Origin of the sequence: Corynebacterium lubricantis DSM 45231 (assembly GCF_000379425.1) — a bacterium.
GTDB classification, from domain to species: domain Bacteria; phylum Actinomycetota; class Actinomycetes; order Mycobacteriales; family Mycobacteriaceae; genus Corynebacterium; species Corynebacterium lubricantis.
On the sequence record NZ_KB902204.1, the window covers coordinates 1 to 115,343 of the forward strand.

A 115,343-nucleotide genomic window follows, 5' to 3' on the forward strand; every position below is an offset into this window, starting at 1 on the left:
CGGCGTCGTTGTCGGTGACGGTCAGGAGGCTCTGGTGGCGTAAGGAATCCTGTTCCGTCAGCGGTCAGTTCATCGCTGAGTCAACCGCTGGCGGATACACCACTCAAAAGGACTTGACCGTAGAAACCAAGGCAGACGAGCCATTGCTGATGTACTTCACTTCGGGAACCACCTCGCGGGCAAAGCTCGTGGTCCACACTCATACCTCTTACCCAGTCGGTCACCTCACCACGCTTTACTGGATCGGTCTCAACAGCGATGACGTGCACCTCAATGTGGCGGCTCCCGGCTGGGCGAAACACGCGTGGTCGAATTTCTTCGCCCCATGGATCGCCGGTGCAACAATCTTCGTTTACAACTACTCGCGTTTCGTCGCCTCGGATCTCATGGATGCCATGGACCGCGAAGGCGTGACCAGCTTCTGCGCTCCCCCTACGGTCTGGCGGATGCTTGTCCGCGCCGACTTAGACCATTTAAAAACCCCACCAACGAAGATCTTGTCGGCCGGAGAACCACTCAACCCCGAGATGATCTCGCTCGTCGAGAAGCACTGGCATACGACGGTGCGCGACGGTTACGGACAGACTGAGCTCACCCTAGCGATTGCCAACACGCCGGGACAAAAGGTGAAACCCGGCGCTGTGGGCCGATCCCTGCCTGGACAAAACATCGTGCTGCTCGACCCCATCACCGAGCTGCCCGCCAATGAAGGAGAAATCTGCCTCAAGCTGGACAATGACCCCGTCGGCCTGACACCCGGGTACTACAACGAACCGGAGAAGAACGCAGAGACCTTCCGCGAGGGCTACTACCACACCGGCGATATCGCCTCCGTCGACGAAGACGGATACTACACCTACATCGGGCGTAACGACGATGTGTTCAAGGCCTCTGACTACCGTCTCTCTCCTTTCGAGTTGGAGTCCGCTGTGATTGAGCACCCACAAGTTGCCGAAGTTGCGGTAGTCCCATCGCCTGACCCAGTTCGCCTCGCTGTTCCGAAGGCCTATGTCGCACTCGTTGCAGGTACCGAACCTTCCGCTGAGGTGGCTGAGTCCATCCTGCGCCACTGCCGTAATGCGCTGGCGCCGTACAAGCGCATTCGTCGCTTAGAGTTCTTCGAACTACCCAAGACGATCTCCGGAAAGATCCGCCGGGTGGATCTGCGTAAGCGCGAACAGGAAATCCACGCCGCCGACGAGGGCGCAACCAAGGTCGGCGCGGAGTACGCCGACTCCGATTTCCCAGCGCTCAAAGACTAGACCGCAAAGGAGAATGAGCCAGTGAGCGAAGCATCAGAACACTCACCACAGTATGCAACCATGCTTCAGGGCCGAACGGTTGTCACCATCGCGCCGAACCTGCCAGGTCCTGCTGCTGCCCGCAACCTCTTGCGCATGGGAGCACAGGTGATCAAGGTAGAATCGCCTGCCGGTGATCCAATGGAGCTCTACAACAAGGAGTACTACGACTGGCTCAATGCAGGCCAGAGCATCATCACTCTTGACCTGCGTGCCGACCTCAGCACTCTGCATGCACTATTAGAGCGCGCAGATCTATTGATCACCTCTTCGCGGTTGGATTCGCTCGAGCGACTGGGTTTAAGCTTCGAAGAAATCCACGCGAGGTACCCGAAATTAGGCTATATCGCCGTCGTTGGCCACATTGGTGATCAGGCCAGTACTCCCGGCCACGACCTCACCTACCAAGCCGAGGCTGGTGCGCTGCACCCTCCCCACTATCCAAAGCAAGCGGTGGCTGACCTCGCCGGTTCAGAGCGTGCCACCACCTCCGCTCTGGCAGCCTTGATGATCGCCGATGCCACTGGCGAAGGCACCTTCCACGAAGTCTCGCTCGCCGGAATGGCCGCGTACTTCTCCTCCCCAAGTGATTTTGGGCTCTCTAGCCCAGGTTCTCTCTTATCCGGCGGACTGGCTGGCTATGGGTTCTACAAGTCGTCGGATGATCAGTGGCTGGCACTCGGGGCGCTGGAGCCGAAGTTCCTGACAGTAGTGTGCGAGGAGGCAGGCATCGATCCCTCCGCCTCGCAGGACGATCAACGCACTGCTTTCACCACGTTGTTTGCCCAGCGCACCGCCTCCGAGTGGGAAAGCTGGGCCACCCAGCAGTCAATTCCTCTGGTGGCGGTCAAGGACTAAACTGTCCCCATGCCCAACGACCGCTTCCTCAGCCGCGAATCTCTGAGCGCGGTTGTCGCGTTGCTGCGCGTAGCGTCCCAGCTCCGCAATGGCCTTGACGGCGCGCTCGCGCCGCTCGGCATTACTTTTGCCCGCTACGAGGTACTCGCCCTGTTGATGTTTTCGCGCTCCGGCGAATTGCCAATGCATAAGATCAGCGAACAGTTGGATGTGCATCCGACTAGCGTGACTTCTACCGTTTCCAGGCTCGCAGCCGATGGACTGGTGCAGCGCAACTCCGATCCCAGCGACGGTCGCGGCAGCCTGATTTCCTTGACTGACGGCGGGATGATCCTCGTATCTTCAGCCTCCGAAGCGCTCGAGTCATACCTTTCCACCATCGGGCTCACCGATGCCGAACGCCGGCAGATCATCTCGATCTACCGGCGTGTGAGTTAGTGCGGCGTTAGCGCCCGGTGAAGTTCGCGTCGCGCTTCTCGACGAAGGCCGCCATCCCTTCAGTCTGATCCTCAGAAGCGAAAGCGGTGTAGAACACCCGCTTTTCAAACTTGAGCCCCTGATCCAAGGTGGTTTCGAATGCGGCGTTGACAGTTTCCTTGACCATTGCAGAGGCTACGCGCGACTTAGTCGCAATAGCCTCAGATACCTTTTCCGTTTCGTTCAGGAGGTCGGCTGCGGGTACGACGCGAGCAACAAGACCTGCTTGTTCAGCTTCCTCCGCCCCCATGTTTCGCCCGGTCAAACACATTTCCATCGCCTTGGCCTTGCCAATGGCACGGGTCAGTCGCTGGGAACCTCCCATGCCTGGAAGCACTCCCAGGTTGATCTCCGGTTGGCCGAACTTGGCATTGTCTCCAGCGATAATGAAATCGCACATCATGGCCAACTCGCAGCCACCGCCGAGGGCATAGCCGGAGACCGCCGCGATCACTGGGATCCGGATGTCTTTGAGCTTGTCCCACTCGCCGAACCAATCGGCGTTGTACATTTCGATCGCGGACTTCTCCGACATTTCCTTAATATCGGCTCCGGCCGCAAACGCCTTCTCAGATCCGGTGATGACGATGCACCCGATGTCTGTGTCTGCGTCAAAGCTCTGTGCTGCTGCGACCACTTCGTGCATTGTCTCTGCGTTGAGCGCGTTAAGTGCCTTCGGGCGGTTTAACGTAATCCAGCCGACGCGGCCTTTGATGTCGGTCACAATGTTGTTTGCCATGAGTTCTCCTTGAGTGCGATAAAGATGAGTTATTTTGGGTTATGCCTCGAGCAGGAGTGCTTCGCCCTGCCCGCCTCCACCGCAGAGGCTGACGACTGCCTTGCCCCCGCCACGGCGGTTCAGAAGGTGAGCGGCGTGGACGACAAGTCGCGCCCCCGATGCGCCGATCGGGTGTCCAAGGGAACACGCCCCTCCCGCGTCGTTGATCTTCTCAACGTCAATGCCCAGCTCACGCGCGGAAAATACTGACACGTTGGCGAAGGCTTCGTTGATCTCAACCACATCGAGGTCATCCGCAGTCCAACCTTGGCGCTGCAATGCTTGGTCGATCGCGTGCGCTGGCTGGGATTGGAGTGATGCATCTGGTCCTGCTACCTGACCCACGGCACGCAGCGAAGCCAAGATCTCCAGGTTGTTTGCCGCGGCAAAGCCGCGAGTTGTCAACACTGTCGCGGCGGCGCCGTCGGAAATTTGGGCTGAGTTACCTGCGCTGATGGTTCCGTCCGGAGTGAATGCGGGCCTTAATCCGGCCAACGTCTCCGTGGTTGTCTCGGGGCGCACGCCTTCGTCGCGATCCACGACTATCTGCTTCCCTTTGCGCCCAGTGACCGTCACTGGAGCGAGCTCGGCGGAAAACTCCCCTGCTTCGTGGGCTCGCGTGGCTCGTTGATGTGATGTGGCGGCGAAAGCGTCTTGGTCCTCTCGCGAGACCGGGTAAATCTCGCGGTATTTCTCCGACAAAGCGCCCATCGAAATTGCGGCGTCGGCGTCTCGCAGGCCGTCGAAATCCATGTGATCCTGTATCGCCTCGGGCCCGTAACGGAATCCTGAGCGCGCACCGGGGAGCAGGTGCGGTGCCAGCGACATATTTTCCATTCCCCCGGCGACAACAACGGTCGCTTCACCTGAGCGAATCAACCGCGCTGCGTCGATGATGGCAGTCAATCCCGACAGGCAGACCTTATTCACGGTGGTCGTATGGGCATTGCGGGAAATTCCTGCCGTTAATGCGGCTTGCTTCGCTGGGTTTTGCCCTACCCCGGCTTGCAGGACTTGGCCCAAGATCACAGCGTCGACGTCGTCCCCGCTAATTGAGCCCAGCGCCTGCCGGATGGCTACGGCCGCCAACTCGGTCGCGGGCGTGGTGGAAAGTGCGCCGAGCATCTTCCCAAAGGGGGTGCGTGCGGCACCAACGATGACAATGTCTTCGGGTGCAGCAGTGCTATCAATGCTGGAATTGGAGCGAGGGGAACTCATTGGGACCTCTGGTTTCATTTGTGTACGTTTGTTTCCACAATCGTACCCATATGGCCTGCGTCACTTCAGGTAGTGAATGCTGTTCACCCCTAGGCAACTACTCCTCAAACAGCCCCTCAGGCGGTGTGACCGTGAGCTCCCCCGCCTCAAGGTCGACCTCGGGAACGATGTCGTAGACAAACGGGACCAAGACTTCTCGGCCACCGAAATCCACTTCGAGGATTTGTCGACCAGGCGTATGCATCACGCCGGTCACCTCACCAATATCCGCGCCATCACGAATCACGCGCAAACCAATCAGTTCGTGATCGTAAAACGCATCCTCATCGTCCGCAGACTTCAATGGATCCGCGAAGAAGATCGTGCCGCGCAGCGTCTCTGAGACATTCCTATCCGGAACCTCCCGAAACTTAATCAACAAGCGACCCTTGTGCGGCCTGACCGTTTCAACAGTGAGCGTGCGCTCCTTGCCTGCCTGCTTCCCCTTCAACACTTCATCCACCGCGAAGCGAATCTCGGGTTCATCAGTGGTCGCATCCACAACGACCTCACCGCGAATACCGTGGGACTTAATCACGCGTCCGATCTGCAATTCCATGCGGATTACACTACCGCAGGGCGAAAATGCACCCTTTAATAAAGTCACCTTCGCGTAATGTTTCCTTGTATGGATAACCTGCCCGTGAACACTCCGGAATCGTTCGGCGATGCCGCCTCAGGAGACTCCGCCACCGACATGACGGTGTTTTCGCTTCTCGACGACGCGCCAGCCCTCAACCCCGCCCGGCCACGACCAGCGGTACAACGTCTCCTACAGGGCGACGGCGCCAACCTCATCGTGTTTCACTTCGCACCGGGCCAGGACCTTCCGGACCATAAAGCAGCCCACCCGATCACCGTGCAGTGTGTCTCGGGCTCTCTCGAGTTCGAGTGCGGTGGCACGCGGAAGGTGATGCAACCGGGTCAGGTCTTCCATCTGCGCGCCTACGTTCCTCACGCCGTCTATTGTCCTGCCGACGCACCAGCAGAAGGCAGCATCCTGCTTCTGACAATGTTGACGGGCGAGCGACACCAATAGGAACAAAAGAAAACGCCCGTACATTGGACATGATCCAATGTACGGGCGTTAAAGTACGCAGTAATTACTCTGCGGACTCCTCCTCTGCAGGAGCCTCTTCTTCGGAAGCCTCTGCAGCAGCAGCCTCGGCTTCAGCCTTTGCAGCAGCTTCTGCCTCAGCAGCAGCCTTTGCTTCAGCCTCTTCCTTAGCCTTCTTGCGCTTTTCGGTGATTGCCTCAGCGGATGGGCCGTTGTTAGCCTCTTCGAGAGCCTGGTTGAACAGGTCCAGCTTGGATGGCTTCTCTTCGCGGGTCTTCAGGGTGCCTTCTGCACCGTCGAGGCCCTTGTGCTTCTGCCAGTCACCGGTGACCTTCAGCAGAGCTGCAACAGGCTCGGTTGGCTGTGCGCCAACGCCCAGCCAGTACTGTGCGCGCTCGGAATCGATCTGGATGAGCGATGGCTCTTCCTTTGGGTGGTAAATGCCGATGTTCTCGATGACGCGTCCATCGCGGCGGGTGCGTGCGTCAGCGACGACAACGCGGTACTGTGCGTTACGGATCTTGCCCAAACGCTGCAGCTTAATCTTTACAGCCATAGTTGTTTCCTTTTCGGTCACTGGGCAGTTCAGTCACTCGTCGCTTTTCGACGAGCCGGTTCAGCCCTTGGATTAGTCTGCGTGTGACACGACCGGCCGAGCGTACTCGGGCACGGCGCTGACGCAGCTATGAACTTTGGGTCCTGCACCTGCCTGAGCACAAGGCTTGGCTGATACACAACTTGAATAACCTTACCGGCTCGCCCCTTAAGAAACCAAACCATGAATGATTTCGTATTAAGGGCTAAAGTCTACGTGTCAACCACTTTGTCGCGATTGTGAGTAGTGCACGTGTCTTCAATTTCGGCGGACAGTCAGCGCTCGTCCACCTACCGCTTTGACCTCGATGGATTGCGTGGTTATGCCATTGCCCTCGTGGTCATTTTCCATGTTTTCGTCGGACGAGTCTCCGGCGGCGTTGATGTCTTCTTATTGCTGTCCGGTTTCTTCTTTCTAGGCTCGCAACTGCGCTACGCCACTCGTCGCGACGCGATCTTGAACCCGTGGTGGCCGATCTGGCGTACCGCCAGGCGCCTCCTCCCGGCACTGAGCGTGGTCCTACTTGCCACGTTGATCGCGGTGCTCACCCTCGCGCCGGAGTTATTCACCCCGGAACTCGCCTCCCAATTCACGGCCTCGGTGCTGTACTTCCTCAACTGGGAGCTCATCTCGCAGGACGCCGCCTACGCCGCGGCAAGTGTGGATACGTCTCCACTGCAGCACCTCTGGTCGATGAGCGTGCAGGGACAGTTCTACCTGGCAGCGATTGTCTTCGCCATCGTTGTGGGGTTGATCGCCAATCGTCGACACGTGCCACAAGAGGTCACGCGCCGCAACGTCACCATCATTTTGGTCATTGTCACCATTGCTTCCTTCCTCTGGGCATCGCGCTTCGGATGGACGGGCACGCCAGCGAATTACTACTCCACGTTCTCGCGCATGTGGGAGCTCACCCTGGGCGCGGTGTTAGCCATCGTGGCGCACAGAATTACGGTGTCGCCACGCATTGCGCCATTCACTGCAGGCCTCGGTGTCGTACTGATTACGATCACCGGTTTTGTCATCCCAACGTCATTGGCCTACCCCGGTCCGTTGGCGCTGTTGCCCATCTCCGGGGCCGTGCTGGTCATTATCAGCGCAGGCGACCACAAGGTCTCGCACATACTGTCCTCTCGCCCTGCGCGCTGGCTTGGCGACATCGCCTATTCCCTGTACTTGTGGCACTGGCCGCTGCTGATCATCACCACCGTCGTGGCCGGCTACGACACGCCTCCATGGTGGTTGGGAATTTTGGTCATTGTGGCTTCCTTGTTGCTTGCGCATCTCACGCACAAATGGATCGAAACTCCTCTGCGCCAACACGCGAAACGCCCGACGCAACGCGATACCCCGCTCGCTAGTGCCCGTGACTCACTCAAGACGGTCGCCGGGAAGTCCCGTGCCTTCGGCGGAGTCCTGGTTACCGCGGTGCTGATTTTCCTCGGCTCGATACAACCGATCTGGAATAGTGCGACGCAGTATGCATCTGTGGACTTGAACGCCGGCCCCTACCCGGGTGTCCTCGCCCAGTACGGTGCGGAAGTGCCTGAGGCCGAGGCCCGCCCCGACCCCACGTTGATCTCCGGCATCTATCCTCCCACCGGTTTGGAAGGGTGCATGATCGGCTACCAAGACCCCGTCGACGAGTTTGTCGACGACGACTGTGTCTACGGCGATAAATCTGCCTCCACCACCGTGGTCATGGTCGGCGGATCACACACCGAACCCTATGTCCTTCCGCTCGATGAGCTCGGAAAAGAACAGGGTTTCAAGGTCATTCCACTGATGCGTCAAATCTGCCCGATGGTGCTTCACGACGACACCGACGAGTTCGACCCGGAATGCCGTGAGTGGAGCGAAAACGCGTTTGAGCGCCTCGTGGAGATGGACCCCGATCTCGTTTTCTCCACCACGACCCGTCCCGATGATTCTCGTCCCTATGCGCAAGACGGCGTCCCAGTTGGCTACGCCGGTTTCTGGCGCGAGCTTGATGCACACGGCATTCCTTTCATGGGTCTGCGCGATAACCCCTGGGCGCTCAACGCTGAAGCAGCACCCTATAACCCGTCGAAGTGCATGGTAGAGACGAACGGTGATTTCGAGGCGTGCTCGTCGGCACGCGAAATGGTCTATGCCCCTGAAGACCCTGCCGCTGAATTCCTGGATCCACTGCCGCTTTCGTGGAGCGTCGACACGGCTGACTGGTTCTGCAATGAAGAATCGTGTCCGCCGGTCATCGGCAACATCTACGTCTACAGAGACCAAAACCACATCTCAAACGCTTTCGCGGAATCAGCGAAGCCGCTGTTGTGGGATACTATGCAAACTATCTTTGACCGCACCTCCATCAGTGAAAGTTAAATGTAGAATCCGTGCCCACTGTAAAAACCGCTAGCACTGCCCCGACCAAGGGCCCGGCTAAAACGACCCACCGTACCGACCTTGACGGTTTGCGTGGCATTGCTATCGCATTGGTTGTTGTCTTCCACATTTTCGTGGGTCGCGTTTCCGGTGGCGTGGATGTTTTCTTGATGCTCTCAGGCTATTTCTTCTTGGGATCTCAGCTGCGTTATGGTTTGCGCCCCAATCCAAGCCTGAACCCGTGGTGGCCGATTTGGCGCACGATTCGTCGATTAGTTCCCGCTCTTGCCGTCACTTTGGGCACAACGTGGCTGCTCATGGGCATCTTTACCCCCCAGTTGATCGGGCAGGAAACGATCAGGCAGCTCACCGCGGCGCTGACGTACACCATTAATATCGAGCTGCCGAAGCAGAGCGCTGATTATGCAGCCGCAAGCCCGGATACTTCCCCACTGCAGCACTTGTGGTCCATGAGTGTCCAGGGCCAGTTTTACCTCGTTGCAATTGCGCTTGGTTTGTTGGTGGCGTGGTTGGTGCGCAGTGGCCGCGCGGACACGCGGGTCCTGGAACGCACCATCGGTCCGATGGTGATCGTGGCAACGATTGCGTCTTTCGCGTGGGCAAGTCGTTTCGGGTTTATCGGTACGCCGGAGAACTACTACTCGTTCTTCTCTCGCGTATGGGAGCTGGGTCTTGGCGGAATTCTGGCCATCTATGGTCACCGCATCCGCATCCCTGAGCGGTTGCGCAGCGCGGCCACCTGGCTTGGCTTGCTCATGGTGTTCAGCACGGGTTTTGTTATCCCTAACTCGCTGATGTTCCCTGGACCCGCATCCTTGCTGCCAATCGGTGGCGCAGCGCTGGTGATTCTTGCCGGTGGTGGCGGGGCTTCGAAGTTGCTGTCGTCGGCACCTGCTCAATGGCTAGGTAAGACTGCATATTCCTTGTACCTCTGGCATTGGCCACTGCTCATCATCGCCACCGCGGCTTTGGAGCAGCCGAGCCCCGCCTGGTGGCTGGGCATCATTATCGTGGTTGTCTCTTTGGCTTTGGCCCAATTGACCTACGTTTATGTCGAAGAGCCGCTGCAGCAACATGCGAAGCGCCCCACGCGCGACGTCAATGCTGTGGCACGTGGACGGGAATCTCTGCAAACCATGGTCGGTCGTGCCCGCGCGGTGGGCGGACTGGTTATTGCGGCGATCATGATCGCTCTCATCACGGTGCAACCACGGTGGGAATCCCAAACCATGGAAATGGGCATGGAGTTCCTCGATCCGGCGCTGTATCCGGGATCGTCGGCACTGACCGGAGCCAACGTTCCGCCTAATATTGAAGCCGTCCCGACGCAGCAAATTGCGAGTGGCGATTACGCATGGCCCATTGGTGACCACTGCTTCTATCCCGAAGATTTGCCACTTGATGTTCTTATGAACGTGAAGAAGGACGGGGAAACCCCGTGTATCTACGGCGATGTCAACGCGGATAAGACTGTGTATATGGTCGGTGGCTCCCACGTCGAACAGTGGGTCTCGGCATTCGATCTGTTGGGCAAAGAGATGGGATTTAGGATCCTCGTGGATCTTCGTGCCTCCTGCCCGATCGTGCTCAATGACAATAGCGAGGTCAACGAGATCTGCGCCGAGTACAGCGAGATTGTCGTCGATCGCATTATCGACGAGGACCCAGAACTTGTCGTCTCTACGACCACGCGCCCGGAGCCTCGTAACTATGGTCGCGGACCGGACTCCGTTCCGCAGGGCTACATCAACTTCTGGACCGAGCTCGCCGAGCACGATATCCCATTCCTCGGGCTACGAGACAACCCTTGGGGTGTTGACCGCGAAGGCCAGCCACGAGACATGTCGGAGTGCTGGGTTCAATATGAGGACGCGATTGAATGTGGCACGTTGCGCCACGAGACCTACGCACCGGTCGATCCTTCTGCCGAGATTTTGGCAAGCCTGCCAAACATGACGGCCGTGGACACCGCGAATTTCTTCTGCGATGACACGTACTGCCCGGCGGTGATCGGAAATGTTGTGGTCTACCGCGACATCCACCACATCACCAATGCCTACGCGGTCTCTACCCTGCCGATGCTGCGCCCATACGTGGAACATTATTTCCCCACCCAGGAGGCGCCAGCACCTGGCCCAGAGCCAGCACCTGCACCCGTGCACGGCGAACCAGCCCCTGAGCCAGCCCCTGCACCAGAAGAAGTGCCTGCTGAGCCAGTTCCTGCCGAACCTGCACCACTGCCCCAGCAATAACGCGTTTTAGGCAGCAAAAGAGCCTGGTGCTTAAGCCTCCGAATTGTTCGGATTCTCAAGCACCAGGCTTTTTGATTACTGCGCTGAGCTTATTTGTTCTTGCCCATGCGCTTCATTGCTTCGTTGAAGTCGAGGTTATCTAGGTCGATTCCCTCCATGCCCTTCGGCACCTGGCCACCGCTTGGAAGGCCTGCCTGGCCACCCATTTGGTCCTGCATCTTCTGCATTTCGGCCATATTCGGCATGCCAGGCATTCCCTGCATGCCAGCGCCCGGACGTTTGTTCTTTACCGGTTTACGCTTACCGTTCTTGCCCTTGCGGCCCTTCGGCTTCTTCTTGGTAGCACTGCGCCCACCCATACCAGGCATGCCACCCATACCGAACTGGCCGGCCATCTTGCCCATCATCTTCTTCGCCTCGAAGAAGCGCTCGACAAGTTGGTTCACCTCGGAAACAGTGACACCGGAACCTGCGGCGATACGCTTTCGTCGTGAAGCGTTCAAAATCTTTGGATCCTGGCGCTCACCTGGAGTCATACCGCGAATGATGGCCTGGATACGGTCGATCGATTTCTCGTCGACCATGTCGGCCATCTCGTTCATTTCCTTGCCGCCCGGCATCATCTTGAGCAGATTGCCGATCGGACCCATGCGGCGGACCATGAGCAGCTGATCGAGGAAGTCCTCGAGGGTGAGTTCGCCGGAGCCAATCTTCTTGGCGGCGTCCTCAGCCTTTTGCTGGTCCATGACGGACTCAGCTTTTTCAATCATGGAGAGCACATCGCCCATGCCGAGGATGCGGCTGGCCATGCGGTCAGGGTGGAAAACGTCGAAGTCTTCGAGCTTCTCGCCGTTGGAGGCGAACATGATTGGCTTGCCGGTGACCTCACGAATGGACAGCGCCGCACCACCGCGGGCGTCGCCGTCGAGCTTGGTCAAAACGACGCCGGTGAAGTCGACGCCCTCGGCGAAGGCCTGCGCGGTGTTGACCGCATCCTGGCCAATCATCGCATCGATGACGAAGAGGACTTCATCTGGGTTGACGGCGTCACGGATGTTACGCGCCTGCGTCATCAGGGTCTCGTCGATGCCCAAGCGGCCCGCGGTATCGATGATGACCACGTCGTGCTGGGTGCGTTTGGCTTCCTCGATACCGGCCTTTGCTACCTCGACGGGGTCGCCGTGGGAGGTGCCCATCTCGTGGTCGTGAGAATCCACGGACGTGCCCGGGTCCGGCGCGAAAGTTTTCACACCTGCGCGCTCGCCGACGATCTGGAGCTGCTGAACCGCACCTGGGCGCTGGAGGTCACAGGCCACCAGCATCGGGGTGTGGCCTTCCTTGGACAGGTGCTTAGCAAGCTTGCCGGCGAGTGTGGTCTTACCAGCACCCTGCAGACCAGCCAGCATGATCACCGTCGGCGGGTTCTTGGCATAGTTCAACCGGCGGGTCTCGCCACCGAGGATATTTGTCAGTTCCTCGTTGACGATCTTGATGACCTGCTGTGCAGGGTTTAATGCCTCGGAGACGTCTGCGCCGTTGGCGCGTTCTTTCACGCGCTTGATGAATGCACGGACGACGGGTAGGGAAACGTCAGCCTCGAGCAATGCGAGTCGGATTTCCCGGGCGGTGGCATCAATGTCTGCCTCGGTGAGCTTGCCCTTGCCGCGCAGCCCGCTGAGGGTTGATTGTAGGCGGTCGGACAGTGACTCGAACACGTTTCCACACTCCCTTTTTTGCTAGTAATGAATGCTCCTAGCCTAGCGCGTGACCTATCCGCAGGTCACATTCTGCTCTGCTTAACGACGAAAACCTCTCCCCATCCCGCGTACTGCGGAAAAGGGAGAGGCTATCGGGCTTATTTGTGCGGGAGCTTCCTATAGGGCTTCGTTGTCTTGCTCGCCAGTGCGGACGCGAATGACGTGTTCGACATTTGTGACCCAGATCTTGCCATCACCGGTTTTTCCTGTGTGCGCTGCGGAAGTAATGGCGTTGACCGCTGCTTGAAGTTTGTCGTCCGAGATGACCACCTCGATTTTCACCTTGGGGACGAATTCTGTGGTGAATTCTGCCCCGCGGTAGACCTCTGTATGGCCTTGCTGCTGACCGAAACCTTGTACTTCGGTGACAGTCATTCCTTTGATGTCAGCTGCAGCGAGAGCATCGCGGACATCAGACAAGGTGAAGGGTTTAACCACTGCCGTAATCAATTTCATCTTCATCTACTCCTTGCTTGCATTAAACGGGACGGGAATTTCATTGCCCAGGCTGGTATGCGCTTGGGTCTGGGCTGTTAGCCCCGTAGGTCGCAGCTCGGTGCCGGAGATGTCATAGGCTGTCTCGCGGTGTTCCGCAAAGTCAATTCCATTGTATTCCGCTTCTTTGTCGATGCGCCAGCCGATTGTCGCCTTGATCGCCAGAGCAATGATCAGGGTAATTACCGCGGTAAAGGCCATGGCTACTACCGCGATGACAATCTGCACGATCAGTAGCATCCAGCCTTCGGTGCCACCTCCGGTAAAGATGCCACGGTCGGTTGCGACGAAGGCAACGCCGATCGTGCCCCACAGACCAGCTACCAGGTGAATACCGACAACGTCGAGGGAGTCGTCGTAACCAAAGCGGAACTTCAGGCCCACGCCGAGGCATGCGAGTACACCGCCGATGGCGCCAAGAATCAACGAGGTTACTGGGGTGAGGTCTCCGGCCGCGGGGGTGATGGTGACCAGACCGGCGACGATACCCGAGGCCGCGCCCAGGGTTGTTGCATGTCCGTCGCGGATCTTTTCCACGAGGAACCAGCCGAGCATCGCCGCGGCTGTAGCTGCGGTGGTATTCACCCACGCCAGGCCGGCGAGTCCGTCTGCTGCGAATGCAGAACCGCCGTTGAAGCCAAACCATCCGAACCATAGGAGTGCCGCGCCCAGCATGACTAATGGAAGGTTGTGTGGTTTGCCAATGTTTTGCGGGAAGCCCATCCGCTTGCCGACGACGAGCGCGAGGACCAGGGCTGCGGTACCGGCCGAGATGTGCACGACCGTGCCACCAGCAAAATCGATCGGCGCGATAAGTGCTTCACCGTTTTCGGTGCCAAACATCCAGGCGGAGAATCCATTTTCGGAGTGCGACAGCAGTCCCCCGCCCCACACCATGTGTGCCAGTGGGAAGTACGCAAAGGTGGCCCAGGCTCCGGCGAAGAGCATCCAGGCCGAGAACTTCACGCGGCCAGCGAGTGCACCGGAGATGATGGCCGTGGAAATGCAGGCGAAAGTGAGCTGGAAGCCAACATCGATGATGTTCGGGTAGCCGGCCGCGCCCTCAATGTAGTTGCCGTTGGCATCCACGATGGAGTCTTTGAGTCCAAAAAATTCGAAGGGATTCGCGAAAATGCCCCAGATTGATTGCGTGCCATAGGACATTGACCAGCCCCACAGCACGTAGATGACGGACACGATTCCCAAGACGCCGAAAGACATCATCATCATATTGAGAACGTTGCGGCGGGAGGACATTCCGCCGTAGAACAGGGCGAGGCCCGGTGTCATCAGCAAGACCAGTGATGCCGAGATCAGCATCCAGGCCGAGTTTCCTGATGCGGCCACGATTGCGTCGGTGGTCATGACGCTTCTCCTTGCGTAGTCGTAGGTACTGCATCGAAAGCATTTCTAACTGTCGGTCGATTGAATCTCGACTGCGCTTAACTATAGGGCGATAGATAGATAACTGAGTAGTCTTCAAAGGAAACTGTGAAAAATCGCACAATAGACTGCATCGCCCCAGCGGCTAGCTCGCAATTACGGAATAGAGAAAGAGGGTGCCCCAGCCATGTGGCTGGGACACCCTCGTACCCGACAACGTTGCTTTAACCAAGCAATGCGTCTACAAATCCTTCAACCTCGAAAGGCGCCAGATCGTCGGCACCCTCGCCGAGGCCGACAAGCTTGACCGGCACACCGAGTTCCTCTTGGACCTGGAACACGATGCCACCCTTCGCAGTGCCATCCAGCTTGGTCAGCACGACGCCGGTGATATTGACGACGTCGCGGAAGACTCGCGCCTGGGTCAGGCCATTTTGCCCGACCGTCGCGTCAAGAACGAGGAGCACCTCGTCAACGTGGGACTTCTTTTCCACGACGCGCTTCACCTTGCCCAACTGATCCATCAGACCCGTCGCGGTATGCAGGCGGCCTGCGGTATCAATCAGCACGACATCTGCCTGCTCCTCGACACCCTTTGCTACTGCGTCATAGGCCACGGAGGCCGGATCCGCGCCTTCGGCTCCGCGGACCGTCGTAGCGCCAACACGCTTGCCCCAGGTTTCCAGCTGATCAGCAGCAGCTGCACGGAACGTATCTGCCGCGCCGAACAACACCTTATGGCCCATGGAAACAAGCACGCGACCAAGCTTGCCGGTCGTGGTTGTTTTGCCCGTACCGTTAACGCCAACAATCAAAATGACGGCTGGCTTACCATCAACCGGCATTGCCTTGATGGAGCGATCCAAATCCGGTTGACCCGCCTCAATCAAGGTCTCACGCAACATTGCACGAGCCTCGTCCTCCGAGGACACACCACGCTCAGCGATCTTGGCGCGCAGGGAGTCGGTGACCTTCATGGTGAGGTCGGCGCCCAGATCGGCCATGATCAGGGTGTCTTCGATTTCCTCCCAGGCGTCCTCATCCAGATCACCTGCGGTGAGAATGCCGAGCAGTCCTTGGCCAATCGCATTCTGAGAGCGCGACAGGCGACCGCGCAAACGACCGATGCGCCCGGAGGCTGGCTCAATTTCGTCGAGTGGCTCGGATGCAGGTGCTGGCTCCCCCTCAGGAACTGGGGTCTCTTCGAGTGCCTGGTCCGCACCGGCTGCCGTAACCTGTGCAACGTCTGCCGCCTCGCGGGCTTCTTCCTCTGTAGAAAGAGTCTCCTGCTCGATCTCAGGGATGCGATCAATTGATTCGTCTAGCTGGGAATCGGTACCGGATTCAGCGCCAGCTTCGGATTCTGCAGTTTGCTGCTCTGCTACTTCTTCGAAAACAGGTGCTTCTTCGTCTTGCGTGACAGGCTCGGCTGGTTCAACAGGCTGCGCGCTTTCTTCGCTCACCTTCTCTTGCTGATCTTCCTGATCTTCCTGGGATTCAGGCTCAGCGACAGGCTCGGCAACTGCCTCTACCTCGGGCTCGACCTGCTCAGCTTCTTGGTCCTTGTCACGTTCATCAGACTGAGCAGCCGACGCTGCCCCAGCAATCACAGCACCGGAGGCACCAGCCGCAACAGCCTGGGATGCACCAGAGATTCGCTGAGATTCCTCGTTAGCCTGTGGCTTCTTTACCTCGCCGCTGAGATCATCACTGAGTTCTTCCGCGGGTTCGGTTGGTGCCTCTTCAGGCTCCGATTTAGGCTCTACCGCAGCTGCCTTTTCCGCGGCCGCCGGGCGAGGCTGATCAGCCAGTGGAGCCACCTTCGGCTCCTTATCCAACGGCTTGACCTCCTGCGGAGACTGCGGAGACTGCGGAGCCTTCGGTTCCACAGGTTTCACAGGCTCGACAGTGGCCTCACGCTGCTGTGGCTCTACAGCGGGTTCGCGCAGTACGGGCTCTTTTTCAGGGGCCGTCGCTGGAGCAAAGTTGAAACCACCCTTGGCCTGGTAATTTCCCGACTTCTCCTGCTGCGTCAGCTCCTTTGGCTGATCTTCTTCCTTCTTCTCAAAAGAAACGGTCTTGGACTTCTTCCGGTTATTGCCCACGATGATGATGCCCACGATGATGAGCAAGATAACGACAATGGCAATAATGATCCAAAGCATGAGTGCATCCATGGAATCCATAGTGTCAGGAAACTCACCACTTATCACCCTGAACGTGGCAATTTCACCCGGTTAATTGTCTAGATTATCTCCAGATTCGCTCGAAGACTCAGTCTCCGACGCCGGCGCGCTTCCCGCAGGACTCATGCGTTGCGAAATAACTCGGGTCACACCGTCGCCGCGCATCGTGACACCGTAGAGCACGTTCGCCACATCCATCGTTGGCTTCTGGTGCGTGATCACAATCAGCTGCGAGTCCTTGCGCAATTCCTCGAACAGGGCGATCAAACGGCGCAGGTTCACATCGTCAAGAGCCGCCTCAACCTCGTCCATGACATAGAACGGCGAGGGGCGCGCACGGAAGATGGCCACCAGCAAGGCCAGGGCCGTCAGCGACTTCTCTCCGCCTGAGAGCAAGGACAAGCGCTTGACCTTCTTGCCCGGTGGTCGCGCCTCAATCTCGATACCGGTGGTTAACATGTCGTCGGGATCCGTCAGCAGCAAGCGCGCCTCGCCGCCGGGAAAGAGCGTATTGAAGACCTTCGGGAACTCCGCCTCCACATCCTGCCAAGCGTCGGTAAATAGTTGGAGGATCTGCGCGTCGACCTCGGTAATCACCCCGGTCAAGTCCTTGCGCGCCTGCACCACGTCGTCGAGCTGCGTCGATAGGAAGCTATAGCGCTCCTCCAGCGCCTTGAATTCTTCCAGCGCCAAGGGGTTGACCTTGCCCAGCGAGGCCAGATCCTTCTCGGCCTGCTTCAGTCGTTTCGACTCCGCATCCTGGTCGAAATCCTCTCCCGGCGTGTAGTCCTCCAGAAGGTCGCTGATCGCGATGCCGAGTTGTTCCGAAATCTTCGCCTCGGCCTCGTCGATACGCACCTGTGCCTGCGAGCGCGCGATATCGGAGGCATGCGCGTTATCGGTCAGGCGATTCAATTGCTGTCGCGCAGCGCTGACGCGATCCTTCGCCTGTGAGGCCTTGACCTGCAAAGACTTCGCTTTCCCGGCCAACTCGTCGCGCGATGCGGTGGCGCGGGCCAGGGCGTCGTCGATACGCGCGACAAGGTCTCGTGCGTGCTTGGCCACGGTGTGTGTGAGCTCGATTTTCGCTTTACGACGAGCCACTGCCGCCTCATGGCGGGCCTTAGCGTGGCGCTCATTCTCGGCCTGGCGACGCAGCGCATCGCCCTTGCCGGCGACCTGCTCCGCGTTGTGGGTCGCAGTGCGCGACTGCAGCGTCGCCTCCATTTCCATGGACTTGACCTGCGCCAAAGCAGCCGATGCCTCGTCGCGCTCTGCGGTAGACGGGTCGGTGTGGTCCTCGGTGTCGTCGATACGCGAGAGACGATCGCGGGTTTCTGCGAGCTCGTCGCGACGCCGATTCAACCTCGCCTCGGCATCCGTGGCGCGTTCCGCGGCGCGCTCATGTTCGGTCTTGTTGGCCTCGTATTGTTTGCGCAGGCGCTGGTAGTCGCGCGCCCACGCCTCGGCATTGGTGTCGTGCTCGTTGAGCGCTGCCTTCGCTGCTGCCGCGGACACGCGAGCGTCCTCGGCGGCGAGCTTTGCGCCCTCAAGCGTGCCGGAAAGCTCCTCGAGCTGCTGGCTCGCCTGGGCAAGCTCAATGCGAGCCGCATCAATCTGGGCGGTGACCTCGACGGTCGTGGTCTGCCCGCGCCCGACCGAGACCCAGCCCTCGCCGACGATGATTCCCTCACGTGTCACAGCACGCAGCCGCGGATCCTCGGTGACCGCGGCGCGGGCAGCGGCGAGATCGTCGGCGAGAACGACGTCGACAAGCAGGCGCGCCACCGGTCCAGCGATGGCAGGATCGAGGTGTACGTGATCGAGCAACCAGGACGTGCCTGCGGGGATGGTGCCTTCCAAGCGCCAATCGCGTCCCTGGCCTGCGGCTTCGACGACCACGGTGCGCGAGGCATCAGCCAGGCGCTCTACCAATTCCGATGTCAGCTCGCCGGTCAGCGCTTCAGCGTGCTCGCCCAGCGCCGCGGCGAGAGCCTGCTCCATGCCTTGATCAGCGCGGATCAACCGGCCCATCGGAGAAAACTGATCACCCAAAATCTCGGCCGCGGGAACCGTCGGAGCGGACTCCTCCAGCGTGGAGATCCGCGATTCCAGCGAATACACGGCCCGTTCGCGCTCACGCTGGGCATCACGGAGCTGATCGAGGCGCTTCTCGGCAGCCGAGGACTCTGCGGCCGCACGCACGTAGGCCTCATCCAGCGGATCGCGCACCGAATAGAGCTCCTCTAGGCGCTGCGATACCTCTTGTGCTTCTTTATCGGCACTGTTGGTGCGCGCGCGAGTTTCCTCCAACGTTTCGCTCAGCCGCGCGATCTCGTCTTCCGCCGCCTGGACCGCCTTGGCTTGGGAATCCTCCTGCGCCAGCAGTCGGACAACGCCTTCACGCCGATCGGCAATCGCACGGACCTGCGCCAAGTGCTCCGCATCCGCGGCATCGGCGGCCACCTGGCGCTGAGAGACTTCCTCGCGAATCGACTCCAGCCGTTCCGCCGCTTCTTCCGCCACCATCAACGCCTCGGCGTATTGCTCGTCGGCAATCTCGGCGCGCGCAAGTAACTCGTCCGGATCCTGGCCCGCATAGGCGATCTCCGAGCCACCGTGCGAGGCGCGTTCCTGCGCAATACGCACCGTCGCGTTAGTGCGCTCCGCCAAGGTCGACAGCGTGAACCACTGCTGCTGGGCCTGCTCCGCCTGCGGGGTAACAATGGCCTGGGCAGACTCGATTTCCATCTGCTCGGCCGTGGCTTCCTCGAGCGTCTCGGTGACGGCCTCTACTTGTTCGGCGAGCAGCTCGGCGTTACGGGTGGCGTCGTTAAGCTTCTCTCTCAGGGTGACCACCTGGTTGCCGGCGAGTTTCAGCCGGGCGTCGCGCAGCGTGGACTGCACCGTCGCGGCGCGCTTTGCCGCCTCCGCCTGACGCGCCAACGGCTTGAGCTGCTTGCCCAGCTCCTCCGTGAGGTCCTCGAGGCGATTGAGATTCGCCTGCATCCCGGTGAGCTTGCGCTGCGCCTTCTCCTTGCGCCTGCGATGCTTGAGCACACCCGCGGCTTCCTCAATATAGGCGCGGCGTTCCTCGGGGCGCGAATCCAGAATCTCGGAGAGTTTGCCCTGCCCGACAATGACGTGCATTTCGCGGCCAATACCGGAATCGGAGAGCAGCTCCTGAATATCCATCAGGCGGGCCTTCGACCCGTTGATTTCGTACTCGCTGGCTCCGTCGCGGAACATGCGACGCGTAATGGCCACTTCCGTAAAGTCGATCGGCAGGTGACCGTCGGAATTATCGAAGGTCAGCGTCACTTCCGCGCGACCGAGCGGCTTCTTATCCCCTGCGCCGGCGAAGATAACATCCTGCATCTTGCCGCCGCGCAGGGCCTTGGCGCCTTGCTCGCCCATCACCCAGGCAAGCGCATCCACCACGTTTGATTTTCCCGAACCATTCGGGCCGACCACGGCACAAATGCCGGGCTCAAATTTCATCGTCGTCGCGGACGCGAAGGACTTAAAGCCTTTGAGCGTCAACGATTTCAGGTGCACCGCTGCATCCTAACATCTAGCGAGTTTCAAACCCGGCTTCTCCACGCGGGTCCGAGTACAGCGTGACAACGGTATCCACGCGTCCGGGTCGGCCGGATGTTGACGGTTGTTCTTCCAAAAGCTCAAGAAGCTTTGCGACGAGCCCCTCGTCCCCCTCAGCAACCACTTCCACGCGGCCATCGCTCAAGTTGGACGCGTGTCCGCTCAAGCCCAGAGCGAGGGCCTGCGAGCGGGTCCACCAGCGAAAGCCCACGCCTTGGACGCGACCGTGGACAAAAGCAGTCAACCGGGTACTTGTCATAGGACCTTATTTTAGTAGTAACTAAACGGGTTTGGCTGCTGTGTATACGAAGGGGTTTTGTACGGCGCCATGTCCTCGCGGGCGGGTACGAAAATGCGGACAACTTTTTCGATACCCACGTCGAGGACGTAGAGAACCGCAATGACCCCGGCAATGCCGAGTGCGAGAAGAATGATGGTTGTGAGAGTGCCCATGGCTCGCATACTAACCCTAGGGGGTATGGTGCACAATCCCCTGCACGCTGCTGGTTATAACAAGCACTACACTTGGCAGGTCGGACAGAAATAACTCGAGCGCCCGTTGACCTTGGTGCGCGCAATCAGGCTTCCGCACCTAGCGCACGGTTTGTCCTCGCGGCCATAGGCATTGAGCGACCGCGCGAAATAACCGCTAGCACCGTTGACATTCACGTATAGCGAGTCGAAGCTGGTGCCGCCTTGTTCTAAGGCGCGCGCCATGACATCGCGGGATTCTTCGAGCAACTTCACGCCGTCTTTTTGGCGCAGTGTTTTGGCCTTCCTGGTGGGCTTGATTTCCGCTGCCCACATCGCTTCATCGGCGTAGATTGATCCGATGCCGGAGACTAGGCCCTGATCCAGCAGAACGGTCTTCACCGCAGAGTTCTTCTTCCTCATCGCGCGCGAGACGTCAACGGGGGCAAACACATCTTCAAAAGGATCCGGTGCAATATGAGCCATCGTGGCAGGAATGCCCGCCTCATCAAGCGCGGTGTAATGCCAGTACCCAAAGGTGCGCTGGTCCACGAAGGCCAGCTCCACATCGCCCATATCGGCGCGTATCCGCAGGTGCGAGCTGGTGACTTCACCGTGCGGTCCGACTAGCATTTGGCCACTCATGCGCAGGTGAATCACCAGTGCATAGCCGTCCGAGAGTTCAAACCAGAGGTACTTCCCGCGACGTCGCACTGCCTCGATGGTCAAACCGGGCAGGATGGACTCAAGGTCAACATCGTTGCCGCGCGCGGCCCGCGGGTGCAGCACCTCCACGGAGCGAAACGTTGCACCGCAGACGTGTTCGTCGAGCCCGCGACGAACAACCTCAACCTCTGGAAGCTCCGGCACCTAGGCCGTCCCCGCCACGGACTCGGGGTGATCGTGCAACATCTTCACGGCCTCCCGGGCAGCTTCCTGCTCTGCGACCTTCTTGTTCGGGCCGGTCCCCGTGCCGCGCGAAACTCCGCCGACCAGCACGTTAGCGGTATACAGCAGCGAGTGTTCGGGGCCTTCCGAGGTCGCCTCATACACCGCGGTCGGTGCCTTCAACTCGGCGAGGCGCTCCTGCAATACAGTCTTCCAGTCCTGGTGGCGGCCGGTGGCCGTGGCGGTGCGCAGCTTCTCGTCGAAAAGCCTCAAGATGACATCGCGCGCGGGCTCGAAGCCATGCTGGCGATACAGAGCGCCGAAGATGGCCTCGGTGGTATCGGCCAGGATGGAATCCTTATTCCGCCCTTCGGTGACCAGCTCACCGCGGCCGAGCAGGATGTGATCGCCGAGGTTGATCTCTCGGGCGATATCGGAGAGGCCATAACGCGACACGATGGAGGCGCGCATCTTCGAAATATCGGATTCCGGCCGCGACGGGTAGAGCTCGTAGAGCTTGTTCGCCACGGTAAGGCCGAGAACCGCATCGCCGAGGAACTCCAGGCGTTCGTTATTCGGCAGGTGACCGTGCTCGTTGGCGAAACTGCGGTGCGTCAACGCGAGGCGCAGGTAGTCGTCGTCAAGCGTGATGCCCAAGGACTCCAACAGCGGGGTGTGGTCGACTGCGGAAAAGGCCTGTTCCCAGGCCGCCTCGCCGGTGATCTTGATCTTCTTGGATCGACTCACAGGAATTTCTCCAGGCCGGACCAACGCGGATCGGTGCGCTCTTCCTCACCCGAGACGCCATCGGGTTCAGGCACATCCGTCTCGTCGTTCTTGCACGCAGGAAGGCAGGTGGGGTTGAACGGCAGGCTGAGGCCTGCTTCGTCGGTAAACGACTGCTCGAGGTCCACCTTGTCATCGCGACTGACATGCAGAATCTCGTCACCGGAGCCCTTATCTTCGTCGTCTTCCGGGTCACCGGTGATGAAGTCATCATCGGAGGAAAAGACCTGGCTGATGGTGATCGACTCCGTCGGGTGCAGCGGAGCCAAACACCGCACGCACTCGCCGTCTAACACGGCGGTCGCGGTGGCATCGACGAGCACACCCGAGCCCAGTGGAGTGATGGTCGCCTCGACGGTGACCTCCCCGCCTTCGGGGATAGCAATCATTTCGGGCCCGATCCGAGACGGGGAAGGTCCGGTCTGAGAGCGGACTTGCGGCATTCCATCGCCGCGCATTACGTCGCCGACGTAGAAAACAAAAGGATTAGTAGCCATAACAAGTCGCTATTCTACCCGGTAGTGCAACTTAGGAGTAGTCGCCGGTTTGGTCCGTCCGTGGGCGACGCGTGCGCTCACTGCGATTCGGACGCTCATAGCGGCCCGCAGTGGGTTCCGACTGCTCACGTTGCGTGCCGGACACGCCGGCCCCTCGTCGTAAAGCACCGCGATCGCGGGTCACCGTGCGCAAAATGCCGGACAGGGATTCCTCGAAGCCACCCAGCTTGGAATCGACGAATTCATCCGCCTCGGTGCGCAGGCGATTCGACTCGGTGTGCGCGCTCTCGACCAGACGATGCGCCTCCTCGTCCGCACGGCGGACAACCTCAGACTCGCTGACCAGGCGTTCCTGCTCGGCGAGGCCCTCGGCCACCGCACGCTCGTAGGAGTCGTTGGCGTCCTGCGTCAGGCGGTCGGCCTCGTCTTGAGCGCGACGAATCGTGGTATCGGACTCCTCGCGAGCACGATCAACCATGATATTCGCCTCGTCCTCAGCGTTGGCCACCGTGGTGGTCGCGCGCTGCTGAGCCTCGTGGAGAATGTCATCCGCCTCGGCCTGCGCGGAGGCAACAATATCGTTCGCTTCCCTCTCCGCCTCAGCGATCAGCGCATCCGCGCGGTCCTGCGCGCCCTGCAGAATCTCGTCTTGTTTGTCCAACACGTCTTGCGCGTGATCGACTTCGACGGGAAGCGCGTTTCGCACATCGTCGAGAAGCGCGAGCACGTCATGGCGCGGGACCATACAGTTCGAGGTCATCGGCACGCCATATGCCTGTTCAACGGTTTGGTTCAATTCATCAAGTGCTTCGAAGACACGGTACATGTTTCACAGGGTACTTGTCCGCGCGATTCAAGGGGAAAAAGGTGGGGGTGTGTCTTTGTGCATTGCTTAACGACGAATCCCCGGTGTCCATCCTTGATCGGATGGGCACCGGGGAGATGCTGTGCTTTATTTCGGGTGCTTAGCCCGGGTGCTTAGATGACGCCCTGTGCGAGCATTGCGTCTGCAACCTTCTTGAAGCCTGCAATGTTTGCGCCGATGACGTAATCACCTTCGCGGTCGTACTCCTTCGCGGTGCTGTCGCAGCGCTGGAAGATGTTCGACATGATCTTGTGCAGGCGCTGGTCGGTGTACTCGAAGGACCAGGAGTCACGCGAAGCGTTCTGCTGCATTTCCAGCGCGGAGGTGGCAACGCCACCCGCATTCGCTGCCTTGCCCGGCGCGAAGTTGAACTTGTTCTTGCGGAACACCTCGACGGCTTCTGGTGTCGAAGGCATGTTCGCGCCCTCAGCGACGTACTTCACGCCGTTGTCCACGAGCATTTGTGCCTGCTCGCCATTGAGCTCGTTCTGGGTTGCACAAGGAAGGGCAACGTCAGCCTTGAGCGACCAGATGGAGCCATCGGCGTGGAAGGTCGCACCGGTGGTTTCGTTGACATAAGCGGTGACGCGCTCACGACGGTTTTCCTTGACGTCCTTGAGCAGCTCGATATCCACACCGTTCGGGGTTTCTACCCAACCGGAAGAATCGGAGAAGCCCACCACGGTAGCGCCCATTTCCTGTGCCTTCTCGATGGCATACATGGCCACGTTGCCGGAACCAGAGACGATGACCTTTGCTCCATCCAGCGAGTCGCTGTGCGCGCGCATCATCTCGTCGGTGAAGTACACAGTGCCGTAGCCGGTAGCCTCGGTGCGCACCAAGGAGCCGCCCCAGGTCAGGCCCTTGCCGGTGAGGACACCAGACTCGTGGCGGTTGGTCAGGCGGCGGTACTGGCCGAAGAGGTAGCCGATCTCGCGACCGCCCACGCCGATGTCACCAGCAGGTACGTCGACGTACTGGCCGATGTGGCGGTACAGCTCAGTCATAAACGACTGGCAGAAGCGCATGATCTCAGCATCGGAGCGCCCCTTTGGGTCAAAGTCCGAGCCGCCCTTGCCGCCGCCGATTGGCAGGCCGGTCAAGGAGTTCTTGAAGATCTGCTCGAAACCGAGGAACTTGATGATGCCCAGGTTGACCGATGGGTGGAAACGCAGGCCACCCTTGTATGGGCCGAGTGCAGAGTTGAACTGGACGCGGAAGCCACGGTTGACATGGACATTGCCATTGTCAGAAACCCAAGGGACGCGGAAGATAACCTGACGCTCTGGCTCGCAAAGACGCTGGATCAGACCGTAGTCGGCGTAGTGTGGGTCCTTTTCCAGGACGATCTTTAGGGAATCAAGCACCTCGGCAACTGCCTGGTGGAACTCTGGTTCCCCGGCGTTGCGCTTAAGCAGTTTGCTGTAATAGCCAGAAACCAGTTCTTCTGTCGACGACGTCATAGGGTTCCAATCTTTAATCAACGTGTGTTGGGGCCATTGGTGCCGGCATGTTTGCTCGGCATACCTAACCCACAATAGTTTTCCCTCACTCGGGAGAGAAATCAAGCGATTCGTTGGGAATTTGCTCACATCTGGTGGCTGAGACCTCTTGTTACCTCTATTTGCCGTGCGACCTTAGAATTAATCGCATGACAAGCTCTCAGAATTTTCCTGACACCGATGATGTAACCGTGGTCATCGCCCCTGACTCATTTAAGGGCACCGCCACCGCCGAGCAAGCCGCGAGGTGGCTCGGCGAAGGGGTGCGCAGCATCATCGCGAATGCAAACATCCTCATCGCCCCGATGGCTGACGGCGGGGAGGGCACCAGTGAAATTTTCGAGGGCGAGCGCATCACCCTGCCCACCACCGACGCGGCAGGGCGGTTGACGGAAGCTACTTATACTTTCAACCGAGCCTCGGCGACTGCATATATCGACGTCGCCGCAGCTTCTGGGCTTCCGGCGGTCGCCGATTCCCCGTGCGCCGCCACCGGCGATACCTACGGCACCGGCGTTCTCATTGCCGATGCTGAAACGCGCGGCGCGAAGCGCATCGTGTTGGGCTTGGGCGGTTCCGCAACCGTCGATGGTGGCACCGGCATCCTTGCAGCACTCGGAGTGACGGGCCTGAATAAGGAGGGCTACACCCTGCGCCACGGCGGCGCCGCACTTGTCGATTTGCACGATTTCGATACCGCCAAGGTCAACATTCCAGCAGGAGCCGTGGAATGGTTCCTGCTTACCGATGTCAACGCACCTGCGACAGGGCCAACTGGTGCAGCACGCGTTTTTGGCCCGCAAAAAGGGGCCATCCCGGAAGAGGTAGAGGTTTTAGACGCGGCGATCGCCCGGCTCTGCGAAGTCACCGGTGTCGATCCCACCACGCCTGGTTACGGTGCTGCAGGAGCGATCCCCGTGGGGATAACCTGGTTGTCCACGCTGCTGCACGGCACGTCTGACAACGTCCACGTTGTCAGCGGCGCGCGCGTCGTTGCAGATTCGCTCGGGTTGCCGGAACAAATTGCTAGCGCATCGCTGGTCATCACTGGAGAAGGTAAGTACGACAGTCAGACCGCAGCCGGAAAGGTGGTCTCCGTCGTACAAGAATTGGCAGAAACGTCTGATGCTGTGGTGGCCGTGGCCGCAGGCGTGCTTGACACGGAGGTTCCTGAAGGCGTGATCGGTGTGGAGCTTGCCCCTGTCTCCGAGGTCGGCAGCGTTGAGGAACAGCTGCGCCGTGCAGGGGCAGAGATCGCGGTGAACTACCTCAATATCTCCACTGTCCAAGGGTAAATCGACGGCTCCTCGAAGTCTGTCTCACGCTCGAGTGCGACTGGGTCTTGGGGCAGGTCCGCCTTCGGGGTCAAGATCCGTGACAACCCCATGGCCAACTGGTTGTAGGAACGCACATCGTCGGCAGTGACAATGATGCGGTGCATGCTGGCCTCGTCCGGGTCCTCTCCCCGATCCTTTTCATACACTTCACGCAGTTGGTCAACGGTAAACGAGTCGTACTCTTGCCCTGGCGTGTGGTCTACCTGCGGGTTCGACAGCATGCCGCGCTTTTCTAAGATTTCCATCGCGCGCGAAAACGCGGCGACAAGATCAGTGGCGGCAGAGGCTGGAGAATTCGGAATTAAGACATCGAATTGAATGGACGGCATGAAACAAGACTAGCCAATAATGTAGGGAACATGACTTTCCCAGTTCACTCGTACCGCGATGCAATTTCGACGATGGCTGACGGCACAATCAAGCAGATCAATCCATTTTCTGGGACAGAAGTGTGGACCGTCCCTGGGCGTGGTAACCGACCGCTGACCACCACCAAGAAGGATCCACAACCGCTGGAGCCGGACGACTTCACGCACTCCTGCAATTTTTGTGAGGCGACCCCACTGAAAACACCGCCTGAGAAGTCACGCATGATCAAGGGTCGCGACGGCGAGTGGCATATCCTCTACGGTCTCCTGCCCAATGAAATGGAGCAGACCCCTGCGGAGTTTCGCCGGGTTCCGAACCTGTTCGAGATCGTCAGTTATGACTACTGGGTGAAAAACTATGGCTACATCATGCCCTCGGATTCCGAGTTCCAGATGAGCCGCTACCTCGGCGATGCCATTGGCCGCGAGCACGTAGCCAATATCGTGCGCACTCGGCTCTCTGCGTCAGGTCAAGATGCCTCCACGAAGTCCGAGGATGAGTTGTTCGAATTGGCGAAGGGCTACTTCGCTGGTGGGCACGACGTGATCATTTCGCGTCGCCACTATATTGATGGTGCGACTGACAGTTCCCAGCTCGCGTCGTCGGGCACGCTCACCCCCGATGAGCACTACGGATTCATCAGCTTCACCGTCGACGCATTGCGAGACCTCTACGCGCATCAGCCCTATGCTCCCTACGTAGCCGTTTTCCAGAACTGGTTGGCTCCTGCGGGTGCATCCTTCGACCATCTGCACAAACAGCTCGTCGCTATCGACGAACGCGGCGTGCAGATGAATATGGAGATCGCTCGGCTGCGCACCAACCCGAATATGTACAACGAGTGGGCTGTTAACTACGGCATTTATCGGAACTTGGTCATCGCAGAAAATGATCACGCCATCTTGATCGCGGGTATCGGGCACCGCTATCCCACCATGAGTCTGTACTCTAAGTCGCCAACCCCAGAGCCGTGGCTGCAAACTCCCGAGGAAATCCGTTCGATGTCCGACCTCCTGCATGCCTGCCACGCCGCGACCGGACCCGATGTCGCCTGCAACGAGGAATGGCACCACAAACCCGCCGATTTGGATGTCCCCATGCCGTGGCGAATCAACGTGAAATGGCGCGTCTCCACACTCGCTGGGTTCGAGGGAGGCACCAAGGTCTACGTCAACACCTTGTCTCCGTACAACATCCGCGACCGCGTGGTCAACGCAATGTACAAGCTTCGCGACGAAGGAAAGATCGAAAAGACGATCCGCATCGCGATGGAGTGCTCGACTAGCACAAATTCGCTGAAATATAACCCAGCCCTGCAATAATTATGCCCCAGTGTAGGGGCATACATTAGGAGGTTCTCAGCCTCGATGCTTTAAAGATGCTCCAGCCTGCAATATGTTGAGACTACTGCACCTGTCGGTGCATTTTTCTTCGATTTTGTACTGGAGTTGTTAACTCACATGGTAGGCATTGCCCGCTTATTGCATACCGATACTACTGATTTGTCTTGGCAGCGAAGCCTCTACGAATGGTTCCATGAGCACCCAGAATTGTCAGGCCATGAGCATGAAACACACCGGCGTATCCTTGCCGAATTAGAGCGCTTCGATTGCGAAGTAATCGCACCGATCGGCGGGTACGGCATTGTGGCCGTCTTCCGCAACGGTGAGGGCCCGACGGCGCTATTTCGCGCCGATTTTGACGGTCTCCCCATCAAGGAAGAAACGGGCGTCCCCTTTGCCTCCACCCGCATGCGGCCAGGCCCCGACGGTGCCCAGGTCGGTGTGATGCACGCCTGCGGTCACGACATCCACACCACCGCGCTATTGGGTGCCTGCCAGCTTCTCGACGACAACCGCGATTCCTGGGCTGGCACCTTCGTCGCCCTGTTCCAGCCCGCGGAGGAAAACGCCGTGGGTGCCGCAGCGATGGTGCACGACGGGCTGCTCACCCGCATCCCGAAGCCGGATGTGTGCTTGGCGCAGCACGTTATGCCTGGGCGCGCGGGTGAAGTGCAAACGAAATCGGGCCCCCAGTTCGCTGCCTGCGATTCGATTCGGATTCATATTCCCGGCCGTTCGGCGCACGGGTCGATGCCGCATCGTTCGATCGACCCGACCTATATTGCGGCGATGATTGTGGTGCGGCTGCAGGGCATCGTCGGGCGCGAGGTCAGCCCGAGCGATTTCGCTGTTGTCTCGGTGGGCACTCTGCGCTCCGGTGCGACGAATAACATCATCCCCGATCACGCCGAGCTGGTGTTGAATTGTCGCTTTTACGACGACGACGTGAAACGTCGCGTGTACGCAGCTATTCGACGAGTCGTGGAAGCCGAGTGTCAGGCCTCCGGTGTCGAGGAAACTCCCCGTTTGGAGTTCTTCGCGCACGGAGAGTTACTCAACAATAGCCCCGAGGTATTTTCCCGCGTCCGCTCCACTTTTGATGCTGTGTTTGGCTCCCGGTCCGTGGACGCTCAGCCGCGCCAGGTGTCTGAGGACTTTGCCAACATCCCACTCGCCTTCGGTTCCCCGTACCTGTATTGGGTCATCGGTTGTACTCCTCAGGAGGTGTGGGACAAGGCCGTGGCCAACAACCGCGTCGACGACGATGTCCCTGTTAACCACATGAATACTTTCCTCCCCGACTACGGGCCAACAATGGAATCGGCCACTAAAGCGGCGGCCGCTGCGGTCCTGACCTATCTCGCTCAAGAAAACCGGGAACCCCTCATTAACCCGGTAGTTTCTTCCATTTCGACTGATTAAGCGATCCCCCATTTCATAGCCGAACAGATCCTGTGAATGGTTGGTAGAATCCCATGCGTACGGTTTTAGTCCTGATAGCAAAACTCTGACGTGAGGGAATTCAATGAACCAACCAGCTACCCCGCCGCCTTTTGACACGACCGTTGGCGGTCATGTCCGCGCGTATGCGGGTCTAACGCCAGAATCTGCCACCAACAAAAAGTTCTGGTACGGCGTATCCGCAGCAGTCATGGAGCAGATTGCAGACAAGTGGGAAGCTACCAAGGAGGCGTACGCTGGCACCCGTCAGCAGTCCTACTTCTCCGCTGAGTTCCTCATGGGCCGTGCCCTGCTCAACAACCTGACCAACCTCAACCTGGTCGAGGATGCAGAGAAGGCTACCGCAGCCAATGGCCACAACCTGACTGATGTGCTTGAGTCCGAGCATGACGCAGCCTTGGGCAACGGTGGCCTCGGCCGTCTGGCCGCGTGCTTCCTGGATTCCTCCGTGACTCAGGACTACCCAGTCACCGGCTACGGCCTGCTGTATCGCTATGGTCTCTTCCGCCAAGAATTCGTGGACGGTTTCCAGAAGGAACACCCGGATGCATGGAAGGAAGGCGTCTACCCATTCCTCGTGCGTCACCAGTCGCAGCAGCGCATCGTGCGTTTCGACGATATGCATATCCGCGCCGTCCCTCACGATATGCCGATCACCGGCTACGGCACCGACAATGTTGGCACCCTGCGCCTGTGGAACTCCGAACCAATGCGCGAATTCGACTACGACGCGTTCAACTCTCAGCGCTTCTCTGACGCCATCATCGAGCGCGAGGCCGTCCACGATCTCTGTCGCGTGCTGTACCCGAACGACACCACCTACCAGGGCAAGTTGCTGCGTGTGCGCCAGCAGTACTTCTTTGTCTCCGCATCCTTGCAGGAACTGATTGATAACTACATCGAGCAGCACGGCTCCGATCTTTCCCGGTTCCACGAGTTCAACTCGATCCAGCTCAATGACACGCACCCAGTTCTGGCCATCCCAGAGTTGATGCGTCTGCTCATGGACGAGCACGAACTGGGTTGGGAGGAAGCCTGGGAGATCACCACTCAGACCTTCGCCTACACAAACCACACCGTCCTCACCGAGGCACTGGAGACTTGGGACGAGTCCATTTTCAAGCAGCTGTTCTGGCGCATTTGGGAAATCTCCCTCGAGATTGATCGCCGTTTCCGCATCGACATGAACGATCGTGGCATTTCCCCTGAGCAGGCACATCGCATGAGCCCTGTGCATGACGGAAAGGTCCACATGGCCTGGATCGCCTGCTACGCAGCATATTCCGTCAATGGTGTGGCGGCGCTGCACACGGAGATCCTCAAGCGCGATACCCTCTCGGACTGGTACGGCATCTGGCCTGAGCGCTTCAACAACAAGACCAACGGCGTGACCCCTCGTCGTTGGCTGCGCATGTGCAACCCTGGCCTGTCTGGTCTGCTTGATCGCCTCTCCGGTTCGGATGAGTGGGTCACCAACATGGACAAGCTCAAGGAGCTGCGCCACTACGCCGACGATCCAGTTGTGATGACCGAGCTCAACGAGATCAAGACGCAGAACAAGCGAGAGTTTGCTGAGTGGATCTTGGAGCGTCAGGGCATCGAGGTCGATCCTGACTCGATCTTCGATACCCAGATCAAGCGCCTCCACGAGTACAAGCGCCAGCTGCTCAACGCCCTCTACATTCTGGATCTGTACTTCCGCATCAAGGTCGATGGTGAGCAGGATGTTCCGAAGCGCACCTTCATTTTCGGCGCGAAGGCTGCTCCTGGCTACACGCGCGCGAAGGGCATCATCAAGCTGATCAACGAGATCGGCGAGCTGGTCAACAATGACCCAGAGGTCTCCAAGGTCATCAAGGTTGTCTTCGTCGAGAACTACAACGTCTCCCCTGCTGAGCACATCATTCCTGCAACCGATATCTCCGAGCAGATCTCTACCGCGGGTAAGGAAGCATCGGGCACCGGCAACATGAAGTTCATGATGAACGGCGCACTGACCCTGGGCACCCTCGACGGTGCCAATGTGGAAATCGCCGAGGCAGTAGGCAACGAGAACGCCTACATCTTTGGTGCCACCGAAGACCAGCTGCCAGAGCTGCGTGCTAACTACAACACGCAGCAGGTCATCAGCAGCGTTCCTGGCCTGGCTCGCGTCCTCGATTCACTCACCGATGGAACTCTCGACGATTCCCACTCGGGCGCGTTCCACGATATCCGCGCCTCCCTCATCGACGGTGGCGGCTACGAGACTCCCGACAAGTGGTACGTCCTGGGTGATTTCGCGGACTACCGCGAGACCCGCGATCGCATGGCCAACGAGTACTACGCAGATCCACAGCACTGGGCACGGATGTGCTGGGTGAATATCTGCGAATCGGGTCGTTTCTCCTCCGACCGCACCATCCGCGATTACGCAAACGAAGTCTGGAAGATCGAGCCAACTCCAATCTCCAAGTAATTGCTCAACCAACAGCCGGTCTCGTTGCATGGCAGCGAGACCGGCTTTTGCGTCGTTGAAGCGAGCTAGGCTACGCCCCACCCCAGCAAATTTTCCTTGGTTGTGCCCCACGAGGTGCACTTTGCACGACTTTGTTCACCGCGACCTGGGGTTTTATATTTCGCCGTGCGTTAGGTCCGCGCCACCCGGACCTAACGTCGGACGAAATCCAAAACCCCAGGTCAGATAAAGGTGATATCTGGCAAAGTGCACCTCATTGAAGGTTAAAATAAAAAATCTCGCGACACCGCCGGAGACCGGAACGATGTCGCGAGACTTCACTGCGAGGTGAAAGCGAACCTACTTAGGTTGACGCGTGTCTTCGCCCAACTGGTGAACGTGAATCATGTTCGTGTTTCCGGAGACTCCAGGAGGGGTACCGGCAACAACCACCATGGTGTCGCCCTCGTGGTAATCGTCGATGTTGATCAAGGACTCGTCGACCACGTTGATCATGTCGTCGGTGTCGGTCACCTCACGGCACAGGAAGGTCTCTGCACCCCAGGTCAGGGCGAGCTGGGAGCGCACCTCTTGGCGTGGAGTAAAGACCAGCAGCGGCAAGCCAGAGTGCAGGCGAGCGATACGACGAGCGGTATCACCGGAGCTCGTGAACGCGACGATAGCCTTCGCGTTCAAGCGCTCTGCAATGTCACGAGCGGAGTAGGAAATCACGCCACGCTTGGTGCGTGGAATGTGGTTCAGCGGAGGAACGTTGCCGGTGTTTTCTGCCACGCGGACAATACGTGCCATGGTGCGTACAACGTTGTGTGGATCCTTGCCCACAGAGGTCTCGCCGGAGAGCATGACGGCATCCGCGCCGTCGAGCACAGCGTTAGCCACGTCGGATGCTTCCGCACGGGTTGGGCGGGAGTTCTCGATCATGGAATCAAGCATCTGGGTAGCCACGATGACAGGCTTCGCGTTCTCGCGTGCGATCTGCACCGCGCGCTTTTGTACCAATGGCACCTGCTCGAGCGCGATCTCAACACCAAGGTCGCCACGGGCAACCATGATGGCGTCGAAGGCCAAGATGATGGACTCGAGAGAATCCACAGCCTCTGGCTTTTCCAGCTTGGCAATGACGGGGACGAAGCGACCCATCTCTTCCATGACCTCGTGGACCAGATCCACATCGGAAGGAGAGCGAACGAAGGACAGTGCGATGAAGTCAACGCCCAGCTTCAGGGCAAACTTCAGGTCCGCGATGTCCTTTTCCGACAGTGCTGGAACGGAGATGTCCATGCCTGGCAGGGAAACACCCTTGTTGTTGGAGACTGGGCCACCTTCGGTGACGCGGCAGATCACATCGTTGCCCTCGACATCGATGCAGATGAGGCCGACCTTGCCATCGTCGACAAGCAAACGATCGCCTGGCTTCGCGTCATTGGCGAGGTTCTTGTAGGTGGTGGACACGCGGTCGTGGGTGCCTTCGATGTCGTCGATGGTGATGCGAACGATCTCGTCGTTCTCCCAGACGGTTGCGCCTTCCTTGAAACGCCCCAGGCGAATCTTTGGTCCCTGCAGGTCGGCGAGGATGCCTACGGCATGTCCGGTCTCGTCGGTGGCCTGGCGGACCCAGTTGTAGTTCTGCTCATGATCGGCGTGATCGCCGTGGGAGAAGTTCAAACGAGCGACATTCATGCCGTCGTTGACGAGCCCCAGGATTGCCTCTTTGCTTGCCACTGCTGGGCCAAGCGTACATACGATTTTTGTTCTTCTATCCACAGTTACCAACCTAGTCGAATTTGATATGACCTACAGGCTAAGCAGGGTATAAAAGCGCTCATTGAGATCGCTCAGCCAACTTCAGGACCAAAACTACAGGACGCAGTCTACGCTACCCTTTCGAGCGTTTACGCGTGTTATTGCTTGACGACGAAGGCGTCTTCTTTTGGCCTTCTGCGTTCTTTGTGCTGGTGGCGGAAGCCTTCACTTCGCCCTCTGGCGGGTTGCCATCTCCATCACTGTGAGCATTTCTCGGATCGACTTCCTGCGGGGTTTCTTGGCCCTTGGGAAGCATGAAGAAAATCACAATCGCTGCGATGAAGACGATCGCCGAGACCCAGGTGTTGACGCGCAAGCCCAAGATCAGCGTGGCATCGTCGGAACGCATCAATTCGATCCAGAAGCGACCCAGCGTGTAGCCCGCGACATACAGCGCGAAGACGCGACCGTGGCCGAGGCGGAAACGGCGCTCTGCCCAGAGTAGGAAGAAGAATACGGCAACGTTCCAGAGCAGTTCGTACAGGAATGTGGGGTGCACGGAGGTGATGATTTCGCCGGTGGAACGGCCGGTGAGCGGTGCGAAGTCGCCGTTGGCATCGACGCGGTAGTAGATGTCGAGTGCCCACGGCAGATCGGTTGGGCGGCCGTAGATTTCCTGGTTGAACCAGTTGCCGAGGCGCCCGATACCCTGTGCCAGGATAATTCCGGGCGCGACTGCGTCGGCGAAGGGGCCAAGTGGGAGCTTCTTAAAGCGGAACAGAATCCAAACAGCTACGCCGCCGAGTGCGACAGCACCCCAGATTCCTAGGCCACCTGCGGTGATGTTGAAGGCATCCCACGGGTTTTTGCCGGGCCCAAAATACTTATCGTAATCGGTAATGACGTGATAGAGACGACCACCGATAATGCCGGCCGGGATCGCCACGATGGCTGCGTCCCACACCACATCCGCGTCGCCGCCCTTCGCCCGGTAGCGACGAACAGTGAGCCACAAAGCCACCAACATGCCGATTATGATGCACAGGGCGTAGGCGCGAATTGGGATGGGACCCAGCTGCCAGACGCCTTGGGGCGGTGAAGGAATGTTGGCCAGAATCATATTTTGCACGTCTCTCAGTGTGCCTTAATGACTGGCAATTTGCGAGATAACCCGGTGCTACCGGCGAGATGGACAAGCCGGGTGCTGGCCGGCGGCGGCTAAGCGCATCGTCGCAACGCGGATGTCTTCATCGCTCATGACGGATTCAGCTGCGAGGACGACATCGGCCCCTTGCGACGCCGCGGCAAGGACGTCTTTGCCATTGCGCACGCCACCAAGGCTGACGCGCAAAACCTCCGAGGGCAGGCCCGGCTCAATTTGAGAGAAAGCATCGCGGTCGAGATCGTTGGTATCAAAGGACCAGGAGTTCACGGCGATGATGCTTGCACCTGCGGACAGGGCTCGGTCGGCTTCCTCGATTGTGCGGACCTCGGCCATGCACTCCATGCCCAACGATTCGATCCGGTCGAGCAGGCTTTCCAGACGATGCTGATCCATCAGACCTACCTGGAGTGGGATCATGTCTGCCCCATAGCAGCGCGCCTCGTGGATCTGGTAGGGATCCAGGATGATGTCGCGACAGACCATGGGCAAATCGACGGCCTCGCGTGCGGTGGCCATGTCGATGAGCGAACCGCCAAATCGGAGTCGCTCGGTTTGGCACGCAATCAAATGAGCCCCACCAGCCTCAATATCTCGCGCTACAGATGCGATCGATGAGGAAATACCGGTGGGGCCAAATACTGGAGAGGTGCGTTTAATCTCGACGATGACGCCACACCCTTGACGCAATATCGCGGCTCGTACATCGCGGGTTGGGGCCATATCCCGTGATTGTGCCTTGATCTCTTGGAATGGCACTTCGGCCTCGCGCTTCGCTACATCGGCTAGCACGCCTGAAACGATGTCGCTGACATTGGATAATGCCGTCATGACCCACCTCCTGCCAGTCCAAAAACAGGGTCTTCGCTTAAGACATAAGGCTAGCGGGTGACTGGTATAGACAGAAAATCGCGTTGCCTGCTGTTTACTTTGCGGGGGTGGCACAGAGGGTGAAGTGCACCACGTTTCAGCGTGCACTCTTGCGCTTTGGACTGCGAGTTCTATGGCTTTTTGGGTTCGCGGTCCGTGGGGTCGATATCAGCATCGAGGGCATCCCACATGACTCGTCCTGAATCAGGGGTGGACTCCAAATCGTCGTGAAGCTTCTCACGGCGCATGGCAGCCGTCTCGTATTTATTGAGCTTCGGGGAATCCCCGCCGGGACGTGCCGCCATGGCGAGGCCACCTGCAACGGCGATGAGCGCACCCACAACAATCAAAACTGGGCCGATGAAACTGACCGAAATGTCGGTGATACTGGCCCATTCGGCGATGGACACAGGGTTGGAGGCCCGTTGGCTTGCGGCACCAGAGGTGAGCAGGCTGTGTGCACGCTCCGTGTCCGGAGTGCCGAAGAACAGGCTTAGCGGAGACACCATCGCGCCGATTGCTGCCAGAGCACTGATCGCACCGATGATGCGGCGCCCCCACTTACGGACAACAAAGCCGGCGATCATTCCTGCTAGGAGCAGGAGGATGACTGCGGTGACCTCCGTGGACCAGACAGCACCGGTGAGATCGATCGTGCCCGAGCCCGAACGGTCGTCGAAGTAACTCACTGACAGCCACGTCATGCGCGAACCTGCCCACATGATCAGGGCACCAATTCCGAGAGCTAGTGCGCCCTGGCGGGACAGCCCCTTGTCTACCTTTTGTTCGCTCACGGAGCCTTCCTTTCCTGCGCCTTCAACTCGCCTACAACAACTGATCTGCGTCGAAGCAGGTCCGATTGCCAGTATGGCACGCGCCGCCGACCTGATTCACAGTGACAAGGATGGTATCCCTGTCGCAGTCCAAGCGCACACCCGTGACTTCCTGGGTGTGCCCGCTGGTCAAACCCTTAATCCAATACTCCTGACGCGAACGCGAGTAGTAGGTGCCCTGTTTCCGAGCCAAGGTGTAGGCAAGAGCATGCTCATCCATCCAAGCCATCATGAGCACCTCTCCGGTGCCGTTGGCCTGCACAATCGCAGGAACTAAGCCCTGTTCGTTCGGCTTCAACCGCGCTGCGATTGCCGGGTCAAGTTCATAATCTGCGGGGTTATCGCTCATAGTTATTTACGTACCTCATATCCTGCGTTATCTAGGGCCTCTTTGACCTCAGAGATGGACACTTCGCCGAAGTGGAAAATCGACGCGGCCAGTACCGCATTGGCCCCTGCCGCAACTGCGGGCGGGAAGTGCTCAGGCTTGCCGGCACCACCGGAAGCGATCACGGGAATGTTCACGGCGGCGCGGACCCGCTCAATCAGCTCAATGTCGAAGCCTTCCTTTGTGCCGTCCCCATCCATGGAGTTGAGCAGGATTTCTCCCACGCCGAGTTCTTCGCCCTTCTTGGCCCACTCGATCGCGTCAATGCCCGCGGATTTCGACCCGCCGTGTGTGGTGACCTCGAAACCTGAGGGCTGCGGCTGGCCCCCTTCTGGGACACGACGTGCGTCCACGGATAAGACGATGCACTGGGAACCGAAGCGCTGCGCCATCTCCCGCAGGATTTCCGGCTTCGCAATGGCGGCGGTGTTCACGCTCACCTTGTCGGCGCCGGCGCGCAGCAGTTCATTGACATCGTCGACGGTACGCACGCCGCCTCCGACCGTCAGTGGGATGAATACTTCGTTCGCGGTACGACGAACCACGTCGAGCATGGTTCCGCGTCCTGCTTTGGATGCAGTGACATCGAGGAAGGTGAGCTCGTCGGCGCCTTCCTGGCCGTACCTTTGGGCAAGTTCGACCGGGTCTCCGGCATCACGGAGGTTTTCAAAGTTGACGCCTTTAACAACGCGCCCGTTGTCGACATCGAGGCAAGGAATGACACGAATTGCAACAGCCATGGGATAATCAAAACTTTCTTTTGGTTGATTGAGATTTATTGAGCTCAGATATTGACGATGGTGTGGATGGTATCCATGATGAGACGATGCGCTCGAGGAGTACCAGCAATGACGCCCATGGACTGCGGATGCCATTCTTCTCCGAGCCCGTCGGTGACCACGGCACCGGCGTTGCGTGCCAGGAGCACCCCCGCGGCATTGTCCCAAACGTGTGGAGAAAAACTCACCGCGGCCTGGTAAATCCCTTGTGACAGAAACGCCAAGTCAACCCCAACTGAGCCGGTGATGCGAGGGCGCAGCTGCGTATCCGACAACCAGCCCGCGAGGCGTAGGCGGTAGGAGGCCGGGAAACGTTGCGAGTCTGGAGAGCCGATAGTTCCCATCCCCACATGTGAGGCGACGGGGACTTCATTTGCCAGCGGCGGTAATTCCTTCCCGTTGAGCGAGACCGGCTGGCCCGCCCGCGTGGACAGGTGCATGTTCAACAGCGGCATCGCGGTAACAGCGACAACAGGCTGGTTATCGACGATGAGCGACAATAGAATCGCGCAGTTGGGATTGCCGGAGGCAAAATTCGAGGTTCCATCGACAGGATCGATGACCCAGCAGCCCTCAGGGGTGAAGTCTCCCCCTTTTTCTTCGCCGAAAACGGGATAGTCCGTGGCGGTACTCAGGCGCTCCCGGATGTACTTTTCAATGGATAGGTCGATCTCGGTGGCGAAATCGCCTTTGCCTTTAATCAGGGTAGGCGCAGCTCCCACGCCGGCGACAAACATGTCGCTGGCTTTTCTCACCACATCGTTTGCCAGTGAGAGTTGGGCGCTGTAATCATTCATGTTGTTACTCTAGACCACTAGATCGACTTCACGGCCAAAAGTGCCTCGCTGAGGGTGAATCGCTTTTCGTAAAGCGCCTTTCCAATAATCACCGAGTCGATGCCTTCGTCTTGGTATTTGGCTACTTCGAGAACATCGTCCAAGGTGGCGATGCCACCCGAAGCTGTCACCGCAGCGTCTGTAGCAGCGGAAACCTCTCGCAAAAGTTCAATATTTGGACCTGCTAGCGTGCCGTCCTTGGATACATCGGTGACCACGAAACGAGTACATCCCGCAGCATCAAAACGCTCGAGAACTTCCCACAGGTCTCCCCCGTCCGAGGTCCACCCGTTGCCCTTGGTGCGCCATTCGCCGTTTTCCTCGCGCACGGCAATATCAATGGCGACCTTGTCCGCGTATTTTCCCAGCACCTCAATCATCCACTCTGGGTTTTGCAGCGCTGCGGTTCCGATGTTGACCCGCTTCGCTCCCGTGGCCAGTGCGCGCTCTAGGGAGGCATCATCGCGGATACCTCCGGTGAGCTCGACGTTGATATCAAGCTTGCCGGTGATCTCAGCCATCAGCTCGTGGTTGGAGCCACGTCCGAAGGCAGCATCGAGGTCGACAAAGTGCAACCACTCCGCGCCCTGCTCCTGCCACTCCAATGCGGCCTCCAACGGGGAGCCATAGTTTTTCTCTGTACCGGCCTCGCCTTGATCCAACCGGACTGCCTGTCCGTCAACAACGTCCACCGCCGGGAGCAATGTAAAAGTCATGCTTCTAGTTTAGGACACGCACTCGACGTCTCCCCCGTAGTCCTAGCTCAAGGTGTTAATCCAGTTCTTCAACAGGTGTAATCCGACGTCTCCGGACTTTTCCGGGTGGAACTGCGTTGCGCACAGCGGGCCATTTTCCACCGCAGCGACAAAGCGAGCATTCTCGTGATTAGTCCAGCTCACCTTGGGGTGCTCCAGGAAGTCCTGGTCCTCCATTTCCCACTTCTGCACACCATAGGTGTGTACGAAGTAGTACCGGTCATCGGGTGAGAGCCCGGCAAAAAGTTCGGAGCCTTCTGCAACATCGACAGTGTTCCAGCCCATGTGCGGCAAGATGGTGGCGTCGAGCTTGTCCACCACTCCGGGCCACTCGCCGGTGCCGTTGGTTTCCACACCGTGCTCGACACCCTTTTCAAACAGGATTTGCAGGCCGACGCAGATTCCGAGCACGGGGCGTGAACCAGCGAGACGCTGGCCGATAATACGTGCGCCGTTGATCTCATTGAGGCCCTTCATGCACGCCGCATAAGCGCCGACACCAGGGACGACGAGACCATCTGCCTCCGTTGCCAGTTTCGGGTCCGCAGTTACTTCGACATTGACGCCAACATGCTCGAGGGCACGCTGGACAGAACGCAAATTTCCGGATCCGTAGTCAAGAACTGCAACATTGAGGCTCATGGTTGTTTAGTTTAAACCTTCGTGTCAAGCCCAAGAACTTCAAGGTTACTTCGGTGGATCGGAGGGACGTCGCACCTGTTGAAGCCGGGTTTTAATGTTGTTGTATTCGGTTACTCTGTGCGCGCCAATGAAGCGATCCAGCAAGGTCATCACGATGCCGAAAACCACAATGACCGCGCCCGCAGTAAACGCCCCGGGGTAACCAGAAATCGCAACAACAAAGCCCAGCACGGTCGAACCCAACCCGGTGCCACCATCGAAGAAAATGTTCCACGTCGCGGAGGCTTCCGATACTTTCGATCGCGGCAGTCGATGGAACATGGTGAGCAGGGATTCGTTTTGCACGGCACCGAAGCCGCCACCATAGAGAATCGCCGCCAGCACCATCCACCACATGGACGCACCTGTCAGAATGATCACCACAATCAGCAGTAGACCGAGGAAGGCACTGATCTGAGCCGGCAGCATCAACGTTCCTGGTTCACCGCGCTTATCCGCCACAACGCCGACGACGTAGCGCACAATCATCGAGGCCGCGCCAGTTATTGAGAGGATCACGCCTCCCAGCGCCGCCCCGGTTGCGACGTCGGACTCGCGGATCAGTGCCGGCAGGAACGACGTGATCAGGCCATACCCCATCGAGATGGTGGTCAGCGTCAGCGCGGGCACCAGCACCAGTTTCCACATAGGCACATGATTTTCGCTTGACGACGAATGGCGTGGTTCCGCCGGTGCCGCACGCAGGTTGGGGATCCGCAGGCACATAACCGCTGCAACCAGTGCGATGACTGCGGCCAAAATGTACACCGAGTTGTAGCCGAAGGGCTCCGCCATTGCCAGGCCAATAGGCAAGAAGACCATTTGTGCCACACCGACGAACACCCCGAGCATGCCGGTGGCTTTGCCAAGGAAGCGTGAGGGAACGAGTTCTGCGACCAACGCTGATTCTGCGACCGTAATCGCGCCGAAGCCGACACCGCGCAGTGCGCTGAAAAATAGCACCACCGCGGCGTTCATGCTGATCATGTGTCCAAGGGCGGGAACGCCGAGGAGGAAGGCCGCCACGACCATCACCGGTGTGTAGCCCACGCCGCGCAACAGGCGAGGCGTGACGATTTGGGTGAGCACTGTAGCCAACATGAACACACCCGTGGTGGCGCCCGCGAGCGTAGCGTCACCACCTGAGTCCAGAACTGCGACGGGAAGGACTGGGAGAAGCAGCGACCACGCGCCGAAAGCGGAGGCTACTGCGATGAGAGTCGGGATGAACCCCGGCGCCTTCCAGATGCTATCGAGCTTTTCGATTTCTTCCCGGGATAGACGCTGAGTTGCCACGTCGCCTCATCTCTCCTCTCAAAAACCATCAACAAACTATTAAACAATAGTGCTCCCCCGTTTACATGGAGGAGATGCCTGAGCAAGGATAGCAAAGTTGGAGAAAAATACGACTATATGGGCATCGCGTTAAAAAGGTTGAGCAATGCAATCAGCAGTGCAGCGGCAGCTAGGACCGCCATGATCATGGTGGCTGACTTGGATCCATTTTGATATGCCGACCATGCGCCGCCAACGAGCAAGCCCGCGATGATGAAGAGGATCCAAATAAACATGCTGCCACCGATACTCTGCGACTCCTGGGCTGTTGATGCTAAAACTTCAACCACTTAGAGGGCTCCCTTGGTCGACGGGATGCCGGTCACGCGCGGATCCAGCTCAGTCGCCTGACGCAGAGCGCGGGCCACTGCCTTGTATTCCGCCTCGGTGATATGGTGCGGATCTCGCCCGTACTTGCAATTGACGTGCAACGTGATCCGTGAGTTGTACGCCAGCGTTTCGAAAAAGTGGCGGTTAATCACGGTGGCGTAGTGCCCGCCGATGATCTGCCAGTCCATGTTCTCGGGCTCGCCGTTCATCACAAAATATGGCCGTCCGGAAACATCGACGACGGCTTCGACGAGGGTTTCGTCCATGGGCAGTTGCATGGAGCCGAAGCGACGGATCCCCTTCTTGTCCCCCACTGCATCGAGAAGCGCCCATCCGAGCACGATCGCTGTGTCTTCCACCGTGTGGTGGGCATCAATTTCGGTATCACCCTTGGCGTGAACGGTCAGGTCAAAGGAACCGTGTGTACCGAATGCTGTGAGCATGTGGTCGAAGAAAGGCAGGCCGGTGGAGATGTCGGTCTTGCCTGTTCCATCGAGGTTGATCTCTACGGAAATGTCGGATTCGCTGGTGGTGCGGATCGACTTTCCAATGCGGTCTGCCACGGTTATAGCCCCTTCTCTTTCACAATGGCTGCGGCCTTCAAAAACAGGTCGTTTTCAGTATCAAGTCCAATGGTAACGCGCAGGTGTCCTGGCACCCCAACATCGCGGATCAGCACACCCTCGTCCAAAAATGCCTGCCAGGCAGTGGCAGAATCGGTGAAGTGTCCGAAGAACAAGAAGTTGGATTCGCTGGGCACGACCTCGTAGCCCAATTCGCCTAGCGCAGCTTCGACACGGACGCGTTCCTGTGCGAGCTTATCCACCGTGGCCAAGGTGTCCTCGGAGTGGCGCAGTGCCACTGTTGCAGCGGCCTGTGACAACACGGAGAGGTGGTATGGCAGGCGAACGAGCATCACGGCTTCGATAAAGGCAGGTGCAGCGACGAAATACCCCAGCCTGCCACCGGCGAAATCGAAGGCCTTACTCATGGTCCGCGAGACCACGAGCTTGGTTGGATACTTGTCCAGCAAGGTCGTCGCTGAGGGCGACGGAGAGAACTCGGCGTAGGCCTCGTCGACAATAACGATGCCTGGTGCTGCCTCGATGATGCGACCGATATCATCCAAGCTGGTCACGTCACCCGTGGGGTTGTTCGGTGTGGTCACAAAAATGACGTCGGGGGTGTGCTCATCGATGGCCTGCAGCGCGCTGTCCAGATCAATCCGGAAATCCGCGCCGCGGGGCACCGCAATGAACTCGGTCTGCGTTCCAGCTGCCAAAATGGGGTGCATGGAGTAGCTCGGAGTAAAGCCCAAGGCCTTGCGGCCCGGTCCACCGAACGCCTGGAGCAGCTGCTGCAAGATCTCGTTCGAGCCATTGGCAGCCCACAGGTTGTCTGTGGTCACGTGGACTCCAGTTTGGGCGGAAATATATTCCGCCAGCGAGGTGCGCAGTTCCACCGAGTCACGCTCGGGGTAGCGGTTCAATGTGGAGGCGAGTTTGCCTACCTCGGCGACCAAATCGTCGATAAGCGCCTGAGAGGGCGAGTAGGGATTTTCGTTGGTGTTCAACTGAACCGGAACATCAAGTTGCGGCGCCCCGTAGGCTGATTTGCCGCGCAGTTCTTCGCGCAGTGGGAGCTCACCAATTTTTGTGTCGGTGGCAAGGGTGCCTTCCCGAAACTCCATTACTGCTCCTCTCCTTCTGCACCGGTGACCTCGTAGCGAGCGCGGATGGCCTCGCCGTGTGCCGGCAGCTGCTCATCTTCCGAGAGCACGATGATGTGTGGGCCGATCTCCTTGAGCGCTACTTCGTCGTATTCGATGAGGTTGACGGCACGCAAGAAGGTGTGGGTGGACAGGCCGGAGGAAAACCGGGCCGTGCCCGAGGTCGGCAAGACGTGGTTGGAACCGGCGGCATAGTCGCCCAATGGGACTGGCGAGTACGGGCCGACGAAGATGGCGCCGGCATTGGAGATTTGTTCCGCAACCTCGCGGGCATTGGTGGTGTGGATCTCGAGGTGCTCAGCGGCGTACGCATCGGCGACCGCGATGCTGGCGGCGAGATCGTCGACAAGCACGATGCCGGACTGCTGTCCGGTCAATGCCGCCTTGACACGATCGGCATTGAGGGTGACGGTGTAGCGGGCCTCGATCTCCTCGTTGACCTGCTTGGCCAGCTCCTCGGAGTCCGTGATCAGCACCGAAGCTGCAAGCAGATCGTGCTCAGCCTGGCTGATGAGGTCATAGGCGAGGTAGACAGGGTCCGCCGTGGAATCCGCAACGATGGCAATCTCCGACGGGCCCGCCTCGGCATCAATACCAACGACACCATTGACCAGTCGCTTCGCCGCGGTGACAAAGATGTTGCCTGGACCGGTGATCATGTCCACTGGCTCAAGGCCTGCCTCGTCGTCGCCGTAAGCCATAAGTGCAACGGCCTGCGCGCCGCCGACGGCCCACACCTCGTCGACACCCAGCAGCTTGCAGGCCGCCAGGATCGTGGGGTGTGGCCACCCGCCGAAGGCTTCCTGTGGAGGGGTGGCAACGACCATCGTTTCGGTGCCGGCTTCTTGCGCCGGAACCACGTTCATCAGCACCGACGAGGGGTACACTGCCTCGCCGCCCGGGACGTAGAGGCCCACGCGTTGCACAGGCAGGAACTTCTCGGTGACCGTCGCACCTGGGGCCAACTCGGTGGTGTGGGCCGCGGGCTTCTGCTCGGCGTGTACCTTGCGGATCCTCGCGATGGCCTGCTTCAGTGCCTCTTCGACCTCATCGCTGATGCCCTCAAGTGCTGCGTCAATGACGCTTTGCGGCACGCGGACGGACTCCGGGGTGATCCCGTCAAACTTTTGACCATACTCGAGGGCCTTCTTCGCCCCGTGACACTTCACATCCTCAACAATCGGCGTTACGGTAGGCAACACTGCATTCACATCGGTTCCGCCGCGTGGCAATACGCGACGAAGTTCGGATGTGGAGGGGGTGCGACCGCGAAGGTCGGTCACTTTCAGCATGAATTTTCTCCTCAGCGTGGCGGAGCGCTGGGCAGATCCAGCGCAGTGATACTCCACTCATTGTAGGCATTCCACCTGACCGTGGGTCTTTTAGCCCGACCAAGGTGTGGAAGTGTTCACTAAATCACGTATGTGGGCGCAGAAAAGTGGGGATAGATCGCAGTGGAACCACGCACTAGACTGGATTGAACGCAAGGAGGCGAGATCAATTGGGACGACATCGCGCCCCCGAGCCGGCAGAGCTGGGGCAAGCCCGCAATATTGATATTGAACGGGTTCAGAGTGCACTTTATGGCCTCGGATTCGACTCCGAGTTGGGCTTCGATCGCCTGATTATTTCGGCCCATGATTACGTCGCCACAGCATGGATCGACTATTCCGTTCCGCTGTCACTCGTAATTGATTCTCGCGCGCGGGTGCCGATGCACCTCGACTTCGCCAGCGCGCTCGCGGAGTTTTTGGACACGTGGAACATGGAACGCATCGCGCCTTCCGCCTCCTACGAACTCTCGGACGCGGGCACTATCCATATCCACACCAGGAGCTCGGCATTCATTAAGTGTGGCTTGTCGGACAATCAGCTCCAGTCGTTTTTGGGCTCTGCGCTGCATTCCATTGGCACGTTCTACAGAGAGCTGAGAGCAGAGTTTGAGCTTGACGACGATCACCTGCGCCTGCCCACCACAATTGTGCAGGAGCAAGACCACGTCGCGCTCAACGGCCCACACCCCCAGGGGCGCCATCTGCCTGCTGGTGAAGAACCCGAGGTGTACACGGCACCGGATCTCGCCGAAATCTCCCCGAACGAACCAATCGAGGCGTTTGAGTTCGATCATGTCGTCGAGCCCTTGGATCAGCTTGATTTCAGTTATGCCATCGACGAGCAAGAGATCGTCTCTACTGCGGTCAACGGTGTGGGTTTTGCGCTCTGCGTGGATTCGAATGCTTATTTTCGCATCACCGGCGGGTGGATCACCGATTTTGAGCCAGAGAATTTTCTCGACCTGTGGCTCGTATGCAATGACCACAATGAAAAATCCGTGAACACCACGGCGTATACGCGCATGGAGGGTGACACGGTGCTCCTCCACGTGGAAACAAGCTGCGATATTACCCAGGGACAGGCGCTCGACCAGCGCAGTCACTTTGTGATCTCGTCGCTCGTGGCCATTCTCGGTGCCATGGACTCACTGAGCACGCAGACACGTGGCCACTCCATTGTGGAATGGCCGAGCTAAGAGCTAGATCGTCCGACCGGGCAACGGTTCGGGCTCTGGGTCTGGGCTGGACACGATCGCCTGAATCCAATAGGTCAGAACTGCTAAGAGTGGGGCCACTGCCCATCCCACTCCTGGGCTCATCGGAGGGACAATGTGCGCACCGGTAACATCTCCACCACTGGGATCCGGGTACGGGTGAACCCACCCGGTGACGATGTTGCCAAATACGTAGAAGGCAAACGTTGCGGCAAATGCCACGATGCCCACCCAGATGAGCATTCCCACACCTGCCGCATGTCCGACCTTGAGATAGGCCACCATAGCCACAACGATGCCGAGTACTCCGGTGATCAGGATGTATGAGGCAAATGAGCTGAACTCAACATTTCGTGGGCTTTCGGTCTCGTTGGCAATGAACATTCCATCCGTGATGTCTCCCACGTAGGCGGGACGAAATGCCCCCCAGAGTGCTCCGAGCACTAGGCCTGCGACGAGCGCGAAAAACAACAAACCCGCTGCGGTTCCTACCATTGCTTTGCGACGAGTCTTGTTCGTCGCAGGCGTAGAACTCGCAAGCGGGGTCTGGTGAATCGACATAGTCCCCTACCGTACTCGGCGGGGGCTACGGGAGTTTAATTAGTCGCACATCTTCCACTGTCCACCCTCATGCAGGAAACGCTGGGTGGTGGTGTCCTGGCCTTCTTGCGTGCGCACGGTGACATCTGCGGAAGCGCGGTCACCGTTAACGAGGACGTTATTGACTGCATCGACGCCATTTTGGCTGCGATCGATTCCCATTTCAGCGTAGGAAACGTCTGGGATACCCGCGACGCTGAATGCTTCGTGTCCACCGTTGGCAGCGATGACGCTTTCGCAGGTATTGCGCTCAATCGACTGGATCATGCCGTGCATGGAATCCTGTGCATACACGTCTTCGAGGGTTGCACGGATCGCAGCAGTGTCAGCTTCGGTGCCAGGGTTGCCGCCTTCAACTGGGGCGACCTGGGCGCCTTCTGCCTGCCCTTCTGGGAATGGATTCTCCACGGCGTTTGCAGCTGCATCGCTGCCTTCTGGGCCGTTGGAGGCGGCTGCGTTGGTATCTGCAGGTACTTCATTCGCGGCTGGAGCGGCAGCTGCTTCACTTTCCTGCGCCGCAGAAGCGGAGGAATCCTCTGCGGCCTTCTTCTTCGCCTCGTCGTCCTGGTCCGGCTTCTCCTTGGACGTTGTTGTGGTCTCGGCCGCGGAGGATGACGACGGTGCAGGCGAGGATTCCGCTGCTACATCGCCTTCGGAACCGCAAGCCACAAGTGCGAGCGGTGCCACCATTGCTACAGCAGCAAGGGTCTTCTTGGTCTTGATTGAAACCTTCACGTAGTTACTCCTAGATTTGGGCCAAGGTTGTTTCCTCTTTAACTCATCAGTTTTATCTCAATTGAGTACCGATTCGTTTCACAGGACGGTCAACAGCGACGAAAATTCTTTCGGCCTAGATTCAGATGTACATGTAATTACCAATACAAGCAATTAAACTTGTTACTTCAATAAAAATACCGCACCGCACGCATGCAGTCGTTTCACGCAGGTGAAGGCAATTACCTCACGACCCTAACAACTCTTTCGTGACTATTCCTATAAATACATCGCAAAGAATCCTGTGAAAAACAATAATTTCTGTATGAGATCACTTTGAAAACACTTCCCCTCGGCTTGAGTACTCTAAAGGACTATGCAGCTCTCACGTGGGTCAATTGTCGCAGCGGCCTTAGACATCTTGGATAATTATGGCTTTCCCGATATGACGATGCGCCGGGTGGCATCTCACCTCAACGTAGCTCCTGGTGCTTTGTACTGGCACGTAGCGAATAAACAAGAGCTCATCACCGCCATCGCCGAGGAAATAGTGTCCGATGTCCATCACTCCGACGCCTCCGTGTCACCGATTCAATTGTCGGAACTTTTCCGCACCTGTTTATTAAGGCATCGCGATGGAGCCGAAATTGTCACTGCTTCTATGTCTCAGCCCAATTCGGTGGTGCATTCCCAAGTCTTAGATAGCTTCTTGCGTTCGATCAGTGCTCAATTTCACTCTCGTGAAACAACTGATATGGACTTACAATCCTCGGCTTACGGCCTGGTGCACCTCACCCTGGGCTCCGTCCTCATTGAGCAATCAAGCAAGCAGTACGCCGCGGACACGGGACAGGAAGAAACAGCACCCAAAATTGAACTTTCCCGCCGGTCAGTTGAGCTCCTCTTGGAGGGTTTGCGACACTCGTAGTCGACGTTTGGAAACGGCACTCCCCGGCCTCTTGCACTAGCATGAGGGCTTATGACAGAAGTTCCTGCAGAAATACACCAGGTCTGGCCTGGAGAAGCCTACCCTCTCGGATCCAAATATGATGGTGCTGGCACGAATTTCGCCCTCTTTTCTAATGTTGCTGAAAAAGTCGAACTCTGCCTCATTAATCGAGCCGGCGAAGAGACACGCATTGAGCTCAAAGAAGTAGACAACCACGTCTGGCATGCCTATTTGCCGGGTGTCGTTCCTGGTCAACGCTACGGCTACCGTGTCCACGGTCCGTGGAACCCGCAAGACGGCAAGCGCTGCGATCCCAATAAATTGTTGGTCGATCCCTATGCACGTGCCTTCGATGGCGAGTTTGACGGTCACGCATCGCTGTTTTCCTACGATATTCACGCGGACCCTCCGGGGTCCGGCCGCAACGATGAAGACTCCCTCGGCCACACCATGTTGTCGGTAGTTGTCAACCCTTTCTTCGATTGGGGCGACGATCGCGCACCGAAAATCCCGCACAACGAGACGGTGATTTACGAAACGCACGTTAAGGGCATGACCGCCACTCATCCAGAGGTACCGGAGAATCTCCGCGGTACTTACGCTGGTATGGCGCATCCCGCCGTGATTGATTACCTCAAGGACCTTGGCATCACATCGGTTGAACTGATGCCAGTGCACCAGTTCTTGCAGGATGACCGCCTCCGCGATCTCGGCCTGCGCAACTACTGGGGTTACAACACCTTTGGTTTCTTCGCACCGCAACAGGACTACGCGTCCGGCGGTAAGCCAGGTGATGCCGTATCCGAGTTCAAGGGCATGGTGCGCTCCTATCACGAAGCTGGCATCGAGATCATCCTTGATGTGGTGTACAACCACACCGCCGAGGGCAATCACCTCGGCCCAACTATCGCTTTCCGCGGCATTGATAATGAGGCGTACTACCGCCTCGTTGACGGTGACAAGTTCCATTACATGGACTACACCGGCACGGGTAACTCCCTGAACGTGCGCGATCCGCATTCGTTGCAGTTACTCATGGATTCGCTGCGTTACTGGATTACAGAGATGCACGTCGACGGCTTCCGCTTCGACCTCGCATCGACGTTGGCCAGAGAGCTAAACGACGTCGACCGCCTTGCCACCTTCTTCGACTTGGTGCAGCAAGACCCGGTTGTTTCCCAGACCAAGCTCATTGCAGAGCCATGGGATGTCGGTCATGATGGCTACCAGGTGGGTAACTTCCCTGCTCTGTGGAGCGAATGGAATGGTAAGTACCGCGATACCGTGCGCGATTTCTGGCGCGGCGAACCGGCAACCTTGGGTGAATTCGCCTCCCGCATCACCGGTTCTTCAGACCTGTACCAGCACAACGGTCGCCGCCCGACGGCGTCGATTAACTTCATCACCGCTCACGATGGCTTCACACTGAACGATTTGGTGAGCTACAACGAGAAGCACAACATGGCCAACGGCGAGGATAACCGAGACGGCGAGTCCCACAACCGTTCCTGGAACCACGGCGTCGAAGGCGACACCGACGACGAAGTAGTCAACGAGCTTCGGTCCCGTCAGTTGCGCAACTTCCTGACCACGTTGCTGCTTTCTCAGGGCACCCCCATGATTTCGCATGGCGACGAAATGGCGCGCACCCAGGGCGGCAACAACAACGTCTACTGCCAGGACAACGAAATCGCCTGGATGGACTGGGACTTGCTAGATAAGAATCGCGAGCTGCACGACTTCACTCGCCGTTTGCTGCGCATTCGTCAGCTGCACCCAGTCTTCCGCCGCAATCGCTTCTTCGACGGCGGCCCTCTGGGTTCCGATGCGCAAGACCGCGACATCGCATGGCTCGTTCCTGACGGCAAGCTCATGACCCAAGAGGATTGGGATTTCGCCTTCGGTAAGGCACTGATGGTCTACCTCAACGGCACGGCTATCCGCGAACCCAACGACCGTGGCCAGCGCATCGAAGATGATTCCTTCATCATGATGTTCAATGCCCACTACGAGGCCATCGAGTTCACTATTCCCGCTCGAAACCTGGGTTCTAAGTGGCAACTGTTGGTCGATACTTCCGAAAAGACGGGCTACCCGCTTGAGCAGTCGCTGGTAGTTCCAGGCGATAGCGTCACCGTCGAGGCACGTTCGACGCTGATTCTGAAGCAGGTTGAAGCACCTGTGTTCGAAGAAGAACCAAAGCTCAATTTCGAGGTGTCGCCGAAGTCCAAGTCGAAGGAAGTCGTTCCTCCGGCAAAGAAGGAAGTTGTCAAAGTCGAGACAACAGAAGAGGCAAAGCCCGAGGTCAAGGCCGATGATGCAGAGGTCGTCGCAGATGACATCGCAATTGACGACGAAGCCCAGCCGGAAACTGAGGCCGTCGCCGAGGAGGCTGTACCAGAGACCCCTAAGGCAGACTCCTAAATAATCCCAAATATTTGATGTCTGCCACTGCGGGTAGGATGAGCACAATTGCTTGTCCTACCCGCTTTTGCATTGAAGGAGCCCATCGAAGTGATCGAAGCTCATGGCGCAACAATCACCGTGACCAACGAGGAGATCAAGATCGCCCCTACCGTCCTTGCGGCATCGCTCCGCGGACTCTCAGGCGATGCCTCGATTGATGTCGCGTCGGTGGACAATGTTGCACTCGTTGAAGGCGACGCCTGGGACAGTTCATTCGTGTCCATCACTACCTCGGCAGGCACCACAACCATTGAGTTCGCTCCGGGTGCCATTGCTCGTGCCACGGAACTGAAAAACGCAATCGGTGCTGCCCAACAGGGCACCGCACCAAGTGAAGAATCCCAAGCTGAAATCCCTGGATTTAATTTCGTCGGCTTCGATGTGGAAACAGCTAACAGTCAATGGGGCTCCATCTGCCAGATCGGAGTCGTGAAAGTTCTCAACGGCCGCGAAACCGAACGTGCTTCGTGGTTGTGTACGCCGCCTGAGCCATTCAGTTCTTTCGACCCATTCAACGTGCGCATCCACGGCATTACGTCTGACGATGTTGCTAACCAGCCGTCATTTCAGGAGCGTTTGGCAGAATTCCGTGACTTCGTCGGGGAGCTACCGATCGTCGCGCATAATGCGCAGTTCGATACCACGGCGTTGAGGGATGCCAGCGTCGCATCCGGCGAACCCATCCCTCACCTCCTCTTCGCCTGTACTTTGGCCCAGTCGCGGGCAAGCTCTCTGAAGGTAGACAATCACAAGCTTCCTACAGTCGCTGCGGAACTCGGTGTTGAGCTCTCCCACCACCACGATGCGGCAGCAGACGCATCTGCCGCCGCGCAGATTATGGTCGAGTTTGCACGTCGGGCAGGCCATAGTGGCAGTTTGATGGAATTCATCCACGCAAGTGGCTTTACCCTCGGCGTTATCGAGGACAAGCGCATTGTGCCCGTATTGAAGGATCGCTCCGGTGCCTCGCGCGCACTGCAGGCGTCCCAACTCGCCCGGATTGAAGCTGGTGAGAGTGTCCCCGCTGCGCAGCTGTCCCCCGCACCGGAGGTATCGGGGGCCGGTACCGACCAGCCTTCACGCCGTGGACCTGCACCGTGGCAATCGGTGTCTACGCCGGACGAAATTCCTGAGCCAAATCTTGCAGCGTCTCCGTCTCACCCTCTTTATGGGCAAAACGTCACGCTGACCGGTGAATTCGAACCATTTGATAAGGGAACACTGTGGCATGGTATTGCCAACGCCGGTGGTCAAGTGGCGAAAAACGTTACCAAGAAAACCACCATTTTGGTCACCGGAGTCTGGGCAACAATGACATCGAAGGAGAAGCGCGCCCGGGAGCTCATGGAAAAGGGCCAGAACATCGAGATTTGGTCTGAGGAAAAGTTGCTCGGCGTTCTGGGGCTCGACGAGCAACCGCCTTTTTAGTTTCTGGTCTAATTTCTGGGCAGCGATGGAACCTTGTGGGTCCTGGCGCAGTCTAAGTGGGTAAAAGGTTGATTTTCTTCTTGCCTTGCACCGCACTGGAAAGGACCGCCCGTGACCACTGCCTTCGCTCCTCCGTCTTTATCCACCACGCTTGACTTACAGCCGCAGGCGCCGAACGGCGCAGAACCACCACGTGAAAGATTAGCGGTGGACCTGCGGTTGGTTCGTCGCAAAGCGGGCGCTTCAGCGCCGTCGTGGAACGCCGGACTGTCCGCTGGGCGCAGCGCCCAAGTCATCCTTTCTCGTGACTTCTCGTGCGCTCTGCTAACTCACAACGGGGACCCGCTGACACACAGTGAGCTTGGAAATAGCGGCCTGAGCATTCGTACTGCCTGGGATCTCGCCGCGTCGCATTTGCTCAGTCGACATAGTTTCTCCGAGGGCACCGAGTTTTTGGTTCGAGACGCGGGAGTGCGATTTTCTCACAGCACATTAAGTGGCGTCGAGGTGTCATTCAAGCATGCCCCTGCGACCGCTTGGCTAGCTCACCCTGTTACTTTCTCCGTGCTCCATCAGCATTTTCAGAAACTTCTTCGCCCCACTCAGGGCCTTATCTACGCCACCACAAATTACTTAGACCTCTTTGTATTTGATGCACACCCTCACGAGTTCAGTCACGCTTTAGGCAACGCCGCTGGCGAAATTTTTCCCATCGTTCATTCCTTAGGTTTCCCCTTAAGTCGTTAGTCGCACACGGCTACGGGGCCAAAAACCTATAATCTTGATACAAAAGATGTCTGCAAATTGAGGAGTCTCACGTGCGTCGTCCCATTACTTCCACCTACCGCTTGCAGTTGCGTGGCCCAAAAGCTGACCCGGGCGGTCGTTCATTCGGATTTGCAGAGGCGGAAGCCCAAGTACCCTATCTCAAGCGCCTCGGGGTGTCTCACATTTACCTCTCCCCGATTCTGACGGCACTGCCCGAATCGAATCACAACTACGACGTCACGGACCCAACCGAGGTAAACCCGGAGCTTGGCGGAATCGAAGGGCTGCGCTCGCTTGCGCGCGCCGCACAAGAAGCGGGTCTGTCTCTCATTATCGATATCGTCCCGAATCACCTCGGAGTCGACCAACCGAAGCTGAATAGTTGGTGGTGGGATGTCTTGAAGAACGGCCAGGAGTCGAACTTCGAGCCCTATTTCGACATCGACTGGCATGAAGACAACGGTGCAGGCGGAAAGCTCGGCATGCCCATCTTGGGTGCTGAAGGCGATGAGTCCGCCCTCGAGTTGCAATTTCACGAGGACATTGACGAAATCGTCCTCGCCTACTACGACAATTACTTCCCGGTGGCCCCTGGAACCTGCGAGGGCCTCGAGGACGACCCGATACGTGTCTATGACCAGCAGTGCTACCGATTGATGTTCTGGCGTGACGGGGTCATTTCATACCGCCGATTCTTCTCAGTCAATGGACTTGCCGGCATTCGCCAGGAAGACCCCCTCGTCTTTGAGCATTCCCACCGAATCCTGCGTGAGCTCATCGCCGAAGACCTCATCGAAGGTGTACGCGTCGACCACCCCGATGGACTGAGCAATCCCTTTGAATATTTGAATCGGTTGCGCAATCTTGTCGGTCCTGACCGGTGGCTGATCATTGAGAAGATCATGGGGGTCTCCGAGCCCCTGGATCCTCGTCTTGCGGTTGATGGTACGACGGGATATGACGCACTGCGAGAGTTTGATGGCGTGTTCATTTCACGCGAAGCCGAGGATAATTTGTCCATGCTCGCGTTGCAGCAGACCGGTTCGACTTGGAATGACAGCGCAATCGAGGCCACCGAACAGCACCTGAAACGAGAGGTTGCGCGGGAAGAATTAGGTGCCGAAGTGCGCCGCCTCGCACGTGCCATTAGGCGAGATAACTTCTCCACCGCCGGTGCCACGGTGTCGGAATCCGAATTGATTTCCACCATCGTCGAACTCGTGGCCGCCATGCCTGTGTACCGAGCTGACTATGTTTCCCTTTCGCGCATTACGTCGAGTGTGGTTGCCGATATGTCCAAGCGTTTCCCCTCTCGTCGAGACGCACTCGATCTCATCGCAGCAGCCCTTTTGGCTAACGGTGAAGCGAAGACTCGCTTTGCTCAGGTCTGTGGCGCTGTCATGGCCAAAGGCGTCGAGGATACTACGTTCTACCGCGCCTCTCGCCTGGTAGCGCTTCAAGAAGTCGGTGGTGCACCGGGCAGGTTTGGCGTATCGGCTGCCGAATTCCACCTCCTCCAACAGGAACGCCAGACCCTGTGGCCCAAGGCCATGACCACCTTGTCCACTCATGACACCAAGCGCAGCGAAGACGTCCGCGCCCGCATCATCGAGTTGACGGAGCTGCCGAGCGAATTCGCAGAACTCGTGTCCACGATCGGCGCGGTTGTTCCCTCTCCAGACAAAGGAACGGGGCATTTCCTGATCCAAAACATCATCGGTGTATGGCCTGCTGATGGTGAAATCACGGACTCTCTGCGCTCCCGCCTGCATGAGTACGCACTCAAGGCGGTTCGCGAAGCCGGAGTTCATACTTCCTGGGTCGATCAGGATTCTGCTTTTGAGACTGCTATTACGGATTGGATCGACGCTCTGCTTGATGGTCCTGCCACGTCGCAGATCACCGAATTCGTGAAGAAGATTAACCGCGGTGCTATCCAGATTTCCCTGGGTCGAAAGATGCTCCAGCTCGTGGGTCCAGGAATTCCCGATACCTACCAGGGACAAGAATTTTTCGACGACTCACTCGTGGATCCCGATAACCGCCGTTTCGTTGACTACACGGCTCGGAGCCAGTCGTTGGAACAAATCGGCGGCGAAGGTGACCTCGAAAGCATCGTTGCTGAAGCTCGTGCCGAAAAATCCGAGGACGAAGTCTTGGGCGCGTACCCACACTTGAAACAGTGGAAGGACCGAGCCAAGCAGGCGGTGGTGTATCGAGGACTAACTCTGCGTCGACAATTCCCGGAAATCTTCTTGCGTGGCGAACACCAGGCAGTATTCGGTGTGGGTTCTGCCGAGAGCCATCTTGTGGGTACGGCGCGAGGCGATGCCGATCTGCCGGGCACCGACGGGATTGCAGTAATCGGCCTTGCCACTCGTCGTCCGCTGCTCTTGGAAGAAAATGGGGGCTGGCGTGACACCACGGTGACTCTGCCGAAGGGCGAGTGGGTCGACCGGCTCACAGGCAAGGTCTACTCGGGCACCGTATTGGTCGCCGACGTACTCGATCTCCTCCCTACGGCACTCCTGGTATCACGCAGGTTGGACGAACTTGCTGCAAGCATGTAAGAAAAACTTTGTAAAGCAACTGCTCCGACGCTCAGGTAGGGTGTGAAATCTATGCCAGCGAACACCATTGCACTGTTGGGCACGAAGTACCACGAGTGGGTCAAGGCGCATCCCAACGCAGCCGAAGAAGTCAAAGACGCGCTAGAAGATCTGTTGCAAGATGCCGGCGTGAACTTCGACGGAGTCGATGTCCGAGTAAAAACGTGGAATTCTCTCAAGGCAAAGGCGCGGAAGCGTCGCCCCGACGGATCCCTGTCCTACCCGAATCCGTGGACCGATATCCATGACGTTGTGGGTGCACGGGTCACGGTCTTACACTCGACGGAAATTCCGGTCGTGCTCGAGATCATCTCGAACTCATTTAACGTCAAGCGCAGCGTGGATAAGGCCCTCGAGACGAAGGTGTCGGGTGGTTTTGGGTACGGGTCGCACCACCTCATTGTCCAGGTCACCGAGGATTCCGATGGCCTCGAGGATTTCATCGGGTTGGAATTTGAGATCCAAGTGCGCACCGTCCTCCAACATGCCTGGGCGGAATTCGAGCACGACATTCGTTACAAACGCGGCACCAATGAATTAGATCCACAGGTTGATCGGTCATTCACGCTCGCGGCAGGCCTGATCGAACTCGCAGACCAGCAGTTCGACCAGATCGCGGCGCTGCAAGATCCGGAACAATTCCGGGTTGACGAATCCGAGATTCAATTGTCAGAGGAAACGCTTCCCGGCATTCTTGCCATGCTGGTGGGAACGCGGTTCCCTCGTTCACGGTCCGAGCATTACCGGTGGCTGACCGAACTCTTGCATTCCAATGGAGTAACAACGGTGCAGGAGCTCTCTGAACTGCTCAACGACGCCGACATCGAGGCGGTGTCCAAAGCAATGAAGTACCGCTTCAATCCAGGTCAGGTTCGCATTATCGACGATCTCTTGCTCAACCGATTCGGCGAGGACCACATCAAGCGGATAGGAAAGTCGGGGAACCGTTCCGAGCAGCGTAAGGCGCGGTTGAAGAAGCGATTGAAACTACTCCGGGGTGCTAGTTCCGCAGACTAACTAATCTCGACCGCGGAGCCGATCCAATTGGCGGCGTTCACGTTTTGTTGGCCGGCCCGCCCCGCGGTCGCGTTGAGGGATTGACGCCAAGATCTCTTTGGGCGGCGGTGGCGGAGAATGATCGATATAGCACGAGCGTGCCACGGAGGCACCGACGCGCTTTCTCACCGTCGCTGCGACTTCCACGTCGAAGGTGCGGTGATCTTTCCACACCCGAACCCGGTCACCGGGTACGACCTGCTGGGCTGGTTTCGTCGATTCGTTGTTTAACTTGACGTGCCCGGCGCGAACCGCTTTAGCCGCATCGCTTCTCGTTTTAAAAAGGCGCACGGCCCACACCCATACGTCGATGCGAACGGGGGAACCATCGGGCGAAGTCATAGGAATCTGCTTTAGTGCTTGAGTGCTTTAGTAGTTGTCTTTGTGCTTAATAATCTTCTGCACCTTGTTGTAGTTGACTACGCCGCCGACCACTGCGACAACGAAACCAATGATCAAAAGGGTCCAAGAAGACATCAAAAGTCCCAGGGCGATGCCACCGACGACGCCGCCGCCAGCCCATAGAACTGCGTTCCTGGAGTACTTGCGCACGGCATCTTTGCGTGACTGAATAGGGTTGGGATTGCGACGCTGCATAGACATATAACTAGTTTATCCGTTTCAACAACTTTGGTCAGATTCAGTCCTGGCGAGACTCCACCCAAGCATGCCCGGCCTCTTTCGCCTCTGCGCGACCTTGGGTAATGGCGGCCAGGCGATCGTCGAGAAGCGAGCGCTTTCCCGGCTCAAATGCAAGCGTGTACGTGGCGGCTCGACCGTACTCAACGCCGATGATGGTCACGCCCTGATTGCGTAGCTCGGCCTCAATGCGCCCTGCCTCAGCGTGGGGGAAATCGACGGTGACAAGTTCTTGTTTGCTGCGGGTGACGCCGCGCACGGAGGGCAGCGCCTCGCTGACGGAATTTGAATAAGCGTGGACAAGGCCACCGGCGCCCAATTTGATTCCACCAAAGTAGCGGATCACCACGACGACAATGTCGAGCATGCCGGAGCCTTTCACGACATCGAGCATCGGTTTTCCTGCGGTGCCGGAGGGTTCTCCGTCGTCGCTGGAGCGCTCGATGGGGTTGGATCCTTCAACGCTGAGTACATATGCGGAGCAATGATGGCGCGCATCCGGATAGGTCGTGCGTGCGCGTGCGATCACGTCGCGGGCTTGTTCTTCGTTTTGGGCGCGTTGAATCCAAGTGATGAACCGCGAGCGCTTGATTTCCCACTCGTGGGTAAAGAGCTCCCCGTCGGCGGGTAATTCATAACTGGTCAGCATTGATAATTATCATACCTGGCAGAGCGGACTGAATTTCCATAGCCTGGGAAGCATGATTGCACTCGAACCGTACCGCGTGTGGGCTCCTATCGCTCACAACCTTCGCCTTCGAATTAACTCTGAGGAAAACTCTGAGGTCCTTGAGATGCACCGCGATCCGCATCGCTCGGGGTGGTGGGTCTGCGACCGTATTGCTCAGGTCGGCGATCGCTACGGATTCGAGGTATTCGACGGCACCGAGTGGTCGATCACGTTGCCTGATCCCCGCACGACCTCCCAGCCCGATGGGATTCATGGTCTCTCGCAGATCCTCGACCCGGATTTCGAGTGGACCGACCAGGACTGGACAGGCCGGATCCTCTCAGCGCAGGTCCTCTACGAACTCCACGTGGGTACCTTTACGCCGGAGGGAACGTTTGAGGCGATCGTCGATAAGCTGGATTATTTGCGCGAGCTGGGCGTGACGACGATTGAACTGATGCCCGTGCAACCCTTCGGCGGCGAGCGCAACTGGGGCTATGACGGGGTGGATTGGTTCGCCGTCCAGGAATCTTATGGCGGCGCGGAAGGGTTAAAGAAGCTGGTCAACGCGGCACACGAGAAGAATATCGGGGTGGTACTCGACGTGGTATACAACCACTTCGGCCCCGATGGAAACTACACGGGATTCTTCGGGCCGTACACTGCGGGCGGCTCCACGGGGTGGGGCGAGGTAGTCAATATCTCCGAGCATGGCTCAGACGAGGTGCGCCGCTACATCCTGGATGCGGTGCGCCAATGGCTCGATGATTTCCATATCGATGGGCTGCGCCTCGACGCGGTGCACTCCTTGGATGACCGTGGTGCGTTCTCTATTTTGGAGCAGATTCAATACGTGGCCGACCAGGTCGAGTCGCGCACCGGTGTACCACGGGTGATCATCGCCGAGAGTGACTTGAATGATCCCCGTCTGATCACGCCGGAGGAAAATGGTGGCTACGGTCTTGCCGGCCAGTGGGTTGACGATATTCACCACAGCCTGCACACCATCGTCTCGGGCGAGACGCACGCCTACTATGAAGACTTTGGCACCATCGAGATCCTTGCGGAGACGCTACGCAACGGCTTTAGGTTCCGAAATAGCTATTCCGGTTTCCGCGGGCGAACTCACGGCCGCGCGCTTGATCTAACTACTACCCCGCCGTGGCGCCTGGTCACCTACACCACCACCCACGATCAAACCGGCAATCGCGCGCAGGGCGACCGCCCGTCGATGAACCTCACGCCGCGCCAGCAGGTGCTTAAGGCCGCGGTCATTTACCTCTCACCGTTTACCCCGATGCTGTTTATGGGCGAGGAGTACGGTGCGCAGACGCCCTTCCCCTTCTTCTGCTCGCACACGAACGACGAGCTCAACCGCTTGACCCGGGAGGGGCGCTTCCGCGAGTTTGCACGCTCGGGTTGGGATCCGAAGGATGTGCCTGATCCTTCCAGCGCCGAGACATTCGCCTCCGCGAAACTGGAGTGGGATTTCACCTCGGAGCAGGCCGAAATCCACGAGGCCTACGCCACGCTGCTGCGCTTGCGGAAAGATCTGCGGCTAGTGCGCTCTGACTTGCGCGAACTCCAGGTCGAGCACGGCCCGAATTGGCTGACCATGGGCTACGACGACGTCGTTCTGGCCGTGAACTTCTCGAACACCGAGGTCACCCTGCCGATCGGCGGGGACCTGGTGTATTCGTTTAGCTCGCCGCGAGTCACTGAGGACGAGACGCTTCTCGACGAGTGGGGCTTCGCGCTGATCCAGCGCTAGCTGCGGGCCTAGTTGCCGGACTAGTTGCCCCGACTAGTTGCCCACGATGAATTCGTACTCGGACGTGCCCGGCATGAGCCGCTTGAATCCGATCGGAGATTCATCCATGCGCTGAAGCAATGGATCAAGGTCGCGGGCGCGTTGCAGTTCCACACCCACAAGTGCTGCCCCGGTGTCGCGGTTATTCTTCTTTAGGTACTCGAAGAGCGCGATGTCGTCGTTTTCTCCGAGCACGTCATTGATGAAGATCCGGAGCTGGCCAGGCTTTTGCGGGAAGTTGACTAGGAAGTAATGCTTCAGGCCGCGGTGAACGAGGGAGCGTTCCATGATTTCGGCGTAGCGCAGGACGTCGTTGTTGCCGCCGGAGATGATGCACACCACCGTCGAACCGGGCGCGAGGTGGACTTCAGGAAGGCCTGCTACGGACAAGGCGCCGGCTGGTTCCGTGATGATGCCTTCGTTTTGGTAGAGGTCGAGTATCTCAGTCGAGACCGCGCCTTCGTCGACGCTGAGGAGGTGGATCCGGCCCAAGTTCTCGTCGACAATCTTGTAGTTCAAATCGCCGGTGCGCTTGACCGACGCGCCGTCGACGAATGTATCCACGTCGCTGAGTGTGATGGGACCACCGTTGGCCAGTGCTGCTTGCAGCGAAGGCGCACCGGTGGGTTCGATTCCGACAATGGCTGTACGCGGCGACATATCCGCCAGGTACGAGGTCACACCAGAGAGCAGGCCTGCACCTCCCACCGGAACCATGATCGTATCCAGGGACTTGCCCAGGCTAGTGAGCTGGGAGACGACTTCTGCGGCCACCGTGCCTTGGCCGATTACGGTGTCGCGGGCGTCGAAAGGCTCGATCATGGTGGCCCCGCGGGCAGCCGCATCCTCACGCGCATGCTGTGCTGCCTCGTCGAAGTTGCTTCCTACGACAACAAGCTCCACCAAGTCTCCGCCGTGGACCTTGATGCGTTCGCGCTTTTGCTGCGGAGTGTTGTCGGGGACGAAGATGCGACCTTCGACTCCCATTGTCCGACATGCGTAGGCCACGCCTTGTGCGTGGTTGCCTGCAGATGCTGCGACGACGCCGGCTTCGCGCTGCTCGGGAGTCAGACGGGACATGGCGTAGTAGGCGCCGCGAATCTTGTACGAGCGAACGTCTTGCAGGTCCTCCCGCTTGAGGTACACCTCAACGCCGTACTGCTGCGACAGACGTGGGCAGTACTGCAGCGGAGTCGGTGCAATCACGCTGGAAATACTGGCTTGCGCCATCTGTATATCTGATGCGCGGATTGGCTGAAACTCGCTCGATTGACTCATGGGTAATTAGTTTAGACCCTTTGTCATTTCAATCCGGAACTGTGTCCCGTTCAACGGTGCAGTTCGTGGTGACACGTCACTTAGTGTTCACGTGCACTCAACCATTGGTCCACCTTCATGCCATTGCCAGCTTACTTTCAGGTAATAGAAATGTATAGGTTCATGTAAATTTTTGATCTGTCATTATTTGAGAGGTACTCCCCGTGTCTATTCGTCGCCGTGGCATTGCCATTGCCGCCGCAGCTGCAACCTCGCTTGCGCTCGTTTCTGTCCCCGCTCACGCTGCCATCGTGGATAACGTTTACGAAGATAGCGTTGCCAACCCATCTGTTTCTCTGAATGCGATCGGATCCTACGAGTCCGGTGTATTCGATGCTTCTGCAGCAGAGATCGTCGCGTTCCATGCTGACTCGCAGCGCATCCTGACCGTCAACGCACAGTCCGGTCAGATTGATGTCCTCGATGCCAGCGATCCGACTCAGCTTTCTTTGATCGGATCCGTCTCCGGTGGAGAAGGAACCACCATCAACTCGGTCGCTGTTCGCGAGGACGGCTTGGCAGTAGCCACCGTCGAGCCTGCCAACAAGACCGATGACGGCGAGCTGATCTTCTTTGACGCTGCAGAAGCTACCCCAGGCATCGTCCTGGGTCGTGTCGGAGTCGGCGCTCTGCCGGACGCTGTCACGATTGACGACGAAGGCACCTACGCCCTCGTTGCGAACGAGGGCGAACCAGCCGAGGATTACTCCTACGATCCTGAGGGTTCCGTCTCCGTCGTCGAGCTTAACGACGACCTGTCTGCCTCCACTCGGGAGCAGGTGCGCACCGCGGACTTCCAGGCATTCAATGCAGAAGGCGCCCTTCCTGAGGGTGTGCACATCTTCGGCCAGGTCGGCGACTCCACCACCGTTGCACAAAACCTGGAGCCCGAGTACATCACGGTTTCCGGCGATAAGGCATATGTCTCGCTGCAGGAAAACAATGCGATTGCCGTCATTGATATCGCAACGGCTTCTGTAGACAAGATCTGGCCATTGGGCTACGTCGACCGCACCGAGGTCCCCTTTGACCCTTCGGACCGCGACGGTAGCATCAATATCACCAACAAGTTCCCCTTCAAGTCCATCCGCCAGCCGGACTCGATTGGGTCCTACGAGGTCGGTGGTCAAACATACATCGTCACCGCAAATGAAGGCGACGCACGTGACTGGGACGGTTACTCTGAAGAGGCTCGTCTCAAGGACCTCAACGGTGTGAAGGAACCAGCTCTCTGCGAGGACTTCCAGGGTATGACCGCAGAAGAGATCGAATTCTTCCAGTCCGACGCGGGCGCAGGCCGTCAGAACATCTCCCTGGCCTTCGGATACAACGAAGAGAAGGACTGCTACGAAGAGGTGTACAACTACGGTGCCCGTAGCTTCTCCATCTTCACCGCAGACGGCACCCTGGTTTACGATTCTGGCTCTGATTTTGAAGAGATCACCGCGAAGACCATCCCGGACTTCTTCAACTCCAATCACTCCGAATCCAACTTCGAAGGCCGTTCCGACGATAAGGGCCCAGAGCCAGAGGGCTTGACCCTGGGTGTGATCGGCGATCGCACCTACGCTTTCGTCGGCTTTGAGCGCATCGGTGGCATCATCGTCTACGACATCACCGATCCAGCAAACGCGGAGTACGTCACCTACGCCAACAACCGCGACTTCGCCATCTCCATGGAAGATTTCGAGGACGATCCTGTGGCAACCGCGGAGAACCTTCCTAAGGCTGGTGACCTTGGTCCGGAGGGCCTCGCGTTCGTGGCAGCGAAGGATTCCCCGAACCAGAAGAACCTCGTGATCGTGGGCAATGAAGTCTCTGGCACCACGACCGTGTGGCAGGTCGATGACCTCCTGGACGACCAGGACGATGACTCCAATGAGGGCTCGGCACAGTCCAGCGGCTCCTCGAACCTGTCGTCGGGTAGCTCCTTCGGATCCTCGAAGTAGAACAAAAAGCTAATTCCACCAATACAGAACTCCACGGGTGCGCTATATTAGTTTTCATTCCTGATCTCTAAAACCCCCGTAGGAGTTTCCTGTGAAACGTCGTCTGTCTCTTGCTGTCGCAACCATTGCGGCCACTGCCCTTGCTGGCGTTGGCACTGTCTCTGCCCAGGAAGCTCCTGAGGAGTCTTCCTCGATCGCTTCCCTGTCCTCTGGTTCTTCGGCTAACACCGATACCACCGACCCAACCGATCCGGCTGAGCCCGGTGCCGATGCCGGCGACGCTACTGGCTCCAGCAAGCTGGTGGAAATGACCCGGATTAGCCCGGAGACTGAAAACACGATCGCTCAGATCAGCTTGGTTCTGACCATCGTCGCTGCAGTTACCCAGGCTGTCGCGGTGGCAGTCCCTATCATCCGCTATTTCGACCCAGGTTTCTTGCGCTAAAACTTAAGATTCGCGAGCAAGCAAAAGGCGCGGTTTCCACCCCAGCAGGTGGAAACCGCGCCTCTTTTGTCGTCGTCAAGCGAATGCTTAGCCGAATAGCTCCTTGGAAGCGATCTCGGCACCCTTGACCAGGGACTCAAGCTTTGCCCATGCGATTTGGTGGTGCAGGCGACCGCCCAAGCCACAGTCGGTGGACGCAACAACGTTTTCTGGGCCAGCGACCTCAGCGAACTGAATGATGCGGTCGGCAACCAGGCGTGGGTGCTCAACAGCGTTGGTGGAGTGGGACACCACACCTGGGTAGATCAGCTTGCCCGCAGGAAGCTTGCCGTTCTCCCACACGCGCCACTCGTGGCCGTGGCGAGGAGACGCACCCTCGAAGGAGTAGCCGCCGACGTCGGCGCGCAGGATCTCGTCGATGATGTCACCGAACTCGATGTCGGTGGTGTGTGGTCCGTGCCAGGAGCCCCAGCAGATGTGCAGACGAGTCTGCTCCTTTGGCAGGCCCTCCAACGCGGAGTTGATAGCGTCGACGCGGATGCGCAGCCATGCGCGGTAATCCTCAAGCGTTGGCTCTGGGTTGATCTGGTCCCAGGATTCAGCCAGGTCAGGCGCGTCGAGCTGCACGGTGAAGCCAGCGTCGGTGATGCCCTTGTACTCATGCGACAGCGCGTCAGCACATGCTTGGACGAGCTCGGCGTCAGTTGCGTAGTACTCGTTTTTCAAACGAGCTGCGGATCCTGGGGACAAAGCTGCGATGAAGCCGTCGGCTGCACCGGCGTTGTCTACAGCGTGGCGCAGGAACTTGGCGTCTGCCTCGACGTCGTCCTGGCCGATGTAGGTGACCTCACCGGTGAACTTTGGGTTGCCGACCTTGGCACGGCCGGTGAAGATGCCGGAATCAGGATCATTGTAGGCATCGGCGAAGATGACGCGGTCGCGGCGATCGGAGAAGCTGGTCAGCTCGATGTTGCCCGGGGTGGAGCGCTTGACTTCCTGGGATGCCCAACGATCCTCGTCGGTCATGGTCAGGCCGCCGAGGCGGGAGAAGGAGTAGTTCCACCAAGCGCCGTAATCGATCGCGCCGGAGGTGATGTGGCCGTACTCGCCCTCGTTGACAATGTCGATGCCCAGGTCAACCTGACGCTTGACCACGTCATCGGATGCCTTCTGCAGAATCTCGAAGAACTCTGCGTCCTCGATGGTGCCCTCAGCGCGGCGCTTGTTTGCTTCGAGCAGCTCAGGGGTGCGTGGCAGGGAGCCCACGTGGGTGGTACGAATCTTATTTACTGACATATACGTCTCTGTCTCCAAAATTTATAGTCGGAAATGGCAGCCAGGCCGGGGCTCCGGAATTACAGGCTCGCATCGTGCCATTCTAATGTACGGATCGCGCGGTGTTTACTGCCCTCTCCGAATTTTATTCACTTACGCGCCGTAGAGGCGCTGGGAGGCAATCTTCGCGCCCTGGACTAACGAATCCAGCTTTGCCCACGCGATGTCGCGGTGCAGGCGACCACCGAGGCCGCAGTCCGACGAGGCGATCACGTTGTCCGCGCCGACAACCTCGGCGAATTGGACGATCCGATCGGCCACCAGGTCGGGGTGCTCCAGCGCGTTCGTGTTATGCGAAATCACACCTGGGTAGAGCTTATAGCCCGCAGGCAGGGTGCGGTTCTCCCACACGCGCCACTCGTGCGCGTGGCGTGGGCCGGCAGCCTCAAACGACATGCCGCCCACCTTGGCTTCCATGAGCACGTCGATGATCTCGCCGAAAGGAATGTCGGTGGAGTGCGGGCCGTGCCAGGAGCCCCAGCAGATGTGCAGACGAATCTGTTCCTTCGGCAGGCCCTCGATGGCCTGGTTTAGGGCGTCCACACGGACCTTGAGGAATTCTTGGTATCCCTCGACCGTCGGAGCCGGGTTGATCTGGTCCCAGGATTCCGCGAGGTCGGGCGCGTCGAGCTGCAGGTCGAAGCCCGCATCCGTGATGGCCTTGTATTCTTCGTGCATCGCGGGAGCGGATGCCAGGACTGCAGCGTCGTCGTCCTCGTAGTATTCGTTGGTCAAACGCACGGCCGAGCCCGGAGACACGGAAGCGATGAAGCCCTTATTATCCGAGTTATTCGCGGCCAGCGCGTCCTTTAACAGCTTCACGTCGCGGGCCACTTCGTCCTGGCCAATATAAGAAATCGGGCCGGTCACGGCAGGGAAATCACGGACGTCGATATCAGCGTTCTTCGAGGCATCGCCGGCTTCGGTGGTGGCGTACACGTCGGCGAAGGCCGCGAAGTCGCGGCGCTGGGTGAACTCAGAGAGCGTGACCTTGTTGGTTGGCTGCTTCGCCAGTGCCGCCTCGATGCGCTCGCGGGAGACAACTTCAAGACCGGACAGGCGTGGGAAAATGTAGTTCCACCACGCGCCGTAGTTGACCTCGGAGCCCATCGCGTGGCCGTACTCGCCCTCGTTGACAATGTCGATGCCGAGTTCAAACTGCTTTGCGACGACCTGCCGGGCCGAATCCTCAATGATCTGTGCGTATTCTGCGTCGCTGATGTTTCCCTGCGAGCGTCGCTTGTTCGCGTCGAGCAGTTCTTTCGTGCGTGGCAGTGATCCCACATGGGTGGTCAGGATACGAGACATAGTTAGAGCCCCTTTCGCTTGTCGAAAAATGTACAGAACACATTGACGTGATCTTGACAGTGCGACCGGGGCTCCGGGTTTATGCGACCGTTGCTTCCACAGCCTAATGAAAAACGGCTGAAAAGAGTATCAATCGCGGAATTTTATTCACGGGTTTAGCCGAGGATTCCTGCTCCCATCGTGGCCTTCAAGTCCCCCATGAGGCTGCCGGAGCGCTCGACGCGCAGGTGATCGCCAAGCACCATGAGCTGGGAAGAATCACCGTGGACGAGGTTGAGATACACGTCGGATTCGCCGGGGTTATTCGCCAACACATTTTTCAGCTTCGCGATGTTATCCATCGTGCACTGCTCGGTGCGCAACGTCAGACGCAGCGGCAATCCAGCACCGTTGCCTGGCCCGAGCTCGGGTACGCGGACGTCGTCGCCAAATAAGCTCATGCGGTCGTCGCGGATAGACACACGCGCGGAGACCAACAAGATGTTGTCTTCCACCAGCTGCGGTGCGGCAAGCGAATACGCCTTGGAGAATACGAGCACCTCCACCTGGGCTCCGTGGTGGTCTTCCAGGGTAATAATCGCCCAGGGAGATCCATCTTTCTTCGAGAACCGACGGTCAACAGCGGAGACGATACCGCCGATCACCACATCCGTGCCATTGCGCAGCTCCCCAGAGAGCACCGTTGTCAGCGGTGTATCCGTCTGTGCTTCTAGCGCCTCCTCGTATCCGTCGAGTGGGTGGCCGGAGACGTACATGCCCAGCATGTCGCGTTCCAGGGCAAGCTTGTGTTTGCGGTCCCATTCGTCGTCAGGCACATCGATCTTGAATACGTTGCTGGCCTCGCTGTCGTCTCCGCCGAAGCCCGCGAACAGGTCGAATTGCCCCTTGTCGGCCGCCTTCTTCGTGGTCAGCACCGAATCCACGGCGTCTTCTTGGACGAGCATGAGCCCCTTGCGGGAATGCCCCAAGGAATCGAAGGCACCAGCTTTAATCAGCGATTCAGTGATGCGCTTGTTACAGGGCACGAGGTCGATCTTGTCCAAGTAGTCCGAGAACGACGTGAAGTTGCCCTTGGTTCGGCGCGACTCCATGATCGAATCCACGACTTCGCGGCCGACGTTGCGGATCGCGGCCAAACCATAGCGGATGTCCTTGCCCACAGCCATGAAGTCCTGCTCGGACTCATTGACATCTGGCGGCAACACCTTAATACCCAGGTGACGACAGTCCGACAAATAGATCGCCGACTTGTCCTTCTTATCACCCACCGAGGTCAACAGTGCGGCCATGTACTCAGCCGTGTAGTTCGCCTTGAGATAGCCGGTCCAGTAAGACACGAGCGCGTAGCCCGCGGCGTGGGACTTGTTAAACGCGTAGGATGCGAAAGGCTCGATGGTTCCCCAGAGCGCGTCGACGGCTTCCTTGGAGTAGCCGTTACTAAACATGCCGTTGGAGAATTTCTCGTACTCCTTCGCCAGCACCTCGGGCTTCTTCTTACCCATCGCCTTACGGAAACCGTCTGCCTCGCCAGCCGTGTAGTTAGCCAGCTTGCGCGAGATCTCCATGATCTGCTCCTGGTAGACGATAAGACCATAGGTCTCTCCCAGGATGTCCTTGAGTGGTTCTTCCAGCTCAGGGTGGATCGGGGTGATCGGTTTACGGCCGTTCTTGCGGTCCGCGTAATCCCAGTGGGCGTTCACACCCATCGGGCCCGGGCGATACAGCGCCAACGACGCGACAATATCGTTGAAGCCCGTTGGCTTCATGCGCTTGAGTAGCTCCTGCATGCCGCCACCGTCGAGCTGGAAGACACCCAGCGTGTCACCGCGCCCCAGCAATTCGTAGACAGCCGGATCGTCCGTGGTCAACGCGTCGAGGTCAATCTCCTCCCCGCGGTTCTTCTTAATATTTTCCACGGCGTCGCCCAACACGGTGAGGTTGCGCAGACCCAGGAAGTCCATCTTCAAAAGGCCGATGGCCTCACAGGCAGGGTAGTCCCAGCCGGTAATAAGCGCGCCGTCGGCGGGACGCTTCCACATGGGGATGTGATCCATCAGTGGCACAGAGGCCATAATCACCGCACAGGCGTGCACACCGGCCTGGCGAACCACGCCTTCAAGTCCGCGCGCCGTTTCGTAGATCTTCGACACGTCAGGGTCGGTCTCGATCATGTTGCGCACCTCGGTGGCTTCCCCGTACCGCGGATGCTCCGGATCCATGATGCCCGAAAGCGGAATATCCTTCGCCATGACGGCGGGAGGAAGCGCGCCGTTGATCCGGTCAGCCATTTGGAAACCGGGCTGGCCGTAGTTGACCTTCGCGGCGTCCTTGACGGCCTGTTTCGTTTTCACGGTACCGAACGTGATCACCTGGGCGATCTTGTCCTCGCCCCACCGCTCGGCAGCATAGGTGATCATCTCGCCGCGGCGGCGATCATCGAAGTCAATATCAATATCGGGTGCGGATGGTCGCTCTGGGTTCAAAAACCTCTCAAACAGCAGGCCGTGTTCCATCGGGTCGATATTGGTAATGGTCATCGCATAAGCCACCAGCGAGCCTGCAGCGGAACCACGCCCAGGTCCGACACGAATGCCGATGGAGCGGGCGTGCTTAATAATCTCGGCGACGATCAGGAAGTACGAAGGGTAGCCCTTGCCGTCAATGACCTCGATCTCGTACTCGGCGCGGTCGATATAGTCCTGTGGCACTTCCCCACCGTCGAAACGATCGCGAAGGCCATCCATGACCTCGTGGTGCAGCCACGTCGTCGGGGTGAATCCCTCGGGCACGTCCGCAATCGGCATGCGGTCGTGGGTGTGCTCCTCCCAGATTTCACCGTAATCCTGGACGCGCTCGGCTACCCACAGCGTGTTGTCGCAGCCATCGGGCACCATGTCGTCCCACAAATCGCGCATCTGCTCGGCGGACTTGATGTAGTAACCGGAACCATCAAACTTGAAACGGTCTTGGTCGAGCAGGGTCTTGCCCGTTTGTACGCACAGCATTGCCTCATGAGCAGGCGCCTGGGATTCCAGCACGTAGTGGCAGTCATTAGTCACCAGTGGCGGCAGATCAAGAGCTTTACCAATGCGCAGAAGATCCTCGCGCACACGATTTTCAATGGACAGCCCGTGGTCCATCAATTCCAGGAAGTAGTTATCCTTGCCGTAGATGTCCTGCCACATCGCGGCGGCTTCCAGTGCCTCGTCGTATTGGCCGAGGCGAAGCCTGGTCTGTACATCTCCTGAGGGACAGCCGGTGGTAGCAATGATGCCATCAGCATGTTCGGCGATCAGCTCCGCATCCATGCGTGGCCACTTGCCCAGCTGGCCCTCGTAGGACGCCAACGACGACAACTTAAACAAGTTATGTAGACCGGTCGCGTTTTCCGCGATCATGGTTTGGTGCAGGTACGCGCCCGACGCCGATACGTCGTCGCGTTTTTGATCCGGCGTGCCCCACAGCACGCGCTTTTTATTGAAGCGCGATTCCGGCGCCATGTAGGCCTCAATACCGATGATCGGCTTCACATCGGCATCGACCATCGCCTTATAAAAGGCATTCGAACCAAACATGTTGCCGTGGTCCGTCATGCCCACGGCGGGCATGCCCTGCCGGTGGACTTCCTCCGCGAGTAAATCCACCTTGCACATGCCGTCCAACATGGAAAACTCTGTGTGGTTGTGCAGGTGGACAAACGAGGAGTTCTTAGCCATGCCCGTAGTCTAGTCCAGCTGTCAAGAGTTCCAAACCCCGCAGATTTCCTAACGTTTCCCCAGGTCAACAAGCCTTCCCAGGTGCAGCGCGTTACCTAAGACCACACCGGTGTTATTTAAAACATCGTATGCGTCGATCTCCCCGGCGCGGGGATGATCGGGCTCGTTGAGGTCGGGGCGTTCCAGGCGTACGAAAGCATCCAGATCACCCTCCGGCGGGTTCGCATCCGCCCAGGCATAGACCTGCGCCACTCCTCGGCGCGCGGCGGGCACGGTGGCGGTGGGCCGATCGTCGAGAAGCACATCCGCGGGCGACTCGGGATCCGGCGCGGCGAGGATTCGCACGGTGCCCGCGAGCTGCGGCGCCTTATCGACGATCGCATGTGCCCTCCCGGTATTGTCCCGGTTCGTCAGCTCCGTCACCGGGACCCCGGTGGCTCCGGCAAGCAGCAGCGCCCAGGCTTCGCCCGGGTCGAGCGAGGTGATCAGGTCGACGGTGACACCCCGGCGTGCATTGCCCAGGGCGATGGTGCGCATGAGCGAGGACACACCACTGCCCTGCTCTCCCGTGATAGCGGAGACCGTGCCGGGGTGAAGCGGTCCGAATTTCTTGTCCAGCGTGGTCAGGCCCCAGGTGGTGGGCGCCGGAAGGTCTTCGCCTAATAAGTGCGCGAGGATCCTGCCGGTGTCTCCGGTAAACGTGGTCGGTGTGTCGGCACGCGGGCAGTTCAACAGGGCGAGTTCAAGATCGGCGGGGTCATGGTATTCACCTGCCCACCAGTACAGGGTGTCGATGTAGGCGCGGTAGCTTTGCACGGACCACGGTCCTGTGGGGTCGATCGCGATGCCTGCGCGGTGCAAGGTGGTGGCCACTTGGGTATCGAGGACGAAGGCCTCGGGAGTAATCGCGGCCAAGTAGCGCGTGAAAATGGCCGGGCCGATGTGGCTGAAGGTGTTGCGCGTGCCGGTGCGGAATTTCGCATAGGCGGCGAGAACATCGTCGTTGGCGAGAGCCGCGATTTCCTGCAGCGTTGTTTGAGCATCGGTGCCCGAGATGGCGGCGAGTCGGGCTTTATTGTTGCGCAGGGAGGTCGCGGAGACCGAGGCAATAATTTGGACCATGAGCTGTTGGGCCTGATGCGGGTCCGTGGGGGCAGCTGCGGCTGATTCGGCAATCTCAGTTACTGATATGGAGGTCCTCGGCAGGCGGTAGGAGATTTTGGCTGCCTTGAGCAGTCGGTTCATTCCTGCCCGGTTCAAGGGGTAGTCCTCGAGCATGGGGGTTCTACCGATGTGGAGAGCCAACCATGCAGGAAGCGCTGGGTGGTCCGGGGTCTGCGGGTTCTCGGGATCAGTCACGTCCTAGATGGTAGCGCGGATGGTTTAGTCCATTGCCAGGGAGTAAGGTCCCACCTTGTGACTTACGGACTCATTGCCTATGTGATGTGGGGACTCTTTCCCGCTTTCTTCCCTCTGTTGCTGCCGGCTGGTCCGTTGGAGATCCTGGCGCACCGCATTTTGTGGGCCGCCATCATCATGGCGATTGTCCTTTTCTTCACCAAGGGCTGGCGCGAACTTCGCGACGCCGGACCGAAGACCTGGCTGCAGCTCGTGCTCTCTGGCGCGTTGATCACCGCGAACTGGGGCATTTACGTCGTGGCGGTCAACTCCGGCCACGTGGCCGATGCCGCTCTGGGCTACTTCATTAACCCGTTGTTCTCGGTGCTTTTGGGCGTGCTCTTCCTCGGCGAGCGGCTACGCAAATTCCAAGTAGGTGCAGTGTCCATCGCCGCCGTCGGTGTGGTGTGGTTGCTCTTCTTCGCGGAGCAGGCACCGATCATGGCCCTGGGGCTCACGCTCAGCTTCGGTCTCTACGGACTGGCGAAGAAGCGGATCTCGCTGTCGCCCACCACTTCGCTGGCTGGTGAAACCATTGCGATGATGCCTCTGGCCCTGATCTATCTGACCTGGCTGGAGGGCTCTGGTCAGGGCACCTTCTTCACCGAGGGTGCGTCCCACTCGCTCTTGCTCATCGTCTCCGGCGTGGTGACGGTCCTGCCGTTGTTGTTCTACGGCAAGGCCGCCAAGCTCCTCCCACTGACCACGATTGGCATGCTGCAATATGTCACACCGACCATGCAGATGCTGTGGGCGCTCTTTGTGACCAACGAGCAGCTCTCCGCGTCGCGCTGGACGGGCTTTATCATCATCTGGATTGCCGTGGCCCTCTATCTTTGGGATATCGTGCGCTGGCAAAAAGAACGCAAATCGGTTCGCCACACCGAATAAGCGAGCAGATTATGCGGCAGGTTAGACCGCTGGGACCCCGTTGAACTCGGAGTGCACGTTAACGGGTTGGATCCCAAACATTCCCCAGGCAGCGTCCGAGGGGAGCGCCTCCACGGTGGCCACGTAGGGCTCGTCGTAAAGCGAGCGAAGCGTTGCGGGATCGTCCCACACCACAACCGCATCGATGCGCTCGGGCACGGGCACGTCGCCGATGCCCTGGAGGCTGTACGCGATGCGGTCGAGGTCGCGCTGGAACACGTCGGCGCGATCCTCGCCCGCGATGGGCTCGGGCAGCGCGCGGGCCGAGGCCACGCCGATTGTCATCGCACTGACGCGCTCGACCTCGGTGAGCTGGTTGGCGGCTTCTTCAGGGGTCAGCGAATCGGTAAAGGCGACCAGCGCATAGGAATTTTCCTCGCTCGCTGGATCGAGTGCTTCGACAGAGGCGGAGGCGCGCTCGGAGTAGTCGGCGAAGGATTCGCCGTTATGTTGCCCGAGCTGATCCCCGTTGATGGGTTCCGGAGCAGGCGTGCGCGCCCCGAGGTAAAACACCAGTGCCACAAAGGCAATCACGCAGATGAAGGCGAGGGCGACTCGGCCCCTGTTAAAGGAATTCATCCCCGCATCTCCTTGAGGGCGTTGGCCAAGTCGTCGGGGTACGGCGACTCGACTTCCATAAAGTCTCCAGTGCGCGGATGGTTGAAACCCAAGCGCACGGCGTGAAGCCACTGCCGGTCCAGGCCCACGCGCTTGGCCAGGTTGGGATCGGAGCCGTACATGGGATCGCCCACGCACGGGTGCCCGATGGCCGACATGTGCACACGGATCTGGTGGGTCCGGCCCGTTTCCAGGTGTACTTCAATCAGGCTGGCTTCGCGGAAGGCCTCGAGAACCTCGTAGTGTGTCACGGCGGCTTTACCGTCGCTGGTCACGGCAAACTTCCAGCCCGACGACGGATGCCGACCAATCGGTGCGTCAATGGTGCCGACAATGGGATCGGGCAAACCCTGGACGACCGCGTGATACGTCTTCGTCACCGTGCGCTCCTTAAAAGCGCGCTTGAGCACGGAGTAGCCCAGCTCGCTGGCGGCAACAACCATCACCCCGGAGGTTCCCACATCTAGTCGCTGCACGATGCCTTGTCGCTCGGGCGGGCCGGAGGTGGAAATCCGGTAGCCTGCGGCCGCCAGCCCGCCGACCACGGTGGGGCCCTCCCATCCCACAGTCGGATGCGCGGCAACGCCGACAGGTTTGTTCACCGCGATGACGTCGCGATCCTCGTACAGGATGTCTAGGCCCTCGACAATTTCTTCCTTCGGCATCGGTGGGGTTTTGGGTTCGGGCAGGGTCACTTCCAAAACGACCCCTTCTCGCAAGCGGTCGGATTTGGTCACGGAGTTTCCGTCCACGAGCACATCTCCGGCTGCTGAGATCTCGGCGGCAACGCTGCGGGAAATCCCAAAAATCTTGGCCACGGCAGCGTCGACACGCATCCCTTCGAAGGTATCGGGGATCACCATCCGGCGAAAGTCTCCGCTCATAGGGTTTCCTCTGCGGACTGCTTCTGCTTCCGGCTTTCTCCCCAATCTTCGAAGAGAATGGCCAGGACAAAGATGATCACGCCCACGGTAATCGATGCGTCGGCGATGTTGAATACGGCGAAGTTGCCCACGGAGATGTAATCCACAACGTGGCCGAACCAGAAGCCGGGCTCGCGGAATAGCCGGTCACACAGGTTGCCCAGCGCGCCACCGGCCAGCAGCGCTAGTCCCAGCGCCTGCCACTTGTCCTTGATTCGGGGCGCAGCAATGAGCACGCCGACAACGAAGACCAGCTGGATCGTGGTGAACAGCCAGGTAGAATCCTGCCCCATAGAAAAGGCCGCACCGGGATTAAACAGCAGGTAGAAGCGGAACCAGTCGCCGATAATGGGGACGGGAACGCCAGGCTCCAACCAACTCAGCATGAATTGCTTGACCAGTTGGTCTATCGCTGCAATGACAATGATGATTGCCACCATGCCACCCACCATGCGCGCTCGGTTATAGCCGCGACGCGATTTCTCGCCCTGCGCATTACGTACTTTCCCATTATCCTCGACCATCTCCCACCACATTAGTGCTAACCCACCCGTTTCGAACTATTGCTTCGGCTTTGCTGCCAAACCGCTCACCATTCATGGCAGTGGAAGTCCGGTGAGGTAGTTTCAAAGGTGTGCAATTTCGACGTGTGTTAACGCCCCTTGTTCTCTCCAGCGCTTTAGTCCTTGCAGCGTGTAGTCAAGAACCGGATCCGCTAGCGGAAGTTCCGGCGTTCTCGGTGGACGTGGCCCGCGTTAATATCGTCGAAGTGGGTACCAACCCGCAAGTGCTGCGCTACAGCGATCTTCCAGCAGACGGCGCAGAAGAAGGTGCAGAAGCCACGACTCAGCAGTACACCCTCGATATCGCTGACGGTTTCGATCAGGCCGTCGTCGCCTCGAGCGCACTGGATACCCAAGCTCCCGCGGACTTCGGGTTCGAGCCCACGGAGTTCCGCCTCAGCGCGCAGACCACCCCTGCCCCCGCACCGGGTGAAGAAGAGATTGACGCCACGCGAAAAGTGGACTTCACCCTCGATGGAACCACCGCCCAAGCACCTCGGATCCAGGAAGACCTCGACACCGCGAACGGGTTCCTTATGTCCTGGCGCGCCACGGACCCGGGACGCGTCAGCACGCTGAAACTGCTCTCCCCCGACGAATCCGAAGACGAGGGCCGCGCGGCCGCGGAGGCCGGCATGCTCACCGTATTGACCTCGAACGTCATTTTCCCCACCGAAGAAATTGGCGAGGGCGGATCGTGGACGGTGGAATCACGCGTCACCGGCGACACCACAATGTTGCGGACCACCACGTATACGGTCACCGCACTGAGTGCCGATTCCGTTGACTTGGATGTCTCCATCGAGGAGCGCCCTGCCCAAGCGACGCTGAATTTCGACGAGACCACCAACCCCGAGCTGGCGGGCCAGTCGCTGAAGGTGGAGAGCTCGAATACTTCCTCCGAGGGCAGTCTGACGGTCGATTTTGATTCGCCCATTCCTGTTGCCGGCGGCATCACCAGCACAACGCGCGTCGTCTATGCGGGCGATCAGGCTGATTTCCGGATCGTCCAGGATCAAGGCGCAAGTATCCAGTATCAGTCGTAAGTACCTGCACTCCCGCTGCAGGAAGTAGAGTTACAGGTACAGTTGTCTCTCCTGCCGGAAGGGTGTCACCATGGTTGCTCCACAACACTTCAACGTCGACGGAGTGTCATTCTCCTATCCTGGTGGCAATCGTGTGCTCACCGATATTTCCTTCCCGGTGCCCTCAGGATCTGTCACCGGTCTCATCGGCGAAAATGGTTCAGGAAAATCCACACTCCTCTCGCTGATCGCTGGAGACCTCGTGCCCGATGTTGGCACGATTATTACTCCAGAGATCACGGGCTTTATCGCACAGGAGACGTCCTTGCCGTTCACGGCACCCGCAGCAGCGCTTATCGACGAAGCCGTGGAAGAACTCCGCGACATCGAACGTACCATTGGCGTGCTTTCCGAGACCATGGCCTCCGACCCCGATGCCCCAGGTCTTGCTGACCAATTCGATATCGCCCTCGCGCGTGCCGAGTCCTCCGGTGTCTGGGAGTTGGAAACTCGCATTTCCACGGTGTTGGCTGGTCTGGGACTTGCCAACGTGGACCTTGCAACCCCCTTGGGTGAGATGAGCGGTGGCCAACGCCGCCGCTTCGCGCTAGCCACCTTGTTGCTGCGCCCGGTCGATGGCATGGTTCTCGACGAGCCCACCAACCACCTCGACGACGAAGCGGTGGATTTCTTGGTCGCCGAACTCGAGGCATTCTCCGGGCCTGTGCTGGTGGCCTCCCACGACCGCTATTTCCTGGATACGGCGTGCGACGGACTTGTCGATCTCGATCCCAGTTTGGGCGCCGAGGGCGGTTTTGGCGAAGAAACCCGCCAGGGCCAGCGTTTTAGCGGTTCCTTTACCGATTATCTTGCGGCCCGCGAGGCGCGTCGTCAGCGGTGGGCCAGTGACTATGCCGCCCAGGAACATGAGCGTGCGCGTTTAGAAAAGGCCGCCGGCCAATCGGAAGAGGACGTCTTCCACAGCCACGAGAACAAGACGGAGATTCGCGCGGCTTCGAAATTCTTTGCCGACAGGGCTGCGAAAACCGTGGGCAATCGTCTACGCAGCGCGCGCGCCAACCTCGAGGCACTTGAGCGCGACGCCATCCCGCGCCCACCTGCGCGCCTGCGCTTCCATGGGATTCCGCAGCACGACACGGCTTCATTGGGTGAGCCCGCTGTAAACGCCAAGGACCTGGCCGTGCCCAACCGGCTCGCACCGCTGACCTTGAAGGTCCAACCCGGGGAGCAGCTGCTCGTCGAGGGGCCAAACGGGTCGGGCAAGTCCACACTGCTCAAGCTCATCGACGGTGTGATCACCGACTTCGAGGGTGAGCTGCTCATCCCCGAGGAACTGACCATCGATCGCCTCGAGCAGGACGACGATTGGAAGGACTTGAGCCAGACCGCGGAGGAAATCTTCAGCGCGCGCACGCCGAAAGGCACTCCCTCCCTCGTGGAGATGGGCCTGATGACGGAGGCACAATCCCAGACAAAGCTGGAGGACCTCTCGCTCGGGCAGCGCCGCCGCGTGTCGCTGGGCATCATCTTGGCCAGCCCGCCGGATTTATTGCTTCTCGACGAGCCCACCAACCACTTGTCCCTCGCGTTGGCCGAGGAACTCGAGTCGGCCCTGCTCGATTTCCCGGGCACTGTCATCTTGACTAGTCACGACCGGTGGATTCGTCGCCGGTGGCGCAAGCGCAAGGAACAAAAAGATAATCGCGCCACACTGCTCAGCCTGAAAACCTTGTGGTCCAGCGAGGTGTGGCGCGACGAAGACTAGCTTTTACTGAGCCGGTGCAGGCTCCGAAGCATCAGCAGGTGCGTCGGTCGATTCGCCCTCTGGCGCCGACGCGGCGCACATCTCCGGTACCTGGTCAGGCTCAACGGTGTTGGTGATCAGGGTGCAGGCCCAGGACTGGGAGAGCTGCCACTGACCGTCTTCGTAGATGAACTCGACGTTTTCGGCCAACTGGGTGGCCTGGTCAGGCTGGGTGAAGTTCACGGTGGTGAGCACGGAGTTTGGTGCGTACCCTGGCAGAACTGGATCGACGACCTGGAAGTTAGCGCCAGACTCTTCCTGGGACATGGCCATGGTGTCGAACAACTCAGGAGCGGTTTCGCCGCCCTGAACGGTCTGGACACGGTCCTCCATTGGAAGGCTGGAATCGGTGGCGCGCGCGAGCACGTCGTTGAGTTCCGCTGCCGAAGGCAAGTCAGGGGTCTCGGTTTCTGGTGCGTCGCTAGACGATGCCGTGGTCTCTGCAGCGCTGGCGCTGGTCTCTTCGGTGGTTCCGTTCTCGCCCTCATCGCTGGAGCAAGCGACCAAGCTGACAGAAAGGCCAAATGCTGCAATGAGTGCCGAGATCTTCTTCGCGTTCACGTATTCTCCTTGAACTTGGTTTTCCGGCGCCGTGGAAAGCCGAGGTGTCGCCGGGGCGCCTTTGCATAACTACCCCATACGTTACAGTTTTGTGACTTAAACGCCAAAGTTAAAACGCTATGGCAAGCTGTATTCTTATGCAATTCCCCGGAACTTCGGACCCCACTGTCACCGTCATCGCCACCGGCGGCACGATCGCCTCCACCGCCGATGCGCAAGGCGCGCGAGTGCCAACGCTCGACGGCGCAGCGCTCATTGCGCACAGCGGCACACCCATTCCTACCAGGGTGATCGATTCGACTTCACTCGATTCTTCCTCGATGCGGCTCGCCGACATCGACGAACTCGCCGGCCACATCCAGGAGGCTTTCGCCGATCCCACCACGAGCGGTGTCGTGGTGACGCATGGCACGGATTCCATGGCAGAGACGGCGCTCGCGCTCGATGTCATGCTTGACGACGAACGCCCTGTCGTCCTCACCGGAGCGCAATTACCCGCGGACGATCCGCACGCGGACGGCCCCGAGAATCTCGCGGGCGCGATTGCTCTCGCAGCACTGCCCGCCCAGCAGCCCGGGGTGCAGATTCACTTCGGCGGGATGACATTGCCTGCCCGCGGCGCGTTGAAGCGCCACACTTATGAGATGCAGGCATTTACCTCCTCTGCCACGACCCCACTTTCCCGTCCCCGCCCCGTGGGTGTTCACCGTCTCGCAGGCAAAAATGTTGTTGTTATCGCCGCGTGGCCCGGCGCGGGCCGGGCCGAGGTGGATGCGATCGTCGCAACGCGTCCCGATGGCATCGTCGTCGCTGGCCTCGGTGCCGGAAACATCTCGGCCGACATGGGGCGCGCCCTGGGCGAGTGTCTGCAGGCCGGAATTCCGGTGGTTGTGTCCACGCAGGTGCCTTTTGGTCCGGTCGCCTTCGACTATGGTGGCGCCGGCGGTGGAAATACGTTGGGCTCGCTCGGCGCGCTTTCGGCGGGTTATCTCTCCCCCGGCCAGGCGCGCATGGCGCTGACGGTTGCGCTCGCATCGGGTACGGATCCCGCAGTCCTTCTGGCTTAATCTGGGCTTAGTCGTTGTCTTCGGCGGGAATCCAGTCTTCCCAGGCCAAGGAATCCACGGGGTCAGCGGGTGCGAGGTCGGGGTCGTCGGCACGCAAATTGACGATTTTTCCCGGTCCCGTCGCCCTCGTCTCAAAGCGCACTGTCACCCGTCCGTGCCCGGCTCCTTGCACCCAGCCGTGGCCGTGGTCGGGGTGGAAAACGTCTTGGGTGGCGCGCCACTGCCCCGGCACCTCGGCCGGGGTGATGTCCACCTCGACGTTGCTGGCACCGAAATGGTCGCTGACACCTGATTCATAGTCGCTGTCGGCCGGGGTGGGTCGCACGATCTGCTGGTCGAGTTCCGGGAAGAGGACGTGCTGCAACGAGTCTTCGAGCCCGGAGTAGCTCACCCCTACCAACCGGATGGGTCCGACCTCGTCCGGGTAGCGCACGAGCCGGTAGGCCAGCGCACGCAGGGTGTCTTCGTCTTCGGTGGCATAGGGCAAGGTCGCGGAGCGCGATTCGATGTGAAAGTCGGACATGCGCAGCTTCACGCTGACGGTGCGTGCCCCGCGCCCGTCCTTTAAGAGGCGCCGGTGGGCATCCGCGGCCGCACGTTTCAGGGCTGCGTCGACTTCGACGGGTGTGGTCAAATCCTGCGGGTAGGTGTGTTCGGCGGAGATTTGTTTGGCCACCGCGCGAGGTGCCACCGGGCGGTCGTCGTGTCCGTTGGCCATTTGCCAGAGTTGCTTGCCCACAGTACCGCCGAGGGCGATTTCGACTTCCTTTTCGCTCAGTCGCGCGAGGTCGCCAATGGTGGCGATATTCATTGTGGCAAGCCGAGATTCGGTCACGGGTCCCACGCCCCACAGCTCGTTGACGTCGAGGGCGTGCAGTGTCTCTAATTGGCGCTCGGGGTCGATGACGAACACCCCGTCGGGTTTCGCCAAGTCGGAGGAGATCTTCGCGAACTGCTTGCCGCTGCCCGCCCCTATCGAAGCGGGCAGGCCGGTCTCGTCCTTGATCTGGGCACGCAGCTTCTCGGCCCACTCGGTGACCTGCTCAACGGTGGCGTCGACGAGTTCCTCCGGTTCCATGAACGCCTCGTCGATGGAGAGTTGTTCGACGACGTCGACGTTGCGGGCAACGATCTCAAAGACGCGTTTCGACGCCATCGAGTACACCGCCCGGCGGGGAGTGACAAGGACGACCTTCGGCCCGACCAGCCTGGCCGCCCGGTGGGTCGGCATGGCGGAGTGCGCCCCGTATTTCCTGGCCTCGTAGCTCGCTCCGGCGACGACTCCCCTGCCCGTGACACCGGCGACAAGCACGGGCCGGCCCTGCAAGGTGGGTCGGGTCAGCTGCTCGCATGACGCAAAGAACGCGTCCATGTCGATGTGTAAAACCCAACGCCGCATGGATTCCAGTTTAGGGTCGTCGCAAAGCGACCGCTGCAACGATCATGGCAATGCCGATCACTTCGGCTACGGAGAGCCACTGCCCCAAGGCGATCGTGCCCATGACCGCGGCGGTAATCGGCAAAATTGCCAGCAGGATCGCGAAATAGGACGGGCCCGCCTGGCGCAGAACCACCTGGTCAAGACCATAAGGGATGACCGCGGAGAGCACACCGAGACCCAGCGCGAGGCCAATAATGGTCACCGGCTCGAGATCAACGGCATCAAGGCCCGGCCACCACCACAAAGCCAGCGGCAGCGAGAGGATCGCCGCCCACGTGAAACCGACGGCCATGCCCGTGCGCGAGGAGGCGGCGTTACCGGCGATGCGGTTGCCGGTAAGAATGTAGAGCGCCCACATAACTGCCGCGGCAAGCGCGAATAAGACACCCGTGCTGTTGCCCGCCCACTGGGCACCGCTAATAATGACCACGCCCACGCCGGCCAGGAGCAGCGAGACCCAATCGCGCGGTGTGCGACTGCCGAGGGCGGCGACGACTACGGGTCCTAAAAATTCGATGGCCACTGCGGTGCCCATGGGCAGCCTCGCCAACGCCTCATAAAAGGTGATGTTCATGGCCAGGGTGACCACGCCGTACACGGCTGCGTTGAATCCGGTGCGCCCGAGAAATGCTTTGATCCCAGGGCGGTTCAGGACGAGCAGAATGACGGCGGCTGCTGCCACGCGCATCCATGCCACCAGGCCGGGGGAAAATTGCTCGAACAGACCCACGGCAAGGGCGGCACCGGCGTACAGTGACAAGCCGTTGAGGACCATCAACAGTGGTGCGCTCCAGCGCGCCGCTCGAGTTCTATTCACGCTTTCAGACACGAAAATTCATGCTACACCACTGCTTTTCCCGCGCCGTGTGGCCTGCGGGCACCCACTTTCTGAACCTCTTTGTCTATTTATTCGGAAACACGCGTAATATTTCATTTTCAAGATAGCGCTCCTATTTCTCCCCGTCGCCAGCAGCTTGGAAGCCTGATGCCCTCACCTGATCCCTCACTCACTCCCGAATCCAGACGCATTGTCTGGATCGCCATTCTTGGCGTTTTCGTGGCCCAGTTGCCCATCAACGCGCTCTCCGTCAGCCTGACCACGATCGCTGATGCCACCGGCGCGACCACGGCACAGCTGCAGTGGGTCCAAGCGATTTATTTGCTCTCGATGACCGTCTCCGCGCTGACGGCGACAGCCTTCGCGGTGAACTTTGGGCGCAAGCGAGTCATGGTTACCGCCGCCACGCTGATGGTTGTGGGCGAGGCATTGGGGATCGTGGCCTCCTTGTCGGGGGACTACGCCATTCCCGTGCTGTGGGCGGGCCAGTTCTTCGCGGGCATCGGCGCCGGCGCGCTCGTGCCCACAACGTTGGCGACGATTTCCACCCGCGTTTCTGATGCGCGGGTGCGCGCGGGCTATATCGCGCTGTGGGGCACGGGAACGACGGCGGGCCTTGCCTTTGGCGCGATTTCCTCCGGCGTGCTGCTCAGCGTGTTGCCCTGGGGGTGGCTCTTTGTGCCGAACCTGATTCTGACGCTCGTCACGCTCGTGGCCATTACGGTTCTGTTTAAAGAGACCATCAAGAATCGCATCGGGCTCGATGCGCTGGGACAGATTTTCGCGGTCATTGCCGTGATTTCCCTGGTCTACGGGACTATTCAGGCTGGCGCGCAGGGCATCCTCTCTTGGCCCGCGCTGGTGTCTTTCGCGGTCGCACTCGCAAGTGGTGCGCTTTTCGCCTACCGCGAGTCCAACATCGCGGCCCCGCTAATGGACCTGCGTCTGCTGCGCATTCCCCGTTTCTCCGCAGCCGGATTCGCCGCTGCCGTCGCGTTGTTCTCGGTCTTGGGCACGGGCTTCTTGTTCGCTCTTTTTCTCGGCAACGCGAAGAACCTGGACGCCTTCGGAATCGCTTCGTATATCGCGTGTATGCCCGGCACGGCCTTGGTGGTCAGTCCGCTCGTCGGCAAGCTGCTTTCGCGTATTCGCCCCGACCTCGCCCTAGGCTCCGGCCTCGTCCTGGCCGCCGTGGGTGCATTTCTTCTCTCGCGTACGACGGTCGACTCTGACTACCTCGACGTGTTGTGGCGCATCGTGATTTTCGGCATCGCTATCTCGCTGATGTTCTCCTCGGTATCCACCGTCGCCGTCACCTCGGCGCCCCAAGCGAAGGCGAGTATGGCCGGCGCGATGAACACCTCGTTCCGGCAATTCGGCGGGGCCTTGGGACCAGCGGTGATCGGCTCGGTGTACTCCACGCGACTGGCCACTGGGGCATCGGCCTCGGGTGCTTTCGGAGTGACAATGCTGGTCACCACGGCGCTCCTCGCGCTGGCCGCGATCGGAGTGTTTGCCACTGCCTTCTCGCGCGCCTAAAACACACCAAAGCCCCCGGTAAATTCTCCTTATAAGGAAAATTTGCCGGGGGCGACGTACGTGCGCGACTAGTTCTTGGCCACGGTTGCGGTCACATCAGCGACCACATCATGGACATCGCCAGTCAGCGCGTCGGTGGTCACGGTGAAGCTGGTGGACAAGGTCTCAGCGGCGATGTGGTCCGCGTGACGACGAGCCCACTGCTCCTTCTCGGCTGGAACCGACAGGACGGTGGTGATGCGATCGGAGACCTCGAACTGCGATGCCTTACGAGCGTCCTGCAGCCCGCGGATCACATCCGCTGCCCAGCCCTCGGCCTCGAGTTCCTCGGTGACCTCCATGTCCAGCACGACTAGGCCGTCGAGGCCGTCGATGCGCGCGGTGGACTCTGGGTTCTCGGCCACGAGGCGCTCGGTGTAAAGCTCCGGAGTGAGCACGATGTCGCCGTCGACAACCACGTTGTCGCCCTGGCGCTCGTAGTTTCCGGCCTTGACGTTCTTGATCGCGCGCTGGACGTCCTTGCCCAATGTTGGGCCGGCGACCTTGGCGTTGACCACAACGTCGAAGGTACCCACGGAATCAACGTCGTCGGTCAGCTCTACGTCCTTGACGTTAACCTCGTCGCGGATGATGTCGCTGTAATCCGCGAGCTTCGCGGAATCAGGCAGAGCAACAGTGAGCTTCGGCAGTGGCAGACGGTTGCGCAGCTTGTTGGCCTTGCGTACCGACGACGCCGCCGAGCACACGCCACGAGTCGCATCCATAGCGGCCACCAGGCTGTCATCGGCTGGGATCTCGTCGGCATTCGGGTAATCCGTCAAGTGCACGGAACGCTCACCGGTCAGGCCACGGTAGATCACCTCGGTGATATATGGCAGCAGTGGAGCTGCCACGCGGGTGAGTACCTCGAGCACGGTGTAGAGGGTGTTAAACGCCTCTGGGTGTGCCTCCTGGCCTTCCCAGAACCGGTCGCGGGAACGACGCACGTACCAGTTGGTCAGCACGTCCGAGAAGATGCGCACCTGGTCGCAGGCGCCCGAGATGTCGGTTGCCGCGAGAGCCTCGTCGACGCCCTTGACTAGGTCGTGCAGCTTCGCCAGGATGTAGCGATCCAGCACATCGGTGGAATCCACGGACCACGTGGCTTCCTCGGAGGAGTAGAGCTCCAGGAAGTTATAAGCGTTCCAGATCGGCAGGATCGCCTGGCGCACGCCGTCGCGGATGCCCTGTTCGGTGACAATCAGGTTTCCGCCGCGCAGGATCGGGCTGGACATGAGGAACCAGCGCATCGCATCGGAGCCATCGCGGTCGAAAACCTCGTTGACGTTCGGGTAATTGCCCTTCGACTTCGACATCTTCTGGCCGTCCTCGCCCAGCACGATGCCGTGCGCAACAACCTGCTTGAACGCAGGCTTGTCGAACAGTGCGGTGGACAGCAGATGCAGCAGGTAGAACCAGCCGCGGGTCTGGCCGATGTACTCCACGATGAAGTCGGATGGGTGGTGCTCCTCGAACCATTCCTTGTTCTCGAATGGGTAGTGGAACTGTGCGAACGGCATCGAACCGGAGTCGAACCACACATCGAGTACCTCGGGCACGCGGCGCATGGTGGACTGACCGGTCGGATCGTCCGGGTTCGGACGGGTCAGGTCATCGATGTACGGGCGGTGCAGATCCGTTGGGCGCACGCCGAAGTCGGCCTCGAGCTCATCGAGGGAGCCGTAGACATCGGTGCGTGGGTACTCAGGATTATCCGACTGCCACACAGGGATCGGCGAACCCCAGTAGCGGGTACGCGAGATATTCCAGTCGCGGGCGTTTTCTAGCCACTTGCCAAACTGGCCGTCGCGCACGTGCTCCGGGATCCACTCGATCTGCTCGTGGTTGAGCTCGACCATGCGGTCCTTGAACTCGTCGACCTTCACAAACCACGAAGGCAGCGCCATGTAGATCAGCGGCTCGCCCGAACGCCAGGAGTGTGGGTAGGAGTGGACGATGGTCTGGTGGCGCAGCACGCGACCCTTCGCCTTGAGATCCTTGATGATGTCCTTGTTCGCATCGAATACCAACTGGCCCTCATATTCAGGAACCTGGGAGGTGAACTTTCCGTCCATGTCCACCGGGATCACAAGATCAATGCCGTACTTCTTGGTGGTGGCCATATCGTCCTCACCGAAGGCAGGCGCCTGGTGGACGATACCGGTACCGTCCTCAGTGGTGACGTAATCCGCCAGCAAAATCTTGAACGCGTTCGGCTGATCCTTGAAGTAGTCGAAGATCGGCTCGTAGGTCAGGCCCTCAAGCTCCGCGCCAATAAACGTGGCCACGGTCTCGGATTCCTTACCGAACTCCTTTTTGTACGAGCCCACAAGAGCAGAAGCAAGCAAGAATCGCTTGCCGACGAAGCCCTCTGCCCCATCTTCACCGACCTGCACCAGGGAGTACTCCACCTCAGGGTGCACGGCCAACGCCAGGTTGGACGGCAGGGTCCACGGAGTGGTGGTCCACGCCAGGGCAGCAGCGTCTTGCAACTCTGGGTGCTCGGCCCAGGTGTTGACCGCCGCGGTGCCTTCCTCAGCACCCGTCAGCGGCATGGTCACCGTGAGTGTGGGGTCCTGGCGATCGCGGTAGGAATCGTCGAGACGCGTCTCTTGATTCGAGAGTGGCGTGTGCTCAGCCCACGAATATGGCAGAACGCGGAAGCCCTGGTAGATCAGGCCCTTGTCGTAGAGCTGCTTGAACGCCCAGATGACGGACTCCATGTAGTCCAAGTCCATGGTGATGTAGCCGTTGTCGAAGTCGACCCAACGAGCCTGGCGAGTAACGTACTCTTTCCACTCCTCGGTGTAGCGTAGCACCGACTGAGCACAGTACTCGTTGAACTTGGCCAGACCCATTTCCTCGATCTCGGACTTGTCCTTGATACCCAGCTGCTTCTCCGCCTCAAGCTCGGCGGGCAGACCGTGGGTATCCCAACCGAACACGCGAGGAACGTGGTAGCCGGTCATGGTCCGGTAACGAGGAATGATGTCCTTGACATAACCGGTCAGCAGGTGACCGTAGTGTGGCAAGCCGTTTGCAAACGGAGGGCCATCATAGAAGACATATTCCGCTGCGTCCTTGCGGTTGTCCAAGGACGCTTGGAACGTGTCGTCTTTCTCCCAGTACTTGAGAACTTCTTGTTCCATATCCGGGAACTTGGAGCTTCCTCCGGTCATATCGACCTTGGGGTAGACACCGCCAACGGGATTGTTCATCGCGTGGGTCCGATCCTTTCTTCACACACATTTGTGGGCCTTCGGCTTTACGCAGGGACGCAATTGCTTGCGCGGTACCACCCTGCTTGGGCCTCGCCTGGATGACTGGGCCCCGCTTCGTTGTGTAGTGAAGAAGGTGACGTCTTCTCTCCGTCCGGTTCTACTGGGCTCTGCGTTGGTGCGAAGCTGTTCTTCCGGAAACACTCCCCGGTGATGGCCGGATCATCGTGCGATGTAGAACCTGCGGTGGAGGTTCCTCAACGGTGTGAAAGTATACACGCTTGGTTGTGCGTGGTCACCTGGGAGGTGGGTCCCCGGCTTTCCCGCGTGTTTTCCGCGTGGTCGAAATTGCTCACCACCCGTTATCGACCACATGAAAACCCAGGACGATTGCATAGCGCATTTCCCCAGGTAATTTAGTGATGTGTCCGCTATTTTTCCCATGTGGTCGATAATCGTTTTCGACCACAAGCAAACCGCCAGGCCCAACTGGCCCCAGAAACGCCAAAAGGCGCAACCCCAGCACCGGGGTTGCGCCTTAAGCCTTAAACCTGAAGCTGAATTAGCCTTCGTTGTTCGATTCGCTGTTTGGCTCGGAAGATCCGCGGGTCTCCAGCTCTTCCAGCTGGGACTGCAGCAAGGTCTTCAGGCGAGTGCGGTACTCGCGCTCGAAGGTACGCAGCTCGGCGATGCGGTTCTCCAGGGCGGTCTGCTGAGACTTCACCGTGTTCATGATCTCGGTGTGCTTCTTCTCAGCGTCTGCCTGCAGGCTCGCAGCCTTCTCCTCTGCCTGGCGGATCTGTGCCTCAGCGCGGGAGTTAGCGTCGTTGGTGGTCTCCTCGGCCTTCTTCTCGGCGTCGGAGATCAGCTTGTTAGCGCGGGTCTCTGCATCCTTGGTCTTGGTTGCAACCTGCTTGTCGGTTTCAGCCAGCTGGTTCTTGGAACGCGTATCAGCGTCCTGCAGCTGGGTGTTTGCCTTGGTCTCGGCTTCCTTGAGCTGCTTGTCAGCTGCGGAACGTGCCTCATCCAGCATGGACTTCGACTCAGCCTGTGCCTCGGAGGTGAGGCGGTCTGCCATTTCCTGAGCCAGGCCCAGGACCTTGGCTGCCTGCATGTGGGTGTCTGCGCTAGCAACACCGGTAGCGGCTGCGCCAGCTGCGGCACCAGCACCAGCAGCTGGAACTGCGGCTGCAGCGACCTTCTGTGAGGAGTCTGCGTCAGACTTCTTCGCAGCTGCAGCAGCGGACTCGGAGTCCTTCTGTGCCTTTACGGCAGCATCTGCTTCCTTGCGAGCCTTGTCTGCATCAGACTTTGCGGTCTGTGCGTCCTTCTGAGCCTTGGAAGCATCGTCTTGTGCCTTCTTCAGCTTGGCCTCGTACTCAGCGCGAAGCTTCTCTTCGATCTGCTTGCGCAGTTCGACCTCGTTGACCTGAGGCGCAGCATCCTTCTTGGTCGCTGCTGCACCTACTGCAGCACCAGTTGCGCCACTCGCAGCTGCGGTGGCGCCAGACGCGCCCTTGCTGTCTAGTTCTTCCACCCGGGCACGCAGGTCATCGTTTTCATCCTGCAGATTAGCTAAGGCGTCCTCGACCAGGTCCAAAAACTGATCGACCTCGTCCTCGTTGTAACCGCGCTTGCCAATGGGTGGCTTGCTGAAAGCGACATTGTGCACGTCTGCTGGTGTCAGCGGCATGAGCGTTCCCTTCGAGTAAATTAGTTATGCTCTCAAATCCGAACTTCGCCACATAACTGATTTGTTTCGTAATTGTGACAAAGCCAACGGGTTCAAATGCATTTTAGTTGATTTTCATTGTTCTGCTCCTCCAGTGTAATAAACCCAACACCGGATTCACACAACAAACACCCTCAATCTTTACCGCAGCTTGAACTATTCGACCAGTCGAACCGTTCGATCCGCGCTTGGGGCCACCATCTAAAGTACCCCCAAGTGTGGTTAGAAAACACTCACAATGATCAAAGTGATGATTTGTAGCGCGAAGAAAAGCACAAGGACACTGACGTCCAAGGCCACTCCACCCAGCTTCAATGGCGGGATCACGCGGCGAAGTGCCCTGATTGGTGGATCTGTCAACACAAAGAAGAACTCTGCGATGACCATAAACCACCGAGGCGGGCTAAACCTCCGCGAAAAGGACTGAATCATTTCAATAATCAGTCGAACGATCACGATGAGGGTGTAAATCCTCACCAGTGCATAAAGTATTGCTCCGAGCATGCTCACGGTTTTCTAGCCTACCTACTTATCCTGTCAAGCACGAACACCCGCCTACCGCAGACAACTTCACGGTAAACGGGTGTTCGTAAGAGGTACCCACCAAACTAATGACACGCCAGGGCTAGCGCAGTCCGGCCGCGCGCTCCAGCTCAAGGGTGGTGGTGCGAGCATCTTCTGGCACGATCGCGAACACTTCGCGCTCGGAGCCGGAGTTCTTACCCAAGTTGTGCATCTGTCCGCGCAGTGCGAAGCACAGGCCTGCGGCGAAGTCGACCATGCGCTTGCGCAGTGCGCGATCGAGCTCAGTCAGTTCCATGATGACTGCGTCGCCGTCACGGAATGGTTCGCCGATGTCCTTCGCATCGTTGAAGGAGCGTGGCTCAACAACAACGACGGTCGGTGCGTAATTGCGTGGTGGCTCGGCAACAACAGTATCGGTGCGTCCGTAGCGGTGACCTGCATCTGCGCGGCCGTATGCTGGCTCGCGTTCTACCTCAGGGGCGTACGCCGCGGAGCCGTCGTTGTCGTAGCGTGGCTCGTCATAGTAAGCGTCGTATTCATTCGTGTCGGGCGTGAAGCCGAAAAATTCCTTGGCGCCTTTCATGAAGGACATATGTATTACTCCTACCGTTTGTGAGTTTTGATTCTTGCGTCCCCTGTTTCCTGTTGGCTAGCCTACGTTGCGCGCGCCCAAAACCCCCGTTCCGACACGCACGATATCCGAGCCGTGAGCAATTGCATTTTCGAAATCTCCCGACATGCCAGCAGAGAGTACAAGCCGGCGTCCGACCTGCTCACCGAGGCGATCGGCAAGTGCCCTGGCCTCCGCAAACACCTGGCTTGGGTCCGCATCAAGCGGCGGGACAACCATGATGCCGTCGAAGGAAAGATGCTCGGATTCCTCGATTGCGGCGGCAAGTTCGTCGACATCATCCAGAGGGATTCCCCCACGGGTCGGATCGTTGTCCATGGACACCTGAGCGAGGCAGCCAAGCACCCCGGAATCGCGGTCTCCGCGCTCGAGCGCAAGGCCCACACCGCGGTCGAGCCCGTGCGCCAGCTTCACCGAATCCACGGAGTGAACCTGCTTCGCCCAACGCGCGATGGCGTTGGCTTTCTTCGATTGAATTTGGCCGATCATCGCAATGCTTATCGACGATTCGCCCGCCTCCTTCAACGCTTCCGCCTTTTGACGGGCTTCCTGCTCGCGGTTCTCCCCTACCAGTGTCACACCGAGCTGGCCCAAGATCACCAGATCCTCAACGGGGTGGAACTTCGTCACGGGCAGCAGCGTGACACTTCCCGCTTCCCGTCCGGCTTGGGCCTCGGCGGCGCGGATGCGGGCGGTGACTTGATCTAGGTTGGCCTTAATTTCGTCGTAACGCGACATTAGTGAGCTGCCTTTCCGGTCAGCCAGACCACTCCGGCTTGGCGGCCGGTGGTGCCTTGGCGACGATAGGAGAAGAAGTCCTCGTCGGTGATGGTGTCGCGCGGATCGGCCTCGATGGCCGTGATGCCAAGCGACATGAGCTGGTGGACAAGGCCTGCGCGCACGTCGATACCCGGTGTGCCCTTTGTGGTCTTCGTCTTGGATCCCGGGAGGTGAGCCTCGACGTCATCGGCCATGTCTTGTGGAACCTCGTAGGACTCGCCGGCGGCGGCCGGACCGATGAGTACCTGGATGGAGGCGGGCTTCGCGCCAAGTTCCACCATTTTCTCCACGGTTTTGGGGATGATGCCGTTGCGGGCGCCGATGCGACCGGCGTGGGCCGCGGCGACAACACCGTTGGTGTGGTCGGCCAAGAGGACTGGGGCACAATCGGCGACAAGCACGCAAAGAGCCAAGCCGGGCTGGGTGGTCACAATCGCGTCGGTGGCTTCGATAGGTTCTGTGACGGGGCCGTCAACGACGGTGACGTTGTTGGTGTGGAGCTGTTCCATCCACACGAAGTGTTCTTCCGGCAGACCCAACGACTGCGCGAGGCGGGCGCGGTTTGCTCGCACGGCCTCGGGGTCGTCGCCGACGTGACCGCCGAGGTTGAAAGAATCAAAGTGGGATTGAGAAACCCCGCCTGCACGGGAGGTGAACACCATGCGGACGGGGCGATTTTCTAACTGCGACATACTCCCAAGGCTAGCGCATTAGCGCATGAAGCTTGGAACATCCAGATCGTCTTCGTCGTCACCACGGCGAGTGGTGCGCTCTGATTCACGATCGTTGGTGAACAGGCCGGAGCGGGATGGCTCCTCACGGCGTGGCTCGTAGCGGTGACGTGCGGCTGGTTCGGGCGCGCGCTGCTCGTTATCGTCGCGGGAGCGCTCGTCGAAAAGCGAACCGCGCGAAGGCGCCGGCGTTGCTGCCTCGGAGACCGGAGCTGGCTTCTCCTCTGGGGTGTTGGAGTAATCGGAGACGAGCGCGTTGGCTTTCTCGTCGAAGCCGGTGGCGATGATGGTCACGCGGACTTCGTCGCCCAGGTTGTCATCGATGATGGTGCCGAAGATGATGTTGGCATCGTCGTCAGCCTTTTCCTCAACGATGGAGGCGGCGTTGTTGACTTCCATCAGGCCGAGGTCGGAGCCGCCCGCGACGGAGATCAGCACGCCCTTCGCGCCTTCCATGGTGGACTCGAGCAGTGGCGAGTTGATCGCCTGCTGGGTTGCAGTCATGACGCGGTCGTCGCCGCGGGAAGAACCCACGCCCATGAGTGCGGAGCCTGCATCAGCCATGACGGAGCGGACGTCGGCAAAGTCGACGTTGATCATGCCCGGGATGGTGATCAGGTTGGTAATGCCCTGGACACCGTTGTAGAGCACTTCGTCGGCTGCGCGGAACGCTTCCATCATGGACAGTTCCTGGTCGCCGAGCTGTAGGAGGCGATCGTTAGGAATGACGATGACGGTGTCACAGACTTCCTTGAGGTTTTCAATACCCTCCATTGCCTGGCGGGTGCGACGCTTGCCCTCAAAAGAGAAAGGACGGGTGACAACGCCGATGGTCAGCGCGCCCATCTTCTTTGCAATGCCTGCGACAACAGGTGCTGCACCGGTACCGGTGCCGCCGCCCTCGCCTGCGGTAACGAAGACCATGTCGGAGCCCTTGAGGGATTCCTCAATCTCGGACTTGTGGTCCTCAGCCGAAGTACGGCCTACCTCTGGGTTAGCGCCGGCACCGAGGCCGCGGGTGGCCTCGCGTCCGATGTCGAGCTTGGTGTCTGCATCGGTGAACAGCAGTGCCTGGGAGTCGGTGTTGATGGCCACAAATTCAACACCTTTGAGGCCCTCTTCGATCATGCGGTTGACCGCATTGACGCCACCGCCGCCAACACCGACGACGCGGATCATGGCGAGGTAGTTGTTCGGGGAAGTCATATGTAAATGCTCGCCTTTCAATTGTGTAGAGAGAGTTTCAGTCGCAGTTACTTGTGTTATCCATATTGGGCCACAGCGAGCAAAAAAGTGAGTTAATTTTCGCGGCGTGTCGGTACCCTCAACCTTAACTTTAGGGTTATGGCCTGCGGTTATGCAGGTGACAGCGGTGCGATGCGCCTAGCGCACACCAATTTGTGAAGGATTCGAAATATCAAATTCTTGGCCTTCACGTCCCAGCACCGTATCAAGGGCCAAAGCCTTGTCGTGGTTGTCCTCAGACGCGCCCCACACGACCTGACGACCATCGTTTAACGCAACAATAAAACGATACGGCCCCTCGGCCTCGATGGCAGAAATCTGGGTGCGCGTCTCCGTGCTTATCGACGAGGCGATCTCCACCGCACTAATCCGCGCAGCTTCATCGCCGCGGGCGCTGCCGGTAATTTCCACTGCTTCTTGGGGTGGCTCCTCGATGGCGAACTCGCTGCCAGCTTGGTTGAGCAGATGGGGCCCGTCGCCCTCGCGGGTAAAGGCGACGGCTTCATGCTCGGTCACTTCTACCTTCAATGAGGACGGCCAGCCCCGCTTCACAGTCACCGTGCGCACCCAGGGCAAGGCAACAACCTGACGCGCGGCTTGCTCCACGTTGACCTGTGCAAGGATTTGGCCTTCGGCCACGTTGGTCGCCTCAATGACTTGCTCGGTAGTGACGTGTTTGTTGCCCTCTACCTCGTACTGCCGGACAGAGAACGCAGGCGTGAAGTACACGACAGCGCTTAAAATCACGGCGATGATTGCGACAACCGCCACGCTGATCCACACGGTGCGGGCAGAAATCCTTTCAAAAATACGCATAAAAACTATTCCGCTAACGCGTCGAGGATTTCGTCGGCCAACATGGTCACGGAACCTGCGCCCATGGTCAACACAATGTCACCAGGACGAGTCAGCCGCTTGACTGTCTGAGGGGCCGCCGAGAAGTCCTTTTCAAAGACTGCGTTTTCGGGAGCCAAGGTCATCTTGTCCACGATGATGCGCGAATCAACCCCTTCGACGGGGGCCTCACGCGCACCGAAGATGTCCAAGACCACGGCTGCATCGGCCAGCGATAAAGCTTCCGCAAACTCACCCGCGAACTCCATCGTGCGCGAGTAGAGGTGCGGCTGGAAGCACACCACCACGCGTGATCCGCTGCCTTCGGCTTCGACCTTTTCACCTGCTGCGCCCAAAACAGCAGCGACCTCGGTGGGATGGTGCGCGTAATCGTCGTAGACGCGAGTACCTGCATACTCACCCTCGGCGACGTCGCCTCGGTATTCAAAACGCCGACGCACACCGGTGAATTCACCTAGCCCGGTCGCCAGACGCCGCGGATCCGCGTCTGCGAGAACTCCCGCCAGCAGAGCTGCCGCGGAGTTCAGCACCATGTGGCGCCCAGGGATAGCGAGTGAGTAGGACAAGGCGACAGTCGGGGTGACGGTGCGCAGGTCGACCGTTACTTCTGTGGCGGTTGCCTGCACATCCTCTTCGGTAATGACTACCCCGGCGGTGATATCGCTATGGCGCTCACATGCTTCCAGCGTGCCGTAGCCGAGCACGTTGATGCCGCGGTTTTGGGCGTTGCGACCGCATTCGGCCGCGTGATCGTCGTCAAGGCAGACAACCAAGTGCCCGTCGGGGCTGACTCGGTCAGCGAACTCGTCAAAGACCTGGAAGTAAGCCTCCGGGCTGCCGAAATAATCAAGGTGATCCGGTTCGATATTTGTGATCACCGCGATGTCGGGCTGGTAACGCAACAGTGAGGCATCCGATTCGTCGGCCTCCGCAATAAACGCGGACCCCGTGCCGTGGTGGGCGTTCGTGCCCGCGCGATTGAGCTGACCACCGATGGCGAAGGAGGGATCTTCGCCCGCGGCCTGAAACGCCACGACCGCCATAGAGGTCGACGACGTCTTGCCGTGAGTTCCCGCGAAAAGCACCTGGGTGTAGCCATCCATGAGCTCAGCCAAGAGATCCGAGCGGCGAATCACGGGAATGTTTTCCTCTGCCGCGCGAGCCAGTTCGGGGTTGTCCTTGGGAATCGCCGCGAAGCTAGTCACTACGACCGTGGGCAGCTCCCCTGCCTGCTCTAGATTCTTCGCGTCGTGGCCGATCGCGACTTTTGCTCCCATGGTCACCAGCGCACGCACCGGACGTGAGTTCTTCACGTCCGAGCCCGTGACAACGCTGCCCCGGTTCAAGAGGATCCGAGCCACACCCGACATGCCGGAGCCGCCAATACCAATGAGGTGCACTCGGCTGAGATCAATAGGAGTATTGCTAGAGCTCACGTTGGGATTCTCCTTGGTAGGTAGCTGTTTAGTACTTAGCTGATGTTGATTCTATTGTGTCAGAACGGACGAAGTTACTTGCTTTGTGCAGCGTCCATGACGCGGCGCGCAAGAGTATCGGCGACGTTGCCTGCCCCGCTATCTGCCAACGCCACGCGCATCTTGTTGTACGTCTGCTCGTCGGAAAGTATTTCTACGACATTTTCTACCAGCACATCGGCAGTCAGAGCGGCGTCATCGATCATGCGTGCGGCTCCGGCCTCAACCAGATGCTTCGAGTTCAGGCCCTGCTCGCCGTTGCCGTGTGGCAGCGGGACATAAATGGCGGGCACTCCCGCGGCGGCATTTTCGGCCACGGTCATCGCACCCGAACGACAAATCACGAGATCGGCGACTGCAAGAGCTGCCGACATATCGTCAATATAGGGCACTGCCACATAATTCTCATGCGGCTCTGGCGCGTCATTCTTGCGACCATAGGCATGCAACACTTGGTAGCCTGCAGAGGTCAACTGCTCAATGCTTTCCTCAATCGCGGTATTGAGGCTGACGGCACCTTGGGAGCCGCCCGTGACCAAGATGGTCTTCTTTTCCGGATCGAGGTTCCAGGTGGCGTAGCCGCGGCGCGCCTTTTCTCCATCGTCGTCGGCGCCGACGGATTGGCGCACCGGAATACCCACGACCTCGCCCTTCATGCCGGAATTAGCAACGGCGTTGAATCCGGTCCCGCCGAGGCGCACGCCAAGTTTGTTGGCCACACCTGCCAGCGCATTGGATTCGAGGACAAAAATCGGCAAACGCAACGACGCAGCGGCCATGTAGGCCGACGCCGAGACGTACCCGCCGGTACCAAAAACAACGTCTGCCCCCGCGTTCTTCATCGCTTTGCGAGCCTGCCCCACCGACTTGATCACTTTAAAGGGCAGCGCCAGAAGCTTCAGCGGTTGCTTACGTGGCACTGGCACCGGATCGATCAGTTCGAGAGTGAATCCGCGAGCGGGCACGATCGACGTTTCTAATCCCTTGGGAGTACCCAGCGCAATGACATTCGCACCATAGTTGTCCCGCAGAACCTCGCCTACCGCGAGCGCCGGTTCAATATGGCCTGCTGTGCCACCTCCAGCGAGCACGACGGTAGTTGATGCGGAGTTGTCTCGGGCCATGGGTGTGCCTCACCTTCTCAAAGTCAGCTATCAGGGGGAAAGTTCTATTATCGCCTATCGCGCCGGCGATCTCTGCGATCAACGCTCGCTGACGGTGCGCGGCGAGGGCGATCCGTTTGGCGGCGCTGTGAGGCGGTGGGCACGGAACGTCGCGGTGCTTCACGACGATCGACTGTGGACGTCCGCTGGCGTGGCGAATTGCGCCGTGCTGTGACCGGTTGACCATAGCGACTCGTCTGATCGTCGTGCGGTGTGCGGCCGGTGTGGCCCTTGTCGTCGGATTTCTTCTTCTTGCCTGCGTTTGGCACGTAGGGCTGTGGCTCTGGCACAGCGAGCATCCGGTCAAAGAAGGGACGACCTTGGTTTTGCATCGAGGAGATTGCATCAGGTTCGTGCCGAGCAACCGAGGCCAGGATACCCATGGACCCGATGGTGATAATCGCCGAAGTACCACCCGCCGAAATCATGGGCAGCTGGATGCCTGTTACCGGCAGCAATCCCACAACATATCCAATATTGATGAATGCCTGCGAGACCACACCCGCTGTCAGCGTGGCGGCCATCAGTGATTGGAATTGTGTTTGGGCGCGACGTGCTGCCCGGAAGCCGAACCAGCACAGACCGAAGAACAAGGCGATGACGAGCACTCCGCCCCACAACCCGAGCTCTTCCCCAATGACGGCAAAGATGAAGTCGTTTTTAGCTTCAGGCAGGTAGAACCATTTTGCGCGGGACTGGCCAAGACCGACACCGAACCAGGATCCGTCCGCCAAGGACAAGAATCCCTGGTAGGTCTGATAGCCGCTGCCTTGGGTGTCGCTGATATTTCCGGTCAAAGCGTCAAAGAATGTGTGGAAACGCTCTGAACGGAAACCTCCGCTGACAAACACGAAGCCCATCATCAGCACAGCGAAACCGACCACTACCCAGACAAAGCCCCATGGGATGCCTGCAAAAATCAGCAACACACCGACGACGATGCCGAACGAGACGGCCATACCCAGGTCGCCCTGGGCCGCAATGAGAATAAACGACAAACCGGCAATCAGGCAGAACGGCAGATAGCCGTTATTCCAGGACCAGATCCTGCTGGGGTTCTTATTTGCCAGGATGCTTGCGCCCCAGATCGCGATGGCGACCTTGGCAAACTCTGAGGGCTGGATTTGCACACCGAACAGTGGCAGCCACGACTGGGAGCCGACGGTTTCGCGACCGGTGCCCATCGGTGTAAGCACCAAAATCAGCAGGAGGAGTGCGACCCCCATGATGAGCATGGACCATTTCTGCAGATGTTCGGGGGAAAAGCGCAGCATCACCCAAAACACCACCAACCCGGCCAGCACCATCACGGCCTGCCTCAGTGGCTGTGCCCAGACGTTGTCGTTTTCAAATACAGACATCGACATCGACGAGCTGGTCACCATGACTACGCCGAGTGCGGCGAGTACTAGCACGATCGTTCTGATCATGGAATAGTCCAGCAATGGCTGGCTATTCATCCACTCCGTGGCCTTATGCAAGGCCTGGGTGACGCGCGAACGCGCCGGAGCCTGCTGAGTCGGACGATCGCGTGTAGTGGTCATGGGGCTTACCCTTCTTGAAAGTTCTCTTGTTCGGGTGTCGGGATAATGGCGTGAGTTCTCGCCGCCCTGGCAAAAATATCACCGCGCTGCGACATCCCCGTATACATATCGAGGCTGGCGGCTGCTGGAGCTAGGAGCACGGAATCGCCGGGGCGAACTTGCCCAGCGACATAGGAGACGACATCATCCATGGCCTCGTCGGGGTCCTGGGACTGCGTGACAAACACGGGGACCTCTGGGGCGAGCCGGGCGAAGGAATCGGCGATGATGTCTTTGTCTTCTCCAAGAATGCCCACTGCCCGGAATTGCTCGCGGTGCGCCAGGATCAATCCGTCAACGCTGGCGCCCTTGAGCTGTCCGCCGGCGATCCAGGCGACGGTGCCTGCCCCTTCGAGTGCTGAGTGAGCAGCGTGTGGGTTTGTAGCCTTGGAGTTATCCACCCATGCCACATCACCTGCACGGTGTACTACAGTGCCGCGGTGCCCGTCCACGTGGAAGTTCCGCAGCGCATTCGCGATATCGTCGGAGGTGGCACCCTGGCTGCGTGCCACGGCCGACGCCGCGAGTGCATCCAGGATTCCTGCTTGACCCGCGGGCTCAATGCCTGCTGCGGGAGCCAAACGTGTTGCTGGTTCGTTCCAGTTTTCGCCCCAAGCCTCGACGAGGAAGTCGTCGACAACTCCGTAGTCTCCCGAGGCTGGTTCGCCGAGAGTAAAACCAATGATGTCGTCGCGCCCTGTTGCCTGGACCTGGGTGCGCACCTCGGCGTCGTCGATACCCGCGACTGCGACCGGTGCCTGAAATACTTTCGCTTTTGCCTTCGCGTATTCCTCGAAGGATCCGTGCCAATCGATGTGATCATCGGCGAGGTTGAGCAAGACGCCGGCATCGGGGACGAGTTGGCTTGACCAATGGAGTTGGAAGCTGGAGAGTTCAGCAACCAAGATATCCACTCGTTCTGGGTCGATCAGCGCATCCGAAATGGCCACGCCGATATTGCCACAGGCCTCGGCACGCAATCCGGTGTGTAGACCGGTCTCTTTCATCATTGCGGTGAGCATGCCGGTGGTGGTGGTTTTGCCGTTCGTGCCGGTGACCACTAACCAGGTTCGGGGCGCACCGAATACCTCTGCCCGATCGAGGCGGAAGCACAGCTCGACGTCTCCGATGACTTCAACGCCGGCTTGCTGCGCAGCAACCAGCAGCGATGTGTCCGGCCGCCACCCCGGAGAGGTGACGACGAGAGAAAACTCGGACACCCGTGCTTGCGCATCAGCCACCGACAATGTGGTGGCCCCGGTGAGCTTCTCCACATTGTCGCGGTTGATCTCGTTGTCGTCGGCGACGGTGGTGTTCGCGTTGAGTCCGCGGAGCAGTTTCGCCGCACCGAGGCCGGATACTCCGGCGCCAGCGACGAGGATGGGTCCGCGAAGAAACTCGGGGATCAGAGCCATATCTGTCATTACAAGGTCACTCCCGAAGTGGTAAACCATTCCGCGTAGAAGATGGCCAAGCCGATAGCTGCCGCGATGCCTGTGATCAGCCAGAAACGAATCACAACTGTGGTCTCTGCCCAGCCACCATTTTCAAAGTGGTGGTGGAACGGTGCCATGCGGAAGACACGCTTTCCTGTGGTCTTGAAGGCCGTCACCTGGATCACCACGGACGCAGCTTCCATCACGAAGAGTGCGCCGATGATGACCATGAGCAGTTCGGTATGGCTTGCTACCGACAGGCCAGCAACCAGACCACCGAGTGCCAGGGAGCCGGTATCGCCCATGAAGATCTTTGCTGGGGAGGCGTTCCACCACAAGAAGCCCGCGCAGGCGCCCATGCCAGCGGCTGCCAGTACGGCGAGATCCAGCGGGTCGCGCACGTTGTAGCAGCCGGGCTCGGCTGCAACGGAACAGGAATTCCGGAATTGCCAAAACGTGATCAAGGTGTATGCACCCATGACCAACGTGGTGGAACCTGCGGCCAGGCCGTCGAGGCCGTCGGTGAGGTTCACCGCGTTCGACCAAGCAGCAATAATCAAGTAGATGAAGACAAGGAAAATGATCGTGCCGATAATTCCGCCACCGACCGCAAGGTCAAGGGTCGGAATGTCGCGGACGAAGCTCAGCATCGTCGAGCCTGGGGTCTGTCCGTTCTCGTTCGGGAACTGCAGAATTAAGAAGCCGAAAACGAGTGCGATCACCAGCTGCGACACTAATTTTGCTGTCTTATTCAGGCCGAGGTTTCGGCCCTTGAACAGCTTGATGAAGTCATCGGCGAAACCGACGCCACCAAGTGCCAGGGTCAGGCCGAGGATGATCCAACCCGAGGCCGTGAATCCGCCTCGCCCGACCGCCATGGACCAGAAACCTGCTGCCAGGTAGGCCACGGTAATGCCGAGCAAAATTGCTATGCCGCCCATCGTGGGTGTGCCACGCTTGCGCATATGTGAGCGCGGGCCGTCTTCGCGGATCTCCTGGCCGATGCCTTCGGCGGAGAAGTACTTAATTAGGAGTGGCGTGGTGAAAATGGACACCAGGAAGCTGACGACTCCAGCAATGATAATTTGTGTCACGACAATCTACCTTGTGTTCCTTTGTTTATCTTCCAATAGCGATTCAGCCACCTGCCACAATCCGAGTGCGTTGGACGCCTTCACTAAGACGACATCCTTGGCCTCACGGGCATGCCAGTCCTCTTCGCCAGCGGGTGACGTTGAAAGGATACCGCGAGTGATCTCGATTGCCTCACCGGCATCACCGGCAAGCCTTGTGAAAATTCCCTTTGCATGAGCGCTCTCTGCCATCGCACGCACGGCTGGGCTCTCGCCCACTGCCACCAAATCGCTGACTCCGTAGCGCGCAAGCTCGTCGCCAAGCGCTGCGTGCTCGGCAATCGCATCATGTCCAAGCTCACCCATCTCACCGAGCACCGCAATGGAGCGGGCCCCAGGACGAGCTGCGGCGGTGTATCCCAGGGCGGCGATACCGGCGCGCATGGATTCGGGGTTCGCGTTGTAGGCATCGTTGATGACGGTCACACCGTCGGTGCGGGTGTTCACGTCCATCCGGTTCGCGGAGGCAGTTCGTGCCTGCGACAGCGCCGAGGCCACCTCGGCGGCCTGCATTCCGGACTCAATACCCACGGCTGCTGCCGCGAGCGCGTTGGAGACCTGGTGGGCACCGAACACGTTCAGGCGTACCTGTTGTGGCTTGTTGCCCGGCGAGTGCATCACAAAGGAGGCACGCGCGATATCGTCCAGCTCAATGTCCGTGGCAAAGTAGTCGGCTCCCGAGGCCAGGGGCTGCGCCGCGGAGTAGGTGACCACCCGCGCCGTGGTGCGTGACTTCATCGCGATGACGAAAGGATCATCGGCATTAAGCACGGCGACTCCCCCGTCTGCGGCGGCGGGCAGCGCCTCGACGAGCTCGCCCTTTGCCTTAGCGATGTTTTCCCGAGAACCGAATTCACCAAGGTGGGCCGTGCCCACGTTGAGGACAACGCCGAACCGAGGTGGGGCGATCGAGGCCAGATGCGCGATGTGGCCAATGCCTCGCGCCGACATTTCAGAGACGAGGAACTTCGTCTGCTCGGTACACCGCAACACCGTGTATGGGTGTCCGATTTCGTTGTTGAAGGATCCCGGAGGTGCGACGGTTTCCCCGGCCCGATTCAGCACCTGCGCAATGAGGTCCTTCGTGGAGGTCTTGCCGGCAGAACCAGTGACTCCCACAATATTGAGTTGATGCTTTTCGGTGAGTTCGTGCGCGACAAAGGTGGCCAAAGCGGACATCCCGGCGACCACCGCGCGGGCGGAACCATCCGGGTCATTCGCTGCCAAGTCTGAGTTGTCACCTGAGTGATCACCATCGCGCGCTTCGAGCGGAGGCACCACAACCGACGGGACACCAATGGTGCGCGCAGCTAGAACTCCTGTAGCGCCTTTATCCATGGCTGTCTGCGCGTAGTCATGGCCATCGACCTTTGCTCCAGGCAACGCGACGAACAGCCCGCCTTCGGCGACCTTACGCGAATCGAATTCGACGAATCCGGTGACTTCTGCCTCCGGATTGTCAGTGTCGTGGACTTGACCCCCGGTGACCTCAGCGATCTGATTCAGGCTCAGTGGAATCATTGTTCCTCCTCCGTAGTTTCGCGTTGCGCGGCACGCAATTCGCCGAGAGCGCGGCGGACTTCCTCGCGGTCGTCAAAGTGATGCACCTGATCGCCGACGATCTGGCCCACCTCGTGCCCCTTGCCGGTGACAACCACGGCATCGCCGGGTTCAGCCCAAGCGATCAGGGCGTCGATAGCGTCAGCGCGCGAGGCGATCTCAACTACTTCAACGTCGCGGTCCTGCGCCTCAGCTTCCGCACGGGCCCCGTCGACAACGGCAGCGCGAATCAGCGCCGGGTCTTCCGAGCGAGGATTGTCGTCGGTGATGATGACATAATCGGCACGCTTGACAGCTTCCGCACCCATCAACGGGCGTTTCGACGAGTCCCTGTCCCCGCCTGCGCCGACGATGACACCGAGTCGGCCATTGACCTGCGCGCGCAGCGTGTTCAACACCGCAGCAACCGCTCCGGGCTTGTGCGCGTAATCAACAACAGCGACGAAATCCTGCCCCTCGTCGATACGCTCCATGCGCCCTGGGACACCGGCGGATTCGATGCCGCTGAGGAATTTTTCCACATCCACGCCAGCACAGTGCGCCATTCCGGTCGCCAGTGCCGCATTGGCCACGTTGAAGTCGCCGGGCAGCGAAATGTGCGCGTTAAATACGTCCGTACCGATGGTTAGCTCAATCGATTGAGCGCCGCTTGCTTCCACGTTGGTGCGTCGCGCGGACTCAGACACGTTCGCCTGACCGTGGGTTCCTACGGTAAACGGTGCGCTGGCTACCTCAGCCATGCGCTCGCCCCACTCGTCGTCAACGCAGATCACTGACTGCTTGCCAGCAACAGAAGAAGCCGGATCGAAGAAGCGTGCCTTCGCCGCAAAGTAGTCTTCCATGGTCGGGTGGAAATCCAGGTGATCCTGGGACAGGTTCGTAAATCCCGCGACGGCAAATTCGGTGCCATCTACTCGACCAAGGCTCAGCGCGTGGGAGGACACCTCCATCACAACGTGGGTCACTCCTTCAGCCAGCATGCTCGCGAACAACGCCTGCAACGTTGGCGCTTCCGGAGTGGTGAGCTTCGTGGGCACCTCGCGTCCGTCAATGCGCGTGCCCGTCGTACCAATAATGCCGGTTGTATGGCCGGCCGACATCAGGCCCTTTTCCAGGAGATACGTGGTTGTGGTCTTGCCGGAAGTACCTGTGACACCTAGGACAGTGAGTTGTTTCGACGGATGCCCGTAGATTTCGGCGGAGACATCACCGAGGACCGCGCGCACGTCATCGACAACAAGGATCGGGCGGCGATCGGAAGTCTTTTGGATCAAGGCAAGGCCGGCCTCATCGGTCAGCGTCGCAGCCGCCGGCGAGTCAAAAGCAAAAGAAGCGCCGTGCACACGGGTGCCTGGCACCGCGGCGAAGAGCCCTCCAGGTTCAACTCGAGCTGAGTCCAAGCTTATCGACGACACGTGCGTCGGCATCTGGGTGGCGTTAATAATACGTGCACCGGCGATCCTTGCCACGTGCTCCAATGTTGGCGCACTAGTGGGTGAGTCTGCCATGCGATTTCCTACTTTCTTCAGCCGTTGTAACTTCAGCCTTTAATATGCCTTTTAGTTTGCCCGATCGTCGCGCTCTAAGGAGTCTGCAACACGATCTGCTCCTCGTCACTTGGTTGCGGTGCAATGTTGTCGCGGTTGATCAACCAGTTCGCAATCTCACGGAAAATTGGTGCCGAAGACTGACCTCCCGCACCACCTTCCAGTGGTCCGCGTTCCGGCTCATCTAACATCACGGCCACCACGAAGCGCGGATCATCTGCCGGTGCGATGCCCGCGAACGTGATCCAGTACTTATCGTTCGAATAGGCTCCGGTGTCCGGGTCGACCTTCTGCGCGGTGCCGGTCTTGCCGGACAACTGGTATCCCTCGATGCCTTGTCCCTGCGCGGTACCAGAGTTCAACCCAGTGGGATCTTCCTGGAACACGGACTCGAACATCTTGACTACAGTGTCGGCAGTCTCCGGGCTAACCACCTGGGTACGCTCCGGTTCTGCTTGTTCAATGACATTGCCTTCTGGGTCACGAGCTTCTTCGACAATGCGCGGTTCGATACGTTCACCGCCGTTGGCCAACGCCTGGTACACGCTGGCCATCTGCAAGGTGGTCCAGCTCATGCCCTGGCCAATCGGCAGGTTGGCAAACGTACCACCCGACCATTGCTCCAACGGCGGGTACAGGCCGGAGGATTCATTCGGCAGTTCAATACCGGTGGATTGACCAATTCCGAACTTCTGTAAGTATTCGGCGAACGTTTCTTCACCGAGGCGCTCGGCGAGCATCAACGTGCCCACATTCGAGGACTTACCGAAGATTCCGGCAGTGGTGTACGAGTCAACCCCGTGCTGCCACGCATCCGCGACGGTCACACCGGCCATCTCGATCGAGCCCGGTACCTGGAGGACTTCCTCCGGCGTCGTCGTCCCCTCTTCGATAGAGGCGGCAGCGGTGACAACCTTGGCCACCGAGCCCGGCTCGAATGGGTGCGAGATGGACGAGTTTTCAAAACCTCGGCCACGCTCGATCTGCTCCTGCAGGTCTCCATTGGGGTCGATGGTGTCGGTATTGGCCATCGCTAATACTTCACCAGTGGCCACGTCGAGCACGACCGCCTCCGCGGATTGTGCTCCCGAGTTTGCCTTCGACTGCTCGAGAAGCTGTTGCACATAGGTCTGCAAGTCAAGGTCGATGGTTAATTGCATATCGGTGCCGTGGACGGCAGGTGCCTCGTCGCGAAGCGTGCCTGGAATCTCTTGGCCCATGGCAGAAACATCCTGGGTTTTGCGTCCGTTGATTCCGCTCAAGGTGGAGTCGCTCGAAGCCTCGAGACCGAATTGGCCTTGACCATCCATGGACACCTTGCCAATGATGTTTTCTGCGATCGCGCCGTTGGGGTACTGGCGGATGTCTTGGTGGTCGGCGGCAACACCGAAGTACTCGGCGGCAACCTTCTCGGCGACATCTGGGTCAACGTTGCGCACCAATACCTCGTATTGAGTATCGGCTTTGAGCTTGTCCAGGATTTCCTTGGAATCAACGTCCCCGGAATTCTCGCGGCTGGTTTCTCCGCCCTCGTCAATCATCCGAGGGATTCCGTCGGCCATCTCCTGGAGACGATCGTCGAGACGCCCGGGTGTTTCCGCCTCAATGGTCGCGCTATCGGCGCCGTCGATCTCCATTTGCTGGCGGATCTGCTGGGACAATTCGTCGCGCAAACGCACGGGCGACACCGTCAGCGAACGTGCCTGCATGGTGTATGCAAGCTGATTGCCTTCGGTATCTGTAATCGAACCGCGCCTCGCCGGCTCGACGTAGACGCGCTCGCGCTGATCTTGTGCGGACGCCGACAAGGCTGGCCCCCAGACGACCTGGACCCACACGAGGCGCGAGGCCAAGAGTAGTGCGATCACCACAAATGCTACGAGCACCCACGTGATGCGGTTACGTGTAATCGCTTGCTGGGATTTGGCAGGTGCAGGCTTGCGTCCGTTGGACCCACTAGCGCCGTGCGAGTTTCCGTTTCTGCTCGGGGTACCCACGAGAGTTGTTCACCTGCCTACTTCCCTTGTCGATCTGTTCTGGTGGCTCCTTCGGGGCCGTGCTTCCCGTCCCCTTTGATCAGGCACCATGTCCATCAAGTGCCTTCCACCTTTGGAAACAGACTAAAACTGCGCGGGAACGTTGGGGCTATAAGGTGCGACCGCAGGGGCTTGAGGAGCTTGAGGGGCTGGTGCAGGTTCGTTGTTTGGACGAGCCTCAAGAGACCGCGAAACTTCATCGGTTTGATTCGGATCGCTCGACGCGCGCCCAGGGCGAACCGGAGCTCCATTGACGTCAATGATAGATTGCGTTTCCGGATCAGCCGGGCGACTCTCTGTAACCGCACCGTCGTTTCCAACTTCTACGATTCCGGGGCTGACCGGAACGACCATTCCCGCATCCGAGGCCCGACGTGCGATCTCAGCCGACGACTGCAGATTCTCCAAGTCACGGTTGAGAGTTTCCACCTCGTTCGACAGCGACGTCTCCGTTGCCTGCAGTTGCTGGATAGTAAAGGTCTGCTGCGTGGACAGGCCCGAGAAGATCATCGCCAAAGCGACACCGATAGCTAGCAGTGGCAGCCCAATAATAGAGACCGACGTGAAACGTCGCTTCACCTCGGTAGTGGGTGCCTCCACCCGACGTCCGCGGACGGACACCACCTGGTTCGAGCCGAGCCGGCCGCGCTTGCGGGGTTCGTGGGGGCGGACACCAGGGCGTAGGCGACGCGGCGCGGGAGCAGTCGTCGCAACGTTGTGTTCTAACGCTTCACGACGAGCACCTGAGCGGCGCGCACCTTTTTCAAGCAACGTTGCAGAGTTTCCAGTTTCGTAACCGGAAGTCAGGTCGCGGCTTGCTCCCATGATGTTCGCTCCTTCGGTAGCTGGTTCAGTCTGATTATTGCTTGTCGCAGTCGAGTTGCATAGTCGGAATATTATATTGCCGGTTCGGGGAGTTTCTCTATACCACGAACCCTAACAGGTGCAGCTCGTGGGTTTTCTGATATCTCCGCCTCCGAAGCCTTTTCAGCCCCGCTGGTAATCGTGCGGAATTTCGGCGCGGTACCAGGCAAATCCATGGGCAACCCCGGCGGGGTCTTGGAGGCCGTCAGGTCCTTGAATGCCGACTTCACGATCTTGTCCTCTAAGGACTGGTAGCTCATGAAAACAGCCCTGCCGCCCACCCCTAGCGCCTCGGCGATCGCCGGAATGACGTTCTTAATGGAATCCAGTTCGCCATTAACCTCGATGCGCAATGCCTGGAAGGTCCTTTTCGCAGGATGGCCTCCCGTGCGGCGCGTAGCCGCTGGAATTGTTGCATAGAGGAGTTCGACCAAGCGAGCCGAGCGATCGAAAGGTTCTTTCTCGCGCTCTTTCAAAACGGCGCTAGCGATTTTTCCGGCAAAGCGTTCGTCGCCGTAGGTCTTGAGAATGCGTGCCAGGTCTCCGTGCGAATACGTGTTAAGAATGTCTGCCGCAGTGATGCCTGTCGTGGGATCCATGCGCATGTCTAGAGGTGCATCGACTCGGTAAGCGAAGCCTCGCTCCTCCTGGTCGAGCTGCATGGATGACACGCCAAGATCGAAGAGCGATCCAGCTACTCCGTGTTCCCGGGCGGTATCGAAAACTGGGCCAGCGTTATTAGAAATTGCGTGGCCAAGCTCGTCGAAACGCGCCTGAACGGGCACAAAGCGATCACCGAAGGGTGCGAGGCGTTCAGATGCATCGCGCAGAGCGTTAGGGTCTCGGTCGATACCAATGACGGATGCTTCAGGAAAGACCTTGAGGAAGTGCTCAGTATGTCCGCCTGCTCCGAGGGTGCCATCAACGATCACTGCGTTTTTACCGAAAGCTTCGATTGCTGGTGCAAGGAGCTGAGTCACCCTGTCACGCAACACGGGTACGTGCCCGTAATTGGAATCAATGTCGTAGTCCATTGGCTATCGCACCCCCTTCTGATTGCCTGCTCGTGGTGATTCGCTACATTTCCCTGAACTTACGTGCGGGGAACGTATAGGGCCCTGCTCGGAGCGGCAGATCTGATGTCGGGGAAGTACACCAGAACGGCTCGCGCTCCGAGCAGAGTCCGTACACGCTCTCCTCGTGTGGGCGGCTGTATTACAGCAGACCAGAGAGTATGTCGTCCTCGTCAGCTGCAGCGAATGCAGCTTCCGTCTCTTCTTGGTAGTTGGCCCAGGACTCGGCGTCCCAGATCTCAAGAAAATCCACTGAACCGATAACCACGCATTCCTTGGACAGGTTTGCGTACTCACGGTGCGCCGGAGACAAGGTGATACGACCGGACCCATCGGGAGTTTGCTCATCCGCGCTCGCTGCGAGGTTACGGATAAACGCACGTGCCTGTGGGTTCGTACGGGATACAGCTGCTGCTTTTCGTGCTCTCGCCGCAAATGCTTCCCGTGGGTAGACCGCTAAAGAGTGGTCTTGCCCTTTCGCCACCATTAACCCGTCCGCCAATTCCTCACGGAATTTTGCCGGAAGAGTCAACCTGCCTTTGTCGTCGAGCTTCGGTGTGTAGGTACCCAGAAACATCCCTGGCCACCTTCCTTAGCTTGACTACGCCGGTGCGAATCTTCGTTCAACGACTCCTCCTGAACGCTGGATACGTCCCATCGGTCCGTTGCTGTGCCCCACTTTAACCCACTTTCCCCCACAATCGCCACACAACCACCCCACTTTTCACCTTTCGAATCAATACCTGCAGGTAAATGACCTAAATTCCGGTGGGGAGATTTTCCAGAGCATTCTGCAGACCAACGGAAAAGTAATCACACCAATCACAGTAAAGGGCTTTTTACCCTTCTGTTGCGGAAGAAAGTACCTTTTGAGATCGTTGCTGACCTGCAGATTCAGAAAGCTGCACGGGGCCGAGGACGAGAAGTAGGGCAAAGTGGGAGGGATTTGTGGGGAGAAGTGGAGAATGCCGTCGACTGAGCTCGCCACCCCCAGACAGGGGACCCTCCGACACGCCGGCGGAATACGCCTCACGGCTCACGCGGATCCCTCACATTTCTCCTGAGGGCATGCAAAAACCGCATCCCGCCTGACGGCGAAATGCGGTTAGTTTGACAGTTAATTTATCCTTCGTTGTCTTCGAAGCGGCGACGGAAATTATCTTCCATCCGGGAGCCTACGCCCCCACCCTGCCCATCGGCGGGGGCGGATTTCTTCCGCGAGGACGACGAAGATCCACGAGATCCCCCTTGCGGGGAACGGAGTACCCAGACCCCTGCGCCGAACATGACGATAAAACCAAGCACGCTAAGTGCAATAAACCACAGACTTACCTGAGCTAAGGCCACTCCTGCGATCAGTAGTACGAGGCCGAGAACCGCAAGCGCGATTCCCCGAAACATGGTTTTTCCTGACGGAGCACCGCCCCCGAAAGAACTTTGTGCTGACACAGATGCACCGAACTTTGGGTCTTCAGCGAGCAGCGACTGCTCGATTTCCCGGAGCGCGCGCTGCTCCTGCTCTGAAAGGGCCACAATTCCTCCCGGCGGTAGATGTTAGGTGTCCCTGAAAAAAGAACCTCTTACCCTCTTAACGTACAGCGTAACCTGTTTGTTCCCCATACCGGAATCGCCTTTGATTGCCACCCCCTGCGCCACTATTAAGCAGCCGAAACTACACCGTTTTCAGGCAAAGAATCTCCGTAGAAAACCTCGGCATAGAACTCTGCAGCAAGGCTAAACACACGCTCGACCACTTCCCTATTCGGAGAGGTGACAATCCCCGATGCGACGCGACCACGCAAGGTCGAATACTGCTCGAACTCTGCAGCCCACTTTTGACCGCTGACGCCGGTGAGCGCCAAGCGCTGCCATGCACTCGAAGGCAACCGCTTCCGTTTCTTAATTACGGGAGAATCAGCATTGACCGCACCCGCAACACGCAGGGCCGCACGGTAGGCATATTCAAGAGCCAGATCGAGCTTGCCTTGCTCAAGGTAGACCTGCGCGGAGCGAAGAAGGGATTCTGCGGTAGCAAGGAAATTCCCACTCTTTCCCAAGCGACTAGGCGCTCCAGAAACTGAGCCGGTAGTTGCTGAAATTACGCTGTTCATTACTGCCCCTTACCTTCCCTTATGTATGCCCTCGTGCAAGTTCTTATGCGTGCCGTTCGTTCGTATGAATTGAGACTAAAACTCCTGTTCGACTACCTTGACTCAATTATAGATCATGTGTTCGAATATGGCTAGGTTTTTCGCCACTTACCTGCGATAATCTCCAACCGGGCGACCAGCAACCAATTTCAACCGGTTTATTCTGCTAAATGGCCCCCACTTTTAGCGCGAACGTGGTTCGATAAGTGTTGTGAGTGTAATGATTCGTCGCCTAACAGGACCTGAGTTCTCGGTCCTCGCCCCCGAGCTCGTCGATATCTATATCGAAGCAATGGGATACTCACCCTCCATCCGCCTCCAGCGCATCCACGTCTGGCGCCGAGAAATCGCCCAGCCAGGATTTACCGCGCTCATCGCCCAACTCGATGACCAAGTCGTCGGAGTTACCTACGGTTTCCTCGGTTCATCTGACCGTTGGTGGGACAAGCAGCTTCGCCGCGGTTTCGAAGAAGCAGGCGGTGCAACCCCAGAACAACTCGAACTTCTGCGCAGTTACTTTGAGGTTGCAGAGATCCATGTCGCGCCGAAGCTTCAGGTGCGCGGAATCGGACGCCGGCTGATCACCGAATTGCTGTGGAATGCCCCCGCTTCGTATGTCGCTCTTTCTACCCCAGAAGTAGAAAACGAGAATAACCCTGCTTTCGGCCTGTACCGCTCGCTGGGATTCAAGGACGTTTTACGCCACTTCTATTACCAAGGCGATGAACGACCCTTCGCCGTGCTTGGGCGCAGCTTGCCACTCGACGCAAAGAATTAATTCACGCCTCGAGGTTCACTGGCTTCCCGAACTCGACTCTTTAGTATTAGTTCCTCCCCTTGGTGGGTACTGTTAGGGAGACGACGATTCACCGACCAAGGAGTTTTCGCGTGAGCGCACCGGACAACCAAGCCAAAGATCTCCGCCAGCTTTCATTGAATGACGTTCCTGAAGAAGCGCAAAAGTTACTCGCGCAATTCTTTAATGAACAAGAGGAGAAAGTTGCCGGTATCGGCCGTCCGGTGACTGAGGCCGTTAGTTACCTTCGGGATTTCGTTCTCAATGGTGGAAAACGGGTCCGCCCGCTGTATGGATGGGCCGGGTTTGTCGGTGCCGGTGGCCTGAAAAATCTCAATGGCACCAACGAAGACCCGCAGGCCGTCCTCCGCGCCGTGAGCTCGCTCGAGTTTATTCAGGCATGCGCGCTGATCCACGACGACATTATTGATTCGTCTGATACCCGGCGCGGAAATCCCACAGTCCACCGCGCTGTCGAGGCCGCGCATCAGGAGCAGCAGTGGACAGGAGATTCCGCCCACTTCGGCGAATCGACCGCAATTTTGGTCGGCGATCTCGCTCTCGTGTGGGCTGAAGATATGTGGCGCTATTCCGGCCTCTCCCATGCTGCTCTCGATCGCGCGGCAGAACCATGGCGCGCCATGCGCACCGAAGTCATTGGTGGCCAGCTCCTCGATATCTCCCTCGAGGCCTCCGGCGACGAGAGCCCAGAATTGGCCAACGCGGTGAACCGATTCAAAACCGCTGCTTATACAATCGAGCGTCCACTCCACCTAGGTGCCGCGATTGCGGGAGCTTCTCCGGAGGTCATCGAGGCGTTTCGTGGTTACGGTACCGATATCGGCATCGCGTTTCAGCTTCGCGACGATCTCCTGGGCGTGTTCGGAGACCCATCCGAGACAGGAAAGCCCGCCGGAGACGACCTGCGCGAAGGCAAACGCACGGTCTTGCTCGCCACTGCGTTGCAGCGTGCCGACAAGTCAGATCCGGCAGCAGCTGCGCAGCTGCGCGCCGGAGTAGGTACCGAAACCAATCCCGAGAAAATTGCGGAGCTCGCATCGATTATCGCTTCCACGGGTGCTGTTGAATCCATCGAGGAGCAAATTTCTACGCTGACAGTCTCCGGTTTGAAGCATCTCACGGATGCAGGTATCGAACCTCAGGTCACCGAGGACCTGCACAAGCTCGCGATCAGAATGACTGAGCGGCGCAAATAATGTGGCAGAGATTGGCACGTGTCTCCCCTACGACATGGGGCCTGATCGGCACCATTTTGATCACCCTGGGTTCCTTTGGCGCCGGCGCTACCCGTAATCGTGGTGGTGCACTGGACGCGCTGGGATGGAACTTTCTCGCGTTCGGTCACGGGAAGGGAATCCTGGAAGTCACCCTTCTGATCGGAATTCTCCTCCTTATTCTCGGCTGGCTCCAGGTTGGGCGCCGGACAATCGTCGATAAGCCTGAAAGCGACGCTGAACGCTTCGCCACCGTGCGACGAAGCTTGTGGCTGTGGGTGGCTCCACTTGTCGTGGCGGCGCCGATCTTGTCGCGTGACGTGTACTCGTATCTCATGCAGGGCGCGATGGTGCGCGACGGCTTCGATCCTTATACCGAAGGTGCCGCAATTAATCCGGGGCCGTACCTGTTGGAGGTCTCCCACGACTGGCGTAACACCACAACACCTTATGGTCCGCTGCATATGTGGATCGGTGAAGGGGTAACCACCGTCGTGGGAGATAATGTGGCCGCAGGTCTGATCGCCTACAAGCTGATTTCTTTGGCCGGTTTTGCGGTGATCGCTTGGGCAATTCCGAAGATCGCCACGAAGCTGGGCGGCGACCCGGCCATGGCGCTATGGCTCGGTGTGGCCAACCCCGTGATGATCTTGCACATGGTCGGGGGCATGCACAACGAATCGATCATGGTCGCTCTCGTGTCCGTGGGAATTCTGTGCGCGTTAAACCGGAAGTTTGTGGCCGCAGTTGTACTGATCTCTGTTGCCGTTTCTCTGAAGGCAACCGCCGCGATCGCGCTGCCCTTCGTGGTGTGGATTGCGACCAACCACTTCGCCGGCAAAGACACCCCAGTACGCAGGAAGATCATCGCCTTTGTGGCGTCCGGTGCCATTGGGGTCGCGTTGACCTTGGCCGTGGTGAGTTTTGTGACGTGGGCGTCCGGTTCTTCGTGGGGTTGGCTCGCCGAGATTTCGGGGAACTCCAAGGTGGTCAATCCTTTGGCACTGCCCACGCTTGTCACCGACCTGGTGATCCCGTTCATTCAGCTTTTCGATGAGCTCTTCCCTTATAACCAAGTGCTTTCGGCAGCCCGCACGGTGGGTACCTTCGCCATGCTCGCCGGCCTAGTGGTGATCTGGTGGCTGTTTCGCCAAAACGACAGGCGCGCAATCATGGGCACCACGCTCGCCTACCAATGGGCGTACTTGGTCAACGCTGTCTCACTGCCGTGGTACTACGCGTCGGTGATCAGCCTGGTCGGTACTTTCCGCCCGCCGGTGTGGCTCCTGCAGTTGACCACCGGCGCATCGGTGTTCATCGCGCTGGCCTTCACCGGTGGAGGCAACCACAGGTTCTACGACCTGTGGTTCATCGGCATCGGGCTGATTCTCGCGTGGCTGGCCGCCACGTACGTGTTCCCGTTAGGTACTCAAAAGCCGGGTACTAAAAAGCCATCGCCTGCGCGCGCCGAATAACTTCGCGGGCGCCATGCCCGTGGAGTGCATCGACAGGGCGGCCCGGCAGCGTGTCATCGGGAGTAAAGAGGAATCGGAGGATTTCTTCGTCCGTGAAGTGGTTGTCCTTTAAGACGGTGACAGCGCTTCCCACGAATTTGTTGAGCTCGTCCCCGTCCAACAACACCGCTGGGATGTACTTCTTGCCATCGACGACGTAGGCGACCAGTTTGTTGGTGTTCAACAGATCATGAACCTTGGTCACTACTACTCCGAGGCGCTCTGACACGTCTGGCACGGCGAGCAGCTCTTCGCCATCGAGCAGCGCTGCGAGTTCTTCACTTAAGTTATTCACATGAGTTAGTTTACGTTTTAGAGGCGTTCGACTACCACTTGAGCGCCGATGTGCACCATACTTGGTGCCATGAGTCAGCTCGCAGTTGGAGATTATCTGGAGGATAGGTACCGCATCGATCGCCCGATCGCTCGCGGTGGCATGTCCACGGTGTACCGGTGCGTCGACGAGCGTTTAGGCCGGGAAGTCGCGGCGAAAGTCATGGACGAGAAGTATGTCGATGACGAAGTGTTCATGTCTCGCTTCACCCGAGAAGCGCGCGCCATGGCGCAGTTAACGCACCCAAACTTGGTTAATGTGTACGACTTCTCGGTGCACGGCGACCACGCCTTTTTGATCATGGAGCTGATCACGGGTGGCACCTTACGCGAGCTTTTGGCCGAGCGCGGCCCGATGCCACCGCACGCTGCGACCTCGGTCATGCGCGCCGTACTCACTGGACTTTCCGTCGCACACGCCAAGGGTATGGTGCACCGCGATATCAAGCCCGACAACATCTTGATCAATGGCGATAATCGGGTCAAGCTCGCCGATTTTGGCCTGGTTCGCGCTGCCGCCGATTCCACGCATTCCACCGACCAGATCGTGGGCACGGTCGCCTACCTCTCCCCCGAGCAGGTCAACGGCACCGAAATCACGCAGGCCTCGGATGTCTATTCCGCCGGCATCGTGTTATTCGAATTGCTCACGGGCGAGACTCCTTTCTCGGGGGATACTCAGCTCACGCACGCGTTCGCCAGGCTTAACGACGATGTGCCCGCGCCCTCGTCAAAGATCGCCGGTGTGCCTAAGCTTTTCGACGAACTTGTGGCCACCGCGACAGCCCGCGATCCGCATGATCGGTTCAGCGACGCGGGGGAATTCCTCGCCGCCCTCGACGATGTCGCAGCCGAGCTGAATCTTCCTGCTTACACCGTGCCCGTGCCGACGAATTCTGCAGCGCACCGCGTCGCCGCGATCCCGACGAATATGACTCCGCCTCAGGGAGCTGACGCAGACCCTGCTGAGAATGTCACAGAGGTAGTTGACGGGCCCGAGAGCAAAACGTCGATTCTGGAGAACAACGCGCGGGACAATGCGGAGACCTATGTCTTTCCCGAAGCCGATCCGCAGCCCGTCTCGCCTGTCGCCCCAAAAAACGAGACGGCGATCTTCCCCGCCGCGGCGTCCCCTCGACCAGAGACGCAGATCCAACACGAGGTGCCCGCGCAGCAACCCCAGCAACCGGCGCCTCGCGCTGAGGTGGACACCCAGGCACCTGCCCCGGAGACTAATCGCTCAAAGGTGACCTTGATCGTGTGGCTCGTCGTCATCGCAGTACTCACCGTGGCGGTGGCAATCGGTGCGTGGTGGTTTGGTTCAGGACGCTACGGGGAGATCCCCCAGGTACTGGGCATGGATCGCGAGCAGGCCGTGACCGCTGTTGCCGATGCAGGTTTCGAAACAGCGACCGAAATCGTCTATCACGACTCCGTCCCCGTCGACCAGTCCGTGGGCACGCAACCACCCGTGGGTGGAAAGGCCTTACCCGGCGACGTGGTCACCGTCTTGATCTCACAGGGGCGGCCCACGGTGCCGGAAGTCCCCGCAGGCATCGGCGTGGAAGATTACCGCGCACTGGCCAACGAGCGCACCTTCGAGGTAGCCACGGGTGAATCTGTATATTCCAGCGGCGCACCAGTGGGATCAATAGCCAAGACAGAGCCTGAGGCTGGCACAGCCTTGGCCATGGGCAGCACGATCACCGTTGCCGTATCCAAGGGCCCCGAACCCATCGCCGTGCCCGATATTCGTGGCATTCCGCAAAGGGATGCCATCGCCCAGCTCGAGGATGCTGGTCTCAACGTCGGAGAGATTACCGAGAAATTCGACGATGAAATTTACAGCGGAAACGTCATCAGCACCTCGCCGGCACGCCTGTCCGAGCTCGAGCGTGGCGACACCGTCGACTTGGTAATTTCCAATGCTGTCACTGTCCCCGATGTCACCGGCTGGGATGTCGAGGATGCCACAAGCGCGCTCGAAGAGGCAGGCCTCGATGTGGGCAGGGCCACGCGCGACAAGGACGTCGTCTCCGATAACGCTAACCGGGTCACCACCACCGATCCCGCGCCGTGGACCAACCTTGAGCCCGACGATGCCGACGTGCGCCTCGTGCTGCCGGGGCGCGTGACGGTGCCGAATCTCGAGGGGATGCGCGTCGAGGATGCCAGGGACCAGCTTGAAAGTATCGGCCTCAAGCTCAACCGAGGATCGCGTTACGACGATGAACTGATCACCACGCAGAACACGAAGGCTGGCGAGTCAGTATCCGCAGGCACCACAATCCGGGTCAGCAGCAAGAAATAGGCGCGAGAAAACACTAACCGCCCGCTCCCTCACACACAGTTGTGGGTGGGGCGCGGGCGGTTTTGTCGTCGTAAAGCGAAAACCTAGTAGCGCAACATCTCGGCGACCAAGAAGGACAGCTCGAGAGCCTGCTCGGTGTTCAGGCGAGGGTCACAGGCCGACTCGTAGCGACCAGGCAGATCGACATCGGTGATGTCCTGCGCACCGCCGAGACACTCGGTGACGTTCTCACCGGTCAGCTCGATGTGGATGCCACCTGGGTGGGTGCCCAGCGCGCGGTGGACCTCGAAGAAGCCCTGCACTTCGTCGATGATCTTGTCGAAGTGGCGCGTCTTGTACCCGTTGGATGCGGTAAACGTGTTGCCGTGCATCGGGTCGGACTGCCAGATGACCTTGTGGCCGGAAGCCTCAACGGCCTTGATCACCTCAGGCAGAACGGTGCGGACATTCTCATGGCCCATGCGTGCCACCATGGTCAAACGGCCCGGCTGGAAGTTGGGGTCCAGCTTATCGGCGTAGGCGACGGC

Annotated in this window: 99 protein-coding genes (1 of these 99 running past the window's edge); 29 read left to right on the top strand and 70 right to left on the bottom strand. The window is 59.0% G+C overall.

The genetic code is table 11. The annotated features are described in order from the left end of the window. From A37O_RS0108095 to A37O_RS15075, 3 genes are all read left to right on the top strand, one after another. Window positions 1–1,262, top strand: a 1,262-nt coding sequence (locus tag A37O_RS0108095) for an AMP-binding protein (RefSeq protein ID WP_018297001.1), incomplete at its 5' end; no start/stop codon positions are given. Between the two features lie 21 nt (window positions 1,263–1,283). Continuing rightward, window positions 1,284–2,159 carry a CoA transferase gene (locus A37O_RS0108100; protein ID WP_018297002.1) on the top strand — a complete coding sequence of 292 codons (876 nt, stop codon included), beginning with the start codon at window positions 1,284–1,286 and terminating at the stop codon, window positions 2,157–2,159. 9 nt (window positions 2,160–2,168) lie between these two features. Then, on the top strand, window positions 2,169–2,597 hold the full coding sequence (locus A37O_RS15075) for a MarR family winged helix-turn-helix transcriptional regulator (protein WP_018297003.1): 429 nt from the start codon (window positions 2,169–2,171) through the stop codon (window positions 2,595–2,597). A 7-nt stretch (window positions 2,598–2,604) separates the two neighbouring features. Here the strand turns inward: A37O_RS15075 and A37O_RS0108110 are convergent, their stop codons facing one another. The 3 genes from A37O_RS0108110 to rimM form a co-directional block, all read right to left on the bottom strand. Beyond that, window positions 2,605–3,375, bottom strand: coding sequence for an enoyl-CoA hydratase (locus tag A37O_RS0108110; RefSeq protein WP_018297004.1), 771 nt, complete (start codon window positions 3,373–3,375; stop codon window positions 2,605–2,607). Between the two features lie 39 nt (window positions 3,376–3,414). Further along, window positions 3,415–4,632 carry an acetyl-CoA C-acetyltransferase gene (locus A37O_RS0108115; RefSeq protein WP_018297005.1) on the bottom strand — a complete coding sequence of 406 codons (1,218 nt, stop codon included), beginning with the start codon at window positions 4,630–4,632 and terminating at the stop codon, window positions 3,415–3,417. Between the two features lie 97 nt (window positions 4,633–4,729). After that, window positions 4,730–5,230 (bottom strand): ribosome maturation factor RimM, encoded by a 501-nt coding sequence (gene rimM / locus A37O_RS0108120; protein WP_018297006.1) that lies wholly within the window; start codon window positions 5,228–5,230, stop codon window positions 4,730–4,732. Window positions 5,231–5,299: 69 nt separating this feature from the next. Here rimM and A37O_RS0108125 point away from each other — a divergent pair, with 69 nt between their 5' ends. Further along, a complete protein-coding gene (locus A37O_RS0108125; protein ID WP_018297007.1) occupies window positions 5,300–5,710 on the top strand; it encodes a cupin domain-containing protein in 411 nt (136 codons plus the stop codon). Window positions 5,711–5,774: 64 nt separating this feature from the next. Here the strand turns inward: A37O_RS0108125 and rpsP are convergent, their stop codons facing one another. Then, on the bottom strand, window positions 5,775–6,284 hold the full coding sequence (rpsP, locus tag A37O_RS0108130) for a 30S ribosomal protein S16 (protein ID WP_018297008.1): 510 nt from the start codon (window positions 6,282–6,284) through the stop codon (window positions 5,775–5,777). Between the two features lie 291 nt (window positions 6,285–6,575). On the opposite strand from rpsP, the gene A37O_RS0108135 reads away from it, so the two are divergent. Next, on the top strand, window positions 6,576–8,684 hold the full coding sequence (locus tag A37O_RS0108135; protein ID WP_018297009.1) for an acyltransferase family protein: 2,109 nt from the start codon (window positions 6,576–6,578) through the stop codon (window positions 8,682–8,684). An 11-nt stretch (window positions 8,685–8,695) separates the two neighbouring features. Further along, entirely contained in the window at window positions 8,696–10,957 is a 2,262-nt protein-coding gene (locus A37O_RS0108140; protein ID WP_018297010.1) for an acyltransferase family protein, read from the top strand. Window positions 10,958–11,046: 89 nt separating this feature from the next. Here the strand turns inward: A37O_RS0108140 and ffh are convergent, their stop codons facing one another. The 12 genes from ffh to gdhA all read right to left on the bottom strand — a co-directional run bounded on the left by ffh (window position 11,047) and on the right by gdhA (window position 25,348). After that, the gene (gene ffh / locus A37O_RS0108145) at window positions 11,047–12,672 is read right to left on the bottom strand and encodes a signal recognition particle protein (protein ID WP_018297011.1); all 1,626 of its coding nucleotides are present in this window, start codon (window positions 12,670–12,672) and stop codon (window positions 11,047–11,049) included. Window positions 12,673–12,831: 159 nt separating this feature from the next. Next, window positions 12,832–13,170 (bottom strand): P-II family nitrogen regulator, encoded by a 339-nt coding sequence (locus tag A37O_RS0108150; protein WP_026196248.1) that lies wholly within the window; start codon window positions 13,168–13,170, stop codon window positions 12,832–12,834. Between the two features lie 6 nt (window positions 13,171–13,176). Beyond that, on the bottom strand, window positions 13,177–14,574 hold the full coding sequence (locus tag A37O_RS0108155) for an ammonium transporter (RefSeq protein WP_018297013.1): 1,398 nt from the start codon (window positions 14,572–14,574) through the stop codon (window positions 13,177–13,179). A 242-nt stretch (window positions 14,575–14,816) separates the two neighbouring features. After that, entirely contained in the window at window positions 14,817–16,769 is a 1,953-nt protein-coding gene (gene ftsY / locus A37O_RS0108160; RefSeq protein ID WP_018297014.1) for a signal recognition particle-docking protein FtsY, read from the bottom strand. Between the two features lie 60 nt (window positions 16,770–16,829). After that, window positions 16,830–20,336: a chromosome segregation protein SMC gene (gene smc / locus A37O_RS0108165; RefSeq protein ID WP_018297015.1), complete on the bottom strand. Its 3,507-nt coding sequence runs from the start codon at window positions 20,334–20,336 to the stop codon at window positions 16,830–16,832. A 16-nt stretch (window positions 20,337–20,352) separates the two neighbouring features. Beyond that, window positions 20,353–20,637, bottom strand: a complete 285-nt coding sequence (locus tag A37O_RS0108170) for an acylphosphatase (protein ID WP_018297016.1) — start codon at window positions 20,635–20,637, stop codon at window positions 20,353–20,355. Between the two features lie 11 nt (window positions 20,638–20,648). Beyond that, entirely contained in the window at window positions 20,649–20,831 is a 183-nt protein-coding gene (locus tag A37O_RS0108175) for a hypothetical protein (protein ID WP_018297017.1), read from the bottom strand. 66 nt (window positions 20,832–20,897) lie between these two features. Next, entirely contained in the window at window positions 20,898–21,719 is an 822-nt protein-coding gene (mutM, locus tag A37O_RS0108180) for a bifunctional DNA-formamidopyrimidine glycosylase/DNA-(apurinic or apyrimidinic site) lyase (RefSeq protein ID WP_018297018.1), read from the bottom strand. Then, window positions 21,720–22,484 carry a ribonuclease III gene (rnc, locus tag A37O_RS0108185; RefSeq protein ID WP_018297019.1) on the bottom strand — a complete coding sequence of 255 codons (765 nt, stop codon included), beginning with the start codon at window positions 22,482–22,484 and terminating at the stop codon, window positions 21,720–21,722. Beyond that, on the bottom strand, window positions 22,481–23,020 hold the full coding sequence (locus A37O_RS0108190; protein WP_018297020.1) for a YceD family protein: 540 nt from the start codon (window positions 23,018–23,020) through the stop codon (window positions 22,481–22,483). Before A37O_RS0108190 ends, rnc begins: the two co-directional genes overlap by 4 nt. A gap of 31 nt (window positions 23,021–23,051) precedes the next feature. Then, window positions 23,052–23,846 (bottom strand): DivIVA domain-containing protein, encoded by a 795-nt coding sequence (locus tag A37O_RS0108195; RefSeq protein ID WP_018297021.1) that lies wholly within the window; start codon window positions 23,844–23,846, stop codon window positions 23,052–23,054. 152 nt (window positions 23,847–23,998) lie between these two features. Continuing rightward, a complete protein-coding gene (gene gdhA / locus A37O_RS0108200) occupies window positions 23,999–25,348 on the bottom strand; it encodes an NADP-specific glutamate dehydrogenase (protein WP_018297022.1) in 1,350 nt (449 codons plus the stop codon). A gap of 188 nt (window positions 25,349–25,536) precedes the next feature. On the opposite strand from gdhA, the gene A37O_RS0108205 reads away from it, so the two are divergent. Then, window positions 25,537–26,682 (top strand): glycerate kinase, encoded by a 1,146-nt coding sequence (locus A37O_RS0108205; protein ID WP_018297023.1) that lies wholly within the window; start codon window positions 25,537–25,539, stop codon window positions 26,680–26,682. Here A37O_RS0108205 and A37O_RS0108210 read toward each other — a convergent pair. Further along, on the bottom strand, window positions 26,652–27,053 hold the full coding sequence (locus tag A37O_RS0108210; protein ID WP_018297024.1) for a hypothetical protein: 402 nt from the start codon (window positions 27,051–27,053) through the stop codon (window positions 26,652–26,654). The two genes, A37O_RS0108205 and A37O_RS0108210, sit on opposite strands and share 31 nt — an antisense overlap. 30 nt (window positions 27,054–27,083) lie before the next feature. On the opposite strand from A37O_RS0108210, the gene A37O_RS0108215 reads away from it, so the two are divergent. From A37O_RS0108215 to A37O_RS0108225, 3 genes are all read left to right on the top strand, one after another. After that, window positions 27,084–28,415, top strand: a complete 1,332-nt coding sequence (locus tag A37O_RS0108215) for a DUF4921 family protein (RefSeq protein ID WP_018297025.1) — start codon at window positions 27,084–27,086, stop codon at window positions 28,413–28,415. Between the two features lie 138 nt (window positions 28,416–28,553). Beyond that, window positions 28,554–29,858: an amidohydrolase gene (locus A37O_RS15080; RefSeq protein ID WP_018297026.1), complete on the top strand. Its 1,305-nt coding sequence runs from the start codon at window positions 28,554–28,556 to the stop codon at window positions 29,856–29,858. Between the two features lie 103 nt (window positions 29,859–29,961). Continuing rightward, window positions 29,962–32,355: a glycogen/starch/alpha-glucan phosphorylase gene (locus A37O_RS0108225; protein WP_018297027.1), complete on the top strand. Its 2,394-nt coding sequence runs from the start codon at window positions 29,962–29,964 to the stop codon at window positions 32,353–32,355. Window positions 32,356–32,694: 339 nt separating this feature from the next. Here A37O_RS0108225 and pyk read toward each other — a convergent pair whose 3' ends face one another. The 14 genes from pyk to hisD form a co-directional block, all read right to left on the bottom strand. Next, a complete protein-coding gene (pyk, locus tag A37O_RS0108230) occupies window positions 32,695–34,119 on the bottom strand; it encodes a pyruvate kinase (RefSeq protein WP_026196250.1) in 1,425 nt (474 codons plus the stop codon). 112 nt (window positions 34,120–34,231) lie between these two features. Next, window positions 34,232–35,227: a prolipoprotein diacylglyceryl transferase gene (lgt, locus tag A37O_RS0108235; protein ID WP_051077972.1), complete on the bottom strand. Its 996-nt coding sequence runs from the start codon at window positions 35,225–35,227 to the stop codon at window positions 34,232–34,234. A 48-nt stretch (window positions 35,228–35,275) separates the two neighbouring features. Next, window positions 35,276–36,091: an indole-3-glycerol phosphate synthase TrpC gene (locus tag A37O_RS0108240; RefSeq protein WP_018297030.1), complete on the bottom strand. Its 816-nt coding sequence runs from the start codon at window positions 36,089–36,091 to the stop codon at window positions 35,276–35,278. Window positions 36,092–36,261: 170 nt separating this feature from the next. Beyond that, window positions 36,262–36,924 carry a TIGR02234 family membrane protein gene (locus A37O_RS0108245; RefSeq protein WP_018297031.1) on the bottom strand — a complete coding sequence of 221 codons (663 nt, stop codon included), beginning with the start codon at window positions 36,922–36,924 and terminating at the stop codon, window positions 36,262–36,264. Between the two features lie 31 nt (window positions 36,925–36,955). After that, entirely contained in the window at window positions 36,956–37,312 is a 357-nt protein-coding gene (hisI, locus tag A37O_RS0108250; protein ID WP_018297032.1) for a phosphoribosyl-AMP cyclohydrolase, read from the bottom strand. A gap of 2 nt (window positions 37,313–37,314) precedes the next feature. After that, window positions 37,315–38,091: an imidazole glycerol phosphate synthase subunit HisF gene (gene hisF, locus A37O_RS0108255; RefSeq protein WP_018297033.1), complete on the bottom strand. Its 777-nt coding sequence runs from the start codon at window positions 38,089–38,091 to the stop codon at window positions 37,315–37,317. Between the two features lie 44 nt (window positions 38,092–38,135). Continuing rightward, a complete protein-coding gene (locus tag A37O_RS0108260; RefSeq protein ID WP_018297034.1) occupies window positions 38,136–38,927 on the bottom strand; it encodes an inositol monophosphatase family protein in 792 nt (263 codons plus the stop codon). 17 nt (window positions 38,928–38,944) lie between these two features. Next, the gene (priA, locus tag A37O_RS0108265) at window positions 38,945–39,682 is read right to left on the bottom strand and encodes a bifunctional 1-(5-phosphoribosyl)-5-((5-phosphoribosylamino)methylideneamino)imidazole-4-carboxamide isomerase/phosphoribosylanthranilate isomerase PriA (protein ID WP_018297035.1); all 738 of its coding nucleotides are present in this window, start codon (window positions 39,680–39,682) and stop codon (window positions 38,945–38,947) included. A gap of 42 nt (window positions 39,683–39,724) precedes the next feature. Continuing rightward, window positions 39,725–40,363, bottom strand: coding sequence for an imidazole glycerol phosphate synthase subunit HisH (hisH, locus tag A37O_RS0108270; RefSeq protein WP_018297036.1), 639 nt, complete (start codon window positions 40,361–40,363; stop codon window positions 39,725–39,727). A 45-nt stretch (window positions 40,364–40,408) separates the two neighbouring features. Further along, window positions 40,409–41,698, bottom strand: coding sequence for an MFS transporter (locus tag A37O_RS0108275; protein ID WP_018297037.1), 1,290 nt, complete (start codon window positions 41,696–41,698; stop codon window positions 40,409–40,411). 113 nt (window positions 41,699–41,811) lie between these two features. Continuing rightward, complete coding sequence (locus A37O_RS0108280; RefSeq protein WP_018297038.1) at window positions 41,812–42,027, bottom strand: hypothetical protein; 216 nt, start codon at window positions 42,025–42,027, stop codon at window positions 41,812–41,814. Further along, the gene (hisB, locus tag A37O_RS0108285; protein WP_083912621.1) at window positions 42,028–42,636 is read right to left on the bottom strand and encodes an imidazoleglycerol-phosphate dehydratase HisB; all 609 of its coding nucleotides are present in this window, start codon (window positions 42,634–42,636) and stop codon (window positions 42,028–42,030) included. Next, entirely contained in the window at window positions 42,633–43,757 is a 1,125-nt protein-coding gene (locus A37O_RS0108290; RefSeq protein WP_018297040.1) for a histidinol-phosphate transaminase, read from the bottom strand. Before A37O_RS0108290 ends, hisB begins: the two co-directional genes overlap by 4 nt. Further along, window positions 43,757–45,088: a histidinol dehydrogenase gene (gene hisD, locus A37O_RS0108295; protein WP_018297041.1), complete on the bottom strand. Its 1,332-nt coding sequence runs from the start codon at window positions 45,086–45,088 to the stop codon at window positions 43,757–43,759. Before hisD ends, A37O_RS0108290 begins: the two co-directional genes overlap by 1 nt. 209 nt (window positions 45,089–45,297) lie before the next feature. On the opposite strand from hisD, the gene A37O_RS0108300 reads away from it, so the two are divergent. Further along, the gene (locus A37O_RS0108300) at window positions 45,298–46,326 is read left to right on the top strand and encodes a YbjN domain-containing protein (RefSeq protein WP_018297042.1); all 1,029 of its coding nucleotides are present in this window, start codon (window positions 45,298–45,300) and stop codon (window positions 46,324–46,326) included. Between the two features lie 3 nt (window positions 46,327–46,329). Here the strand turns inward: A37O_RS0108300 and A37O_RS15085 are convergent, their stop codons facing one another. Together A37O_RS15085 and A37O_RS15880 are read right to left on the bottom strand one after the other, a co-directional pair. Continuing rightward, on the bottom strand, window positions 46,330–46,905 hold the full coding sequence (locus A37O_RS15085) for a hypothetical protein (RefSeq protein ID WP_018297043.1): 576 nt from the start codon (window positions 46,903–46,905) through the stop codon (window positions 46,330–46,332). Between the two features lie 39 nt (window positions 46,906–46,944). Further along, a complete protein-coding gene (locus A37O_RS15880; RefSeq protein ID WP_018297044.1) occupies window positions 46,945–47,679 on the bottom strand; it encodes a hypothetical protein in 735 nt (244 codons plus the stop codon). A gap of 355 nt (window positions 47,680–48,034) precedes the next feature. Between A37O_RS15880 and A37O_RS0108315 the strand changes: the two genes are divergently transcribed. From A37O_RS0108315 to A37O_RS0108335, 6 genes are all read left to right on the top strand, one after another. Further along, window positions 48,035–48,586, top strand: coding sequence for a TetR family transcriptional regulator (locus tag A37O_RS0108315; RefSeq protein WP_018297045.1), 552 nt, complete (start codon window positions 48,035–48,037; stop codon window positions 48,584–48,586). A 51-nt stretch (window positions 48,587–48,637) separates the two neighbouring features. After that, window positions 48,638–51,031 carry a glycogen debranching protein GlgX gene (gene glgX / locus A37O_RS0108320; protein WP_018297046.1) on the top strand — a complete coding sequence of 798 codons (2,394 nt, stop codon included), beginning with the start codon at window positions 48,638–48,640 and terminating at the stop codon, window positions 51,029–51,031. Window positions 51,032–51,121: 90 nt separating this feature from the next. Next, window positions 51,122–52,501 carry an exonuclease domain-containing protein gene (locus A37O_RS0108325; RefSeq protein WP_018297047.1) on the top strand — a complete coding sequence of 460 codons (1,380 nt, stop codon included), beginning with the start codon at window positions 51,122–51,124 and terminating at the stop codon, window positions 52,499–52,501. Between the two features lie 111 nt (window positions 52,502–52,612). Beyond that, complete coding sequence (locus tag A37O_RS16495; RefSeq protein WP_156802543.1) at window positions 52,613–53,248, top strand: hypothetical protein; 636 nt, start codon at window positions 52,613–52,615, stop codon at window positions 53,246–53,248. Between the two features lie 71 nt (window positions 53,249–53,319). After that, complete coding sequence (gene treY, locus A37O_RS0108330) at window positions 53,320–55,839, top strand: malto-oligosyltrehalose synthase (RefSeq protein WP_018297048.1); 2,520 nt, start codon at window positions 53,320–53,322, stop codon at window positions 55,837–55,839. Between the two features lie 51 nt (window positions 55,840–55,890). Then, a complete protein-coding gene (locus tag A37O_RS0108335; protein ID WP_018297049.1) occupies window positions 55,891–56,895 on the top strand; it encodes a GTP pyrophosphokinase in 1,005 nt (334 codons plus the stop codon). Here the strand turns inward: A37O_RS0108335 and A37O_RS16170 are convergent, their stop codons facing one another. The 3 genes from A37O_RS16170 to A37O_RS0108345 are packed head-to-tail and all read right to left on the bottom strand — an operon-like array spanning window position 56,896 to window position 58,222. Continuing rightward, on the bottom strand, window positions 56,896–57,276 hold the full coding sequence (locus tag A37O_RS16170; RefSeq protein ID WP_083912622.1) for an RNA-binding S4 domain-containing protein: 381 nt from the start codon (window positions 57,274–57,276) through the stop codon (window positions 56,896–56,898). 27 nt (window positions 57,277–57,303) lie between these two features. Further along, window positions 57,304–57,537, bottom strand: coding sequence for a hypothetical protein (locus A37O_RS0108340; protein ID WP_018297050.1), 234 nt, complete (start codon window positions 57,535–57,537; stop codon window positions 57,304–57,306). Window positions 57,538–57,574: 37 nt separating this feature from the next. Beyond that, window positions 57,575–58,222, bottom strand: a complete 648-nt coding sequence (locus A37O_RS0108345) for a YigZ family protein (RefSeq protein ID WP_018297051.1) — start codon at window positions 58,220–58,222, stop codon at window positions 57,575–57,577. Window positions 58,223–58,274: 52 nt separating this feature from the next. Between A37O_RS0108345 and treZ the strand changes: the two genes are divergently transcribed. Next, window positions 58,275–60,014 (top strand): malto-oligosyltrehalose trehalohydrolase, encoded by a 1,740-nt coding sequence (treZ, locus tag A37O_RS0108350; RefSeq protein WP_018297052.1) that lies wholly within the window; start codon window positions 58,275–58,277, stop codon window positions 60,012–60,014. Between the two features lie 33 nt (window positions 60,015–60,047). On the opposite strand, the gene ilvA is transcribed toward treZ, so the two are convergent. Beyond that, complete coding sequence (ilvA, locus tag A37O_RS0108355) at window positions 60,048–61,331, bottom strand: threonine ammonia-lyase IlvA (protein ID WP_026196254.1); 1,284 nt, start codon at window positions 61,329–61,331, stop codon at window positions 60,048–60,050. A gap of 203 nt (window positions 61,332–61,534) precedes the next feature. On the opposite strand from ilvA, the gene A37O_RS0108360 reads away from it, so the two are divergent. Next, window positions 61,535–63,319: a choice-of-anchor I family protein gene (locus tag A37O_RS0108360; RefSeq protein WP_018297054.1), complete on the top strand. Its 1,785-nt coding sequence runs from the start codon at window positions 61,535–61,537 to the stop codon at window positions 63,317–63,319. A 91-nt stretch (window positions 63,320–63,410) separates the two neighbouring features. After that, window positions 63,411–63,764, top strand: a complete 354-nt coding sequence (locus A37O_RS0108365) for a hypothetical protein (protein ID WP_018297055.1) — start codon at window positions 63,411–63,413, stop codon at window positions 63,762–63,764. Window positions 63,765–63,851: 87 nt separating this feature from the next. Here A37O_RS0108365 and A37O_RS0108370 read toward each other — a convergent pair whose 3' ends face one another. The 4 genes from A37O_RS0108370 to A37O_RS0108385 form a co-directional block, all read right to left on the bottom strand. Then, on the bottom strand, window positions 63,852–65,060 hold the full coding sequence (locus tag A37O_RS0108370) for a cobalamin-independent methionine synthase II family protein (RefSeq protein ID WP_018297056.1): 1,209 nt from the start codon (window positions 65,058–65,060) through the stop codon (window positions 63,852–63,854). A gap of 132 nt (window positions 65,061–65,192) precedes the next feature. Continuing rightward, a complete protein-coding gene (locus tag A37O_RS0108375; RefSeq protein WP_018297057.1) occupies window positions 65,193–66,407 on the bottom strand; it encodes a cobalamin-independent methionine synthase II family protein in 1,215 nt (404 codons plus the stop codon). Window positions 66,408–66,562: 155 nt separating this feature from the next. After that, entirely contained in the window at window positions 66,563–70,123 is a 3,561-nt protein-coding gene (dnaE, locus tag A37O_RS0108380; protein ID WP_018297058.1) for a DNA polymerase III subunit alpha, read from the bottom strand. Window positions 70,124–70,171: 48 nt separating this feature from the next. After that, window positions 70,172–71,482 carry an 8-oxoguanine DNA glycosylase OGG fold protein gene (locus A37O_RS0108385; RefSeq protein WP_018297059.1) on the bottom strand — a complete coding sequence of 437 codons (1,311 nt, stop codon included), beginning with the start codon at window positions 71,480–71,482 and terminating at the stop codon, window positions 70,172–70,174. 57 nt (window positions 71,483–71,539) lie between these two features. On the opposite strand from A37O_RS0108385, the gene rarD reads away from it, so the two are divergent. Further along, complete coding sequence (gene rarD / locus A37O_RS0108390) at window positions 71,540–72,412, top strand: EamA family transporter RarD (RefSeq protein WP_018297060.1); 873 nt, start codon at window positions 71,540–71,542, stop codon at window positions 72,410–72,412. A gap of 21 nt (window positions 72,413–72,433) precedes the next feature. On the opposite strand, the gene A37O_RS0108395 is transcribed toward rarD, so the two are convergent. The 3 genes from A37O_RS0108395 to lspA are packed head-to-tail and all read right to left on the bottom strand — an operon-like array spanning window position 72,434 to window position 74,444. Next, a complete protein-coding gene (locus A37O_RS0108395; protein WP_018297061.1) occupies window positions 72,434–73,030 on the bottom strand; it encodes a hypothetical protein in 597 nt (198 codons plus the stop codon). Next, entirely contained in the window at window positions 73,027–73,953 is a 927-nt protein-coding gene (locus A37O_RS0108400; RefSeq protein WP_018297062.1) for an RluA family pseudouridine synthase, read from the bottom strand. Before A37O_RS0108400 ends, A37O_RS0108395 begins: the two co-directional genes overlap by 4 nt. Continuing rightward, entirely contained in the window at window positions 73,950–74,444 is a 495-nt protein-coding gene (gene lspA / locus A37O_RS0108405; RefSeq protein ID WP_425386899.1) for a signal peptidase II, read from the bottom strand. Before lspA ends, A37O_RS0108400 begins: the two co-directional genes overlap by 4 nt. Window positions 74,445–74,641: 197 nt before the next feature. Between lspA and A37O_RS0108410 the strand changes: the two genes are divergently transcribed. Both A37O_RS0108410 and A37O_RS0108415 read left to right on the top strand, forming a co-directional pair. Then, entirely contained in the window at window positions 74,642–75,601 is a 960-nt protein-coding gene (locus A37O_RS0108410) for an oxidoreductase (protein ID WP_245533818.1), read from the top strand. A gap of 70 nt (window positions 75,602–75,671) precedes the next feature. Further along, the gene (locus A37O_RS0108415) at window positions 75,672–77,366 is read left to right on the top strand and encodes an ABC-F family ATP-binding cassette domain-containing protein (RefSeq protein WP_018297065.1); all 1,695 of its coding nucleotides are present in this window, start codon (window positions 75,672–75,674) and stop codon (window positions 77,364–77,366) included. Window positions 77,367–77,369: 3 nt separating this feature from the next. On the opposite strand, the gene A37O_RS0108420 is transcribed toward A37O_RS0108415, so the two are convergent. Beyond that, window positions 77,370–77,966 carry a WKL family lipoprotein gene (locus A37O_RS0108420; RefSeq protein WP_018297066.1) on the bottom strand — a complete coding sequence of 199 codons (597 nt, stop codon included), beginning with the start codon at window positions 77,964–77,966 and terminating at the stop codon, window positions 77,370–77,372. Between the two features lie 119 nt (window positions 77,967–78,085). Here A37O_RS0108420 and A37O_RS0108425 point away from each other — a divergent pair, with 119 nt between their 5' ends. Then, a complete protein-coding gene (locus tag A37O_RS0108425; RefSeq protein ID WP_245533819.1) occupies window positions 78,086–79,033 on the top strand; it encodes an asparaginase in 948 nt (315 codons plus the stop codon). Between the two features lie 7 nt (window positions 79,034–79,040). Here the strand turns inward: A37O_RS0108425 and A37O_RS0108430 are convergent, their stop codons facing one another. Together A37O_RS0108430 and A37O_RS0108435 are read right to left on the bottom strand one after the other, a co-directional pair. Further along, window positions 79,041–80,432, bottom strand: coding sequence for a DNA polymerase IV (locus A37O_RS0108430; protein WP_026196256.1), 1,392 nt, complete (start codon window positions 80,430–80,432; stop codon window positions 79,041–79,043). A gap of 10 nt (window positions 80,433–80,442) precedes the next feature. Further along, on the bottom strand, window positions 80,443–81,249 hold the full coding sequence (locus A37O_RS0108435; protein ID WP_018297069.1) for an EamA family transporter: 807 nt from the start codon (window positions 81,247–81,249) through the stop codon (window positions 80,443–80,445). 210 nt (window positions 81,250–81,459) lie between these two features. Between A37O_RS0108435 and A37O_RS0108440 the strand changes: the two genes are divergently transcribed. After that, window positions 81,460–82,851 carry an MFS transporter gene (locus tag A37O_RS0108440; RefSeq protein WP_018297070.1) on the top strand — a complete coding sequence of 464 codons (1,392 nt, stop codon included), beginning with the start codon at window positions 81,460–81,462 and terminating at the stop codon, window positions 82,849–82,851. 68 nt (window positions 82,852–82,919) lie between these two features. On the opposite strand, the gene ileS is transcribed toward A37O_RS0108440, so the two are convergent. From ileS to A37O_RS0108545, 21 genes are all read right to left on the bottom strand, one after another. Further along, window positions 82,920–86,108, bottom strand: a complete 3,189-nt coding sequence (ileS, locus tag A37O_RS0108445; RefSeq protein ID WP_018297071.1) for an isoleucine--tRNA ligase — start codon at window positions 86,106–86,108, stop codon at window positions 82,920–82,922. Between the two features lie 562 nt (window positions 86,109–86,670). Then, window positions 86,671–87,801 (bottom strand): DivIVA domain-containing protein, encoded by a 1,131-nt coding sequence (locus tag A37O_RS0108450; protein ID WP_018297072.1) that lies wholly within the window; start codon window positions 87,799–87,801, stop codon window positions 86,671–86,673. 261 nt (window positions 87,802–88,062) lie between these two features. Then, window positions 88,063–88,344 (bottom strand): YggT family protein, encoded by a 282-nt coding sequence (locus A37O_RS0108455; protein ID WP_018297073.1) that lies wholly within the window; start codon window positions 88,342–88,344, stop codon window positions 88,063–88,065. A gap of 121 nt (window positions 88,345–88,465) precedes the next feature. Continuing rightward, the gene (locus tag A37O_RS0108460) at window positions 88,466–88,957 is read right to left on the bottom strand and encodes a cell division protein SepF (protein WP_018297074.1); all 492 of its coding nucleotides are present in this window, start codon (window positions 88,955–88,957) and stop codon (window positions 88,466–88,468) included. A gap of 57 nt (window positions 88,958–89,014) precedes the next feature. After that, entirely contained in the window at window positions 89,015–89,734 is a 720-nt protein-coding gene (locus A37O_RS0108465) for a YggS family pyridoxal phosphate-dependent enzyme (RefSeq protein ID WP_018297075.1), read from the bottom strand. Then, on the bottom strand, window positions 89,734–90,468 hold the full coding sequence (gene pgeF / locus A37O_RS0108470) for a peptidoglycan editing factor PgeF (RefSeq protein ID WP_018297076.1): 735 nt from the start codon (window positions 90,466–90,468) through the stop codon (window positions 89,734–89,736). Before pgeF ends, A37O_RS0108465 begins: the two co-directional genes overlap by 1 nt. 18 nt (window positions 90,469–90,486) lie before the next feature. Further along, entirely contained in the window at window positions 90,487–91,713 is a 1,227-nt protein-coding gene (gene ftsZ / locus A37O_RS0108475) for a cell division protein FtsZ (protein WP_018297077.1), read from the bottom strand. A 177-nt stretch (window positions 91,714–91,890) separates the two neighbouring features. Beyond that, window positions 91,891–92,568, bottom strand: coding sequence for a cell division protein FtsQ/DivIB (locus A37O_RS0108480; RefSeq protein WP_018297078.1), 678 nt, complete (start codon window positions 92,566–92,568; stop codon window positions 91,891–91,893). A 5-nt stretch (window positions 92,569–92,573) separates the two neighbouring features. Continuing rightward, window positions 92,574–93,977: a UDP-N-acetylmuramate--L-alanine ligase gene (murC, locus tag A37O_RS0108485; protein WP_051077977.1), complete on the bottom strand. Its 1,404-nt coding sequence runs from the start codon at window positions 93,975–93,977 to the stop codon at window positions 92,574–92,576. 140 nt (window positions 93,978–94,117) lie between these two features. Then, window positions 94,118–95,206, bottom strand: coding sequence for an undecaprenyldiphospho-muramoylpentapeptide beta-N-acetylglucosaminyltransferase (gene murG, locus A37O_RS0108490; protein ID WP_018297080.1), 1,089 nt, complete (start codon window positions 95,204–95,206; stop codon window positions 94,118–94,120). A 47-nt stretch (window positions 95,207–95,253) separates the two neighbouring features. Beyond that, complete coding sequence (locus tag A37O_RS0108495) at window positions 95,254–96,789, bottom strand: FtsW/RodA/SpoVE family cell cycle protein (RefSeq protein WP_018297081.1); 1,536 nt, start codon at window positions 96,787–96,789, stop codon at window positions 95,254–95,256. Between the two features lie 5 nt (window positions 96,790–96,794). After that, complete coding sequence (murD, locus tag A37O_RS0108500) at window positions 96,795–98,252, bottom strand: UDP-N-acetylmuramoyl-L-alanine--D-glutamate ligase (protein ID WP_018297082.1); 1,458 nt, start codon at window positions 98,250–98,252, stop codon at window positions 96,795–96,797. Further along, the gene (gene mraY, locus A37O_RS0108505) at window positions 98,252–99,358 is read right to left on the bottom strand and encodes a phospho-N-acetylmuramoyl-pentapeptide-transferase (protein WP_018297083.1); all 1,107 of its coding nucleotides are present in this window, start codon (window positions 99,356–99,358) and stop codon (window positions 98,252–98,254) included. Before mraY ends, murD begins: the two co-directional genes overlap by 1 nt. Window positions 99,359–99,364: 6 nt before the next feature. Then, entirely contained in the window at window positions 99,365–100,918 is a 1,554-nt protein-coding gene (locus tag A37O_RS0108510) for a UDP-N-acetylmuramoyl-tripeptide--D-alanyl-D-alanine ligase (protein ID WP_018297084.1), read from the bottom strand. After that, a complete protein-coding gene (locus A37O_RS0108515) occupies window positions 100,915–102,465 on the bottom strand; it encodes a UDP-N-acetylmuramoyl-L-alanyl-D-glutamate--2,6-diaminopimelate ligase (protein WP_018297085.1) in 1,551 nt (516 codons plus the stop codon). The genes A37O_RS0108510 and A37O_RS0108515 overlap by 4 nt, the downstream gene beginning before the upstream one ends. Window positions 102,466–102,539: 74 nt before the next feature. Continuing rightward, the gene (locus A37O_RS0108520; RefSeq protein WP_018297086.1) at window positions 102,540–104,501 is read right to left on the bottom strand and encodes a peptidoglycan D,D-transpeptidase FtsI family protein; all 1,962 of its coding nucleotides are present in this window, start codon (window positions 104,499–104,501) and stop codon (window positions 102,540–102,542) included. 123 nt (window positions 104,502–104,624) lie between these two features. After that, window positions 104,625–105,365, bottom strand: a complete 741-nt coding sequence (gene ftsL / locus A37O_RS0108525; protein WP_018297087.1) for a cell division protein FtsL — start codon at window positions 105,363–105,365, stop codon at window positions 104,625–104,627. Between the two features lie 71 nt (window positions 105,366–105,436). Then, complete coding sequence (gene rsmH, locus A37O_RS0108530) at window positions 105,437–106,438, bottom strand: 16S rRNA (cytosine(1402)-N(4))-methyltransferase RsmH (RefSeq protein WP_018297088.1); 1,002 nt, start codon at window positions 106,436–106,438, stop codon at window positions 105,437–105,439. Window positions 106,439–106,619: 181 nt separating this feature from the next. Continuing rightward, window positions 106,620–107,054 (bottom strand): division/cell wall cluster transcriptional repressor MraZ, encoded by a 435-nt coding sequence (mraZ, locus tag A37O_RS0108535; protein WP_018297089.1) that lies wholly within the window; start codon window positions 107,052–107,054, stop codon window positions 106,620–106,622. Between the two features lie 545 nt (window positions 107,055–107,599). Continuing rightward, entirely contained in the window at window positions 107,600–108,010 is a 411-nt protein-coding gene (locus A37O_RS0108540; RefSeq protein WP_018297090.1) for a DUF3040 domain-containing protein, read from the bottom strand. Between the two features lie 125 nt (window positions 108,011–108,135). Beyond that, a complete protein-coding gene (locus tag A37O_RS0108545) occupies window positions 108,136–108,588 on the bottom strand; it encodes an SAV_6107 family HEPN domain-containing protein (protein WP_026196260.1) in 453 nt (150 codons plus the stop codon). A 250-nt stretch (window positions 108,589–108,838) separates the two neighbouring features. On the opposite strand from A37O_RS0108545, the gene A37O_RS0108550 reads away from it, so the two are divergent. The 3 genes from A37O_RS0108550 to A37O_RS0108560 all read left to right on the top strand — a co-directional run bounded on the left by A37O_RS0108550 (window position 108,839) and on the right by A37O_RS0108560 (window position 112,133). Continuing rightward, window positions 108,839–109,405 (top strand): GNAT family N-acetyltransferase, encoded by a 567-nt coding sequence (locus A37O_RS0108550; RefSeq protein ID WP_026196261.1) that lies wholly within the window; start codon window positions 108,839–108,841, stop codon window positions 109,403–109,405. A gap of 110 nt (window positions 109,406–109,515) precedes the next feature. Then, window positions 109,516–110,640: a polyprenyl synthetase family protein gene (locus tag A37O_RS0108555; RefSeq protein ID WP_018297093.1), complete on the top strand. Its 1,125-nt coding sequence runs from the start codon at window positions 109,516–109,518 to the stop codon at window positions 110,638–110,640. Next, on the top strand, window positions 110,640–112,133 hold the full coding sequence (locus A37O_RS0108560; protein ID WP_018297094.1) for an alpha-(1->6)-mannopyranosyltransferase A: 1,494 nt from the start codon (window positions 110,640–110,642) through the stop codon (window positions 112,131–112,133). The genes A37O_RS0108555 and A37O_RS0108560 overlap by 1 nt, the downstream gene beginning before the upstream one ends. Here A37O_RS0108560 and A37O_RS0108565 read toward each other — a convergent pair. Beyond that, a complete protein-coding gene (locus A37O_RS0108565) occupies window positions 112,102–112,467 on the bottom strand; it encodes an Rv2175c family DNA-binding protein (RefSeq protein WP_018297095.1) in 366 nt (121 codons plus the stop codon). The two genes, A37O_RS0108560 and A37O_RS0108565, sit on opposite strands and share 32 nt — an antisense overlap. 69 nt (window positions 112,468–112,536) lie before the next feature. On the opposite strand from A37O_RS0108565, the gene pknB reads away from it, so the two are divergent. Beyond that, complete coding sequence (gene pknB / locus A37O_RS0108570) at window positions 112,537–114,816, top strand: Stk1 family PASTA domain-containing Ser/Thr kinase (RefSeq protein ID WP_018297096.1); 2,280 nt, start codon at window positions 112,537–112,539, stop codon at window positions 114,814–114,816. A gap of 83 nt (window positions 114,817–114,899) precedes the next feature. On the opposite strand, the gene A37O_RS0108575 is transcribed toward pknB, so the two are convergent. After that, window positions 114,900–115,343 carry the final stretch of a class II 3-deoxy-7-phosphoheptulonate synthase gene (locus tag A37O_RS0108575; RefSeq protein ID WP_026196262.1) on the bottom strand. The gene runs 945 nt beyond the window's last position, so 444 of the gene's 1,389 nt are visible here — the last part of the coding sequence; its start codon lies beyond the right edge, outside the window; the stop codon is at window positions 114,900–114,902.

Excerpts from the sequence above, each read along its gene's own strand:
- A37O_RS0108125 (WP_018297007.1), top strand. The coding sequence starts at position 5,300 with ATGGATAACCTGCCCGTGAACACTCCGGAATCGTTCGGCGATGCCGCC.
- A37O_RS0108435 (WP_018297069.1), bottom strand. The coding sequence starts at position 81,249 with ATGGTCCTCAACGGCTTGTCACTGTACGCCGGTGCCGCCCTTGCCGTG.
- dnaE (WP_018297058.1), bottom strand. The coding sequence starts at position 70,123 with ATGGCTAAGAACTCCTCGTTTGTCCACCTGCACAACCACACAGAGTTT.
- A37O_RS0108495 (WP_018297081.1), bottom strand. The coding sequence starts at position 96,789 with ATGACCACTACACGCGATCGTCCGACTCAGCAGGCTCCGGCGCGTTCG.
- A37O_RS0108210 (WP_018297024.1), bottom strand. The coding sequence starts at position 27,053 with ATGCCGTCCATTCAATTCGATGTCTTAATTCCGAATTCTCCAGCCTCT.
- A37O_RS0108155 (WP_018297013.1), bottom strand. The coding sequence starts at position 14,574 with ATGACCACCGACGCAATCGTGGCCGCATCAGGAAACTCGGCCTGGATG.
- A37O_RS0108510 (WP_018297084.1), bottom strand. The coding sequence starts at position 100,918 with ATGATTCCACTGAGCCTGAATCAGATCGCTGAGGTCACCGGGGGTCAA.
- A37O_RS0108170 (WP_018297016.1), bottom strand. The coding sequence starts at position 20,637 with ATGACAAGTACCCGGTTGACTGCTTTTGTCCACGGTCGCGTCCAAGGC.
- A37O_RS0108150 (WP_026196248.1), bottom strand. The coding sequence starts at position 13,170 with ATGAAATTGATTACGGCAGTGGTTAAACCCTTCACCTTGTCTGATGTC.
- gdhA (WP_018297022.1), bottom strand. The coding sequence starts at position 25,348 with ATGACGTCGTCGACAGAAGAACTGGTTTCTGGCTATTACAGCAAACTG.
- A37O_RS0108400 (WP_018297062.1), bottom strand. The coding sequence starts at position 73,953 with ATGAGCGGAGACTTTCGCCGGATGGTGATCCCCGATACCTTCGAAGGG.
- A37O_RS0108225 (WP_018297027.1), top strand. The coding sequence starts at position 29,962 with ATGAACCAACCAGCTACCCCGCCGCCTTTTGACACGACCGTTGGCGGT.
- A37O_RS0108395 (WP_018297061.1), bottom strand. The coding sequence starts at position 73,030 with ATGAATTCCTTTAACAGGGGCCGAGTCGCCCTCGCCTTCATCTGCGTG.
- pknB (WP_018297096.1), top strand. The coding sequence starts at position 112,537 with ATGAGTCAGCTCGCAGTTGGAGATTATCTGGAGGATAGGTACCGCATC.
- A37O_RS0108115 (WP_018297005.1), bottom strand. The coding sequence starts at position 4,632 with ATGAGTTCCCCTCGCTCCAATTCCAGCATTGATAGCACTGCTGCACCC.
- A37O_RS0108290 (WP_018297040.1), bottom strand. The coding sequence starts at position 43,757 with ATGGAGTTTCGGGAAGGCACCCTTGCCACCGACACAAAAATTGGTGAG.
- A37O_RS0108375 (WP_018297057.1), bottom strand. The coding sequence starts at position 66,407 with ATGTCTCGTATCCTGACCACCCATGTGGGATCACTGCCACGCACGAAA.
- ilvA (WP_026196254.1), bottom strand. The coding sequence starts at position 61,331 with ATGAGTCAATCGAGCGAGTTTCAGCCAATCCGCGCATCAGATATACAG.
- A37O_RS15075 (WP_018297003.1), top strand. The coding sequence starts at position 2,169 with ATGCCCAACGACCGCTTCCTCAGCCGCGAATCTCTGAGCGCGGTTGTC.
- A37O_RS0108240 (WP_018297030.1), bottom strand. The coding sequence starts at position 36,091 with ATGACGGCATTATCCAATGTCAGCGACATCGTTTCAGGCGTGCTAGCC.
- murC (WP_051077977.1), bottom strand. The coding sequence starts at position 93,977 with ATGTCGGGTGTGGCTCGGATCCTCTTGAACCGGGGCAGCGTTGTCACG.
- A37O_RS0108450 (WP_018297072.1), bottom strand. The coding sequence starts at position 87,801 with ATGCCGCTGACACCAGCAGACGTGCACAATGTCGCTTTCAGCAAGCCA.
- A37O_RS0108175 (WP_018297017.1), bottom strand. The coding sequence starts at position 20,831 with ATGGGCACTCTCACAACCATCATTCTTCTCGCACTCGGCATTGCCGGG.
- hisD (WP_018297041.1), bottom strand. The coding sequence starts at position 45,088 with ATGCTGAAAGTGACCGACCTTCGCGGTCGCACCCCCTCCACATCCGAA.
- glgX (WP_018297046.1), top strand. The coding sequence starts at position 48,638 with ATGACAGAAGTTCCTGCAGAAATACACCAGGTCTGGCCTGGAGAAGCC.
- priA (WP_018297035.1), bottom strand. The coding sequence starts at position 39,682 with ATGACTTTTACATTGCTCCCGGCGGTGGACGTTGTTGACGGACAGGCA.
- A37O_RS0108315 (WP_018297045.1), top strand. The coding sequence starts at position 48,035 with ATGCAGCTCTCACGTGGGTCAATTGTCGCAGCGGCCTTAGACATCTTG.
- hisF (WP_018297033.1), bottom strand. The coding sequence starts at position 38,091 with ATGGCTGTTGCAATTCGTGTCATTCCTTGCCTCGATGTCGACAACGGG.
- A37O_RS0108480 (WP_018297078.1), bottom strand. The coding sequence starts at position 92,568 with ATGCGTATTTTTGAAAGGATTTCTGCCCGCACCGTGTGGATCAGCGTG.
- A37O_RS0108205 (WP_018297023.1), top strand. The coding sequence starts at position 25,537 with ATGACAAGCTCTCAGAATTTTCCTGACACCGATGATGTAACCGTGGTC.
- rimM (WP_018297006.1), bottom strand. The coding sequence starts at position 5,230 with ATGGAATTGCAGATCGGACGCGTGATTAAGTCCCACGGTATTCGCGGT.
- A37O_RS0108455 (WP_018297073.1), bottom strand. The coding sequence starts at position 88,344 with ATGCTCGGAGCAATACTTTATGCACTGGTGAGGATTTACACCCTCATC.
- ileS (WP_018297071.1), bottom strand. The coding sequence starts at position 86,108 with ATGAACAATCCCGTTGGCGGTGTCTACCCCAAGGTCGATATGACCGGA.
- hisH (WP_018297036.1), bottom strand. The coding sequence starts at position 40,363 with ATGAGCCTCAATGTTGCAGTTCTTGACTACGGATCCGGAAATTTGCGT.
- A37O_RS0108370 (WP_018297056.1), bottom strand. The coding sequence starts at position 65,060 with ATGTCAGTAAATAAGATTCGTACCACCCACGTGGGCTCCCTGCCACGC.
- A37O_RS0108345 (WP_018297051.1), bottom strand. The coding sequence starts at position 58,222 with ATGCTGACCAGTTATGAATTACCCGCCGACGGGGAGCTCTTTACCCAC.
- A37O_RS0108515 (WP_018297085.1), bottom strand. The coding sequence starts at position 102,465 with ATGGCAGACTCACCCACTAGTGCGCCAACATTGGAGCACGTGGCAAGG.
- A37O_RS15085 (WP_018297043.1), bottom strand. The coding sequence starts at position 46,905 with ATGTCGATTCACCAGACCCCGCTTGCGAGTTCTACGCCTGCGACGAAC.
- A37O_RS0108215 (WP_018297025.1), top strand. The coding sequence starts at position 27,084 with ATGACTTTCCCAGTTCACTCGTACCGCGATGCAATTTCGACGATGGCT.
- ftsZ (WP_018297077.1), bottom strand. The coding sequence starts at position 91,713 with ATGACTTCCCCGAACAACTACCTCGCCATGATCCGCGTCGTCGGTGTT.
- A37O_RS0108440 (WP_018297070.1), top strand. The coding sequence starts at position 81,460 with ATGCCCTCACCTGATCCCTCACTCACTCCCGAATCCAGACGCATTGTC.
- A37O_RS0108340 (WP_018297050.1), bottom strand. The coding sequence starts at position 57,537 with ATGTCTATGCAGCGTCGCAATCCCAACCCTATTCAGTCACGCAAAGAT.
- rsmH (WP_018297088.1), bottom strand. The coding sequence starts at position 106,438 with ATGGACTACGACATTGATTCCAATTACGGGCACGTACCCGTGTTGCGT.
- A37O_RS0108430 (WP_026196256.1), bottom strand. The coding sequence starts at position 80,432 with ATGCGGCGTTGGGTTTTACACATCGACATGGACGCGTTCTTTGCGTCA.
- A37O_RS0108560 (WP_018297094.1), top strand. The coding sequence starts at position 110,640 with ATGTGGCAGAGATTGGCACGTGTCTCCCCTACGACATGGGGCCTGATC.
- pgeF (WP_018297076.1), bottom strand. The coding sequence starts at position 90,468 with ATGTCGCAGTTAGAAAATCGCCCCGTCCGCATGGTGTTCACCTCCCGT.
- A37O_RS16170 (WP_083912622.1), bottom strand. The coding sequence starts at position 57,276 with ATGACTTCGCCCGATGGTTCCCCCGTTCGCATCGACGTATGGGTGTGG.
- A37O_RS0108545 (WP_026196260.1), bottom strand. The coding sequence starts at position 108,588 with ATGAACAGCGTAATTTCAGCAACTACCGGCTCAGTTTCTGGAGCGCCT.
- A37O_RS15080 (WP_018297026.1), top strand. The coding sequence starts at position 28,554 with ATGGTAGGCATTGCCCGCTTATTGCATACCGATACTACTGATTTGTCT.
- A37O_RS0108260 (WP_018297034.1), bottom strand. The coding sequence starts at position 38,927 with ATGAATGATTACAGCGCCCAACTCTCACTGGCAAACGATGTGGTGAGA.
- rpsP (WP_018297008.1), bottom strand. The coding sequence starts at position 6,284 with ATGGCTGTAAAGATTAAGCTGCAGCGTTTGGGCAAGATCCGTAACGCA.
- A37O_RS0108335 (WP_018297049.1), top strand. The coding sequence starts at position 55,891 with ATGCCAGCGAACACCATTGCACTGTTGGGCACGAAGTACCACGAGTGG.
- murD (WP_018297082.1), bottom strand. The coding sequence starts at position 98,252 with ATGACAGATATGGCTCTGATCCCCGAGTTTCTTCGCGGACCCATCCTC.
- A37O_RS0108425 (WP_245533819.1), top strand. The coding sequence starts at position 78,086 with ATGGCAAGCTGTATTCTTATGCAATTCCCCGGAACTTCGGACCCCACT.
- murG (WP_018297080.1), bottom strand. The coding sequence starts at position 95,206 with ATGGCCCGAGACAACTCCGCATCAACTACCGTCGTGCTCGCTGGAGGT.
- A37O_RS0108415 (WP_018297065.1), top strand. The coding sequence starts at position 75,672 with ATGGTTGCTCCACAACACTTCAACGTCGACGGAGTGTCATTCTCCTAT.
- mraZ (WP_018297089.1), bottom strand. The coding sequence starts at position 107,054 with ATGTTTCTGGGTACCTACACACCGAAGCTCGACGACAAAGGCAGGTTG.
- A37O_RS0108195 (WP_018297021.1), bottom strand. The coding sequence starts at position 23,846 with ATGTACCGTGTCTTCGAAGCACTTGATGAATTGAACCAAACCGTTGAA.
- ftsY (WP_018297014.1), bottom strand. The coding sequence starts at position 16,769 with ATGGATGCACTCATGCTTTGGATCATTATTGCCATTGTCGTTATCTTG.
- treZ (WP_018297052.1), top strand. The coding sequence starts at position 58,275 with ATGATTGCACTCGAACCGTACCGCGTGTGGGCTCCTATCGCTCACAAC.
- A37O_RS0108465 (WP_018297075.1), bottom strand. The coding sequence starts at position 89,734 with ATGTCGCGTTACGACGAAATTAAGGCCAACCTAGATCAAGTCACCGCC.
- A37O_RS0108190 (WP_018297020.1), bottom strand. The coding sequence starts at position 23,020 with ATGGCTACTAATCCTTTTGTTTTCTACGTCGGCGACGTAATGCGCGGC.
- A37O_RS0108110 (WP_018297004.1), bottom strand. The coding sequence starts at position 3,375 with ATGGCAAACAACATTGTGACCGACATCAAAGGCCGCGTCGGCTGGATT.
- hisI (WP_018297032.1), bottom strand. The coding sequence starts at position 37,312 with ATGAGCGATAACCCCGCAGATTATGAACTTGACCCGGCAATCGCAGCG.
- ftsL (WP_018297087.1), bottom strand. The coding sequence starts at position 105,365 with ATGGGAGCAAGCCGCGACCTGACTTCCGGTTACGAAACTGGAAACTCT.
- A37O_RS0108460 (WP_018297074.1), bottom strand. The coding sequence starts at position 88,957 with ATGTCCTTCATGAAAGGCGCCAAGGAATTTTTCGGCTTCACGCCCGAC.
- lspA (WP_425386899.1), bottom strand. The coding sequence starts at position 74,444 with ATGGTGGGTGGCATGGTGGCAATCATCATTGTCATTGCAGCGATAGAC.